We start from the raw sequence: 115343 nt of genomic DNA, 5'->3' as shown, positions 1-115343 counted from the left end.
TGCACCAGGCGACACATCGGTATCCGTACAAATTATGCTGAGTGACGACAAAACGGTAATTAGCGAACAGCAGGTCTTTGTCTTGAAAGAGGTCAGTCCCTTTGACTTTAGCGGCGATAGTATCTTGTCGGCAGATGACGTTACCACGATTGTGACGGGGTGGTCTGCCACAACAGGCGATACTCAGTTTGACCCGCGTTTTGACCTGAATCAGGATGGCGAGATAGATCTTAAAGACATTATGCAGGTGGTGGCTGCCTTAAATGAGGAATAATCCATAGAATAATTCGTGGAATAATCCATAGAATAATTCGTGGAATAATCCATAGAATATTTCGTGGAATAACCCAAAACAGTTAAGGTTTACTCAGGCTAAACGTTATGTTCGGCCTGAGTAAATCGTTAGACGTATTGTTACAATTGAGATGCTGTTTTATCTGAGGTTTTGTTGCAAGATGATGGATTAAGCTCATTCATCAGTTTACTGAGTGATTTATGTCCGATATTTATTTTGCAGACTACCGTTACAATCTGTCTGGCATGGCACTATATCAAAACGGCTATCGTGTGCCCCTTAAACCCCGACAAGCCCAGTTGCTTCATTTGTTACTCACCCGCCATAAGGAGATAGTCAGTAAAGCCCAGATTTTAGATGAGGTTTGGGGTGATACTGTGGTGTCTGAGCAGGTTATCTTTCAGACTATTAGTCAGCTGAGGGCCTTGCTGGGTGAAAGCGCCATACACACCTATGCCCGCCTCGGATATCAATGGCAGTGGCCCATCACTGACACACCGATGCAAAGTAGGTGCTCAGATAAACGTCGAGTGTCACCCTGGCGGGCAACCACCGCGGTAACCGCACTACTATTAGTTTGTGCGACATGCTATGTGTTTTTTGATAGGACCTCTGCAGATACAACTTCTGTTGGGCCTGAAATCTCGGTATTAACCACCAGGCAATCACAAAATCAGCTCGATACTTTTTCAGATATTGCTGCTCAAGCTGTTGCCATAGCAAAATTGCCTCTTGTACAGCAAACGCTGACGGAGATGCGTAACGAGCAGGTGTTTGAAACCCCCAAACGATTGTGGTCACAGGTAAGGGCAGGCGATACCCACTGGCGGCTGTGGGGCACAGTTTATGCGCAGCCAAAGGGGAGTTTCTTACATTATGGCATGACCCGACCAGGTCGTATCTGGCAAGGTTATGTGTATGCGGCAGACCCCAGTGATCTGGCTGTGCGCTTTGCTGAGCGTTTGAGCGCGCTTGCACAATCGGGGGTATTTGCAGATAAATGGACAGGGCAGGACGACCTTGCGCTACTGACATTAAGTCGACAAAATCCTGATGACCCTGAGTTTATTCTGGCGGCTGGTCGCCATTATATCGACCGGGCGCAGCCCGATCTGGCGATGACTTATCTGGACCGGCTGATAGAAGAATATACTGACTATCAGTATAAACCTTATGTTGCGCTCGCCCACTGGCACAAGGGCAAAATATTTAAAATGCGTGGTCAGCACACGCTTGCAACATCAAGCTTAGGTCTGATGCGGGATATCCTGACCGATACCCAGTTACCATTGCTGAAGCATACTTACGTGACGACGCTTGCTTGGTTGAGTTTTGAGCTGGGCAACTGGACACAAATGAATGCCGTGCTCGAAGAGGCGCTTTCAGAGGCCAAAGCACATGGTCGTGTACTGCACCGTTTTGAGCTTCATATCCTGTATTCTATTTTGGCCAGTAAAACCGGTCAGACAGAAAAGCAATATCAGCACCTCAACCTGGGTCAGTCAGTGCTGGCTGGCCATGCGCTGGACAACAGTAATCAGGCGCATGTTTTGTATCTTTTTGCATTGTTCAGTGACAGCGATGCGGATTCTGTGCCCTATCTGAGACAACTTATTGCGCTGCCACGCACAGGCAGAAACTACTGGGTGCAGGAGGACGCATTGGCGCGTCTGGTCGATTTCGCACTGACGCGAGGGGATTATAGTGAGGCACACGCTTTGCTTCCTTCTGAGAAGCTAAATCCCAGGCTGCTGTTGCTACGTGCTAAAGTATATCTGGCACAGGGGCAGCCTGAGCGAGCTATGCCAGTGCTTAAAGCGGCATTTAAGCTCGCACAACAGCGTTTTGATGGGCAAAGTGCATTAAAAGCCGCCTTGCTGTTATACCGGGCGCCTACAAGCAGCGGCGAAGAGAAACGCTACTATCTGGCGTATCTCAGGGCCAACACGGGGCTTGACTGGCTTCGCCACCAGCAAATCTCGCAGCAAGAGCTGGCGACGTTATAATGTGAAGTGTGCAGCATAACCTTTAGTATACAGCAGGCCGTCTTATTATGGCACGGCCTCCAGCTGTTGGTTAAACTGCATCCAGTCAATCATAAACCACTGCTGACCAAGCGCCCGGATCTCCAGAGGAGCATTGGAAGCAATCAGGTTTGCGGGTACTTTGATTAAGTGCATTGAGTCGGGCGGTATATTCTCTACCCGAGCGACCAGGTGGTGACCTTGCCAAATCTCTATCCGGGCTCCGACATCCGCTCTCAGTTTCATTTGTAATTCAACGTTTTGTGGTGATCGGCTGATGAACTGGTAGCTACTCCATGCCGGCAGTAAGGGCTTATCTCCCGTAGGGTAGTGACGGGGGTTTTCGCTAAAGGCCAGGCTTTGCCCGCGGTTTTCCGTCCGTGCAATAATATAGGCGTTATCCTGGGCAAGATAGTGCTCAGCCTCAATGCGTTGTCCGACCTCAAATACCGGGTGTTGCCCGATTGCTATCGGAGCACTGAATGGACCCTGGCCAGCTAAACTTAAGGCCGCTACGGTGTAACTTGCCCGGCCACTGCCGGGGAGCTGATCGATGTACTGGCCAGCTGTCAGGACTTTGCCAATCTGCTGATATTCTCGGCTCAGCTCGCCCTGAGGATCAATGTAGCTTCGATACACCGTATAACGAATGGATTGCTCCTCCATTTCTTGCCAGCTGATAGTGACCCGGTTTCTGGTATCACGTGAGACACGCACTCCTGTTGGCGCAGCAGGGAGCTGCTGAAGCTGCAAATGGGCCTGTCTGGCCTGGTGCTGTGCTTGTGAGACGGCTTCGGCAAACTGGGCGTCAAACGGCGTTTCTTTTGTCATGGCGGGCTGGTCTAACACCAGACGAAACCCTTCAATACTGCCGTAAAAATCTGCCGCTATGGTATCTGAGTTGAATACCCCACGTGTCTGCCAGTGCCAACCCTCGCCAGCCACATGGTATTGGGTGCACTTTTGTGGATTTTCCCGATCCCAGCTATGGCAGCTTTGCAATAGTTCTTTTACATTGCCCAGCATATCGTGCAGGCCAAATCCATTGGGACGGTACATACCAACAACTGTATGGTAAACAGCTCCATCGTTACATGCTGCACTGGATTCATAACGGTGTTGATGATCAATTTGCATACCCGCCAGGTTTGCCAGATCTTCGGTATTTTCATACTTACAGATCTGTGTTTGTTGCCAGTCTTCGCCAAACGGGAGTCGGCTGGCTGTCCCTGCAGAGGCTGCCAGCTGCCACTCTTCTAAGGTCGGTAAGCGATAGGGTTTGCCCGTCTGTTCAGCCAGCCACTGTGAATATGCCATAGCGCCTGAAATCCCGATACAGACTACGGGACGATAGGGGTCTTCAACCAACTCCGGGTCGTTCCAATTACCCGGAGCGTCAGGATCCGGCCAGCGTGTTGAGGTAAACAGCATACACTTTTTTGGCACCTGATAATTCGTGGCAGCCACGAAGCGAGAAAACTCTGCAACCGTAACTTCATATTTACCCATCTGCAAATCTATTTGCTGGGCCTGATCTTTAACGGTAACCAGTGCGGGCTCTATAGGCGCACTAAGCATCTGAGCTGATGTCGCACTGAGCAGCACTGAACTAATTGGTAAAATCATAACATCTCCTCTCTAAGTGTATGGCAACACTAGCCGTTGGCGAGAGGCAGGTCTTATTGTACTTCTGATAGTGCTAATGTGAGAAATTAGATAGATTATATAAGCAATAAAATCATTTACTTAAGAAGTGGATAGCAGAGAGGGAAATCCACTGCAATCACTCCGTTTTGTTTACTCTGACTGCACGTTATCGAAATGAGAGCCAGAATCGTGCAATTCAACCCACCTCATTAAGCGGGTGGATGTTAGTTCTGTTTTTCTGCCGTGGCTTCATGGGATGTTGCTTCACGCCAGGAAAATTCTCCGTAGAAAGTGGCGCAATTCATTGTTACCTGCCCGGCATCAGCGAGATAAAGCTGGTTGGTATCGGACTGTGGGTAGGTAAAATAGTCGCTACACTGAGCGCTCTGGCCAGGCCCTATCACGACCTGACTGCCTGCTTTGAGTGTACAACGAACCAGCATGTCCAGTGGCGAATACTTTGGGCATATGTTGAGTGCAGCACGGTAGTGTGCAACCGGCCCGAGCGGCTTTTCAAGCGACCACCATTTACCGAATTTAGACCCTTTGTAGGTGCTGTTCCAGGCTCGCCAGATAGTAAAATCACGGGTTACCTTATAGCTGCGTGCATTGCACAATCCACCCTGGCCGCTGATTGCTATCACATCTTCAGGCAGACTCTGTACAGGAAGCGGTGCCAGGTCTGGGTGTTCAACTTCGGGCAATGGGCAACTAGAGGCTGTATTGACCTGTGCAGGTGGTGCTGAGGTCGCCAACAAGTTACAGCCGGCGAGCATCATAAGGCATGTTGTGACCGCACTATGGTATAGCGTAGATTTATTCATTTGGTTAATTTTTTAGCTAACTTTTATTAACTATATGGCGTTTTAAATAGGAATAAAAGAGGGATGTTTGGATAAACCTCATTATTTTGTCGGGTTTTTGGTGCTGCTGATGCACATTGCGTCGTGGAAAGATGGAAAGCAATCAGAAACAGTTTGTCGGGATGGACTGATTTAGAAAAATTCAATTTAGCTGGCTTGTGGAGTTATCAATTAAACACTAGGTTTACTTTTTTAACAAAAAAGGAACTAGTTATGTGTCGCTTAATACTTATCTTGCTGGGGCTGACTATCAGCCTCAGTGGTTTTGCCACGGTTTTACCTGCAACCCACCACGCGCTGATCTATGAGGGCCGGGTACATAAAAACTATCAACAAGGCAGCGTGGAGTTTAACTGGCCCGGAACGACCATCCACACTCAATTGGTAGGCAAGTCCATTGCCATTCGCCTTCAGGGGTATGGTGACCAATTTGATGTATTAGTCGATGGTCAGCTGCATCGCAAGATAGAAACAGCGACGACGGGCGAGACCGAGCGTTTTGTTCTGTTTGAACAGGCACACGCGGGCCGTGTCCTCATCGAAGTGGTCAAGCGCTGGGAGCATTACCAATCACGCAGTAAGCTGCTGCATGTCGAGGTCGATGGCAGATTGGAAGGGGTGTGGGAGACGCAACCTCATATTCTGTTTATTGGCGATTCAATTAGTGCGGGGTTTGGCAGTGAATCCACCAAACGCCAATGTGACTGGCAGGAAATTGTCGACTCCAGCAATGCACGGCTGGCTTTTCCTTATGTTGCGGCGCAGCAGTTGAACAGTACATTTACTCAAGTTTCATATTCCGGACTTGGCTTGATCCGTAACTGGAATGGCAATCAGGCACACCATACATTGGTGGACTATGTTGACCAGCTTTCTGCAGTGTATGGCGATAACTTGTCTTATCAGGAACGCTTTCCTAACTTAATTGTGCTTGAGTTTGGTACCAATGACTTTAGTACGGACCCCCAGCCACATGAACCCTGGCAAAACATAGAAGAAGTCAAACTGGCCTGGGAAGAGGCAATGGTTGACTTTGTTCACGCATTGCGCAGCCGCTATCCCGGTGTTGCCATTGTGGTGATGCCTCGCCCGGCGTACCCCTATGATTTTATTATTCCTGCCACCGAAACTGCGCTACGCCAGCTCGCCAGCGAGGGCATAGAGCAGGTGTATGCCAATACCTTTGTGTCGCCACTGGAAGGTTGCATTTGGCACCCAACTGCACGAGAACATCAGCACATTGCCAGCGAATTGGTCGAATTCATAAAGCAGCATAATTTGCTTTGAACATTTAGCTGTTGGGGCGCAAAAGTCGTTTTTCTTCAATTCTGATGTCGCGGTTGTAGGTAGTCTTATGGTCATTAACTAGATAACAGGAAATGACCATGAAAAGAGCCAATTATTTACAATGCGCCCCAAAGCTGATGCAGCACCTCTTTGTTCAGGAGCAATTACTGAATGACGAAGTCACCCGTAATCTGGATATTAAACTCTGGGAGCTGGTTAAGCTCAGAGCGTCTCAGTTGAACCAGTGTGGCTATTGTATTGCCATGCACAGTCGTCAGGCGATGGAGCAGGGTGAATGCGCCAAACGGATCATTGCCCTCAATGCCTGGCGGGATATGTCGGGCTTTACCAAGCAGGAACGATTAGCGCTTGCTCTGTGCGAGCAATTGACAAACGCCCGGCCGATTGAGGATACTTTGTATACCGAATTGTCTGAGGTATTCAGTGATGATGCCCTGGTTACCCTGACGGTCGCCATCAACGCTATCAATGCCTGGAACCGCGTTGTTAAAATGTTTAAACCTGACCCAGATGCACAATGAGTTAACTTTACAACGCCATCAACCGGATGGCCATACAGGACGATACGTGCAGGCCGTGTGGTTTGCACGTGCTGCGCAAACGGGTACTCGCTGGTTGCCCTGCGATGGTGCTCAGGGGATCATGTTTGTGCTTAAAGGCGAGTTGGCACTGGATGGGCATAAAATAGCTGCGCCTTTTCATATCCAGGCCCCTGCAAAACAATCTGTAGAGCTAAGTTATAGTGCCGGGGCTGAGTTTGCCGGGATCCGGCTGTTTCCGGCAAGGTTTAAAGCGCTCCGTGAGGCTGTGTATCCTTTGTTGTCGGCGTCAGGTTTATATGAGCTGGCAAAGCAGCTCAGGCAAGCACCGGCAATCAGTACGCTTGAGCAGTGGCTGGTGGATTTTTCTGCTTCAGCGCCCGACCCGGGCTGTGAATTGCAACACACTTATCTGCTGATCAATAAACTGATGCAGCTGAACCCGCTTGAAGATGCTTACCGCATGGTGCCACTGTGTATGCGCCAGTTAGAGCGGCAGGTCAAAGCGCAATCAGAGCTGACTCCCAAATACCTGGCTCGTATCTATCGGATCCGCAATGCGCAACAGCAGCTCAGGGATAACCCTTTGACAAATCTGGCACAATTGGCGCTGGCGTGCGGGTTTTCTGATCAGGCACATCTCACCCGGGAATTTAAGCAGATTCTGAGGATCACCCCGGGTAAATATGCCCGCCAATTATTTGTGTAAATAGCGATTTTTTTATTGCCAGCAACATGGATTGGGCGTATATATCGCGCTCGAATTCTATTTAACCGTCAGGTGTGTAATTGGACCTTATATGGGTTTTTTTGCTTATTGTTATGAGCGCTGTATTTGCTTTGTGCGAAATCTCGCTGGCTGCTGCACGCAAAGTTAAACTGCAAAGCAGGCTGGACCTGGGCGATCTCCGCGCTAAAAAAGTGATGTATTTGCAGGCCAATGCACACCAGTTTTTTGCGGCCGTTCAGGTTGTACTGAACGCGCTGGCGATTGTTGCTGGTATGATTGGCGAGTCGGTATTTACGCCCTATCTCTATCAGGCATCACAAGTGGTTACTGCACTATTCGTTGCCGATGTAAGCCAATATCATGCGGTTTTGTTGCAAATCTCTACCGTGCTGTCGTTTTTATTGATCACTGCGATGTTTGTGTTGTTTGCCGACTTATTGCCCAAACGGGTTGCTATGGTGATCCCCGAGTCAATTGCAATGCGCTTTATCAGCCTGATGCTGGCAAGTGTCTGGCTGTTTAAACCTGTTATCTGGTTGTTTAATCTGATGGCGGATGTGATTATCCGCGCATTCAAATTACCCAATCAGCGTGATGAGCTGATCACCCGGGACGATTTGTTTGCGGTGGTTGACCAGAGCGCGGAACAAGGCGAGCTGGGTGTACATGAGCACAACATAATCGGTAATGTGCTGGATCTGGATCAGACCAGCATTACCCAGGCGATGATCAATCGCGATGCCGTTGAGTGGCTGAATATCCGTGACGATGAAAAAACGCTGGCTACACAAGTACAAAGCCGAAGTTTTCAGCAGTATTTACTGTGTGACGGTAGCTTAGATCAGGTGATTGCGGCTGTGGAGGCGAAGCAACTGTTAAGTAATTTGTTGGCAGGCCGTCCACTACTGGATGCGCAGCAGGAGGCCTTTTTGCAGCCGGTGATCCTGCTCGATACGCTGAGCTTGTCTGATGCACTGAACGCGCTGAAGGCACATCCGTGCAATACTGCGGTGGTGATCAATGAGTTTGCCACTGTGGTGGGTATGGTGACTTTGTCCAGCATATTGAACTTTATTGCGCTTAAAGACAGCGAAGCGATAGAAGCCCAGTTTCGGCAAAAAGATGCGTCGCGCTGGCTGGTGCAGGGTGACATGTCGATGAAAGACTTTCAGCTGTCGGTGGTCGAGTATGAGTTCATGCCTGTTGACTCAATTGAGACGCTGGCGGGTTACCTGATCCATCATTGCCGACATTTTCCGCATCAGGGCGAAACGATAGAAATTGAAGGCTTTACTTTTAAAGTGACGGAGATACAGGGCCTGGCCATCAAGCAGATTGAAGTGAGCCGCAGCTAAACCTTCTGCGATTGGCATCCGCGATTGGCATCCGCAAACCTCAAGCACACCCTGGTTAGGATGACACACATTGTGTCAAATCAAAGTGCCAGACAATATTGGAGTCGGGCACTTTCACTCACTTTACAAGCCTGCATCTGTCTTCTAGAGTTTTGAATAACCGTTAATTTTAGCGGAGCCAGTTCATTTATGCTGGTTCCCTATCGAGTTGTCAGTGCAGTTGTCAACGCCTTCTTTATTGCTTATGGCCGGTGCCGGGGTGGTTGCCTCCGCGCTGGCTTTGGTGTTTTTGTGGCTGGCTAACCGCGATATGAAAGCCACGCTTTACTGGGCATTATCACCAATCTGTCTGGCACTCTGTATGATCCTGTTTGGCGTGCAAAGTGAGCTGCCACTGAGTGTGCGTTATCTGCTGCCTAACCTGTTTGGACAGGCAGCCTTAATTCTGGTGCTCATTGGTTGCTATCACGCCTGCGAACAAACTGTTCCGCTGCGCCAGATTGCCTGCTATTACGGGGCATTTTTACTTATTCATTGTATTTTCACCTATGTAGTTTCAAATTACGCATCGCGGCTGATCTTAGGCATGATCACGCTGACTATCACTTCGGGCTGGATCTGGGCTTGTCTGTACCGTTTTGGTCGGCCTCGTTATTCCGTGTCATTGGTCCTGATCAGCTTGAGTCTGGGGTTTGTCACGTTGTTTGCACTGGGTAAAGCGTTTGATGTCTTGTCTGATCCAGTGACCAGCAGTCTTCAGCAAGACCACACTTTAAAGGCGCAGCTGTTTGTGATTTCCCTGTTTATGAGTCAGCTGGTGTTTAATTTTGCCTTTGCGATCATGACCGGGGAATATCGCAATGCCAAAAACCGTGAAATCCAGCACCAGTTAATGGAATCGAATCAGGCGCTGCAGCAGGAAAAGCAACGTGCCGAGCAGCACTCCAAAATGAAGTCTGAGTTTTTGGCCAATATGAGCCATGAGATCCGCACACCCATCAATGGCGTGATCGGGTGTCTGAACTTATTACTCAGTCACGAGCTGGATTCACAGCAGAAACAATACGCCAAACTGGCGGATGCCAGTGCTCACTCGTTATTAGGTGTGATCAACGACATTCTGGATTTTTCTAAAATCGAGTCGGGCAAACTGGAGATAAGCCCGGACTCGGTCGACCTGTATGAGCTGGTTGATTCGGTGGCTAAATCGTTTGCTATCACGCTGGATCAAAAGCAACTCACATTACTGGTCGATTGTCATGGCCTGAAGCATCGTTTTGTCCGTCTGGATCCGGTCAGGACACGTCAGATCCTGACCAACTTACTGAGTAATGCCGTTAAGTTCACCGACGCCGGCACGCTTCAGCTTAATTTGGTCTGTGATGAAGTGACAGTATCCGCCTCTCGCCCGGCTATCACCGTATTGCAGTGTGATGTCATCGACTCGGGGATTGGCATTAAACGGGAGGCCAGACACAAGCTATTTAGTTCATTCAGTCAGTGCGATGCGTCGACAACCCGCAAGTATGGCGGGACCGGTTTGGGGCTCGCCATCGTCAAGCAATTATGCAAACTCATGCATGGGGACATTGAGCTGGTTGATAGCACGCAAAGCGGTGCACATTTTCGCTTTCATTTTCAGGTCGAGGCGCAGCAAGGCGGGTTGTGGGGCAGGGATATAGCCCCGCATGAAGCACGGGTTGCGGTGCTATCACAGCATCCCAGGCTGGCACAGATTATGTGTCGACAGCTTGAGGCGTTGGGGTGTCAGGCACAGGTATTAATGTTACCGCTTGCCGGTGATATCAGCCACGATGTGCTGATTTTGGATATGACCGAGCCTGTGTATCAGGAGAAACAGCTCGAAGCACTCAAAGCCTTGTCAGGAAGTCGAAGAATACTTGCTATTTGTAATATGCAGTGCGAAATACAGCACGAGCCGGTATTTGTTCAGCATCAGATAACAGTGGTTTACCCGCCGGTTACAGCGAAAGATCTGGTGCAAGTGTTTTCCGACCATAGCGGCTCTAAGCCATCCGAGCCTGTCACAACGGAGTCGCCTTTACGGGGCGTACGCGTGCTACTTGCTGAAGATAACCCTATCAATCAGATAGTTGCCAGTAAAATGCTGGCTGCCTGGGAAGTAGAGGTACAACTGGCTGAATCGGGTAAGCAAGTCATAGACATGCTGAAAGCCATGCCGGAGCATGCCTTGCCCGATTTGGTTCTGATGGATTGCCAGATGCCGGTTATGGATGGCTATGAAGCAACCCGGCATATCCGCAGCAGTCCGGAGCTGCAGGCCTGTCGTGATTTGCCTATTATCGCGCTGACTGCCAATGCCATGCAGGGAGAACGCAAAACCTGTCTGGCCTGTGGTATGAGTGGCTATGTCAGCAAGCCCATTGAGGCCGAACTGTTACAAGCTGAAATGCTCAAAATGCTGGAGGACAAAGCAGCAGGCCAAACGCAGTAGGTGCAAGGTGTGCAATGGCAAAATGAGTTCTGCTTGCCTTTATTCAGAGCTTTCTGCCCAGGCGTTTCTCTATCTGGCGTTTCTCCCATTTTGCGCCAAACAGATCAAATACTTCAAACGCGCTCGCCCAGTGGCTGAGCAGTCCGATCCCCCAGCCGAGTGCAGGCCACCAGGCCCAGATATAGCCCGGGCTGGTGAAAAAGTTGATGGCGAAGAGTACTAAATTTACCAGCACATAAGTGATTAAATGAGAGTAAAAATCTTTAATGGCGCGCACTTGTTCTATGACACGCTGTTCTTGTTGAGTGATTGAATCCTGTGACATGCTATCTGGCTCCTCTTTAAGGTCTGCGATGTTAGTTTCAAATACAGCAGCTAACGACTTTAATGACTCCAGGCTGGGGCCCTGACCACGCTCAATGCGCTGAATGGTGCGAATACTTAAGCCGCTATACTCAGCCAGTTGCTCCTGAGACCAGCCACGTTGCAATCTGAGTTTCCTGATTATCATTTTTATATCCTATCTGCTGTGCTGTTATTTGTTTTACGCATGTCTGTGCTGAAAGTGTACGTCAACACCCCGACACAGGTATGACAAAGTATATATTTCAGCTAGTTAAGTCACTCAAAGCTCGCTTAATCTTGCTTAGCAGAAAAGTGAGCGATAGCCTTGCTTGTGTAATAATAATGAACTGCCAGGGCAAATGCACGGGCGTTTGAGCGTGCGGGCTGTGGATCACATCGTCCAATGGTATTATGAGAGTAAGGCAGACTGATTGATTCCCCAGTCGCAACATCATTCTCGTCAGAGTACTGAACACGCTAATTATCGTCGGTGTCTAAGTACTCAGCGCTTAGCTAGTTGCTTAATTCTTTGGGTAACACAATGGTAAATACGGTGCCGTCACCGGGTTGGCTGGATAAGGCGATACTGCCATTTAAACGGCTCTCTACCAGTTTTTTCACTATGTACAAGCCAAGACCACTGCCACCGGTTCCAACGCGGGTTGTGTAGTACTTATCGAACACTTTACTGGTTTGCGCGCATGCTATCCCTTTACCATTGTCTTTAATCTCCAGGGTTACATTGTCATCCTGATGCTCGACATGAATGTCTATATTACCAGCCGTTTGCTCTTCAAATGCATGGATCAGGGCGTTATTGATCAGATTGATCAATACCTGAGATAAAGCGCCGGTATCCGATACTATGTGCAAGGTTTGTGGACAGTTAATGGAAACTGTGTGCGGGGTACGTTTTAACTTAGGGGTTAAAACGTACTGGATATTGTGTAAATAGTCATGCAAGTTGCACTGTGAAATGGTGCCACTGAATTCGCCGACAACGATGTTCTTAAAGCTGTCGATGAGGTGCATCACATTATCCATGCTGGAGAGTACTATTTCACAACTTTGGGCCGTGTTATCTATAAATGCTTGCAGATCCTGCTTTGCCAGCGTTTGCTTATGTAATTGTTGAGCAAGCTCCTGCTGCTTTTCATTGAGGTGAGACACAGCGGTGCGCACCACACTCAAGGGGGTACCCAGTTCATGGGTAAGTTCACCAACCAGCTCGCCAATGTGGCTAAAGTGCTGTGAGGTTTCCAGTTGCTGCTCTTTGAGTTTAGAGAGCTTTTCAAGCTCCAGCGTTTTGTCTCTGAGGGTAGAGATCAGCTCATCACGTAAATTGATCAGCGCTTGAAGTTGCACGTGCGTTGATACGCGCGCCAGTAACTCTTCCTGCCGAATAGGCTTAGTGACGTAATCAACCGCGCCGACACTAAAGGCTTCGACTATATCGCTTAATTCGCTTTTGCCGGTCACAAAGATAACCGGTATCTCTTTAACTTTGTCCAGTGATTTAAGCCGCCGGCAGGTTTCAAAGCCATCAATGCCGGGCATCATCACATCAAGTAAGATCAGGTGCGGAAGAAAAATCGTGGCAATGTTTACCGCTTCTTTGCCCGATGTGGCAAAGGCCACTTCGTAGCCTTCTGGCTCTAAAAAATTGGTCAGCAGTTCAAGGTTTTCAGCCTTGTCATCAACAATCAAAATTCTGCAATTATTCAGTGAAACTGGATCGTCATCCATCTTGCACCTCGTCGAGCGCTGCAATAAAGCCTGTCATGTCAAACCTACTTATAAATTTAGCCAAGTATTGCGTAAGCTGCCTGTTATTTGGCTGCCCGGATTCAATTTCTTTGAGCGTTTGTTTGATGCGCGAGCTGTTATTCACCTGGGCAAAGCGTATCAGTTGTGCTTTTTGCTCAGCGGGCAGCGAATAATCGGCCAACCGAAGCGCATCAGCAGACACATTGCCTGAATCGGCGGCGTCTGTCAGCTCGGTGTGCTCAAAGTGGTCGGGGAAAAAGGACAGCAGGGAGTCGAAAATTTGCGCTATGGTATAAGGCTTGCCAATAAACTGATCAAAGCCAATACTGAGATAATGCTGTACCTCGTGGTGCAGGCTGAATGCCGAAATGGCCACACACTTCAGCTCAGACAGACCAAGCTCCTTGCGAATGATAACAACCGCCTCATCACCGCGCATAACGGGCATGAGTAAATCCAAAAACACAATATCAAAGGGGTTTTGGCGAATAACGTCGATGGCCTGTTTACCATCTTCGGCGTAGTCTACTTCAATACCACACGCGGCCAGTGTCTGGCCCAGTATTTCACGGTTATAGGCGACATCGTCCACGCACAGTGCGCGCAGTCGCTTGTTGTTGCACACTTTCAGCTGTTGTAACGCTTGTCTCTGACTGCTGGTTACGGCAACCTCAGCGTGTGGCAGTGGCAAAGTAAAGCAAAAACAGCTTCCTTTGCCAGGTTCCGACTGCACATTTAGCTCGCCGCCCATCATTTCAACCTGCTTGGATGAAATACATAAGCCCAGCCCGGTGCCGCCTTTTTCAACCCCGGCACTACCTTGCGTAAAGCTGTTAAACAGATCTTCCAGATCTTCAGGTAAGATCCCGGGTCCTGTATCTTGCACCTCAAAACGGTGTAACTCAGGGTCGGGCTGTGAATAGCTTAGTGCTATGGTGCCCTTGTCTGTAAATTTCACGGCATTTCCGAGCAAATTGATCAGCACCTGACGCAGTTTACCCTGATCGCCATGCACCCCGGTTGGTGCTTTAAGTGTGCTGTTTAATTGCCAGGTAAGTTGCTTTTGTTCGCACTTGAGTTTAAACATACTGCCCAGATCTTCGAGCAGCCCATTCAGCTCAAAATCAACCGGGTTGAGTTTGCTCGAACCGGCTTCTATTTTTGAAATATCCAGCACATCATTGACGATGTCCAGTAAGTGGTTGCCGGCCCGGATAATTTTATTCATGGTGGTTTTGTGACTGGCATTTAACGCACTGTCCCGCTCCATCAACTGAGCAAAGCCGAGTACCGCATTCAGTGGCGTGCGTATTTCATGGCTCATATTCGATAAAAACATGCTTTTAGCTAGGTTGGCTTGCTCGGCTCGCTCTCTGGCTGCCTGTAACTCCGCTGTGCGTTCCTCTACCAGACCTTCCAGTGCAATATTGTTGTTGCTGAGCCTTTCCTGAAGCTGAGTATTGCGCCAGGCAATGCCTAAGTTATGGGCCAGATTTAACAGCAGCTGTGCCTCTTGCTCTTCTATCGGGTTAGCGTAACAGGCAATTGCAAAAACCGGGGAGCCATCGCTTTTATCGCCCAGAAAAAGCATGGCGTAGTTATCCAGCACCACGCTGGGCTCTGCATGGGCACGCGCCTGGGCGTTATACTGGGTCATAAACTGTGCCTGGATGGGGGCCGGGATGTCCAGAGTAACCGCGTCTTGCGGCAGGGTTTGCTCAAAGGTCTGGCTGTCGCAGTTCAGCGAGACGATAAAAACGCTCATAGGAGCCGGTTCAAATTGCTGACTTAATGGCAGTGTTTCGGTCAGGCTCTGAAACACCCGTAATTCAAATTCTACCAGCTCGGAGTCGCTCAGCAGGGCGCTGGTGCACGAGATGATCTTGTCTAATCCAGACTGGACTTGCTGGGTTTTATCCAGATGCTGGTACGTGCGCAGTGCAACCAGCACAGAGGCTTTCAGTTTACTGCTGGTCAGCTCCGTTTTGGTTTTGTAGTCGTTAACATCATATTCCCGGGTAATGTCGGACTCTGGCGCCATACCCGGTTGACCGGTACGTAATATGATCCGCACCTTATGATTCTGCGCCTCCTCACGGACGTATTTGGCAAAGTCCAGGCCTGCTTCAGCCGTTTCCATCACAACGTCGAGCAAAATCAGCGCAATGTCGTTGTGTTCAGCCAGGACTTGCTGTGCCTGAGTACCACTGTACGCATTTAAAAAAGTCACGCCACGGCCATCCAGCTCCATTTGTTCCAGTACCAGCCTGGAGATCTGATGGATGTCTTCTTCATCATCAACCAACAGGATTTTCCAGGGGGGCAGAGTAGGTGACTCAACAGGCTCATCATCAGAGCCAAACAGGAGCGCGTCATCGTCAAACATTTTACATCTCACTTCACGTACTGAACTTACAGTGTAGTGAATGATCAATAAAAACGACCAGTGATTGGTGTATTTATCAGGGCCGGGGCGCCCTGAATGCGGGCGTTTGGAGGTCTATTAAAGCGGCTAAGGCAGTGTGGCTTCCATGGGCTGATAAACCAGGCCGCCGGACTCGGCAACCTCCCCGGCCAATTCAAAACCATACTTTTGATAAGCCCCCACGGATGGCAGCGAAGCCGAAACCGTAACGCTCTGCTCCGTGGCCAGTTCAAATGCGGCATTAATCAGGGCTTTGCCAACCCCTTTATGTTGCTGAGCCGGGGCAACAAACAGCATGGCGATATGGCGACCCGCCTTTAGCTCAAGCATACCAACAGGCTTGCCTGCAATTTCAGCCACCAAAACTTGGTTATCCTCCGCCAGACGCGCCGCAATCGCAGCAGGGGTGGCGATTGCCTTAAAAGTATCCCGGCCCGCCGCGGGTAAGGTATCCGCCAGGGCACGATCAAATGACTCTAAACAAATCTGGCTGAGGGTATCTAAATCCTTTTGTTTTGCGGGTCTTACGTGCATGTTATTCCTTGTTTTAAGTGGTGGAGTTTATTGGTGCAATGATGGTTTATCTGGTAAGTGGTACTCAGTACGTTCGCCAGAATCGGCTGATTCTGAGGTGTATATTAATACTTTAATTCAGATGGCCAAGTTTATTGTGACACTACACTGTAGCTGAGTCCATCGGTCTTCCCTGACCTCACTGCCTTGCGCTGCGAAAAGGTGTTTCTGTCACTCGTCACCGAGCGCTGCCACCCACAGCACCCCGACGCTTTTCTTGACCACTTTGACTGTGGTGCCTTTTGCAATAGGCGTTTCGCTTTTTAGCTGCCAGGTGATCCCTGAGTAGGCATGGGTGAGCTGGCTTTGCTCGTTAAGGTCGTCGCTAAGTACCAAGGTGATGTCGGCAAAGTCGCTGTTTACTTCTGTGCTTTGCGTTTTGGCTTGCATACGTTTGAGCGGTTGCCAAAGTACAGCTGCCAGAGCGGCGGTTAATACCGCATTGACCCACAGCGCGTTCATCAGGGTGGCGTCCAGTAAGCCCACCGACATCATTAAGCCACTCAGGACCAGTGACAGGCCGAGGAAAAACAGCACAAAGGTGGCAAAGCCCAGTACGGCGACTTCTATGATTAAAGCCAGCAGCCCGAGTACAATCAGGATCTGGCTCAGGTGTTCAACAAACAGGGTCACGGCTGCTCCTTCTGCTTTTTATTCAGGCTGTTGATGATCGACATGCCCTGAGCCACCAAAGAGCTGGGGTCGGTGCCGCTTTCAGGTAACAAGACCACGGATGATTCGCGGGCAATGGCTTCTTTGGCTACAATGGCTTTGCTGGCCAGGTCGAGCTGAATGGCTTTTTGGCCTTCCTCGGTGTTGGCGGCTTCACCGACTTTTCTTAGCGCATCTGCTTGCGCCTCAGCGACGGCGATTATGGCTTTTGCTTCACCCTCTGCTTTGAGGATCTGCTCGGCTTTTTCGGCCTCTGCAGCCAGTACCTGGGCTTGTTTTTTACCCTCGGCCACGTTGATGGCGGCTTGCCTGTCGCCTTCCGATTCCAGGATCTGTGCACGTTTAACCCGCTCTGCCTTCATTTGCGCTTCCATGGCTTCCATGACGGAGTTGGGTGGCACTATGTCTTTGATCTCATATCTGAGTACCTGAATGCCCCAGGGGTCGGATGCGGCATTGATGGCAGAGACAATATTGGTATTGAGCATATCGCGCTCTTCAAAGGTTTTGTCCAGCTCCATTTTGCCCAGCTCACTACGCATGGTGGTTTGCGCCAGCTGAGTGACCGCGAAAATGTAATCGTCCACGCCATAAGTAGCTTTGTAAGGGTCCAGCACTCTAAAGTACAGCACGCCGTCCACAATCAAGGAGATGTTGTCGCGGGTGATGGCAGACTGCGAAGGCACATCCACGGCTTGCTCTTTGAGGCTGCGATCGGCAGACACCTGATCGATAAAAGGCACAATAAAGTTCAAACCAGCTTCTTTGGTGGACTGGTATTTACCAAACCTTTCTATGATCCAGGCGCGGTTTTGTGGCACAAATTTAATACTGCCTTTGAGCACAAAGATGATAAAAATCAGTAAAAAGGCCTCAACGGTGAGGAGGTAGTCGAGAATGAGCGTTACGGGGTCCATGTTTATTCCTTCTTTATTTCCGTGTCTGTACTATAGCAACGATGCTGAAAACGGACCATTACCAGCCGCCAAAACGTGGCCAGTAGTCTATTTCATCATCGAAAATCACCTGATACCCCGCATGTTGCGCGGCGGTGGCACAGGCGTGGTTAGGCAATATGCGCAGTAAGGTGCCAATGGCAAAATGACTGAGGTCCAGGCCTTCGGGCAGGGCCACTATGCCATGCTCCTGATTAACGCTATTTACGCACAGCTCGGGTATGATGTGACCGGCTTCATCACAGATTAAGCCGTAACCATATTGCAGTGAGGCAATGCCGGTATCGCGCGACAGCGCCATCCAGCCGGCATCGAGGATCAGCCAGTTTTTCTCGCGATTATGGCCAATCACCCGGGTCAGTACACTTAATGCAATGTCTTGTGGTCGACAGACGCCAAGCCCAGCCATGACCAGATCCATGCTGGCATAGACACCGGCCCGTACTTCCGTGATGTGTTCAAAACCCTCTCCTAATAGCGCCGTGGGGGTGGAACCGACACTCACCATGGTACAGTCTATGTGTTGTAAACGTAGCCTGTCAGCGGCTACGCGAACCGCATGGTGTTCCTGTTGCGCCATAGTGCGGATTTCATCTAAGTTGTGGCATTCGTAGGAGCCACCCGCATGGGTCAGCAGGCCGGAAAAGAGCTCGGCTGAGGTCAAAATTTTTGCAATGGCGACAAGCTGAGGGTCATCTGGTTTAACGCCTGCGCGTTTGCCATCGCAGTCTATCTCGATCAGGCAGCTCAGTTTACAGTCATTTTCCTGGCAAAATGCATGGACAAACTGCGCCTGCTCAAAGCTGTCCAGCAGAATATGCAGTGTTATGCCTTGATTTTGGATATCCAGGACCTCAGGGAGCTTGTGCTCACTGATCCCAACAGCATAAGTGATGTCTTTAAAGCCAGCCTGTGCGAACTGTTTTGCCTCTTGCAGGGTTGATACGGTGCAAGGGGCCGACGGGTCTTCAAGCATATAGTGTGCAGCATCTACGGACTTGAGGGTTTTCAGGTGTGGCCGCAATTGAACATCAAATTGGCTCAGGTGCGTATTAAGTCTTTGTATGTTGTTCAGTAGCTTTTTTTTATCCAGCAGTAGACAAGGGGTGTGTAAAGCGTTAAGTGACATAAAAACTCCTTGTGTAATGGATCCCTGACGTAAGCCGTAGGGGTCAGTAGGGAACCAATCCCCACAGGTATTAAGATGTTCGGAACCCCGGTGACAAATTAAGGCAAACACTGTTTATGTACACCGGAATGTGGCAACCAATGTATACGCTTTTGTCCCCAAATCAAAGTGTTAATCATCACTGAATCTCAGGCATGTTTAACCAAAGTGTCATAATTGTGCCTTTATTGTTGTCTATGATGGTGTTGTAACAGGAACGCAAGAAATTGGTTGGAGCGTAGCGACTATGCCTATGCAATATTACGAAGATAATGCATTACAGCTGGCTAAATTGTACCAGTCTTACCGCTTTGAGCTGCTACATGCTTCATGGCTGAAATTTGTCACTCCTTTGATGGAAAAAGCGGGTCTGAAGTTTTTGGATATTGGTGCCGGGGCTGGCAGAGACGCCAAGTTTTTTGCCGAACAAACAGAGCAGGCGCAAGTGGTGGCCGTGGAGCCGGTGTGTTCGCTGAACCGTCTGGGACAGGCTTATACGCGCGATCTGCCGATCAGCTGGTATCAGGACGAGTTACCCTGTTTGTACAAGGTGCGCAAAAAGCATCACGCTTTTGATGTAATTTTAGTGAGTTCAGTATTTAATTATCTGCAGTCAAGTTCAGGTCAGCAAGCCATGCTAACCCTACGAAACCTGCTAAGCCCCGAAGGGTTATTGATAGTGAAACTGCGTCACTGTAGCGATGAAGAAGCATTACAAATACGTGGCATGCTCAATTGTTCTGTTGACTACTTACTGGACATTGCACAAAAAGCCGACTTAACCTGTTTGGAAGTGACTGAGCCTGAAGAGGATGCACAGGGCCGGACATCCGTTACCTGGCAGACACTGCTGTTTAAACCAGCTCAATAGATAAAATTTCCTGGCTGTTACTGCTTGACCAGGCTTGCTCGGCAGCGTGTTGCTGAGTAAGCCACTGATAAGCCAGATGCTCACCAGGTGCAAGCCGCACTTCGCAACCTTTCGGTACGCAGACACTGAATACATACTCAGTGTTGACACTGGCACCTGCTATATATCTGTGTCGCCATTGCTCTCTGATGATGTACTGATTGCATTTTTGGTGGTCGGTGATGGTCAGGCCGAGTGCTTTGGCATCAATGCCCGTTTCTTCTTTCAATTCCCTGTACGCGGTTTCTGCGGGTGATTCTCCGGGGTCAATCCCTCCTGTCACAGATTGCCAGAAACCGGGATCATCTGCACGTTGCAAAAGCAAAAATTCATGGTGGTTATTATAGATAACGACGAGTACGGAGTGAGGGTGCCTGAGTGCCATGGATGCTGCTGTGCTGTTTTTGCTAAATTTACCCAAAAACAAGTTGGGTTAGCAAGCCCAAAGGCGCGGGTAGAAGAAAAAAAAGGCAGGAAATGTCCTGCCTAACTCCAATAGCAACAAAACTGTGCCAGGAAATACCCAATAAACCAACATCCTTGTTGGTAAGCTCTACTTCTCGGGAGTTCATTTGGAATGACTTGTGTGATTAGCCATGCCCTAAGGAACAACCTCATGCTATCGTAGTGTTTTTCAAATGTAAACAAGAAAATGAGAAATTTCATATTAAAATTTTTATATTTGTGTTTTTTGCTTATTTTTTATCAATAAAATGAGTTGCTTCCTATTTTGTTTCTGAATAAGGTAAGATTGTGTTTGAGTAGAATTATTAACATACGTATGTTTTTTGTATGGGGTTTTGGTGTTTTTTTATTCGGGTTGTATCAATAATAGTCAATCAGGAATGGCCTCGTTATCTGGTATATTAATTGTATCTGTACCATGCTTAACCACATTGTTATTAGGTGCCACCGACTTATGCTCACAAGCTTGCTGTTTTCCGCTGCCGTTGTGTTCACTCCCGCGGAGCTATTTAAGACATTAAACCAGCTAAAAGAGCTGAATGATAAAAATCCCGCCCAGGCCGCTTTGGTATTTCATCTGGCACAGGAGCGGTTGCCCACAGAGCCCAGCAAAGGGTTGCTGCAAGTATACCTCGCCGGACTTGAATCGGGTGTCAGAGCCCGTGATCATAAAGCAGTCACCGAGATCATAGAACAACTCAATCAGGAGAAATGGCAAGCGTATTTGCAGGGCGAGCATATTCATGTGATAGGCTCGGTAGCGGTTTATCACCGTCATTTGCATGACTACGAATATGCTGAGCAGCTCAATGAGTGTGCATTGAATTATGTGGCAGATGAGAAACAGTATGCCAGGATCGCCAACAACCTGGCGGTGGTGTATCGATTTACCGGTCAACACAAAAAGGCAACGGGGATACTCAATGAAGCCATGATGCTCTCTGATGACCGGGAGATAATCGCGAATATTAAAAACAATCTGGGCAATCTGTATTTCGACAGCAGCAGCTATCGTAATGCTCAGCTCATGTACATTCGGGCATTTTTATTTCATTCAGAAGCAGAGCAATTCGGCCATGCGGCCGGTACAGGTTTGAATCTGCTGAATACTCAAATCCATTTGCGTGACTGGGGTGGCTTTATGCGTTTTAAGTCTTCTGTTGCTGCTCAGATAACTGCCAGCGAACAAATGGTGTTCAATGACTTCTATCAGTGGCAGCTGGCAGTGTTCGACACTGTGGTTGAGACCCGGGACTTGCAATCTGAGGTGCAAACAAAGTTAATCGCATCAATGCCAGCTTTGATTGGTTCAGAGCTGACCCCGTCAGTTGATTTGTACGTTCAGTTGCTCGACAACACGGTGATCACTGCGGCCTGGTCAAAGGCCAAAGCAAACCGTCCTAAGCAAGCGCTGCTTACCCAAACAAACAGCAGACGTATCGTATTGAAGCGCTGGTGTGCTCAGGAGCACAATCAGTTGCCTCAGGTCGACTTAAGCAAAACGGTGCGTCATGGCATAAGTCAGTAGCGGTGTGGTTTGTCGCAGATATAACGAACAGAAAAATTTAAATTTGAAAATTTGTAAAAATAGCGTTAATAATTAAGTTCCTATTTTCATATCTCTGTTGATATGAAAAGGCACACATACATGTAAAGGAACTTAATTATGCAAACACTACATTCTTTGTTAGCCATTGGCGCACTAAGCGTTGCTGCGCTTGCCCAGGCAGCAATTCCCTACAACAATATGCGTTACGAATTTACTCAGCCTGACGGTCAGATTATCACCTTATTCCTGCAAGGTAATGATTATTACGCAGAGCAAAGAACGGCGGATGGCCGTCTGGTCATTTATGATGAATTGCTTAAAGGCATGGCGTATGCGCAGGTGAGTGAGGATGGCCAGGAGCTGGTATCTACCGGGCAGCTGGTTGGTAGTCATGGCAAGGTGCAAGCGCGTGCTGTCGGTGAATTACAGACCGGACTGACAGATGCTGCCAAAGCTGCGCAGGTTGAGAAAACACGCGCACGGATGCTGGGGAGCCATGGGGCGTTTCACACCGCTATGGTTGACACGCAGAGCGTCGAAGAGATCAGTGGTCAGGTAAAAGGTTTGACGATTATCATCGATTTTCCGGATGAGCGTGGCACCATCACTAAAGCGCAGGTCGAACGATTTTTGAATGAGTTAAACTACACTGAGTTTGGTAATGCGCAATCGGTGCGGGGTTATTTTCGCTCGGTATCGGGCAATAAGCTCGACTACACCAATACGGTTACCCAGTATTACACGGCGAAAAAGAACAAGGCGTACTATGCCGATTCCAGCCTCAGCTCAACGGTACGCTCCCAGGAGTTGATCAACGAGGCGCTGCAATGGCTGGAGTATCAGCAGGGGTTTGATTTTTCTCAGCTCACTACTAACAGCAGTAAACAGATCCGGGGGCTTAATATCTTTTATGCCGGTAATTCAGACAGTGCCTGGTCTAAGGGACTGTGGCCGCATATGGCAAGGCTCAGCCCGCGTTTTTGTGCCGATGGCGTATGTACCGACCGCTATCAGATCACCGACATGCGCGCCAGCCTGGCCATTGGTACTTTTGTTCACGAGTCGGGCCATTTGATCACAAACTGGCCAGATCTTTATGACTACGATGGCAGCTCTGAAGGCTCCGTGGCCAGCTTTGGCGTGATGGGTTACGGGGCCATAGGCACAACAAATCGTTACAAGCCGACGCCTCCTGTGGCACATTTCAGGGCCATTGCTGGCTGGGACACGGTGACTGAACTGAATCCGGCAATTAACGCCAATGCGCCCTCTGGTCGTTTAAGTCATACATCGGACAGTGGGACTTCTTACAAATGGACCAATCCGGCAAACAACAATGAGGCGTTTTATATCGAAGCCATTCATAAATCGGGTCAAAACTCAGAGCAACTCGATCAGGGGCTGGCCATCTGGCATGTCGACAGCCGTGGCAATAACTCCAATGAGTGGTATCCGTATATTCAGATGGAACACGGTGATGGCAATCGCGATCCCGAGTACAAGCGCAATCGTGGTGATGGTACTGATTTGTTTGATGTGGCGGGGGAGTTTACACAGGCTTTGCCTAATGCACAAACGTCTCGTGGTACCAATGCGTTGTGGTGGAACGGCAGCGATTCCGGGCTCAGGATCAGCGATGTCTCCGACCCGGCACAAACCATCTCTTTTACTCTTGATGTAGCAACTCAGCCCGATCCAGACACCTACACAGGTACACTGAGTAACAAGCAAAGTGCCATTGAGCCAGACGGTAGCTGGTTTCAATACAGTGGCGGTACAATTGGCCTGACGCTGAGTGGCCCAGCCAATGCCGATTTTGATCTGAAAATAGAAAAGTGGTTAAACGGTGCCTGGCAACAGGTAGCTATTTCTGAATCGCCAACATCCACGGAGTCAATTAACTACAGTGCTGCGTCTGGCTATTACCGCTTTGTGGTGTATTCCTACTCCGGGGCTGGTAGTTATACATTGCGCGTGAGTAAATAATCGACCACGCTGGTCGTGATTTTTAGTGAGCGCGCAGGCTTAGTCTGCGCGCATTTGCCCCGCAAAGCACACTATGAGTAAAAAACACGCCAGTTTTGCTATGACTTTGCAATCTGCGACTATGATTAAAACAGCAATATTAAAATGCTGTGGGAGTGACACTCCAGGGACACATAGCACTTGAGACGTTTACCGAAAGAAACAACAAGGTGAAATCATGTGCAACTCCCCGCTCAGAGCCCAGTCTTTGCAATTGCGGACTCTGCCTTTGTTACTCTGCCCGGCGTTAGTTGTTGCTGAAACACCCACTAGTGCACCAGCTGACGATCAAAGCACCATCGAAACCATCACAGTTACGGGGTCGCGGATCAAGCGCTTCATCCAGTCAGAGAGCGCCTCGCCGATTTCCAGCACAGAACTCAGTGACCTGACCGATATTGGCGCAAACAATGTCAGAGATCTGATTGAGGTTTTGCCCTTCAATGCCGGATCGCAGAACAACTCAGACAATTTATCGCAAAACTTTACCGCGGGTACCTCGAACGTCAATCTGCGGGGGCTGGGCGTGTCGTCAACCTTAGTGTTACTGAATGGGAGCCGGCAGGTCACGTCGGCGGTGGTGACCGATCAGGGGGCAAGTTTTGTCGATACCGCATCTTTGGTGCCCACTCTGGCCATCAAACGGGTCGAGATATTAAAAGACGGTGCCTCCGCCATTTATGGTTCAGATGCCGTTGCCGGGGTGGTGAATTTTATTACCCGGGACGACTTAGAGGGGAGCGAGCTGCAATACGAATATCGCACCCGCTGGAGTGATGGCGATCAGGAAGACACCAAAATTGACTTCGCCTATGGCGGGGTTGTGAGTGATACCGGACACATGTTATTTGCGGCCAGCTTTCTTGAGCGCTCCAGTTTATTACTGGACGAAGTTGACTGGTTGCAGCCAGCAACCAGTAGTTTTGGTAACCCGGGTAGTTTTGTCATTCCCTCACGTGCAGATGAAAACAACCCCAATGGTTTAACGGTGGCAGATCCGAACTGTGTTGCTAATGGTGGGATATTCTCCGAAGGGAACAACGGCAATTCGTTTTGCTTGTTTGATTTCGGTCCTCAGATCACGGCCGTACCGAACGAAGACAGGCTACAAGCCTACGTGCGCGCAACCTGGGACAGGAGCGATACCACGCGCTTATGGGCAGAATTCGGCTATGCCAGAAACAAAATAACCCGGGAAGTGTCACCCAGTTTTCCGGTACTGAACGCCCCCAGCGTACTGGCAAGTCACCCGGATAACCCCTTTGGTGAGGACGTCTTCTTTCTTGGTCGGCCTTACGGGGTAGGCAAACCAACCGAAATCAACTATTACGACCACACGACCTCGCGCTTTGCCTTTGGTGGCGATGGTGAAATAACCGAAGGTATTTACTGGCAGTTTTCTTTTGTTGCGGCTGCGAACGACGCCATACTGAACCCAAGAGACGTCATTACCGATAACTTTCAGGCCGCATTGCATGGCTTAGGAGGGAGCAAATGCAGTGGCACGACAGTGGCCGAGGCCGGGCAAGGGGAGTGCTATTACTTTAACCCCTTTGATCCGCAGGACCCGGACAATGAGCTGCTCAGAGACTTTATTATTGGTGACTATCTGGGTGACGCTGAATCGGAAATTCGTGTTTATGAAGCCGTGATCACCGGTGAGTCGTTGTTTGAAGCGGGCGGTGGTGATGTCGGCTACGCGCTCGGTGTTCAGTACCGCGATGAGTCCATTAATAATGTTTATGACTCTTTAACTCAGCAAGACAGCTTTGCCTTTCTCATTGGTAATCAGAATTTTTACGGGGAGCGCGATGTAAAAGCCGTGTTTGCCGAGGTGCTGGTGCCGCTGACACTCGATTTAGAAATAGGTGCGGCATTGCGCTATGAGGATTATGGCGAGTTTGGTGGTGATACCACTAACCCTAAGGTCTCGTTTTTATGGCTGGCAAGCGAGCGGTTTTCTATTCGGGGCTCTTACAGCACGTCATTCCGGGCACCTTCGGTTCATCAGTTGCAGGGGGTACAGACCAACTTTGCCAACATCACAGATCCCGAAGATGGCTCGACTACGTTTGGTGGTAACCGAACCGTCGGCGATCCTAACCTGGTCCCGGAGACCTCACAGGCGGTGAATCTTGGCTTGTCTTTCTCACTGGATGAGCTTGCTGTGGATCTGGATTACTGGGACTTTTCTTTTGAAGACGTACTGACCCGTGAAAGCCACCAGGCTGTGGTCAACGCCAACCCCAATGACCCAAGCCGGGTGATCCGCACATCAGCCGGTACTATCTCAATTGTGAACACCAAATTCATCAACGCCGAAGCCATTGATACGTCCGGGCTGGATATCAGCGCAACAACCGTTTATCGCACTGATATGGGAGATTTCAGGCCGCAACTTAAGGCTGCTTATTTGTTGAGTTATGACCTCATGGATACATCCGGCAACACCAGCGACGGGCTGGGCAAGCTTAACCGGAACACGGTCGGTAATCCTGCCCCGCGGTTACGAGGCAGCATTGGCATGAACTGGTCAGACGGCGAGCACAGTGTCAATATTTATATTCGTCATGTTGCCAGCTATGAAAACGACGTCAGCGGCGAATCTATCAGCTCGTTCAACACCATTGATTTGCAATACAGCATCAATCTGGGCGACCTGGTGAAGGAGGATTCAGAAACCCGGCTTATTGCTGGCATCGTCAATGCTACCGACGAAGATCCGCCTTATGTCAGCATTGCGGGTAGCTACGACCCCAGAACGGGTGACCCCCGAGGGCGTCGCGCCTATATTAAAGTGCAATTGAGTTTCTGAACTATGGCTAGTAATTTGTTGCATGCTCAGTTTGTATCTGAATGCGCAAAAGCGTTTGCCCAGTCCCTGCCCAGGCTGACTGGAGAAGCGTCATGACGGTTTGGCGCGGGTTGTTATTTAGCCTGGCGGCGTTTTGTTTGCTAGGTGCGAGCACACCCCAAGAGCGGGTTATCAAGTTGGTTACGCTTGAGTATCCCCCTTATGAATTTCAGGGGAAAAATGGTCCCAGTGGCATTGCGGTGGAGCTGGTACGCGAGGTATTCAGGCGGTTGGAGCAGCCCTATAGCATCGACATTCTTCCCTGGGGCAGAGCGATTAGAGAAGTTGAAATTGGACGCTATGATGGCATATTCACCATTTATAAAACCCCCCAGAGACTGACATCCCTGGACTATTCGGATGAGGTCCTGATTGAGCAGTCTATTGCTCTGTTCACGCTGAGAAAAAATAATATCCACTTTGATGGTCGGCTTAACTCATTGGCGCCTTATCGCATTGGGGTTATGCATAAAGTGAGCTATGGCACAGAAATCGACACGGCGCTAAAAAGAGGTGTGTTTGAAAACGTTGTCACGACAGATACGGGCCGGCGGAGCTTTGAGTTGCTGCTTGCTGACAGAGTGGAAGTGGTGGTGATCAACCGACTCGGTGCCCTTGAGATCATTAAGCAGCTCGGCATAGAAGACTTGGTTGCCGAAGTGCCCAGTTATCGCTACGAGATACCCAGTTATATTGCGTTTTCGAAGGTCCGCACGCTGGATAAAACCAGGCTGGAGGTGGAGCAGGTGCTGCGGGAAATAAAAAAAGACGGCACTTATGACAAGATACTGCAAGAGTACCTCAAACACTATAACAAGGAGCAGTCCATCTACGACACATCGCCACAAACTGATAAAGCGATTGAAGAGCGCTCTTAAAGCTGCGCAACAAAGAGGCTGAGTAGCATGAAACTCAAAATAAAGCCCAGACTGGTCTTGTTGTCACGGATCCCCGTGATCATCATTTCCTCCGTGGTGACCTTAATCACCTACCTGGAAGCGAAAAAACTCAACGAGGTGCAGGTTGAGTTAAGCCGTAAAGAAATGATGCGCATGAAACGCGTGGAACTAAAAGCCTATCTGGAAATTGCCAAAACGGCCCTGACGCCCTTAATGCAGGAAGATCAACCTCAGTCAGAGGCCATTGTGAATCGTTTCAAAATTTAATTGGGAGCAAAGTGAATGCCACTGCATCGGTTAGGAAAGCGTGAGTCATGCTAAAGATATTTCAAAACCTGGGACCTGGCGTTATTGTGACCGCAGCCTTTATCGGCCCGGGCACGATCACGGCCTGTACACTGGCAGGTGCTCAGTTTGGTTATGCGTTGTTATGGGCGCTGGTATTTGCAACCCTGGCGACCATTATTTTACAGGAAATGTCGGCCCGGGTCGGGATAGTCACACAGCAAGGGCTTGGCGCCGTGATCCATCAGTCTTTGCAGGATTCTGTGTGGAAATGGCCATTATTTGCTCTGATCATTGTGGCCATTTGTATTGGCAATGCGGCCTATGAGGCGGGTAATCTGGTGGGTGCCGCACTGGGCATTGAGGCGATCACTTCGCCCGGAAAGTGGGTTTTTCGCAGCTCTATCATTGCGTTAACGGCCCTGGGGGCGGTGATTTTAATACTCGGAACCTATAAGCAAATTGAGCGTATTCTGATAGCGCTGGTGTCTGTCATGGCGCTGGCATTTGTCGTCACCTTTTTCCTGGTAGACCCGGATTTAACCGCCTTACTTAAAGGGATGGTGACCCCTCAGTTGCCCGAAGGCTCTTTGCTGACGGTCATTGCATTGATTGGTACAACTGTGGTGCCTTATAACTTGTTTTTACATGCCTCGGCGGCAAAGGCACACTGGACTGAATCGGATGATATTCCGCAGGCGCGTGCAGACACCGCAATTTCCATTGGCCTGGGTGGCCTTATCGCCATTTTGGTGACCTCTACGGCTGCGGCCAGTATCTTTTCACTGGGGTTGAGCGTGAATAATGCCGTTGATATGGCCCAGGTTTTTGAGCCGCTGTTTGGCAGTTTGTCTAAGTATCTGCTGGGCGTGGGTTTGTTTGCCGCGGGTCTGAGTAGTGTGATCACCGCACCGCTGGCCACCAGTTATGTGGTGACAGAGTTATTGCAGCTGGACACCGAAGTGGACGCCAGGCCGTTTCGGTTTATCAGCGTCACCATTATTGTAATCGGGGCGGTGTTATCTATGGCCAATATCAAGCCGATAGAAATTATCTTGCTGGCCCAGTTTGCCAACGGTCTGCTGTTGCCCATCATCGCCGCTTTTCTGCTCTATGTAATGAACAATAAACGCATGCTGGGCAAATACTCAAATACGCTGGTGTCCAACATTTTAGGCTTTTCCGTGCTTATTTTAACCGCCATGCTGGGGATCCGGCTGGTAGCCAAATCTCTGGGCTGGATCTGATGCGCAGCAAAGTATCCAAGGGGGATATAAAAGCTGAAGCGCCATACCCGCTCCAGCCTCATTTAATTTGTGATGATATCAACCGGGATTACTCGGGTTCTTGGTTTTCCTTGAATGGAATATGGCCAGGGCAATATACATACAGGCTGCATAGATATTGATAAATGGGAGCAAGGCAACGAGGACCGCAACGGCTTTGCTGTACTGATATTTATAAGCAACCAGTAAATTAACTCCCAGACACAGGCACAGCTGTAACACAAGCACCGTGGGGGCTAATGGCAGGTCGCCATTTCTTAGCATCTCTAACATCATTTAAGTCCTTTTAATCGTGAAATACGCCGTATACAGGTTAGTTTGCGTTTCATTGATTGTAAATAAGGGTCCTTTTGGGCCCGGCTCAGTCAGGCCCAAAAGGTACTGTGCGCAGTGAGTTTATGATGGTGAATTACTTTAACTGAGCTTTTAAATAATCGACGGCGGCTTCTAACTGGTTATCTCTTTGTGCTCTGATGCTTTCAATGGTTCTGGGCACCCAGATATCAATTTCAACCCCTGCGTTGATCAAGGGATCGCCGTTAAGCCGGTTAGCGAGCATATTGGTAAAGGTGAATAGGTTATCCCGTGCCATACTTGCCGATAAATCAAAGAAATCAGCGTTAAAAATTTCCCCATTGATACCCGAAGTAGATTCTCCGAGTACTTTTATGCCACCACTGCGGGCAAACACCAGTGCATGCTCACTCTGGCTCTGGCTTTCCCGAGATGCCAACGCAATTGCCGGAATGTTCAGTGCGTCCTGTGCGACAAGGATTGTCTGTGTAAGACTTTGTATTTGCACGTCACTTTGGTTGGGCGCACCTTGCCAGTAATGGGCGAGTGTATTATTGACGGCGTCTCGTTGAATAAACCAGCTGAGTACGCCCTGCCATCCTTGCCAGCTGGTCGGGTACTGGCGCATATCCAGTACCACGGCTTTGGCATCTGTTAGCTGAGCACGCAATGAGCTAAGGTTTTGCTGTTCGACTTGATAAACGTTGATACGATAAATATTGCCACCCAGGTGTTCCAGTACCTCTGAGCCTATGGGGACATATCTCATACCATTAAACTTGAGCGGATTATCGCGCTTAAGCGGGATAACGGTTTGCTGAATTTCACTGCCGTCTGGCTTTTTGATCTGGTAGCGAATAGGGGTTTCTGAGGTTTGGTATAAATGCCAGCGTGCAGCCCAATTTAAGCGGTGTAGCTGGTTGCGAAACGAGTCAGCTGCGCGACTTTGCAGATAGGTCTGCACGGGTTCTTCATCGATTGAGAGGACCTCGTCACCAATCTCGATATCCGAGCGATTGTTTTGCTCCGTGCGTGTGATAATGGCTTTTCCTTCGACTATCTCAAATAAGAAGGGCATATAATAGTCAAAAGGTGGTAACTCCGGGTCAGGCAACACAATGCTGAGGTGATTGTCATTTAGTTTTGTAAACTCAGTATAAATCAGCGCGTTTCGCTGAGTCAGGACCGGCTCAGTACAGGCGTTCAGTAAGGGTTTAAGGCTCTGCGTCCAGTTGATTTCGACCTGCTGAAAATAAGGCCAGAAGTGCTGGATCATGGCCCACATCCCAGAGACGGTTGCCATGCATATTTCCGGCTGCCTGAAATCACTCGTCAGCTGCCAGCGCCCCAGCCGGGAGAAGGTATCGCCCGCAAGTTGAGTCTGCGTTGGCAGGTATAATGGGAGATAAACGGATTGCCCGGCATAGTTTAAGTTGATATGGCGGTTGCTGGGTAAATACGCCTGGCTGCTTAGCGAACCGTAGCTGTCCTCGAGCAAGTTTCTCCTATAGGTCACCTGGGAGAAGGGCGCGTTTTGCCGCCAGGCTGCAACCTGTGTTTGTTGATTAATCGTGGGTAACTGGTCCTGCCTGGTTACCAGGTAAGGCGCAATCTGCCGCAATAGTTCAATGCCCTTATTGGTTCTTGCGCTATCTTCGGTTTGACTTAATTCAACAATACTTTCAGCAATAAAAAGTGGCCAGTCTGATGTCTGTACCGATTTTGATGGGTAAAAGTATTGTACTGAATGAGCGAGTGTGACGAAGTCCTCTACGTCCTCGATGAGTGTGTCATCAAAGACCACATCCGGGCGTGCCCGAGGAGAGTTAGGTAGTTGGCTCGTTTCTGGCGGGGCAACGGGGCTGGAGCTTACAGCTTGACTACTTTGTATGTCATTGTCTCCACTGCCGCTGCCACACGCAACCAGACAGAGGCTGAGCCAGATAAAAATGAGCTGATTTCGCATTAGACCTTTTCCTTGTTTTTATCGTTATCAGGTACGAAATTGGCGTTAATTTGTGCACATGTAAACCTGCGTCTAGAATGTGAGCCGTGAAAGCATCAGATCGCTGTCGGTATTTTGCCAGTGGGAATAATAATAGATAAAGGCGTTTTGCTCGCTGTAAAAAGCGCTGCTAACAAACTGAGCGGACTCGGGCAGCGGCTGCTGAGACAGCAGATTGAGGTGGTGGTCGAACTCAAGCAGGCGCTGAGCACCCGGTGTCGCAATCTGTACCAGGATACGCTCACCGACACTGAAGGCATGGCGTATTTTTCCGCTATCGGGTTGCCAGCTCACTCCGGTGGAGGTTCTGAGGGTATTGCCCTGCCAGCCAATGTTGTGCGCCTTGCTTGCATAGATAAAGTGATCTGAGCCCGATAATAATTCTGTTTCGCCCGAATCGATGTGGTATTTCACTGTACTTGCCTGCGCGGCATGGGTTAGATAGAGCACGCCGGAACCCGATAAGTCAGCTGTCTGCCAGTATTCAACCCTGGTGATTGGCTGAGCCAATGGTAAGGCCATAAGCTGACGAGTCGCGATGTTAAACTGATACACTTTTTTGTCCGCTGCAAATACCAGTTGCTGTGCATCCGGGCGCCAGATAGCGCGAGATATAAAATCTTCCCGCCCAGGGTTGTTAAAAATCACCTCGGGTTGACTGCTCTGAACTGTCAGATAAAGCTGCGGGTAACCGCTGCGATTCGAAACGAATACCACACTGCGGCCAGTGGGTGAAACAGAGGCGAGGTAGTCTTCATACTTACTGTCTATTAGCGCTGCGCCCGGGGTTTGGCTGCTGAACACGTCAATGGTTTGATGAGCCCGGCTGGTGAGGAGTTTGTCCTGGTACAGGTTTGCATCCAAAATGCCTGCCGACAGAGCGTGCTTAATGGCGACAAGCTGGTTATTCGCTTCTAATGCGAATAGTGCGGGCTTTAAGCTGTCCAGCAATAGCAGGCGTTCATGATACGAAGACCAGGCCAGTTTATAGCGCCCGTTAAGTTCAGCGTTAACAACAGAAACGGTCTGTGGATCGGGCTCAACTTTAAGCAGCTTGTTGACTTTTTTATTTTCAAACAATGATACATAAAGGCCTTGATGCGTTGCAGCAAGGTCGACGATATCGTGTGCTGCGGGCAGGGTCATCAGCGTTTTTAGCTCAAAACTGATTAAGTCCAGCTGCATGATAACATTTTGTTTTGTGTCGGTTTGCGCGCTATCCGGATGAGCCGCAACAAAGTAGATGGCCGAGTCTGGCCCTTTGTGCAGGTGCCTGATGCTGCGTAGGTGTCTGGTCGCGGGCAGGCTGTGCAGTGGTTGAATACCGGATTGTTTTAGCTGGACTCTGATCAGCTGGCCTTCTTCAGAGTCTGCCTGTGCAACCAGCAGTTGCGTATTCGTCACCCAGGTAAAGTCGCGGATCTGTAGGTCGGACAACAGCAGGTCCTGGCCCGGACTTTCGAGTTGTCGTATGACTAATTCCGTTTGCTTATTTGCGCTTTGGCGTAAAAAAGCAATGGTCTCGCCGTCGGGTGAAAACTGGCCGTTAAATTCTGCCAAAGAGGTAAAGGTGAACGCCTGAGTGTCAGAGAGTGTAGGGGGTGACCTGAAAAAAATATAAGCAATAATAACAAATAATAAGAAGAACATGCCAAGTGCAGATAGCAAGGCTTTGGCGGGCTTTTTAGTGTGGGGTTGGGGCTTTGAAATAGCCGCTTCTAAACTGTAGCCCTGTTTGGCATGTGTAAAGATGATTTCGGGCGACTTGCTTTTGTCTCTGAGTGCTTTTCTTAGCAGTGCAATCAGGCGCTGCAATGAGCTGGGTGAAAAAACGCGACCTGGCCAGATAGCTTCATGCAGGATTTCTTGTGCAATCACCGTATTGGGCTGTCCGGCAAGCACACATAACAGGGCCATCGCTTTTGGTTCCAGCGAATTTATCCCGTCCGGGTGCTGCACCTGATTACGCTGGGGGTCAATTATTATGTTGTTGATTACAAAAGCGTGCGTTAATTTTTCCATACTTAACTTGTTGAATTATATGGCCTAAGAAATTCCTAAGATAAAAATTAGGACGATTACATCGCCTTCATTGGGTGTTTTTAGTTGTATTGCTGAGTGCAGTCACCCACCTGGATACCACACAGACAATTTGTCGCTCATATGAGTAAACCTATGAGTGTACCCATGTGGGGCGTATTTAAGCGCTTTTAAATAATAAATACAATGGAGTAAATAAAAATGAAGTTAGCCTGGCTATTCGCACTGTTATGTTTGCCACACTTATCCTGGGGCAATGAAAGGGAGGTTGAGATTGAGCTGGCCTCAGCGGTGTTTAAAGAAACACGTAAGGTACATATTTCGTTACCTGTGGGCTATTTTAATCTGGAGAACAAAGCACGACGCTTTCCCGTGTTATACCTGACGGATGCCCGAAGTCAGATGGACCATGCCGCCAGTATGATCCATTACTTGCAAGGTGGTATCTCCGAAATGATAGTGGTGGGTATTGAGACGCCATTACGCAGTCGGGATTTGAGTCCGTATACAGAAGACGGTCAGGTTATTACCGACCCGGCGGATCACTCGCTGCTGAGCTTTATTCGCACTGAGGTGAAGCCGCTGGTCGAGCAGCGTTATCGGACCAACTCGTTCAGTCTGCTCAGCGGTCATTCTCTGGGAGGGCTGTTTACCTTGTACACTATGTTGTCGGCTCCTGAGCTATTTGATGTGTATATAGCTTTATCGCCGGCGATGGGCTGGGGCAGTGGTAATATATTGCCATTCATTGAGCAGCGTCCGGGTCGTTTAAAACTGGACAAAACGCTGATCATCTCAACAGAAGCGGATACCCCGTTTGAAAAGCAGATCCCAAACTTTATCCGGCTCAGAAAGAACCTGGATGCACATGCCGGACCTAAACTTAACTGGCATGCCGACCTGTATGAAGCAGAGGATCATATGACCATTGCCCATATTGGCCTCTATGATGCCGTGCGCTATATATTTCGAAACTGGTGGATCACCGGTGAGCAGATCAAAGGCAAAAAACACCAGTTTGATGCACATTATCAGGGGCTGTCAGCGCGTCTTGGTTATGAGGTCGTGCCTGAATTTAATGAGCTCTGGGGGCTGAGCAACTATTTGGTTATGAAAGAGTATATTGAAGAGGCCGAATATATCGTCAATAAATGGATAGCCTATTATCCGACTACCGCAGAGCCTTACGGCATGTTGAGCCGGGTATTGATGGCCAAGGAGGCGCCACAACAGGCAATGGAAGCGGTGAACAAAGCGATATCTTTATCTGTGGATGATGCGTCTCAGCTGGCCTGGCTGCACAAGCAAAAGCAGACAATTCAACAAGCCTTGTAATTCAACCCAGCCGCCAGTTACTCAGTGCCTACCGGTAACTGGCGGCTGCTGCCTCAAAGTGTGGTTACTGGCACTGTTTAACCAGTGTATTGGTTAAGAACTGATTGACCTGAGCCTGCGTTTCACGGTTAAAACTGTAGTGGCCGCCAGGTAACTCTATATGATCATATGGATAGGCAAAATCAGCCTGTTGCAGGGAGTCGATGATGTTGTTTGCCATCCTATGAGATGGCCAGATCTCATCCTGCTTGGCTGAGACCAGCAATACTGGGCCATTGGTTTTTTCTACCGGGATCCGGGCGGCATTAAGGGTACTGGCCGCTGCATTTTCAAGTGCGTTTTTGAATGCTGGTGTATATATGCCGGTGACTACCCCTTTTTGCATTGGCCAGGAAATCAGCGGCGCATCAACATAGGGTAAAGGAGTTTGCTTAAGCTGCCAGCCTGGCTGTGAGGAAAAGGTTTTTACCGCGTTCCAGCTAACATGGCTGGGCATGACCGCTACCGCATGGTTAATGTGCTCAAAGTGCGCAGCCAGCAGCAGCGCCAGCTCCGCACCTTTGGAAAAACCGTACACCGTAATGCAATTTGAGTTGATCCTGGGGTCGTTTGCCAGCTTGCTGATTCGTGTGGCAATGTCATCAAGCGACAGCGAAATTTGTCTCGAAGGCGTGCCCGGTGTACCAAAATAGGCGAGCGACGCAACAGACATACCGTGTTTATGAAAGCTATCCAGCAGGGGCTGAAAATGGGGTTTCGCCAGGGTATTACCGCCTTCGCTGCCACCAAGCAGCACAACCAGCGGGTGTGCCTGATCGTCATCAATAAAATGGCGCTTCACATCGGGGTCCATGGCTGAATTGCAGGCACTAAGCAGCCCTGCCAGCAGGATCGGCATTATGTTTTTCATATCAGTTTCCTTTGTTTTTTTATTGTTTGGGCGAGCCGCAGGACTCGGTGTTAAATCTGTAGTTTTTGCCTCAGCAGCTTTGCACCACTGCGACTGCTGATCACCTGTTGCCCACTGTGTGCCAGTTTGATCAGGTACCCCCCGGTAACCCAGCGCTCCAGTGTGCTTATTTTCAGGTGGTTGACAATGGCGTTACGGTGAATACGCAGAAACACATCGGGCAGCGTGGCCATGAGCTCTTCAAGCGTCAGATCTATGGGGTAAGTGTGTGTGGCGCTGTATGCGATGGCATGGCCGTGTTCCAGCTTGATGACTTCAATCTGGCTGGCTTCAATACGCGTTACCTTATCGCCGACTTTGCTGGTCAGCACTAATGGCTCAGTGCCGGGCATGCCTTGTGCGGCAACCCGCGACAGTGCCAGGGCTAGTCGTTCATTGGTATAGGGCTTGAGCAAGTAGTCCGTTGCGCCGAGTGTAAACGCATCAACGGCAAATTCACTGTAGGCTGTGGTAAAGATGATCTGGCCTTTAAATCCGGCTGCACCTAACTTCTGGCTCAGTTGCACACCGTTCAGTCCCGGCAGATTAATATCAAGAAAGACCAGGTCAATTTGATGTTGACCGAAACACGATAAAAATATCGCAGGGTCCTCGCCATGATAGACAAGCTGGTAGTGACACAGCTGACTCAGCTGCGTTTTAAGTTTTTGTAATGCCGGCAGTTCATCTTCGATAATGGCGATATTCAGCATTGTTGTTCCTTCAGCACAAACAGTGCTTTGGCGCCACCATTGGGCAAGTTAGAGAGCGTCAGTTCAGCATTGGCCTCCAGCTTGAGTCGGGAGCGGGTAATCGCCAGGCCCAGGCCTGCTTGCGCATCACCCGCCAACACAGACTCGGGAAAGCCCACACCATTGTCAGTGACTGAAATAGATGCTAATCCCTGCTCAAGGCGGGCTTGAATGGTGATGCACAGCGGGCGCTGCTGAGCATGTTTGATGGCATTTTCAATGAGCGGCTGGATCACCATAGCAGGTAAGGTAACACCGAGCAGCGTTTCGTCGACCCTGAACTCGATTTGCAAATTTTCACCAAACCGGCACTGTTCGATCTCACACCATTTATGAAGTGTTATGAGCTCATCGGACAGATTAACCGCGGGCGACTCGGTACGCCCTGATGTGGTATGCCTGAGTGAGTAGCGCAGAATAGCCGACAGGTTATGAACCAGCGTTTCGGCTTGCGCCGGGCGAGACGAGGTCAGTGCAGCAATGGTGTTTAAACTGTTAAACAAAAAGTGTGGGTTAAGCTGGCTGTGGAGTAACCTGAGCTCTGCCTGCTGGCGTAGTAACTGCTCATCTTTGAGGTGCTTTTGCGTAAGGTAAAACTTTGTCAGCACAAAAATACCGCTACTCCATGGCAGAGCAATGAACAGCGCTTCTGCTAATTCCAGGGCGCGGATCTCGAGCAGCTGAGCGCGTAGCGCCCCAAATACCAAAGTGCCAGAAACTATAGCCAAATAAAGCAGGCCATATTGCGCAACCCAGTGTGAAATTGCTACGCGTCGTATCAGTACATAACTGACGAGCATAGGCAACCAATACATAAACAGTACAGCAGCCAGTGAAGAGAAGACAATGAGGGGTGAGAGCGGCAGTGCGCGCTGCACCCAGTCGGTTAAGCTAATCGACAGGCTCACCATGGCGATGGTGGCCAGTGCCATGAACTGCTCGTTACGCTGTAAATAGATTACTGACATCTCAATCCGTTAAGTAAATGACATAAGGACAGTTTACCTTATTTGGGGAGCACTACAGTAACAAGCTGAGTGAACAGTCATTTTTCTACGGTGAATGGTTGCAAACTAATAAATAAACAAAATAACTCAGCGGTGCTAGCCGCGATTAAAAATCGTGCGTGTCGCAATGCCGGTTGATGCGGTGTCTAAGTTATACAAATTGCTCACGCCCAGGGCGACGGGAGACATGGAAAACTTTTGCGAGAGTGTTGCGCGGTGGGCTGTATTGGCGAATGCCTGGCTTGAAGCCTGCATCAAATTGCCCATTGCAACGGCCGGGGCGTCTCCAAGAACTTTGGTATTGGCCTGAGAAACTGAATCCGTGATCTGGTTGTTTACTGCGGTAGGAAATGCCATGAGTATAATCCTGTAGGGGTAGTGAGATGTCTTATTATGGTGCAGCCCTAAAATCAGCGCGATTACAGCCAATTACACTCTGTGATCATTTGCTAATTGTGCATACATCAATATTCATCAGGTGAGTACAATTTACATTTACAGTTTCAATCCTTACTATACTCACTTGCAACTGATTCTCATTATTATTTTTGGAGCCTTGTGTGGTACAAAAAATACTCTTAATTGAAGATGACAGCACATTAAGCACTTATCTGGCTGATTTATTGCGCAAGGCGGGGTATCACATCGATCAGTGCTTTGATGGTGAAAGCGGGCTTGAGGTCGCAAAGACGCAGCAACATCATCTGATCCTGCTGGATAAAATGTTACCTAAGCTTGACGGGGTCACTGTGCTACAAAAGTTACGCGCGTCGAGCCAGCAGCCGGTGATCATGGTCTCAGCTAAAGGGGCTGAAGAAGAACGAATATTGGGCCTCAGTCACGGTGCGGATGACTATGTAGCAAAGCCGTTTAATGCAACAGAATTATTGCTGAGAATTGAGCGTCTGTTAAGGCGTAGTCATGGTAGTACTGCGCCAATTATGCAGTCTGAAATTTCAGTCGACGGGCTCAGACTGACATTGCATTCACAGTTGATCACACTCCATGGCAAGCCACTGGATTTCACCCCCATTCAGTTTAAGTTATTGTGGGAATTGATGTCACAGCAAAATACCATAGTCCCCAAGTCCGATCTCTATTTGTCGGTACTGAACAAAAAGCTTGGCGCTTATGATCGCAGCCTTGATATGCATTTAAGCCGGGTACGCAGAAAGCTCAATGAGGCCAATTGGTTTGGAGAGCGGCTGCAAACTGTCCATGGACAAGGATATTGTTTTAAATGAAGCGTACATTTCTCTGGAAGCTGTGCCTGATTGTAGCGACTGGCTTGGTGGTATTTTTTTACCTGTTACACGCTCTGACATTAAAAACCGAAGAAACCATGAGCATGATAGCGAAAGCGGATCGTACTGAGCTGACGCAGTGGCGTGTAAAGTCCGAACAACTCTACATGGACAATAATACCAAGGCGTTGAACGCTTGGTTACAGCAATTGATGAGCGAAGAGTCGACCTGGGCATCGGTGGCCAGTTTCAGAGCGGTTCATCTTGCTGGTGAGCCGATAGACAAAGACATTGTTGGGACCTACCATTTTGGACGCAGCATAGAATGGAAAATTCATTTGTATTTTGCCGCTAACCCGGTGATGGAACTGCCATTTGAACACAGCAATGCCAGCTTGCTGATAAAGTTACCCAGCAGAATGCGGCCCGGCACTTACTGGGCGACAACCAAGTTTTTGCTTCAGGTTTTGATCCCGATGGCCGTGTTAGCGGTGCTGTCAGTGTTACTATATCGGCATATTATTACCCCGCTGCGCAAGCTGGACAGTGCGACGTCGGCATTTAGTCAGGGAAATTTTAAGGTCAGGCTGGGCAGGTATCTGGGCAAGCGCAATGATGAGTTTGCCCACCTTGCCGCCACATTTGATCAAATGGCGGTCAGGATTGGCGAGCTGATCGCCAGTCAGCGACAGCTCATTGCGGATTTGTCCCATGAGTTACGTACACCGCTTACCCGCCTCGATATTGCGGTCGAGAGTTTTGATGTGCAGGATGCCCAGACACACCTTGCGCGGATCGCCAGAGAGTCCGGACAGATCCGCAAACTCGTCGAAGACGCGTTGACACTGGCCTGGTTGGAGAACGAAAAACCGCTGCTCAAAAGAGAAAACGTTGACTTAGTGGATCTGCTCGATGTGCTGGTGGAAGACGCCAGATTCGAGTTTCCCAGCAGGTGTATTGTCTTCGATTCACCGACTAGCGCCTTAGTGCAAAACAGTTGTCATCGTGCGTTGTGCCCAGCCATTGAAAACGTCATTCGCAATGCACTGCGTTACACGCCGGTAGGTAAAAAGGTACAGATAACGCTGACACAGCAAGCAAAGCAGTATTGCCTTCGTATTCAGGATCAGGGACCCGGGATCCCAGAGGCCTTTATTGAGAAGGTCTTTGAACCCTTCTTCCGTGTTGATAATGCCCGGCACGCACAAAGCGATAGCTTTGGTCTGGGATTGGCGCTGGCGAAGCGACACCTGACGAGCGTGGGTGCATGTATCTCTGCGCATAATCCCGGTGCTGGAGGGCTTGTAGTTACGATAATGATTCCCATTACCCAAATGTAACAGTTGTAAAAGTGATTGATTGAGAAGTCTAAATGACAATAATTCCGATTTATACTTTTAACTGTTGTTTGACTGAGATGTAAATCATGCCATTTATCCCACATAAGAATCATTTGTTTAAGAAAAGCCTTGTAGCCTGTACGGTCGCTTTGACCGGTTTTGCAACCAATGCCCATGCTGAGATTGCAGGTGATGACACTGACAAACAGCACATAGAGCGAATAGCCGTGGTTGGTGCTACAACCAACTCTGAGATCACGCCAGAAGTGCTAGAAAATTACCAGGCGAACGATCTGGAGGATATTTTTCGTCATACCCCGTCAGTGACTGTTGGCGGGTCGTTGGGGATTGCACAAAAGATTTTTGTTCGGGGTCTGGAAGATTCCATGGTGAATGTCACTGTTGATGGTGCACCGCAAACCAGTACTTTGTTTCACCATATCGGCCGTGTCGCGATAGAGCCTGAACTGCTACGCAGCGTTGAAGTACAAGCCGGGGCCGGTGAAGCTACAGCAGGCTCTGGCGCTGTGGGGGGCGCCATACGCTTTAAAACCAAAAGTGCCGATGACTTACTCAAGGCCAGCGAACGATTTGGCGGAACAGCCAAAGCGAGCTATTTCACCAATGATGGCCACAAAGAAAGCGTGTCTTTGTACGGTAAAGTCACAGATTCGGTTGGGGTGTTGGCCTCGTATGTCACTGTCAGTCGGGATAACATGGAGGATGGTGATGGCCGGGAAATTCCGGGATCTGCTGCGGATCAGACCCTGGGGTTTGTGAAAATCAATACACAACTGACAGACACTCAGGAGCTGGTGGTCAGTTATGAACGCCGCAAAGAAGAGGGCGAGTTTGGCAAGCAAACCAACTGGGCACCACTGGAAACCGACCCTTTGTTTGCGTCCTGGGGCGAGCGCGAAACCTTGGTACTTAACCATACCTGGTATTACAGCCCCCTGGTTAATCTTGAAACCACAGTGTATCAAACCGAGTCATCGTTCAAACGTGAGTTACATACCTGGGATGCCTCTATCGAAACTACCGGCTTTGATATACGTAATACCAGCGACATTGGTACACACTCTGTCACTTATGGTATCGAGCGCAAAAACGACAAAGTTGACTCCAAATCTTATGCCGATTTTGGCGGGATCTATGATGAAGAGGGCACCGTTACCGGGCTCTATGTACAGGATCATTGGCAGCTACGAGATGACTTACTGGTAAGTTTTGGCCTGCGTCACGACAGCTATGAGCTTGATCACACGGGCATTGATGCAAACTGGGTGAAAGTCGACGGCGCCTGGGTCATCGAAAAAGATGCAAATGGCAACCCGGTGACAACCAGTAACGCATTTTCTACAAAAAAACAGGATGGGATCAGCAAAAACCTGGGGCTGGTGTATGAGCTTGCCGCACACCTTAAATTGTCGGTGGGCTATGCCGAAGCACTGCGTGGCAGACAGGTCGCGGATGCCTTTACGATAGGCGAACTGACACCTAATGAAAACCTTGCACCTGAGGAAGTCGAAAATACAGAGCTGGGTCTGCAATACAACGACGGTACCTGGCTGTTTGAAGCATCACTGTATGTGAGTACCATTGATGACGTGGTGTTTGATAAGTTTAAGGGCCGTGAAGGCGTTTTTTATGAAAACATCGGTGAGTTGCAAAGCAAAGGAGTTGAGCTGGTTGGCGGATATCAGGCTGATAACTTTGATGTAATTGTCAGCTATAACAACAATGATGTTGAACTGAATAAAGCCGTGTTTAACTGGCCAGACCCAGCAGATCCGGATTCAACTAAACCAGTCATAATCAATGGCATTGATATGGCGGCTTATGAATATGGTGGTCTGGGTAATGCGGTTGGTGACTCAGTCAATGTTAATTTTAACTACCGCCTGAATGAGCAGATTAAACTAGGCTGGAACTATCACTATGTCGCCAGTCTGGACGATATTGAAGTGTTCCATCGCTCTATGGAGCTGGGCTGGGTCACTGAGCTGGAAACCATCAGTAAGCCAAGTTATCAATTGGTTGATGCATATATCAGTTATACGCCGTTCGAAGCATTGAAAGTGGACTTGTCTGTTCAAAATCTGCTCGACGAATCATATCGCAGTCATGGCAGCGTCGCCGACTATGGTCATATCCCTGGGTATGAAAACGTGGTTGGTATCAAAGAAGCCGGTCGTGATATTCGTTTGACTCTGACCTATCAATTCTAATCTCAAACGATATCAGCCATAGTACTTGTGTAGACTGTGGCTGATATGGTGCCCATTTTTTACACTATGGTTTTAATATCATGAGCTTATCAGCAAAGCCTGCTCAAGCCGTTGCGCTTGGCTGGCGGGTATTACTTGCCCTGGTTGGCGGATTTGTCATTGCAAATCTTGCCGCTATCGCCATTTCTCAGTTGCTAGTGGACAACAAAGTAGATGGCATCGTTGCCGGTATGATGTGGAGTTTTGTTGTTTATACGTTTGTCATTATATGCGTGTTTGCTGTCAGAAGTGCATGGCGTGCAACCATACTGGTAACGACGCTTATAGTCTTGCTGTATGGTTCAATCCAGTTGCTCTTTGCGTGGGAGGCAGTATGAAAGCAAGATTTCGACAGTCCATGGGCTGGCTGCATACCTGGAGCGGTGTGGTGTTTGCCTGGTTGTTGTACTTTATCTTTGTGACTGGCAGCGTCGGTTACTTCGAAAACGAAATCGACCGTTGGATGAAACCCGAAATTGTGACCAGCAATGATGTTTCGGATAAACAGGCCATTGAGCTGGCGATGGCACAGCTTGCTGAACACGCTGATGATGCATCTCAGTGGTATGTCAGTTTGCCTACTTCCCGGGATCCCTACATTGAAATTTCCTGGCTACAGCCAGGCGATCCAGAGAACCAGGTTCGTCGTCAGTGGCACGAAAAGCCTCTGCGGCCAGAGTCGGGAGAAGTCTTGTCTGTCCGCGATACCAGCGGCGGAGAAACCCTGTACCGGCTGCACTATAACTTGCATTATGTGCCGCCGCTGGCGGGATATATACTGACCAGTCTGGCAGGTATGCTAATGTTAACTGGCCTGGTGACCGGGGTGATCATTCACAGGAAGATCTTTGCGGAATTTTTTACTTTTCGAAATGCTAAAGGTCTGCGTTCCTGGCTGGATATTCACAATGTCTTCAGTGTATTGCCATTGCCGTTTCATTTTATGATCACCTACAGCGGCGTTATGTTGCTCATGGGAGTGACTATGTCTCAGGTCATTGATACTCAATATGGTGAAGGCCGGCAGATGCATCGTCAGTTTTATGATGCCTCTCAACTGGAGGACTACACCACCATAGCAACTGAGATTTTGCCAGCTCAGCTAAATGTAGATGCAGCACTGGCGGATGCAAAACAGCGAGTTTCCGACCAGGCAGTAAACTTCGTCGGCGTCATTGACAGGAACACTGCTAATGAGCACATAGAGATCTGGTTTGAGGCCAGTGAAGGGGTTGAGTTTGCCTCATTGCTCAAGTATCACGCCCGCGCAGAACGGGTTGAGGTTGAAATCGCATCGGGCAAAGTCGGACGGGCCGCAGCGATTTATGACCTGTTGGAGCATCTTCATGAAGGCTTGTTTGCCGATATCTATCTGCGCTGGCTATATTTTCTCTGTGGGTTATTTGGCGCTGCGATGATAGCTTCCGGGATGATCATTTGGTTAAAAAAGCAGATGATGAAAGAGGCCACACCGTCAATGCTTATTGTTTTAATTGTTCGGCTAAACAGAGGCGTTCTGCTCGGTCTGCCGATTGCAATCGGCTGCTATTTCCTGAGCAACCGGCTACTGCCTGTTGCAATGTCTGACCGTGCTGCCTGGGAGATGCATACATTGTTCACTGCAATACTGCTGTGTTGTTTGTATTGTCTGACTAGTCGAAGTCAGGCTCAGTGGCTGACTATGCTGAGGTGCACAACGCTTGTATATGTGCTGGTCCCTCTGGTTAATATGCTCACCACGGATCACAGTGTCATTAACAGTCTGCTAAATGAAGACTGGTTGATGCTTGGCTTCGATCTCAGCATGTTGTTATTTGCTGGCTGCTTTGGCCTGGCGGCGGCTGTCGTGTCCCGCCAAAATGCAAGTTCACATATAGCAAAAAAGGAGCCGCTAGTATGCTGAATACGCTGATACTGATGCTATTGTTGTTTGGTTTCACGCTGCTCAGCATGGCGATGTATCGTCATTACAGTCGGATTGTTGGGTCATCAATGTCCCCTTCCAAATGGCGGCGGTGGTTATTGCGCATCAGTGGTACTGGCTTGAACCTTATCGCTTTGTTGGTCTGTGTTTTTTCCTGGGGAATTTCACGGGGGCTCGTATACTGGTTTGGCAGCGCAACTATGGCGGTGTTTATTGTCATTATTGTCCTGACCTACTATCCCAGGCTGCTCGGCAAATTTTTCGGTAAAGTGTGATTTATACATTCTTGTAAATAGAACAAACCTTTCACTTTTTACGTAATTACGTTCTCAATCAACTATGCAATCATCACCCTGGTCTACAGGCACACATGCCTATACTTAACGTAAGAAGTAATCAAACATGGTTAGCTGGTTAAAACAGTTGCTGTCGGGGAAAGCCTCGACAGCGCACGGAGAAACGACGATGACAAAAGTACTGGTGTTATATTATTCAAGCTATGGCCATATCGAAACCATGGCACATGCCGTTGCTGACGGCGCAGGGTCAGTTGAGGGCGTAGAAGTAACAATTAAACGTGTTGCTGAGTTAATGCCGGAAGAAGTGGCTAAGAATGCCGGTGTTAAGCTGGATCAGGCCGCTGAGGTTGCTGTTCCAGCGGAGTTGGAGCGCTACGATGCCATTATTTTCGGCACACCGACACGCTTTGGCAACATGGCATCGCAAATGCGCAATTTCTTAGATCAAACTGGTGGCTTATGGGCGGCAGGCAAGCTGATTGGCAAGGTCGGCAGCGTGTTTACATCTACCGGGACGGGCGGCGGCAATGAGACGACCATTGGGTCTTTTCATACAACCCTGTTCCATCATGGCATGGTGGTTGTTGGACTGCCTTATGCAGCGGCTGAGTTAACGGATATTTCAGAAGTCAGGGGGGGCTCGCCGTTGGGAGCTGCCTGTATTGCCGGGGCCGATGGTAGCCGTCAGCCATCAGATAAAGAGCTTGCGCTGGCTAAGTTTCAGGGTCAACACGTGGCAGGTATTGCAGCGAAACTCAAATAATACGCCGATAAAAAAAGAAAGCGTGATTGTCCATCACGCTTTTTAAAGGGAGAAGCGCTATTGCTTCTTCAGTGTGGCAAGCGAGAAGCCATGATTTCTGGGGTCGTCATTGTCATTACTTACCTCAGGCTCTACAAACGTCAGGTTAAGTACTTTCATGCCATCTTCTGTTTCTCGTGTTGGTGTAACTATCACACCAAAGGCATATTGGTAATCCGTGGCACTACCGCTAATGAGCAACTGCCCCTGACTGATGCGCCATGCCCCGGTGTGCGCTCTGTCATTAAAAGTAACTGTGGCCGTTTTATCGGCATTCAGTGCCAGTGCAATCGGGTGCAGTTTATCGCTGCTGTTATCCATGGTTAATGTATAATTCCCTGCCATGTTTTGCTCATCGAATGCAATGGGCTCAACCAGGTTAAGCACGCGTTTCATAACGCCTCCTTCATCACCGTCTTTGTATTGCAAGGTGTTATTCTGCGCCCGAGCGACAAAGTCCGGATCCCGAGCCAGTCCTAGCTGATCCAGATACAAATCCAGATGTACTTTGTTGGTTTTACTGTCATAGCTGTAGTTGCTGCCGGATACGCCTTTGTTTGAAGTAATATATTCCAGCTCGAAGGCATACCCATCTTCTTTGAAGACAGTAAGGTAAAATTCGCCACCCAGATCACCTTCGTAATAGGCACCAACGAGTGGATTGTTAATATCTTCGATGCGGGTGAATGAAATCGCCTGCTGCTCCTGTTCAAAGGTCAGTACCAGCTTGTCATTCACCACTTCGGCCTTGGTGGTGAGATCTTCATCCCAGCCAAATACACCATTGGTGTCGTCATCCAATGTCACCGTCATCAGCTTACTGGCGGCGTCCCAGCTAAAGTCGCCAATTTCGTAGCCTGGTTGTCCATCTTCTTCATCCTCTTTGTGCTTAGTCTGAATATGCACCCACTTACCGTCTTTGATAATAATCGCGACATCGGGTTCACCTTCCAGTTGCCAGGCCCCCTGAAGTGGGTGCTCAGGTGTTGGACGAGTGCCATCACCGTCGGCATCGATAAGGTTCGGGTCGGTTATGATCTCTTCTATGGTCTGCGCTATGATATCCGGATCTTGCTCTCTCACCTCAGCCTCAAAGGCTTCGGCCTCGGCTTTATTATTGGCCAGCGCACGTGTTGAACTTACACTGGCGGGCAGTGAGTACTCATCGTTGTCTGCCACCAGTTTGAGCAACGCTGCCAACACCAGTTGCTGTGAGGGATCGACGCCTGCTCGGGCACTGGCCAGCTCAGTGCTGGTAAGCGGACGCAGGTTAGCCTGTCTGATCAGACCATATTCGGCCGTCGTGACATTGGTGATATTAACGCGGAAATTCTCCCGACTATTTAAAATACGGTCGTCACCCGCTGTGTTGTATAAAGTATTCAGCGTATTAAGTTGGGAAACAAACTGAATTGTTTCGTTCTGGGGATCTGTGGCTATCAGTTGTACCAGTTGATCCTTATTGGCCTCGTCTATCTCCAGAGTAATGCTGTATTCGCCCCTGGCATTTGATGTGGCTATGAAGCCGACATCGCCCACTGTGGCTGAGACCTTGGGATTGGCGACGGGTTGATCGGTAACAATGCCTGTCAGCGTAACACTGTTTACCTTACGCTTAATTTTTATCGTCACTTGTTTGCTTGCAGTTTTGCCCTCATCGGTAATGGTGACTTCTAACGTCCAGTTGGTATCCTCATCGACATTGGGTACGGTGACCTCCAGTGCGCCGGTTGAGTGATTACTCAAATCCAGCGCAGGCCCGGACAACACTTTCCAGCTAAAGGAAGCATTGTTATTGTCATCATTTAGCACCTGCACAAATAGCTGTAAATTACTCCCTGACCATACTTCATTGGGGGCTTCAAAGAGGATGTCTGGGTTTTTACTGTTCTGATCATCGACTTGCTGTGTGGGAGTATCTTTGGGGTCCCCGGAGCCGCCACAGCCGACGGCACAAGATAAAATTAAAGGGACGGCAATCAGATGTCTAATGCAGTTCCACTTGCTGAATTTCATGGGTGCTTCCTCATTATTAGTTGTTCCCCATAACCATAATGATTTTTGCAACTGAGGGTGTATCTATGCGCGACTAATATGTAGCCTGTGGCGACATTAGTAATATTTTCAGCTAGTTATACCTTGTTGTTTTGAAAGTCCTTAGGAGAGCATGCAAACTTTTGTTTGAATAAACGGGAGAAATGGGTGCGTGATGTAAAGCCTGTTTGGGCCGCGACCTGACTGATCTGGAGGCCGGTTTTTAGTAAAGAGGCCGCTTTTTCTAGTCGATAATTGCGCAGATATTCCAGCGGACTGCAATCGACCAGTAGCCGGAGCTTGCGTTGCAACTGACGTTCGCTTAATGCAACGGCTTGGGCGAGCGAGTGTGGGGTGAGGGTGTTGTCTGAGTAATGATTGGCGAGAAAGTCATTCAACTGGTTCAGTAAGCGCACGTCCTGGCGCATGAGTTCTGTGGCATTGTTTTCTCGCATGGCCGTCGGGTACCGATCCACGTAACGCAAGACATTTGCCACTTTCATCAGTAATTCATCGCGCGAGAAGGGTTTAGCCAATACATCCAGGCAATTCTCCGCGAGGGCGCTTAAACGAGTTTGTTCATCCTGTTTAGCCGTCAGCAATAAGGTGGGAATATGGTTGGTCGCAGGGTGGCTTTTGAGCGCGGCCAGCAAAGCCAGACCATCCAACTTTGGCATCATGACATCGGACAGGAGTAGGTCTGGTACGTGAAATTGTGCCAGCTCCAGAGCCGCCTCACCGTCTTCGGCACACAGTACCTGGCCCAGTTGCGCAAGCTCCTGCGCCAGATACGTGCGAAGTTCCGCATTGTCTTCTGCAATTAAAATCAGCCGGTGATGATTTGCCGTTAATGTGTTGGGTAGTGATATAGGAGACATTTGGTCCGTACCATCACTTGCTGCGCTGTGAGCACCGGGTGCCAAGTGTTCTGGTATCTCAAAGGTTACCTCGAAGCGGCTGCCCTGACCCGGCTTACTGGTAACGTTAATTTGCCCTTTTAGCTTGTCAACAATCTCTTTCACAATACTAAGCCCAACGCCATGCCCCGGCTGAGAATTGTTTTGCTCAACGCGGTAAAACAAAGTAAAAATTGCATTCAAATCATCCGCTGCAATACCTTTGCCGCTGTCCTCCACACACAGAATAATTGCAGACTGTTGCCGGGTAAGGCTGAGGCGTACATGCCCATGGATGGTATATTTGAAAGCATTACTTAGCAGATTATGTAGCAAATCTTTGACTGCATCGGCAGATGCTGTGACATACAGGTTGGGCTCAATATCATAATAAAACCGGACATTGTGACTTGGCTGGGACGCATAAACACGGCAAAGGTCATCAGCAATGGCTGAGAAATGACTCACCTGATTGAGGTCCGGATCATGGTCATATCTGGCCAGTTGTAGCATTCGGTCGATGAGTGACTTAAGGTGGAGTGTATGAGTTTGGATCAATGAGAGTTGCTGACGTTTAAAGCCATCTCTTTCTTGTGCCAGCAGGGTTTCACTGGGTGCCAGGATCAGCGACAAAGGTGTACGCAATTCATGAGAGGCCCGGGTAATAAAGCGGCGTTTATCCGCCAGCGTATCTGCCAGAGTTTGTGCCTGCGATTCAATCAGAGATTTTTGCTCGGCTATTTGTGCAGTTCTGGCCGCGACCTGTTTTGTCAGTAGGTCTTTTTGTTGCCTCAACCGTGCACTCCAGGCTAAAAACAGCAACAGTATTGAAGCGCATATCGCCAGAGCCTGAAGCAGGTAGCCCCAGATGCTCTGATACCAAGGCGTTGCGACAACGACGGCACGCTGAAAGCTGGCTGTTGCGGTTTTATCATCGCCGGAGACAGTAACCTGTAAAAGGTATTCGCCGGGGGGGACGCCTGTGTAATCGACCATGAGTCTGGCACCTTGAACACGTTGCCAATGATCTTCAAATCCTTTCAGCCGGTATTGAAATTGGTGTAAAGCCGGTGCTTTGAAATGCAGGTAATCAAATTGCAGGGAAAGGCGTAGGGTGTCATGTGGTAGCGTCAGGGGTAAACTGGGGTCATTATTGAGCGTGTCGAGCATGGCCTTGTGTTGCGCAGACTGATCTTTTGTTAACCCTGCCAGGACAAGGCGCGCTGGAACCTGGGATGGGACTTTAAACGGAGGTGCGAGTAGGGTAAGCCCTTGTGTGCCGCCAAAAATCAACCTCCCGTCAGCCATCGCCAGTGCGGCTCCTGCGTTAAACTCGTTCCCCTGTAAGCCATCTTGTGCCTTAAAATGTGTCACGTTGTTAATTGCTGTGTCCCAGCGCCATAAACCCTGATTGGTGCTTATCCAGATATTGTGCTCGATATCTTGCCTGGCTTCGTAAAGACTCTGTGCGGCAAAGTGTCGACTTGCCGGATGATCGAGAAAGCGCCGTGTCTGGAGGTCAAAAACACTAAGTCCCCGCGCAGTGGTGAGCCACAAAGTCTGTTGGTGGGTTTTGAGTATGCCCCTGACAGAGTTGTGTGTCAGGCTGGGGTTGTTGAGGTGATGGCGGTACTGCTCAACCTGCCTGGTGACAGGGTCATAGCTGAGTAAACCACCGCCATCACTGGCAACCCAGATCAGCCCCGTGTCGTCAGGATAAATCGCGCTAATGCGACCTTTGCTCAACGCGGGGTGAGCAAAGCGGTTGCTAAAGACACGTGTGCTTGTATTCAGGTGCTGCAATCCGGCATCCCGTGTACCAATCCAAAGCCCTCCCTGATTGTCTGCTGCCAGAGAGTAAACTTGATTACTGCGCAGCGCAGAGTTACCGCTATGATAGTGTGTCACAGCGCCGTCGGACGCAATGACATCAAGCCCGTTTTGCCAGTGCCCAACCCAGACATTTCCCTGGCCGTCTTGTGCTAGCGCCTTGATGGCATTGCTGCTCAGCCGGGTAGGTTGAGTCTGATCATCAAAATGTGCGACTCGTGCCAGTGTTTGGTCGAAAATATCAATACCACCGCCCCAGCTGCCATACCAGAGTTGTTGTTGTGTATCTTCCATCAAAGCCCAGGCATCCTTATTGCTCAGACCGCTGGTTTGATTGAATTTGGTGAAGTTTAATGTCGACGGATCTAGTTTGCTGGTACCATTTGCCGTGCCAAACCAGACAAAACCGGTATTATCAACCAGTACGGAATACACCCTGTCATGAGCCAGGCTATAAGGGTCAAACGGATCATGTTGAAATACCATCCAGCGCTGTGATTTAGTATCCAGCAAGTAAGCGCCCCCACCGCGGCTGGCAATCCACAGTTTACCTTCGGAGTCGCGTGTTATATCGCGAAGGTCGTTAGTACGCAGTGGTGAATTTTGCTTATCAAACTGAGTCAGTGTTTTACTTTTTAAGTCAAAGTGATAAAGCCCGCCACCCTGGCTTGCCATCCATAGTCCGCCCTGGTTATCGGACTCAAAAGCAAAGAGGCTGGTATGTATCTGACTGGCAAGCGGCGTGTTGTTTAGCATTATGCGAACAGTCTGGTGGTTGACCAAATCAAAGTGATGAAGGCCCTGGCCATGGCTGCCTACCCATAACAGGGAGCCTTGTACATGGAGTGCATAAACAGGGGCGTTCTCCACGCTAAATAGTTGCTCAATCTGCTGCGTCTGGAGCTGGTAACGATATACTCCGCCCTTAAAAGTGCCAATATAGACCACTTTTCCATCAATCAATAAGGCGCTGATCCGTTGCTCCTTAAGTAAGGGGAGCTGAAACGTCAAATCTGACAGTAACAAGCGGTTGATGCCACCGTATTTGGTGCCCAAAAACAGGTGATTGTCTTCGCTCAGAGCAAGCGGGAAAATGTAGCCATCTGTCATACCCTCAGCGTTGGGTTGATTAGGTCTGAATACGGTAAACTTGCTGCCATCATAGCGGTTAAGGCCATCCTGAGTGGATAACCACAAATAGCCCTGGTGGTCCTGCACCATATCAAAAATGATATTCTGTGACAGACCCTGCTCATTATTAAAGTGCACAAATGCACTGGCTAAAATGTTATGAGAGGCAAAGAACGCAATAAGGGCCACAATGAGGGGGAGCGCTTTTATGAATTGGCATAATGGCTTGGAAAACACAGATACACGCCCTGATGGATAATTCATTCCTTTGGTAGGGATAATCATACACAAAAATGCGTGTTTATCAAAAATGCGGTGGCAATGGGGACTGGCACTGAACGGCCCGATCTGGATTGGACGTAATACAACCGCCGGCTTCGGGCTCATTCTGAAACAAGGTGATTATAAAACTTAAAGGGTTAACTTTGGTTGTTTGGCAGGTATTGCTCCCAGCAGGACACCATAAACGGATATTCTCCGGTGACATCAACCCGGCTGCGCCAGAACTGCATCGCTCCGGTGTTAATGCCCTGATAGGTAAAGATCACGTCGGCGACTAATCTGTCGCCACTTTGGCTGGTGTCTGCATCCACATTGATCAGCTGGTAGCCATTTGGATTTGGGCCGTCACGGCGGCTTTGATAACATAAATGGTAAGACTGCTGATAAATAGTGGGGTTGTTATACAGCGTATAATTGAGTGCCCTTGTTGAATCGGTATCACCGGCCGATATGTCGAGTGATGTGATCTCTTTGACCAGGTTTTTAAATTGGTCCTTACCTTGGTTTTCTTCCTGCAGAACTTCACCGAATGGCAGTGCACTGACCGGCACTATCGCCTGTACCAGCACGGCATTAGATGGCTGTAGTTGTCCGACGATGACCACTTGTCCCGCGTCATCATTTTGTGCCCGCCCGAGTGCCGTAATGCACTGCGTGAGCAATTCATCCGTTGGGGTGTGCAGGGTAAACATTTGTTCATTGTATCGATTGTCCAGTATCCAATGCATGTTTCGAGCAATATAGCGGTTTTTGGCCAGGCTTAAGCCTTTAAACAGGGTTTGGTATAACTGGTTATTTCGATTCAGCCGTTGCAGGGCAATGTCATCATTGATGTTTTCGAGCATGGCCAGCTGGGTTTCGTTGTTGCCGGTCAGACTATTCTGATAGAGCTCTTTTTCCAGGTTCAGAGTGGGAAACTTTGCATTGATAAACCCAACAGCATAAACGTAGCGAGATATTTGCTTCGTGAATTCTGTATCTGGCACGGCCTCAAACATACGCTGTGCTGTTGCTGCATGAAGTGACGGCATATTTTGTTGATTGTTAATAGACAGAGTCATATGGCCTCCTTAATTACTTTTTGCAAACGGCGAAAGCCGTGATGAGACAAAGGGATATTGATTGGTGACATCAATGCTACAGGCATAACGCATGCGATCTGAGTCGGTCAGGATAAACTCAAAACTCTGCTGCGTTGACTCGTCATTTAAAGGTTGTACATGGATAGCCTGTACGTCCTGCAGCACCAAAGTGTGCGCGTTAGTAACCACAATCTGATAAAAGTGACTCAAAAAATAGTTACCAGCCCTGTCTTTGGCGCTTAGACCAACGCTCGGTTTTAACGCGGGTAGTGGCAACGGGCGATTAGCAGGCTGGCCGTCAGCCAGTGTGGGCACTGTGATGTCGGTACTGTTAATCAAATGCTTGACACACACCAAGGGCAAGATGGTGCCATCACTGTAATAAGGAACGTCAAATCCGGTCATTTGGCCATTCACAATATAGGTCGATTGCGCCTGACTTGTCGTGTTAATGAGTGCATCAAGCTGAGTGGGTGTTTCCGGTTTGAGCACATAAGTATCGACCAGATTAATCGTCAGCACCCAGGTAGCCTGGTTTGCCAGATACAAAAATGGTCGATAAGTCAGTTGTGGCTGATTGTCAGTCGTCACCTGATAATTAAAGACGGTGTGAAAGTCGTCCGGATTGGCTTTGATAGACTGTGCTGCCGCTTCATATTGTTTTTCGAGGTTTAAAGCCGGGAAGCTGGGCCGTATTTTTCCGATTGCATAGATAAGCTCACCGCGATTATGCTCTGCAACGCGCTGTACCGGGACGGAACTGTGTGTGGGCGTGTTCATTATGGGTTTCCTTAGCCAAAAATCTGGCGCTTACAGAGTCTGAAGCGGCAGGAAAGACTGTATTTCAGTATTGATAAAGGGATACAGGCCACTGACATCGACCCGGCAAAAATAGTAATGATGCCTGGTAGAGGTGTTTTCTTTGTAGGTCAGTGTGATATCCACAATTCGGTGGTCAGACAGCGCATCAAACCGGCTAAATGTGATCCTGACCAGAGACGCACTGGGGAGTGTGTTCGTGCCCGTGTTCATTGTGTGTGTTTGTGCATAGATGTTGGGATATCTGAAGGCTATGAAATTTTTGGCTCTGTCGAAATCACTGCGTCCCGGATTGGGCTCAACTTCAAGTTCTCTGATGACATCCTGAATAGCGTTGGTTTCAGCGCTCGATATTTTTTGAATTGTCTGATGAAGCTGAGACAAAGTCTGATGGTAGACCTGCTGGCAAATGACTTCTGGTAATTCTAACGTATCGTGGCCGCTGGTGATGTGTCCAATCACGCAGGTATAAACCGATTCCAGTGTATTATTGGGGGGCTGTAATGCTTCAATGAGCGCTTCCAGTTCAGTTGGTGTGACCGGTTTCAATACATAACAGTGTTTCTGATTTACAGACAATACCCAATCTACTTGCTCTGCCAGATATAAATACTTGTACCGGGCAGGGTTACCAACTGGCTGAGACTTATTTGTGAATACGGCATAATAAGCCTTTTCGTTTACGCCTAACGCCATCGCTGCACTCAGGAATTGTCGTTTGAGCCCTTCGTTTGGAAATACTATGTCTATCTGTCCCAGCGCATAGATGTAGTCATAGCGGTCTCCTTGTAATGTCTGTTCGCCCGGAATTGCTTCTGACTGACGCTGAACAGGCATGTCTGTTGTTTGCTGCATGTTGTTTTCAGGATTTTGAGTTTGCTCTGAGTCCAATTGGGCGTGAGTAGCCTGGTAATCAGGTGCACTGGATTGCGCCTCGACGTTGGTTTCTGGAAGGGGAGTCGGATCAATAGTCGCTCCGTCTGTTTTCAATTCGCTCATAATCTTCTCTCTGGGAGTGAAGAAGTGCTGATGGAGCACAGCACTTCAGTGAGTCGTAGTGCCCGCCTCGAGAATCGGTCAGGCACTTGTTTGGTTGAAGATTAACTACCCAGGATCTTTGTGGTAGCAATCCCAGTCGATGCGGTGTCAATAGAATAGAGTGTGGTGACGCCCATGGTTGTCGCTGCCTGCGCGGCCACCGCCATTTGTTGCTGTGCGGTCGTTGCGTTGTGGGCTGCATTGGCGAGGGCCTGCGAGGTAGCCTGAAACAAGTTACCCATCGACATTGCCGGCGCATCGCCGAGCACTTTTACGTTTGCCTGAGTAACTGAATCCGTGATTTGATCGTTAACTGAAGTTGGAAATGCCATGATTTATTCCTCAATGGTTAGTTGCTGATTAGCGTTAAAAAGTAAGGAATAATTTAGCCTGTTGCGAGGGGATTGTTTTGGTTTAACTTATTGAGGTGATGGTATATTTAATGGCTTTTAATGCGCGTTGTTTTAACAGTGTTTGGTAATATTTAAGCTCAGGGTTATAAAATGTTGGGCCTTTTTACTTATCTGCTGGAAGATAAAATAGCCCCGAAGCGGGCTCCATAATTCCGCGTACAGGGCTAGCAACTCAATTGACATTTCCAACGTGAGTTGGTGCTATTAACTATACCTCTGAGGGCTTTTACCAACTTGGTAAAAGTTATGATTCACAGTGCAGAGATGCTTTTTATTGGCGTGGCTCGACGCAGCTGCTAATTTCGATATGGCGGCCAACGCTTTTACCACCTTAACTGGGTTTGATGATCTGACAGTCGGGCTATGCCTTCATGGATGTCGGCCAGCTGTATTTCGCTGCGGTTTTGTGCGAGTAACCTGAGCGATACAAAACGCAGCACATTGATAATGTCAGCGCCACTGAGCGGGTATTGTTGTGAGAGTTTGGTCAGGCAAACATTGGGTGATAAACGAGACTGGGCGCACAGTCCGCTTTGCCATATCTCAAAGCGCTGTTGTGCTTTTGGTGCCTGAAATTCAACAATGGACTCGAAGCGACGGAAAAACGCGTCGTCTATGTTGTCTTTGTAATTGGAAGCGAGGATCACAACGCCGTTATAGTGTTCAATACGTTGTAATAAGTAGGCGACGTTTTGATTGGCAAATTGGTCATTGGATGAGCTGGTCTGCAGGCGTTTACCAAACAGGGCATCGGCTTCATCGAAAAATAGGATCCAGTCACGGTGCTCTGCCAGGCTGAATAGCTGTTCGAGGTTTTTTTCTGTTTCGCCGATGTATTTTGACGTAATGAGTGACAGGTCAACCTTGTATACCTGCTTTTGCAGAACTTTACCGAGTACGCTGGCAGTGAGTGTTTTGCCAGTTCCCGGTGGGCCATAGAACAAAGCACGGTAACCCGGTCTGAGTTGCCTGCCTATGTGCCAGTGTGTGCGCAGCGTCTGACCATGTTTGACCCAGTCTACTATTTCGTTCAGTTGTGCTGTTGTGGATTCGGATAGTTTTAAATCCTCCCAGCCCAGTGCTGTGCTGACCAGGCTGGCCGGAAAGTGATGGCTGGTTTCTGGCTGATACGGTGCACCTGTGGTAAACATTTCTACATATTCTGGCTTCAACGTGAGTGCTGCATGTAATATTGTGCGTTCAGTCTGGCCCGGCTCTGAGTTTAAAAGTTGTTTGAGCAACACGCTGGTGCCCAGCTGCTCAAGGACCTCAAATTGCGTAGACAGTTGCGTACCATTGAACAAAAAAGCCGCTGTGGCCCCCGTTGCCAGCAGCTGGCCCTGAGACTCCAGCATACCGAACTCTGTAAATGGTCGATTTGTGAGTTCATTAATTGAAAGAAAGATATCAAACAGACCGGGACGGATAACAGGCACCAGGGCAAGAATAACCAGCAACCGTTCGACGGGGGTTGGGTTGTGTGCAAAGAGAAAAGTCGCATACGGAGAACCTGAATGTTGCAATGGAGGGGCCAGGGGCGGTGGTTCAGGAGCCGGCTCTGACATTGCCTGTGGTGCTTCAGGCTCCGAAATTGACCCAAAATAGCGTGAAACGCGATACTGAATAACACTTTCCAGCCACAGACATTCGTTTTCTAAGTCGTGAGCATTCAGTGCAGTGTTTGATGGAGAAAGCTCAGGCTCTTTGGTTGCAAGATGCCACATAAGATATTCCTCATAGTCTTGATTGGCGACTTTAGTCAGCTGGTTTATTTCTGTGAGTGTAGCTTGGGACTCGTCGGATCAGGCTGGTAGCTATGAGGAATCTTTTGGTAATTTTAACGAAAATAATAGTCTTACCCGGGTGGTGTTTCGACGCAATGATGTTTCGTCATATATCTGATTTTAGGACTAAAAGGGATCAATAGGCTCTGACCAGGCTGTAACTTGCTGAGATCAGCGTATGCATTATGCTCTATGAGGTCCATGACCGTGACACCGGCAGCATTGGCCAGTGCGTCACAAATGGAATGTAGTGTGTCCCCTTTCATGATCTCATAGTAAAAATGCCCACTGGCCTTAAAATAGGGGATTTTAATCCGGGTTTCGCAAGCTAACTCTTCTGATAACAAGGTTGGGTTCAGCCTCTCAATGTCGGCAGGTGAAATACCTGCACTGGCACGCAGTGAGATGCTGATCAGTGCCAAAGAATCGCCTGGCTGAATGGTATATATGAGTACGGTACGCATAGGAAATGACCTGTATTAAGAGCAGGATAGCGTTGGCATACCTGCTCATGTGGGAAGGAAAGCGTTACTGAACAGCCCAGTAAATCGGGAATGACCCTGTATTGTCACCTATCGTTATAGTGCGTACCTTGGCGCCACTACTGGATTGCTCAAATGGCGTATAGGTAGATTCCAGTACCCGTCCATTGGTTTGCTGTTGCTGCACTTCGTCTCCCAGTATTCCTACTGAGTAACCAGACTGAAAAATTTGATGTTCTATCGCCTGAACCTGGTCAGAACTGACACCCTTGTCAGCTTTGGTCAATTGCAACCAGACAGTAGTGCCGATTGGAATAGCAGCTGTACTAAGTGCGCTAAGTACATCGGCAGCAACTGCTGACGGGGTTTGCGCAGTGTTGCCCGACGCTGTTTTGTTAGTAAGTGCTGAGGAGTCTAGAATATATACAGGCATTAAAGCCAAGCCATAGCCGTGCTGATCATTTGTGCCTGTTATTCGGTTGGTTTCTTGTGCCGTTAAGGAGATATATTGACTGGAACCATCTGACTGGTTTAGGTTTCGCATACAAAAGGTATAACCTTCACTTTTGTAATTGTCTGCAATACTTGGCTTCATTGTACCATTATAGATAAAGCCTTTTGAATGTGGGTGCGCGACGGTTGAATATGCTCGGTGTAGGTCAGGGCTACTGGTTATTTTAACATAGCCTGGATTACTTTCTGAACCTAAGTTATTTTGATTACTCATAATAAATTCTCTCTAGTTAAGTGTTATTAACATGGGGTGTGAAAACCAAGTAAGCTGTTTGGTTGAATTAACTATAAGGTAGGCGGCTTTTACCAACTTGGTAAAAGTGTGGATTTGTTTGGTATATGTTGCTTAATATAAATTAACTTAATGCTTGTTTAATTTTTGAGTGTGAAAAGCCGCCATTAGGCGGCCCGATGTCAGGTTTTCTGCTTTTAATATTAACGCTTGAGTGCCTCTGAAATGGCTTTTATCCAGTCTCCATTACAGTCACTTGAGAATTGCCAGTTCATTATGCCACCCAGCCCCGAGGTATTTTGGATAGGGTCAATGACTTGATGAACTATCTTATTTACAGGCATATACCCTGAACCAGCATCCTGCATAGATACAGGGAAACCAGCCACTATTTTTACAGGTGACATGTTCGGAAGCTTGGTGTAGTTGAGATACGAGCTTACTATTTGGTCCGGGTTAGCGCTCCATGGTGGATTGTTGTAAAACTGCACATTTAACCAGTCAATATCTTGGCCAGCCTGTTCTACCACCTCAATATAGCCAGCCATAGAACCGCCTTGTTCAAGATAAGGCGGTTGAGGTGCATGCGAAATAACATAGTCGGGGCTGGGCAGTCGTTTTCTGAGTTCCTGAGTTAATGAAATCAAAAATTGTGCACCGTCGTATCCGGCATTGCCAGTGAATGCTGCGGTATCCTCATAATCCAGGTCGATACCATCAAGGTGATTATCCGTGACGAATTTTGCCAGTAATTTGGCCAGTTTTGCTGTGTCCTCAGACAATTTCTGGTATGTAACAGACTCCATGGTAGCGCCACCAAAGGAAATCAGCACCTTCTGCCCTTTTTGTTGCATTGCCTTAATTGCCTCAACAGTGCTACTTGTTAAGCTGGAATCAGTAGCCGCGATAGCACCACTTAACACCAAATTAAACGGATTGCTGTACGATGAAGACAAAAATGCCAGGTTCACCACATCATAGGGGAGATCACAGGCGTTTATTAGTGGGATCGCGCCAGAATTGTAGTAGGTAATCGTTTTAGACATGATAGTTCCTTGTATATGTTTGACTGTAAGAGTGGGTTGCGCAGTCAGCTTAGCTGCGTCTGCAATACCTGACTTGGTAGAAGTTACGACGTTCAGTATGCTGGTAACTCAATTTAACGTCTCGCAGGTTTGGAAATCGATGTTGCAATGTCTTGGTCATTACCTGCTATCAGTCAGAAAAACTTAGTTGAGTCTGTGATAGATTGATATTACATATGATTACAAGATTCTGATTGAATAAGCGGTTTAGGGGCTTTGTTATTGTTGCTAAGCAACAAGGTCGGGCCATTTTCTGGCTATCCTTGTTGCATGATATTTGGTTTACTGAGTTTGCGTTGTCGTTGTGCGGTAGTGAGTTAGCTAAGACGTTCTTTAAGCTGATGTAATCGTCTTTCATATTCACCCATAATATTGCTCACTATCCAGCTGGCAATGACGCCACTGCCTACATGTGCTGCGCGAATAGCCTGATATTCGGGATAAGAATGCTGCAACCATTCGATACCGGCACTGATTGCACCACCGAGAACAAGGCCTAATATACTGGCGTACTTGTTGTAAAAGCCTCGCGCAGAGTCCATGGCTTCTTTGGCAACGGACAGATCTGATGCTTTTATGTCTTCCAAACCAAAATTCAGAATGCGATTGGCAATAATCACGTCATCTCGTTGTGGGTTAGTAAAACCCGGGAAAAAAGCCAGAAACCTGGCGATAAGAGCAAGAGCCGTGGTTTTACGTGACGGGAAAATCCCCACACTGGCAGGAGATGTGGCCTGATCGATGTCTGGCTGAGGGGCTATGACGGTTGCCTCTTGTTCGGAGTCAACAGGGTGTGTCAGTTCAGGGTCACTGGTATTTTGTGCTGAATGTAATGTATCCATAACTAATCCTTTTGCGTGTAGGCAGGTTGTGTTGTGAATAACATAGTAAGTAATATGTCTCGGGGCTTGGTATTTTTTATGCTTTAGGGGGATGTTTATCTGAATCCTATGGCTGTGGGTGATTTATAAGCTAATCGATATTTTACTTTTTGATTTTGGTTAACAAAAACCGCCAGAAATATAATTGTTTATACCAAGAGTACTTTCTAAAGAACATATAACTTGAGTGTAAATCGTGTCATCTTTTATATATACATCATAACTTAACCTTGATGAGTGCTGATGAAGTTGCTTTTTAAAAAGTTGTCACAGTCAATTAAGTCCATCAAGTTATAACTTGCAAGGGGTTGAAATATGTATGATTACTTAGAAAGCAAAAAACGTGCCATTGCCCATCCATATAACAATAAGGAGAGTATCCGGCGCGGAACCATCCAAAGGCAAGAGGGACTCGCGGGTTTGTTTGGCCTGGAACTATGGGTACCAACTGGCGCGCCGAACCCTACCAGAGCAGATTTTCAGAATTTACTTAATGGCGGCACAATAAATGCTGACCAATTAATGGCAGTTATCCCTGCGGGACTGGAAAACACCTTTGAAATTGGGCCAAGGACGCAAAGAGGGTTTAAGTTTGAGTGGGGTAATTGGCATGTTCATGGCCATGAGGCTGATGCCGGTGCCCATGCGGGGCATGTTGGCGGAGCTGGCTGGATTGTTCGAATAAGAGATGGAAATCAATGGCTCCTGTCACAGCCGTTAATAAGTGATCACCCTGTTGGTCACGTGAACTACTTTGCTCCGACAAGCTGGGCTGCGGCGAATGGCCAGTTTGCACGAGCCCATTCACATATACCGTTAGATGTAGACTGATGGTTTTATTGACGCCAGATGGTTTAGTGAATTAATAATTTAGATTAAAGGGGTCGTGGTATGTACGCTCAATTAAAGGAGGGTAAAATGTACAAAAATAGGGTAGCGAGAGGTTGCTTTATTCAACAAAAAACCGCCTTTCTTTTAAAGCCTATTGTACAAAAAGCGGAGCACAAATACGTTAAATATGCCAAGGAACTATCACCTGACATTGTAGGTGAGAGTAAGGATTTGAAGGTTAAGGAAGGGAAACTAAAGTACAAAATATTTAATTATGAAGGAGCGAAAATACTAGAAGTTACGGATCTCGTGTCTGACAGGTTCACCAAAGGATCTGGGGTTAAACTGATGAAGCAAGTCATGGAAATCGGCAAGGAGGCTGGGTGTGATATCGTACGTTTAATAGCCGAATCATCAGGTCATTATGGGAGGTTAGGGCAGAGGGAATTATTGACGTGGTATGAAAATAGAGGCTTACATAATATCAAGCCCGGAGGCACATTCGGACGTTGGATGGTTGGTGACATCGATGAATGTTTAAGACGGGGCAGCTTAAGAACGGCGGCAGGCAGTGCGTGAGTGACGAGGAACGGCGGGTCAGGTCTTGCATTGTGCAACTGCGCGGCTGACGGTGGAGTAGTGTACATCAAAGGCTTGTGCTATTTCGTTCATAGTATACTGTCCATCTAAATAGGCGGCAGCCATGGCCCGTTTTTTGTCGCTTCTATAGTTATCTTTGTACCAATCAATGGGCTGCACCTGAAGGTGCTTTTGCTTCTTGGGAACTTCGCTTTGCGAGGCATCAGTTTCCACTGAGGCGTTTTCCTGGTGCATCTTTACAAATTCATTACTGCCCATAAAAACCTGACTTTTTAAATGTTGCCAGATGTCGACACCTTTACCTTGCGCTACAAACTCTATGTATTTGGCTATTGCAACCTGACGATCTCTGGCAAACATAAGTAGCAAGGCATCGGTGGCCAGCCAATCTGGGGAAGCTCGTTTACCCAGGGTCTCCTGATAGCTACTCCACAGCCATTTATCCGGGCTATCCACCATGCCTTTTGCTCTGACAGGATTGAGTACAATATATCTACTCAGTTCCAACAGGTAACTATCTTTGTCGACCAGAATGCTCTTATATCGGCCTTGATACAAATGCCCAACCCGGTTGTATTTGCGATTAAATCGCTGTGTGTATACGCCATTTAGTTGCCGCATACCTTTTGACAGGTTGCCGTCTGGCGTTTCGACCAGTAAGTGGTAATGGTTGATCATCAGGCAATAAGAGTGGATCACCCAGTGAAAACGCGTGCATACCTCACGGAGTAAGTCGATGAACGCGGCAAAGTCATCTTTATGTCTGAAGAGCTCCTTACGTTCATTACCTCTCGAAGTTACGTGATATAAAGCCCCTGCAAATTCCAATCGTAAAGGTCGGCTCATTACATTCGCCAAAGAGAAATGGATTAACTAAGGATAGCTAATCCATTGAAATATGCACGATGCAAGACCTGACCCTGGACTTCCCTGATGCAAGACCTGACCCTGGACTTCCCTAGTTTTCCTCTTTCTAGTTTCCTGCTGGGTTGCGATAGAAGTACGTTGTTTTAAGTAATCATCTGTGTAACGGTAAGTTAATATTTGTTTATTTGCATTTTTCACATTGTGTGTATAGGGTAATTGACTCGTTAATCAATGTGTGCTGATTTCATTCGTTCTAGAGCAAAGATCTTAACGGATGGGTATTGCCTGTTGATTAACGGCACAGAATAAAACGTTCACTAGTTGGATAAACAATCAATTATTTTTATAAGGAAATGCTATGAAACGCATTATGAGCATACTTCTGACCAGCTTACCTTTGGCGTTTGCCAATCATGCAGCTGCCAATGTTAGTTCAGAGGGCCTACAGGCTCATTGGTCTGGTTCTATTATTCCGGGATTCGCGCGCGATGTTTCATTGAATGAACATCACGGTGCACTCGTTGGTGGCATGTCTGTTCGAGCGGGGATGGTTGATTTTGGCTTTAATTTTGATGGCAATGATGCGCATATTAAAGTTGCGGATAGCGATGCATGGGCATTTGCAGACAAAGATTTCACTATCAGCTTCTGGATTAAGCCTCGTGCCTATAACTCGTCGTATACTCGGGTTATGAGTCACTGGCAGTGGAGTGGTGGTTCAAACAGAGCATGGGAAATGTACATCAATGGCGGTAAACTAACTTTTGATGCCAATGGTGCATTTAGCCTCAAAACGTCCAGTACGCTAAGCACGGATCAGTGGCACCATGTCACCGTATCTCGTAGCGGTGGTGTCGCAAAAGTGTATGTGAATGGCCAAGTAGAAGACACAAATGTGAACGCCAGTGCAACGTTAAACAACTCAAGTACGTATATGTTAATTGGGGCTGTAATAGGCACGGATGGTGTGAACGCGAATTCAGGCGATACGTTTAATGGCGAAATGGACGAGATCAGAGTATACCATCGTGCTTTGTCAGACAGTGAAATCAATAAACTCGCTGACCCATACCCACCGAGCTCATGGCAGCCTGAACCTAATACAACTTCTCAATTTTACCCAGCTGCTACAAACTGTAATATGGAAGACTTTGTGCTGACACCCAAAGCACACGCTTACAGAGGTAGTTACGAGGTATCTCAAGGGAAGATCATGACATGTAACTTGCCAATTAACCCGGGTAAGTTTATTGAGCGTGTAGTCTTTGATCATCGAGTTCACGAGATGGCGAGCAAATCATGCCGTATTGGTGTAATTAACGCTGCATATGGCAGTACGGCGACCAATACGAACCCAATGACGTTATCTACTGATGGCATGATCGATGTGTGGGTTTATGAAGATTTAGGTGCCTGGGATGCATATAGCAATGGACATCCACATAATACTATCGTTGTGACATGCGACCACGAAACCTTCACCGGCGAATCTTGGATAAGATATGGTGTGATAAGAGTAGATTATGCGGCTCAATAACATGATAGGGCAGAGTATCGGATAGAAACTAGTTTGTACCTTCGTTTTTCAAACTGACGAAAAAGAACTCTGCACAGTGTTAAGCAGCACCCGTTTTTGAACGAGTGTTGCTTAACTGACATCATTGACGCCCTCGACTAAAAGCGACCCTGCAATAGATTCTATGCACGATGCAAGACCTGACCCCTTTGGCTCTGACGAGTGTTGCTTAACTGACACCATTGACGCCCTCGACTAAAAGCGACCCTGCAACAGATTCTATGCACGATGCAAGACCTGACCCCTTTGGCTCTGCTGACCCCGTTGGTTCAGCCGCGTGGAGTATCCAGTTCAAAGTTGCCTGAGGAAGACTTGATAAGCTTGCTGGTAGTGCCATTTTTACGGTTAGGCTGTTCAGTTTCAGCGAGGTGTAGTTCAAGTTCAGCGTTTGAAGCCGCTTCAGTGGTTTGCTTTATCAACGGCGTTAAAATGCCATCTTTGTCAGTCAGCTCCTGATCTGCCTGAAGCGCCTTTGTCGATATCGAAGCTTTGGGCCATGTGTCACTCCTGTTTCAATCATAATACTGAATTGACACCGAATTATGAACACTGCGGTTAACTATGGATAGTTATTCTTCTGACATATGCACGTTGCAAGACCTGACCCCATTGGTTTTCCCTGACCCCATTGGTTTTCCTGACCCCATTGGTTTTCACAAGACCTGACCCCATTGGTTTTCAAGATGCAAGACCATTACCTGTTGGACGCCTGTCGGATGACTAGCGTAACGATGCCACCCAACAGTTTCCGCTTCCCTTTATACATCACCTATATGTTTTTATGAATGTTTTTTAAATATTCTACTATTCTGTGAGCTTGACCTCCAACGGTGTCTTCGACAGCGTCCTTCATGTTATTCCTTATCAGTGGCACTACGATGTTAGCACGTGTTAGATTGTCGAGATTTTGCGACTCAGCATCTGTGTATCTATTCTGTATTTCATTCAAATCCTTTAATGCACTCAGATCCCCCGTAGATGCTTTTGCAATAGTAGATAGTATGGCGTTCATGTCTAACACTCTCTTACCCCATATGTGCTTGTTTCTGAATATATTACTACCCAGGTTTTTAGCCGCGTTTAAAATTGTTTGTTGACGTTGAACAGTCCGCTTATGCCTGCATGTTCCATTTATCCCACCTTGTGCAGTCAGTTCCCTTGGCCCGATAATTTGTCTCGGTTTTGTTATCTCTTTTCCAGTTGTTTTTGCTAAGTATTGATACATTAGTTACTCCGTTAATTTTTTAAGAATGTTATATTTTTTCAAAACCAAGTCTGTGCTAATACGCTTGGCTATTCTTTACTTTCAGTTGGTAATTTCCGAGCTCAGAACTTTCGTTTTGCACATGTGACAAACTCCATACACACCACATCGAAATCAACCCCAACACCCCATCCGCAACCCCTCGGCCAAGTTCGCTGTTAAACCCTTGTGTTATACTCGCTGTTACATCCGGCGTTACGCCTGCGCTTGCCCGACTCAGCCACCCGCCAAAGGGGTACCTCGCTCATAAAGCTGCTTCAGTTTGTTTAAGTGGTTGACCTAGGTTTTCCAAGCCAGTGTTAAGTTGTTCTTTGGGTTGGGGGTTATCCGGTATCCAACGAAGTCAACTCCTGCATCTTTGATCCTCCCTATATAGGTTTTGTACGGGTGTTTGGTTTGCTTAACGGCCTGCAAGCTAGTGTTCATCAGTTTTACCACGGCACGTAATTGGTGGCGGGTTTTACATAACATGATCCAGTCGTCCATGTAGCGGTAGTAGCGCAGCCTGCAATGATGGCAATAGTCGCCAAGGGCAGTGTCCATGGCATTTAAATAGATGGCATCAGGCAAAGGCGCCAATGGGTTGCCTTTGTTCACGCGAACCCTTGGCTCGTGCAGTACGCCATTCACGTCGTGCAAGGTGGCTAACTCAGCTGACAAACAACGGTTTTTAATTGTATTGCTCAGCTCAGCCACCACACTCATCTACCCCTGTTCGCCCAAACGCAATGCCATATTCCCCCACTCTGTGGCCTGTTGCTCCAGCGCTGGGTCGTCATTAACCGCCACACCATTGACCTCTGTGGTAGGTTGCACCATACCGAGTGCTTGCTGAGCAACATGGCCAAGTTCATGGGGCAGATGTTTTTCCTGACCGGGCGACAGATAAATATCACGTCCTTGTGCATACGCGTGGGCTTGAACCTGTGCTGGTTTGGGCGAGTTATAATGCACCCGCACATTGGCCAGATTCACGCCGGTAAGCTTTTCCATACCCCGTCTCAGACGGGGCGGCAGGGCACGGCTGACAGGTTGAACGCCTGTTTTCGCGCATCGTTGTGCTGCTCCTTGATTAACGGGGCGAGTAAAGCGGTTTTGCTTCACCTTAAGTTGATAAAACGCCATGGGGTTATCCCGTGTTTATTGGATGTACTTACTATAAGTGGGCTGACGCGTGATGGATTGGTAAAAGAGCGCGAATGGATTGGTATTTATGAGGGAAGAAAAGCGCTATTTATACACTGCTGGTCTCAGCTCCCGTGTCGAGTGGCGGGTGACTGGTTTTTGGATGTTAGCTTTACCTATAGTGGTGATTTGAGGGGCCGGTTAGCAGTGCTGTCATTCGCTGCCTGATGAGGTTCAGACTGACACGGTGTTACAGACAAAAAAGACCCGAACGGGTCGGGCACTTTGGTTGGAAATAACATGTGTTACTCGGTTGCTGCTACTGCTTCTGTGGCAATTTGCTCGGCGCTTTGCGGCGTGGCACCCGGGGGCACATTAAATCCATGCTGAGTGTCGCCTTGTACCGCGGCTATTACGGCGGCAGTGGCTACTTCTTCCGCTCCATCAGGCGTTGCTGTCGCATAGCCTGTCGATTGTCTTGCGGTGTCAATGTCGGCTTTGGCTACAGCTTCCAGGGCGTGTATTTCCGCGTCTGATACTGCTTGTTCGTATGAATTACTCATGGCTGATCTTCCTTACATATGGTTAAGTTATGCACTATGCAGTGCGTCGAATGGGCCTTCCACCCAGATGTCGTTTTGTGTGAATAAATTCAGTAGCTCCAGGGGGCGGGAGCTGGCCAGTTCAGTAAAAGAAGTTTCCCAGATATTGCGCTCAGAGCGAACCTTGATCAGTTTATGCTTGTCCCGCTGCCAGTTCAGGGGCAGAAACACACATTTTTCTTTGGGTTTTTGTCCGTATAATTTGTCCTTCGCCGAGAGAAAGACGAGATTACGTTTGCGTGTCTCCATCAGCTGAGATTCCTCAATACAGTAGCGTAGTGAGGCCCTGAACCAGGCGGGAAAAACGTTGCGCTCCGGCATTGAGGAGTCAACGGGTAACGAATATTCCGCGTCGTTAAGATCCTGTTCGTCGGACTGGTTATGCCAGGTTTGCAGGGCATCGATACTCAGGCTTCTGAACTGCAGTATCGGTAGCGAATTTATGAAAGCGTTAATATCTGACTTTTCATCGGAGCGCTCACAGTGCCTGAAGTGTTTAAAGGCCAGATGAAACTGGCTGAGTGCACTCAGGCGAGCAATCACCAACTCTGGTCGATTTAGCCCCAGCAGCTGAATACTGACTTGACCTTTGCTAAGCTGTTTTACTCTGTCTTTGTCCAGTGAGTGATACCAGCTGGTAAACTCAGGTAACTGAGTAAAATCAGGCGCGTGGCGCACAATGCCCGGATGTGACCAGATCTCTTTTGCTACGTCGTCGGATTGCTGTAAGCGGGTTTCCATTAAAAAGGCTGACAGTAAATCGAAGGGATAAGCGCGGCCAGATACCGGATCAAAGCGAATATACAGTCTGGGATCATCCTCATAGGGGTTGACGAGCAGCGGTTGCTCCTGCTCAATACTGATGCCTGGCTGGCGCTGCCCGGCCAGTGGAAATCGCCCGCCTTTATGTTGCTCATGGCACGCTTCGCAGACAAATAGCAGGTTGCGCTGTTCATAGGCTTGTGAGTAGTAGGGAGAGCAAGTGGTAACCGTACTTTGTCCAGTCGCTTGGTCTGTTTCCAGTAGCTCTACAGGGCGAAAGTGTCCGACCTTTCCTGCATCGGTTGCCGATAAGTAACTTTCACAGTAGGCACAGCACCCCCGACTAAGCTGTGCCAGATGTGTCCTGAGATGCACAGAGCTGAACAGTGAGGTATCAAAAGCCGCGTAGTTAAACCCGCTTGTCACAACATCTTTGCCTGGTTCGTCGGTTCTGAGTGTAATAAACACCAAATTGTCTACCAAATCTGCAGCATAACCTTCATCAATGAGTTGCTGGCGGTCCTGCGCAGTCAGTGTGTGGTATTTTGGGGCGTCTGCCAAGCGCGCAACCAGCTCCCGCATTTGCCTGTTTGCTGCGGTCACTTTTACTTTCTCATCGGGCAGCCAGGTTAGTGGGCTAAAGTTAATTTTGATCATGATGAAGTCGCTCCTTGCATTGTGGCTTATTCGTCAGGCGTGTCTGCACTGCGTTGCATAACGTCACTTTGAAAAGCCTGATTTTGTTGCATCAGCTGCGCTTCCATGTTTTTTATGGTCGTTTCCATGGCTTGCTGGGCTGCCTGGGCACTTTGCTGAGCTGCCAGCTCTTGTTCCGTGTAAACTTGCTTCATATGAGCGTTTTGTTCTTCCAGATAAGTAACCTGGGCGTCGATCACCTGCTCTTGCAGCTGGTTTAGTGTTGCCTGGTCTGTCTCGTCATTCGATGTATTTGGTGCATTGAAAGCCTCGCTTGCCAGGGCATGATTAATACGGGCCAGATGTTGACGCGACTGGTCAACAAGCTGAGATGACTGCTGCAAAGACTGATCAATGGTCTGCCGGGCACTGGCTAGCATGGCGTCTATGTCCGACAGGATGGTGTTCAGTTGTGCTGGCATCACGGCTTGGGTCAGTTCACCGAGCGCGGCTTTTTTTTGTTGTGCAGGGTTCATAGGTTTTTCTCCGGTTAGGCGGCGTTAGGCCAGTGGTTAAATAGACTCAGGCAACCCTGACTGTCGACATTGAGTAGCGCTTCACTGTTAGGTAAGTTGAATAAGTAATGGCGATACAGCCCGGCCTGACAGACATAGCTGTCGCTGGCTAAGGTATTGATCAACGTGGTTTGCAGTGTGCTGAGGTACTCGTGTGCCGCTTTCACCAGATCGTCGGTATGCAGGTCGATATTCAGTACAATATTGAGTAACCCGGCGCTAAAACTACTGAACCCGAGATTATTCCCTCCTTCATGCCATTGTTTTATCGCGTTGTGCAGATCAATGGCCTGTAACTCAAAGGTGACAACCGGTGAGTCGAGAGTGTTATTTACCACGGGGGCCAATGTCTCAATCAAGAGATCGGGGGTGCCAGACTCTCCTCGTTGATTTTTTTTCCAGGCCAGATAAATGCAAAAGTAGTGGGCAAATTCGCTCAGGCTTTGTGCTTTTTGTGTTGCCCACTGGCAGGCGGGGAGCACTGTCTGGTTAGACAGCACATACGCCTGCTCGCAGTAGCAGATAATGCTGTACAAAGTGAGCTGATCACGGAACGAGGCACCCCAGCCCAGGGTGTGATAGTTGAGATTATAGCGTCGGTAAAACAGTGCTATTTTGTTTAAAATGGCACTGTCTACCAGGCGGTATTTGGCCAGAATGCTTGCCAGCCTGGCTTTATCTGTTTCTGAATCCCGGTTACTGAAAGTTGCCAGATCTCTGAGGTCGTTGGTACTTAGCTCAAGGAGCTTTTTGATGTCAACAGACAGGGGGATCTGATGTAAGTAGAGTATCGTTGAGTTCATTAATCCCAGGTATAGCTGTTCTACAAACTGTGCTTCTGAGGTGAAATTCAGTACCTCGTTTTGTTGTATGAGTGCGTCGGTGCTGTGTACACCCTGATTAAGAAACTGGATCAGGGTCTGGGTTTTATCAGAAAACTGTTCCAGTTGCTCAATTTCTGTGTTGTTCACTATGATCGTCATAAAAATCTCCTTAGCCGCCGTTAGTTGTGTATCTGCTCAGCTAACTGCCACCGTCGGGAAAATTGTCGAGCAGGTTACTTGCAGAACTACCGACCTCACCAAAGTTTTTAGTACCATTCTCGACCATTTTATTGGCGGTTTCGATGATGCCCGCGTAGTCACCGACTTTACCCGTTGCCAACATCTGAGAAATGGCAACCCCCATAGCCGTTGTCGCCATCGTATTGATGTTTCTCAGGTTATCGGTGGCATCCTGAATCGCGATGGCAGTCGACTGTGAAACCGACTGGTAGGCCTTTCCGGCACCGGAGAGTTTGTTTAACTCGCCGTTCAAACTGGCGTTTTTTAATATATCCAGTGAAGTCTGTGCCGATGGCCCGACATTTGTTAACTCGTTCATATGTTGTGCCTTTGTTGGTTGTTTTTTGCAGTGCGTTTCTATTACTTACCTGGAGTCTGTGGTCCGTCATGTTTTTCGAGTAGCTCCTTTACCAGGGCTTCTATCTGAGTCAGATCCGGTTTTACTTCGGGCGTCGGTTTTTTAGTCGGTGGCGGTGGCGACTGCTGGAGCATTTTTGCACAGCTTGCGGCTGCGGCTGCGGAAGCTGAAGTTTGGGCGTTTTGTTGCGCAGATACGGCATTAAACATTGACATACCAATGGTTTCACTCGCTGTAACATTGAGCATCCCCATCGATTGCATGGGTGCAGAACCCATCAGTAAAGTGTTTACTTGATTTACCGAATCTGTGATTTGGTCGTTTATTGTACTCATAATGACTTCCTTATTTATCCTGGTTTAGCTGCTGCGGCGCTTGCCGCACCTGCTGATATCATGAGTGCGCAACACTGTGCGACAGTGGCCGTTGATATCAGCTGACCGCGTGCTTCATTTTGCACGGCGTTTTCCATCAGCAGCGAGATCGAGTGGCCCATACTGGTTGATGCAGCGGCCAGTGAAAAACTGTTGGCTTCAAGTGTGTTTAACACTGTGATCCCTCATTAAACGTGGTCAGATTGAAGCTGAGCAAAGTGGTACTGATACGTGTCGCATCAGTACCCAGAGCGGTTTAGCGGAAAACCTTGTGAATGCCTTCAGCTGTGGTTGCTGTATTAACACTCATTAGCGTATCAACCCCCTGAACCAGTGCTGCTTGCGCAGTAACTGTGTTGTTTTGCTGGCTGGTGGTGGCGTTGTGTGCCGCGTTTGAAAGCGCCTGGCTGGTTGCAATCATAAAGTTACCCGTTGCAACAGCAGGTGCATCACCCAGAACTTTTGTGTTTACCTGTGAGACTGAATCAGTAATTTGACTATTTACAGCGGTTGGAAATGCCATAACTATTTTCCTTTTAAAGTTTTTGATAAATAGGCGTTATTGCCTGGTTGTTTGTGACTGAGCAGAAACCACTACGCAAAAATTTTGCTGGTCGCAACGCCAGTCGTTGCAGTGTCAATGGAGTAAAGAATGTTTACACCCATTGTGGTTACCGCCTGAGCGGTAATATTTGCTTGTTGCTGAGCAGCCGTTGCATTGTGTGCTGCATTGGCCAGCGCTTGTGAGGTCGCCTGAAACAGGTTACCCATGGCAATAGACGGTGCATCGCCCAAGACCTGCACATTCGCTTGTGTCACAGAGTCTGTAATTTGACTGTTTACCGCGGTTGGAAAAGCCATCGTGTCGTCCTTTTTTAGTTAACTAGTTCAGCCTGGTTGTTTTGTCGGCTTGAATGTTGGTGTATGCCACCTTGTTGTTCGGTAGGTGCAGGTGTGCCGTGTCAGCGAGCTGTTCAATGCAAATACCGACGTTAAACGCATTAATTACCTAATCCGGCAACGGGCTGTTTCTGTGGTTGCAAAATACGTTTAGTCGCAATACCTGTGGTCGCTGTATCAATTGAATACAGGGTCGTAACGCCCATAGTGGTCGCTGCTTGTGCAGTCATGGCTGATTGCTGCTGCGCAGACGTGGCGTTGTGCGCTGCATTGGCCAGTGCCTGAGACGTTGCCTGAAACAGGTTGCCCATCGACATAGCGGGCGCATCGCCCAGTACTTTGACATTGGCCTGCGTGACGGAGTCCGTGATTTGATCGTTAACTGCGGTTGGAAATGCCATAATTTCACCTATTTGCTTTGAGTTTTTGAATAAAAGTACAAGTTTGGTGTCCGGCTTATCATGTCTTTATGAAGCCCCTGAACACTGAGGTCAGTATAGAAAAAGCCCGTCGCGAGGAATTGGCAGGAACGCTTAATCTGATTGGTAAAATAGTGGTGAGATATTGGTAAAACGCTTGATTGCATTATGTGCCGATACTAAACGTAATCAGCACAACGCGTGTTCGTTAGTGAATACCTGAGTTAGTGCTTGGTACGCTGATCGCGATACACTCCGGGGCTGACACCGACAACCGATTTGAACTTTCTCACAAAAAAGCTCAGATCAGAGAAGCCAACATCATCGCACACTTCAGTCACCTGGCTATAAGGGTCTTCACGCAGTAATGCCATCGCCGTTTTGATTCTGATCCGCAGTAGAGTTTGTTTAAATGACTGACCTACATAACGTTTAAATAAGAATGATAAGTGAGAAGGACTAACACAGGCATAACTGGCGACTTCGCTCAGGCTCAATGGTTTTTTAAAGTTTTCGTCGATATATTGCAGTGCCCGGGCCAGGGCCGGGTGAGGTTTACTCGCTGCTTGCAGTTGCATAAGGGGGGCGGTGTACTGTTCAGTGCTTGTATTTTGTGGCTCAAATGCAAGTTCATTATCACAGGCAATAAGAGACTGAATTACCTTAGTGAACTCATTGCTTACCTGCTTCGATGGTACGCTATCAAGCGGTTCGGGGTATTGCTTGTTCGCCTCATTCATGACTGGGAAAATATTGATGAGTGTTGGTTTAGTGATCGCCTGCTGGCCACTCAAGAATGACAGCTTATCCAGAGTGCGTTTAAGTTGTTTCGCGTTATGGGGCCAGCTGTAGGCAGTCAGTACTGCCAATGCCTGTGTGTCTAGCTGCAGGTTGGCAATGTGCTGACAGGTTGCTTTGTAATGATTAATCAAATCAGGAATATCTTCCCGGCGCTCTGCCAGTGAAGGAATGTTCAGCTCAAGACAATGGTAATGCAACCAGCTTAAAAATGAGCTTTGTTGTGGATCTGTTAAGGCCTGTTGATGTTTTTGTGTAGTAGTAGAGGTAATGAGTTTTGGCGCAGGGGAAGCGGTGGTCAGGTTCAGCCAGTAGTCTTTAATGGCTTCGGCTTGTTCGGGGTCCAGTGCGTCTATGTTTTTCAGGTAGAGTGTGCCGTCCAGTGCTTGTGAGATCAGAGATTCCAGTTTTGTGACCGCACAACTGGTATCCCAATGATTAACGCAGGACACGACCAATGGATGTGAGTCTGGCTTTCCCAGTTGATGCAGATGATTTACCGCTAAGTGTTTACCACTGCCAGGCTGGCCTATGATGTGAACTGGCAGATTGCACTGGGCAAGCAGAGCGATTTGTTGTTTTAGTTTAAAAAGCGCGTCACTACTGCCAATCCAGGGAAGTGCTTGTGGTGTTAATTTCAAAAGTGAGGACATGGTATTTCCTTGTTTTCAGGTTCAGTGAAAACATGCGCACCCCGCGAGGGCTGGATGGCATGTCGTGTGGTCAAGGAAAATGTATTTTTTTTACAGCCCCGGTATTGGGTCAGTTACTGGTCACTTGGTTGGGACACCTGTTGGGGTGATGATGCCGTGGGTAGGTGTACCAACTGAATTCGTTGTTTGATGTCTGGCTCTTAAGTGCTTCCTGAACAAGTGGGTGCACAAAGCAAAAATGATCGTCACTTTGTTTGATCAGCCCGCTGCAGAGCAATTTGTGCAAGACACACAGTGGAGCACGGATCTTCTCATTCTCGTTGAATTGTTGTAGCTGATGGGTGTTGAAGCACAACCCAAGACTGGCTGCAAATTTAAGCGTACTGGCCACTTCGCGGGGCATCGAATTTAAGCAGTTACGAGCAAAGTGTTGCAATGCATTAGGCAGCGCCACGACAGGGCCTGGGTCAGACAAAAGCTGTTTGAGAAAGTACGGGTTACCCTGCGCCCGTTTTATGGCATCTGCGGTCCGTGCCCGGTGCTTATCGGGTGCCATGTCCTGACACCGTAATGTGTGCTTTGCAAGCTGAGTCATGGCATGCGGATCTAATGGCTTGAGAATAATTGTGTGGGCATGGCTAAGCCATTTGGGAGGATGAATAAAGGCGTGTTGTTGCCGCGCTGAAATAATTAATGTGACCGCTTGTTGAGCGTCGCACGAAGTGAACAAGTGAATGAACTGGAGTGCTTTGGTCGACAAATTGTGCGCCCCGTCAATGATAATCGCTGCCATGCCTTTATGACTTGCATATGCAAGCAGGTTTTGGGCAACCTGCTTATCCAACTGCTGAAGTCGAGTTTCTGATACTCGGGCAAGTGTATCCGTTTCGCCCTGAGTTAAGCGGCTTCCCAACCATTGACGCAGGCGTAATGCACACAGTGTACTGCTGGCGATCAGGTCTATTTTCAGCCGTATGTCATGGCTCTGTATTGTCTCAGTGACAGACATCAATGCTTTGACAAAGGATTGGATGGAGAACGAGGAGAAGGTACTTTCTGTTGCAGTACTACATGAAAAAGTAACACTGCGTTTGCCTGCTGTCGCCAATTGCGTAGCAAACGTGGCAAGTAACCTGGTTTTGCCAGCGCCGGTCATCCCCTGTAAATAGAGGGTTTGCAAAGCTCCGTGATTAAGTGCTCGATTGAGGACCGCATGGAGATAATCTAGCTCCCATTCTCTGCCGTAGCAGGGGGAGGACATCCCTTTTACCAGATGACGATACATCCAGGGGGGCGCATCGGTATCGTTAATCAGCGTATCAATACTAACCTGAAAGTAGTTGGCCAGGCTCTGTATGGTGCGACATAGTACTTGTTTTCCTGCTTCGGCGCGTTTTATTGTGGAAACCGAAACAGGTAATCGCCTGTTGCTACACTCCTGGGCAAGTTTTTCCCGGCTAAGTGCTTTTTTTTCTCAGCAAACGCAGAGTTGTTTTATTTACTGCAATTCTTCCGTGGCTGGAAGTGTTCATAGTAGCTCCTTTGGTTAGTGTTTGGTTTATTACAACATTATTACTATCGATATACTTACTGCTTGTATATTTAAGTTTATTTTTATGTTAACGGGTTTGGTATTACAAGTGATTACATCGGCTTTTTAACGAGCATGATAGGAACGTACGGCACCTTAACGACTTGCCAATGCAATCGCAGCGGGATGCGTTTGCTGTCGTTAGGGTTTCTGTTTGGTCTTTAATTCATGGCTAGTAACGGCGTGTTTAAAGATTTTTAAATTTTCTTGATCTTTGTTTCACTAGGTTGCGTATTGCTCGAATGTTGACCACCTTGATGGAGAAGAGCGTGAAAGCACTGATAAGAATAATGTTAATAAGTACTCTGGCCTTGCTTGCGGCTTGTTCCGACGACGATAACGAGGTTGTCGTCACACCCCCACCCGAAAACTCGGTGTATGACGCAGCCAAAGCGGCTGGCAATTTCAATACCCTGGTGGCGGCAATTGACGCTGCGGGCCTGGCTGCAACCTTAGACAACACTGAAAGCACTTTTACCGTGTTTGCACCGACCGATGCAGCCTTTGCTGCGCTGGGTGAGGAAACCATCAATGGATTACTTGCTGACCCTGGCACGCTAAGTAAAATTCTGACCTACCATGTGCTTGACTCAAAAGTGGCAGCCGAAGCGGCGCTCAGTTTAGCCGGGCAGACCACCACAACGGTTAATGGTGCTAAGCTTGCCTTGTCTTTGTCGGGTGATAACTTGCTGATCAACACCGCAACGGTCACGCAGACCGATATCATGACGGACAATGGCGTAATCCACGTTATCGACGCAGTTTTAATGCCGCCAAGCACAGCAACGTCGACCGCGAATATCGCCGAGGTTGCAACACAGGCGGGTAATTTTACTACTCTGCTCAAAGCAGTCGAAACGGCTGGTCTCACCGGCGCGTTGACGGGCGGTGACGATTTGACCGTATTCGCACCTACAGATGCGGCGTTTGCTGCGCTGGGTACGAAAACCATCAACACCTTACTGGCAAATCCGGATGTGCTGGGCAGTATCCTCAAGCAGCATATTGTGGCCGGCAAAGTCGATTCTGTGACTGCAATGTCGCTCAACGGCAAAACCGCAACAACGCTTGAACAGAATCAGCAAAGCGTGGCCATTGATGCCGCAACAGACATGCTTAAATTCGCTGGCGTGACGGTAACGCAAACCGATATTCCAGCGTCAAATGGCGTGATCCATGTGCTCGATGCTGTGGTTGTGGGCAACATCAGTGTCCCTGAGTCTCTGGGCCTTATTCCTGAAGTGGCAGCGGGTGCAGGTTCCTTCAATACCTTATTAAGTCTGGTTACCGCCACGGGATTGGACGCGACGCTGGGTGACCCGACAACCAAATTTACGGTGTTTGCACCGACTGATGCCGCGTTTGCAGCTCTAGGTCAGGAAACTTTAGATGCATTGGCCGCAGACACAGACAAGTTAAAAGACATTTTGCTTTACCACGTGGTGGCAGGGCAGAGCGTGATGTCCGATACCGCAGCCGGTATTGCCGCTTCAACTGATAACATGGTGGCGATGGCCAACACCGACAAAAGCGCCCTGAGTATTGTGGACAGCATGCTGTTTATCAATGATGCAGTGATCCGCACAGCCAATGTACAGGCTGACAATGGCGTTATTCACGTTCTCGATAAAGTGATTATGCCGCCGATGGATAAAGTGGCGACGGAGAAAACCATTGTTGACGTAGCAATGGAAACCGAAGATTTATCAACGCTTGTGACCGCACTTGGGGCTGCCAATCTGGTCGACACGTTATCCGACACCAGCAAGCAGTTTACTGTCTTTGCGCCGACCAATCGTGCGTTCCAGAAAATCCCTGCCGACACTCTGAACGCGTTACTGGCTGATCAGGCTGGTTTAACTCAGGTACTTACCCAGCATGTTTTGGGACTGGAAGCGTCTTCTTCTTTGGCGTTCAGCCTGAACGGTAAGCAGGTTGAAACGCTGGCTACTAATATGTTGGGCCTGAAAGTGGTGGACTTTGTTGCAACGGCAAACACAGACAACGATATGGTCGCGTATGATGCGACGAACCAAAGGTTAGTGTCTGGTAATGGTGCCGCTATGGCTGGTAAAACACTCTACGTGTTTGATGACGACCTGACGTTTGCTAACAGCCAGTGTGTGGATGCGTGCGCAACAACCTGGACGCCAGTCATCGCGACGCAAGCACAGATAGCCAATATGCCTGGTTTGTCACTGGTAGCAAGGCTGGATGGCAGCATGCAGGCCGCTTATCTTGGTCGTCCGCTGTATATGTTCGCACAAGACACCAACCCAGGTGATGCCACGGGCCAGGGCGTTGGCGGAAAATGGTGGCAGGTGAGCTTGCCAACGTCGGGTTTGCAGGTCGAAGGCAGCAACGTCATGCAAGTAGATATATACACCGCCAATGGCGTGGTGCACCTGATTGATACCGTGATCACCACGGTAGATTAATTCCCTTCCTTACTCCTTTCCTATGAGGTTTGGCGCAACTCCCTGGGTTGCGCCTTTTTTATTTGTCACTATTCATCCAGCGTCAGGACGATCCGCCCATTAATTTCGCTGTTCAGCATTTGCTCAAACACGTCATTGATGGCTTCAAGGGGTTTGGTCTCAATGATGGCTTTGACCTTGCCCTGTGCGGCAAATTGCAGGCACTCGATTAGGTCCTGACGTGTACCAACGATACTGCCAACCACACTGACGCCCTTGAGTACAGTATCAAAGATGGGAATGGGCATTTCCTCCGGAGGCAGGCCAACGAGCACACACACGCCACAGCGTTTAACACTATGAAAGGAAGAAGTAAAAGCGGATTTTGATACGGCCGTACAGACTACTGCCTGAACGCCGCCCAGCTCAGTTTGTATGGTTTGTGCCGGGTCTTGCTGAGTGTAGTCCACCACCATGTCGGCGCCCAAATCGCGTGCCAGTGCCAGCTTTTCTTCTCCACTGTCTACGGCGACTACATTCAGGCCCATGGCTTTGGCATATTGAATGGCCAGGTGGCCCAGACCGCCTGCGCCGACAATAGAGACCCAGTCGCCGGGTTTTGCACCAGACACTTTGAGTGCTTTATAAGTGGTAACGCCGGCACAAAACAGCGGTGCTGCTTCAACAAAAGGCACATTATCGGGGATTTTAACCACATAATTGGCGTCAGCTTTGGTAAATTGCGCATAACCCCCATCGACCGAGTAACCGCTGTTTTGCTGTTGCGGACAGAGGTTTTCATCGCCTTTCAGGCAATGCTCACAATGGCCGCAGGCGCTGTGCAACCAGGGCACGCCAACCCTGTCGCCAAGCGCCAGATGGGTTACATCCTGTGCTTTAGCGACCACAGTACCCACCCCTTCGTGTCCGGGGATCAGCGGCAGCTTAGGTTTTACGGGCCAGTCTCCGTGGCAAGCATGCAAGTCGGTATGACATACCCCACAGGCGGCAATTTCGACCAGTACGGAACCTGGAGTCAGAGTCGGTTTGTCGACGGTTTGTATTTCTAACGGCTGTTTAAAGGCATGGACGAGCGCGGCTTTCATATGATTCTCTCCTGGAAGATGTTAGCCACGAGTATAGTGATTTAACACTGACACAATTTGATCCGGCGCAAACTCGTCACTGACAGTGTCTTCAATTTAGGTATGGGTCTGACATTAGGCTTTTACGTGCTATGCAAGGATTGTCATACACCTGGCTCAAGATATCTGTGCGTTTTTAATATGAGCGACTAAACTTCATGCAAAATAGCAGTTTGTAGATATCACTGGGTAAATAACCAAGGAAACTAAGACCAAAACATGTACCCGTGAGGGTACGTAAGCGGCTGTAATTTACCAATGCAGCTTACTGAGTTAGATTTTGCGAATAGCTTGTGTGGCTATCTATCGCTATTTTCAGACTGCTCATCGCTGTCAGAATAGGAGCCTGCTGGCTATATCTGTCAGTTGTTAAGATTTTTTTGGTTGCATATTTGTTAAAATTGTATTTATTTTTGCTTTATTTTTTAGTGCTTTGTGATAGCATTGATATGAAAATCGTCAAACAGGAAACGTTGTAGCTGTTATTAAAACAGCGTTCAGAAGAGAAAAACAACATTAGGGAATGGTATTTTTAGTTCAGTTGTCGTCCCGCCAGATTAACTCTATCAGAGAATTTAGACCTGGTTGAATGCAGGCAGATTTGATTGTTTTCTATTCTAATCAAAGGTTTGCGTTCTTCCGGTAGTAAAGGTGTAGTTGATTAGCATGGCTTGCGGTTTTAAGCGGTTAGTTAACCTTTAAAACCACAGTGGCAGAGTGCTGCGACTTTGCGATTAATCGCAGTCCGGATGCTCATACTTTGTCATTGTGTTTATGTAATTAATTGGTTTTTTCCAATTTTACGGGTCGAACAGTTGTACTTAATAGCAAGGGTGACGCCACTTTAGTCGCTTACCTTTGGGTTATTGAGTCAGATGTTTTGATCAAAGGAACTTACTCAATAAACCTTGTATGGGTATGGCATGAATAACGACTTAGTGGCTACTTTAGTGACATTGGCCCGGACACGTGGCAATGACATTGCATATCAGTATTTCTTCGAAGACAACCAACCGGCAGTTTCCCTGAGCTACGCAGAGCTCGACTTAAAATCCAGAAAAATAGCGGCACGTTTGCTGACTTACTTCGACAGAGGCGACAGAGCCTTACTCTTGTACAATTCAGGATTTGAGTTTGTTGAAGCTTTTTTTGCCTGTTTGTACGCCGGCATCGTGGCTGTGCCTGTCTATCCACCGAAAAAAAACCAAAATACCGACAGGCTTAGGAGTATTATTGAAGACGCCGGGGCAACCGGAGCGCTGACCAGTAGCAAAATATACGAAATCGCCCAACCGTTATTTGAAGCCGAAGCCAGCCTCAGCAATGTGTCTATCATTGCCACCGACAGCGAGGGGGTGGAGCAGGTTGAGCCTATGCCCTGGCAGGATATCCGCATTGCTCCGCAAGACCTGGCGTTTTTGCAATATACCTCGGGCTCGACGGGGAGCCCCAAAGGCGTGATGGTAAGCCATGCCAACATCATGGATAACGAAGAAATGATGAAGCTTGCCTTTGGTCACAGCAGCAATACGCCCATTGTGAGCTGGCTGCCTCATTTCCATGATATGGGGCTGATCTTCGGTATTTTGCATCCTATCTACATTGGTGCGCCTGCCGCATTGATGAACCCAACATCATTTTTGCAAAAGCCTCTGCGCTGGCTGAAGTTGCTGAGCGAGACCAAAGCCGTCACTTCCAGTGCCCCCAACTTTGCCTACGACCTGTGTGTTGACACCATCAAAGAAGCGGAGCTGGCGAACCTGGATTTATCGCACTGGCAAAGTGCGCTTAATGGCGCCGAGCCGGTGCGGGCCAGCACGCTTGAGCGTTTCTATCAGAAATTTAAACGCTGTGGGTTTCGCCGGGAGGCCACCGCTCCCTGTTATGGCATGGCAGAAACCACTTTATTTGCCACAGGCGGGCGCTTGCTGAAAACCCCTTCCGTGTTGCAGCTCGACAGCAAGGACATGCATCAGGGCAGGGCCTCGTTATTAACGCCAGCCTCAATCCACACAGAGTCCTTTTATGATCAAAACGCTACGGATAACAACTCTGCAGATAATCAGCCTTATTATGCGGTGTCGTGTGGCAGCACCTGGCATGGCCATACGCTAGCGATTGTAAACCCGGACACCAGACAGCGCTGCGCTGAGGGGCACACCGGAGAGATCTGGGTAAAAGGCGCCAGTGTTGCCCAGGGCTACTGGCGCAAAGCCAAACAAACCGAAGAGATTTTTCAGGCCCGCATTGCCGATGACAATGACGGTCCTTATCTGCGTACCGGCGATTTGGGCTTTGTTTATCAGGACGAGCTGTATGTGACCGGGCGTGCCAAAGACGTGATGATTTTCCGTGGTAAAAACTATTACCCTCAGGATATTGAGCTGACCGTGGTTGAAGCACATGCCGCTATGGACAACAACGGTGGCGCGGCGTTTTCTTATTTGTCTGAGCAAGGTGAAGAGCGCCTGGTTATCGTTCAGCAGGTAAAACGCACCGCCGTACGCAAGCTCAATGAGCAAGAGATTTTTGCGGCGATCACCTCAGCAATTACCGAGCAACATGGCATTACACCGCATGAGGTGGTGTTGATCAAACCCGGCAGGATCCTCAAAACCTCCAGCGGTAAAATTCAGCGACAGGAAAATAAACGTCATTATCTTGCAGACACTTTTGATGTACTTGCCCGCTCACGTGCGTCACAAGTTCCGGTTGCACCGGAACAACCGTCGTGTGAAATAAGCAATCCTAATTACTCAGACCTTGAAGCGACATTGGTTAAGGTGTTACAGCAAGTGGTGGGGGATGAGGTAGACCGTCAGCCAAATAGCCTGGATGTGGATGCCACCTTTCTATCTTTAGGGGTGGATTCAATGAAGGCCGTGCGGATCTCCGGCGAGTTGATGGAGTTGCATGATATTGAGCTTGAAGCCACGGTACTTTACGAGCATCCGTCGATTGCCCAGCTTGCTCATTATCTGTGTCAGTTTGAGTCAGTACGCGAACGCCTGCAAGTACAGGGGCAACCTTGTGCTGAGCACACAACAGTGCAATCTGAAGCGCCAGAGGTTGAGCGAAACGAGCCCGCCACACATACGTTGCCAGGTACCATGGATGTGGCTGTCATTGGTATGGCGTGTCGCTATCCACAGGCCTCAGATGTCGATGGATACTGGCAATTATTGGCGGAAAAACGCGATGCCATCAGTGTGCCAGACGCAGTTCGACAGGCACTGTGCCCTGAGCTGGGCCAGACTCGACTGGGTGGATATCTGGACAACATCGAACAGTTTGATGCCGGGCTGTTTGGGATATCACCGGCGGAGGCCAGATATATAGATCCGCAACACCGCTTGTTGCTTGAAACCAGCTTCCATGCCATTCAGTCGGCCGGGATGATGCCAGCCGAATTGGCCGGTCAGCCCGTTGGCGTGTATGTGGGGATTTCTCAGAATGACTACTTCAATATGTCGAATAAGGCGCATCAGGGCAATGCCTATCTCGGCACCGGCACAGCGCTGAGTATTGCGGCAAACCGTTTGTCCTATACCTATAATTTCACCGGGCCTAGCCTCTCTGTCGATACCGCTTGTTCTTCTTCTTTGGTGGCTTTACATCATGCCCTGAGCGGGATCCGCGCAGGCGATATGCCCATGGCACTGGTGAGCGGGGTGAACCTTATCCTCAGCAATGAGGTTACGGATGCCTGCGAAAATGCCCAAATGCTGGCTGAGGATGGCCGTTGTAAAACCTTCTCGCGTGCTGCCGATGGCTATGTGCGCAGTGAAGGCGTTGGCTGTGTGTTACTAAAACCGTTGGCACAGGCGATGGCCGACAGGGACCCGATTTATGGGGTACTGAAGGGCAGTGCGGTCAATCAGGACGGGCGCAGTAATGGCATCACCGCTCCCAACGGCGCTTCACAGCAAAGGGTGATCAGAGCGGCATTGCACAGTGCGGCAGTTGCGCCGGCGGATGTACAGTATATTGAAACTCATGGCACTGGCACTGAACTGGGCGACCCCATTGAAGTGTCGGCACTGGCAAAAGTATATGGTGAAGGGCGTGCGGCCAATCAGCCTTTGCTGTTGGGGTCGGCAAAAGCCAACATTGGTCACCTTGAGTCTGGTGCAGGCCTTGCCGGGCTGATTAAGACACTATTATGCCTGGATAAAGGCCAGGTGCCGGCCCAGCTACATACCGCGCAGCTGAATGCCCATGTTCCATGGCAAAAGCTGCCGGTACGGGTTGCAACGCAAGCCCAGGACTGGCCTGAGCAGGGTGATAATCCTAGGCTGGCGGCGGTCAGTTCGTTCGGCTTCGGCGGCACCAATGCCCATGTGGTCTGTGCCCAGGCACCTGCTTACCCTGATCAGAATAGCAAAACCTTGTCAGTAAACTCGGGGTATGTGCTGCCATTGTCGGCAAAATCCACCAAATCACTGGCAGCGCTTGCCAGCCGTTATGCCAATGCGCTGAGCACAGCAACGCCATCGATGTTTGATGCCCTTGTTAGTCAGACTGCGTGTATGCCCCATTACAAAGAAGCGTGTCACGCTTTTGTTGGCGAAACCCGCGAGGCGCTGGTTGCCGCGCTGAATGATCCCACTCAGCTTGTTCACTGTGCAAATGAGCTGCAAGCACCTGCGCATGCACTGGTGTTTTTGTTTACCGGGCAGGGTGCACAATATCCTGATATGGGCAAAGCCTTATACGATACCCAAGATGTGTTTCGCGATGCCATTGATGAGTGCGACCAGTTGCTGGGCGATACGCTGGGGCCCAGACTGCTTGAGGTTTTATACAGCGACCCGGGTGAGCAATACCTGGCACAAACTCAGTGGACCCAGGTGTGTTTGTTTGCCATTGAATACGCTCAGGCGCAGTTATGGCTTGGCCGTGGCCTGAAACCAGATTATCTGGTGAGTCACAGCGTTGGTGAATATGCCGCGGCGTGTATCGCTGGTGTGTTTTCGCTCGCCGATGCAATTAAGCTGATTGGCGAGCGTGGCCGGCTGATGAATGCACTGGCGGACAATGGCCGCATGGTGACAGCGCGTTGCGACCGCGCGCAGGCCGATGCACTGGTGGCTGATATGAGCGAGCAGGTTTCGGTATCGGCTTATCATGGTGAGTCAGGCGTGGTATTTTCTGGTCACAACAGCGCCATGGATAAGTTGTGCGCGGCGCTGGATAGCGCCAATGTGCGCCACAAAGCCATTAACACAGCGCGGGCATTTCATTCACCGCTGATGCAGCCAATGCTCAGTGAATTTGCCAAAGTGGCCGCACAAATCACTTATGCTCAGCCAACCATCCCTTATATTTCGTCTGTGACCGGCCAGCAAGAGGCGCTGCGGGTGTGCGACCCAGGCTACTGGGTTGAGCAGATCTGCGCGCCGGTGCAGTTTGAAGCCTGCATGGCACAGCTGGCTCAGTTAGATGCCTATTGTGCGCTTGAACTGGGCCCCAAGCCGGTATTATGTGGTTTATTGCAGGAAAACCGCCCGGCTGAACAGTGCGAGTTTTTACATGTACTGTACGCCAAAGGGGCCGATCTGCCGCGTTTATTGTCAGCGCAGGGACGGCTGTTTGAACTCGGATTAGCGCTGGACCTGGCGCAGAGTACGTCAAGTGAGCACCTGCCCAAAGTACCTTTGCCTTTATACCCGTTTGACCACAGCCCCTACTGGATAGCCGACCTGCCCGCTGAGTTAAGCACGCAACAGAGTGCGCAAACTAATGCAGAGCAGACGGCTGGATCTCGCGAAGAAGCTATCCGCGCCTTTGTTCTCAATACTTTATCGCGTTTGTTATCTATGCCAGTCGCCGATATTCAGACTCATGTACCGCTGCTGGAAATGGGTGTTGATTCGCTGATGATCATGAATGCGGTGCGCACCTATGAGCGAGAGTTTGGGCTTGAATTCAGTGTCCGTCAGTTTTATGAGGCGCTCAGTACGGTTGACTTGCTGGTGGCCTATATCATCGAACATAGCGATTATCAAGTGACACCCGCGCAGGTTACACCGAGCCACTCAAATAACAGTGAACAAATACGCGTAGCACCAGCGGAAGCAATGTCAGTTAACGCGCCAGCCGAGCTGGTTGCCACGATTTGTCGTGAGCAGTTACAGGCCGCTGCGATGGTGACCAACAGCAATGCTGCGCACAGTGTTGAAGCGGTCGCTGCCCGTCAACTGGCCATGTTGCAAGGCCTAAATGGCGAACAGCAAACTTCTGCTGTGGCACTGGCATCAACGCCCGCGCCGCAAGTGGTTACCGCAAAGGCAACGCCAACGTCGCAGGCTACAACGCAAAGCGACGCTACCCGAGTATTGCCAGGGTTTGGCAACAAGCAAATAACCACCGCTGCCAGCAGCCAGTCCGTGCAACGTCATCTGGCATCGCTCACAGAGCGCTACTGTGCAAAAACGCCACTGTCAAAAGCCATGGTGTCTGAGCATCGTCCGCACCTGGCGGATTGTCGCGCGTCGGCCGGGTTCCGTCTGTCCAGCAAAGAGCTGCTTTATCCGGTGTTTGGTAAACGCTGCGAAGGCAGTCGGATCTGGGATATTGACGGTAATGAATATATTGATATCACCATGGACTTTGGCGTCAATCTGTTTGGCCACAAGCCGGCATTTGTCACTGAGGCGCTGGAGCAACAAATTGAAGACGGTCTGCAACTGGGGCTGGCAAGTCCGCAGGCCTGTGAAGTGGCCTCGCTTATCAGCGAGCTGACCGCCCTGGAGCGCGTGACCTTTTGTAACTCGGGCACAGAGGCTGTGATGACTGCTGTGCGCCTGGCGCGCAATAAAACCCGTCGCAACAAAATCGTGCAGTTTGAAGGTGCTTATCATGGCCATTATGACGGTACCCTGGCGCAAAATGCACCGGGTGGTGACGGGGTTGAGCCTATGTGTGGCGGCGTCAGAGCCGGCGCCATCAGTGACAACCTGGTGCTTGCATATGGCGCAGACTCTGCACTGCAATGCATCAGAGCGCAGGGCAATGAGATTGCTGCGGTTCTGGTTGAGCCGGTGCAAAGCCGTCATCCGTCGCATCAGCCATGGGCATTTTTGCAGGCGCTGAGAGCACTCACGGCTGAGCTGGGTATTGCGCTTATCTTTGATGAGATGATCACCGGTTTCAGAGCCCATCCGGGCGGCGTGCAGGCCATGCTGGGGATCCAGGCGGATATGGCAACCTATGGCAAGATTGTCGGTGGCGGCCTGCCTGTGGGTGTGGTTGCGGGCAGCCATGAATTTATGGATGGCATTGATGGTGGCGTCTGGCAGTATGGCGATGCTTCTTATCCGCAGGCGGACACAACTTTTTTTGCTGGGACTTTCTGTAAGCATCCGCTGGTTATGGCCAGTGCCAAAGCGGTGCTGAGTGAAATTAAAAAACAAGGCCCGCAGCTGCAAGAGTCGGTCAGTGACAAAACCCAGTATCTGGCGCAGACGCTCAATGCATTTTTTGCAAAGCAGGGCATTCCTATGCAAATAGAGCATTTTGCTTCTTTATTCCGGTTTCGTTTTAGCCAGAATCTGGATGTGTTTTTCTATGAAATGCTTAATCGCGGCGTGTTTATCTGGGAAGGGCGCAATTGTTTCCTTTCGGCGGCGCACACCGAGGCCGACGTCAATACCATCATTCAGACCGTTAAAGACAGTGTGCTGGCATTAAAAGCCGCCGGTTACTTTGGCGAGCCAGGCCCGGCTGATGCACAGCCTGAGCAGTTCCCGTTAACGGGAGCACAGCAGCAATTACTGGCGCTGGCACTTAAATCTGAACATGGCGCAAAAGCGTATCATCTGCAAGCGGTGCTGCGCTTAAGCGGAGATCTGGATAAAGCTCGCCTGGCTCAGGCCATCGCGCAGCTGAGCACGGATTATCCCTTGCTGTGTTATTCGGTCGACCCGCTCACTTTGTCTCATGTCAAGCTGGCACAACCGGTTTTAACTCAGCACAGCGACAGCATCACCCTGACTGAATTGCGTTATCGCCCCTTTGAATTCGGTGCGCAGCCTTTGTGCCGGTTCGACTTGCTACAAACGGATGCACAAGAACATGTGCTTAGCATTAGTGCACACCATGTGCTTTACGACGGGCTCAGCCTGCAACAGCTGATGCTCCGTATTGCCAGCAATTATAGCTATAGCAGCGCAAACAGTCAGGTAACTCCGCCGCCTGTGGTGCACTTTAGCGCCTATGTTGAGGGCGTAGAGCGCTATTTGGAAAGCGCTGACTATGCGCAGGATAAAGCCTACTGGCTGGACCAACTTGCACCTTGCGAAGCGCTGGCGTTACCCACACGTTTTGGCGCCGACAGCCAGGAAAGCTTTGTTGTTGAAAAACGGGTGTTCAAACTCGATACGCTATCAGAAGTCAAAGCGTTGAGCCAGTCTCAGGGTTGTGGCCAGTTTGCAACCTTGCTGGCCGTGTATGCCCTGTGGCTACACAAGCTGACGGGCCAGAAGCACATTGCTGTGGGTATCCCGGTGTCTGATCGCGGCTTGCTCAGTGATGGTTATAACCCGGACGACCTGGACCTGCATTTACCGGGCTACTGCACCAATATTTTGCCTGTGGTGGTGGCGTTCAGTGACTCTGTCACAGTGGGTGAGCTGGTTAAGCAGGTGCAGTCCAGCCTGCTTGAAGCCTTCGAGCATCAGCACTTGCCCTACAGCGAATTAACCCATGAGCCGGTGTGTTTGCCGCAAACCTTGTTTAACCTGGATAAGGTACAACAGCTGCCACAGTTTACTGGTCTGAACGTATCGACCTGTACCACAGATACCCGCTTTGGCCAGTACCAGTTAAGCTGCAATTTGTTATGTGTTGATGGCCAGTGGACGCTGGAGCTGGAATACCTGAGCACGCGCTACGACAGCGATATGATGGATAATTATGCCCAAGCGCTCATCGCCCTGTTTACCAGGGTAAAGGGCGCTCAGGCATGTGCTGATTTAAGCCTGCTCGACGAGGCCGCGCGGGCACAACTGCTTGGGCAGGCATTCCAAAGCCCTGCACAACCTCTGCTGCTCGATGCATTGGGTGAGCAAGTAAAGCTCAGCGCGCAGCACTGCGCACTGATTTGCTCAGAGCAGTCACTGACTTATGAGCAGCTACAGTTTCGAGTCAATCAGCTGGCAAATTATCTGACTGCCCGGGGCGTTGGTCGCGATGCGCTGGTGGCCATTGCACTGCCGCGGCGCACGGAACTATTGGTGGCCTTACTGGCGGTGCTAAAAACTGGGGCTGCCTTTTTGCCACTCGATTTGAGCTTCCCGCAGGCTCGTTTGCAGGACATGCTGAGCGACAGCAAAGCAGCGTTCTTACTCTGTGATGCGCTGAGTGAGGCGGCAGTGGCCATTGCTAATACCCGACTTGATATTATCGATCTGGACGCCCGTCAAACTGAGGTTGCTCGCTGCCCGAATACCTTCGATGCTCAGCCAATTACGCCACAGCAACGCGCCTATGTGATTTACACCTCCGGCTCCACCGGTAAGCCCAAAGGCGTTGAAATAAGCCACGGTGCGCTGGCAAATCTGTTACATACCATGGCCAAAGAGCCTGGGCTTAATCAGTCCGACTGTCTGCTCAGTGTGACCACCATCGCCTTTGATATCGCCCTGTTAGAGTTGTTTGGTCCGCTGGTTGTCGGTGCAACGGTATTGCTGGCCAGCGAGCAGGCTTGCAGCGACCCGAACGAACTGGTTGCGCTGATAGACCAGCATCCGGTGACTGTGATGCAGGCTACCCCGACCTTGTGGCAGCTCCTGCTGGCGGCACGCCCGGATTGCGTGGCCGGACTCACAATCTGGAGTGGCGGCGAGCCGTTAACCCCGGTCCTTGCAGCACAATTATTCAGTCAGGCAAAAGCGTTGTGGAATATGTACGGACCAACCGAAACCACCATCTGGTCTGCCACAACGCAGATCCTTGACCCCGAAGACATCACTATAGGCAAGCCGGTGGCCAACACCCGCCTGGTAGTGCTGAACGAACACACTTTAGCCAATGCCGCAGTGCAGCCTGTGGGCGTATGGGGCGAGCTGTGGATCGGCGGTACCGGCCTGGCTGAGGGATATCTGGCACGACCTGAACTGACGAAAGAGCGTTTTGTCACTTATCAACTGGAGGGCGATGGCAGCGAGCGGCTCTATCGCACCGGCGACCGGGCCCGGTTGCTGGCCGATGGCCGGTTTGAGCTGGATGGCCGACTTGATCATCAGATTAAGCTGCATGGCCACCGCATTGAATTAGGTGAAATAGAAGCGCAGATGCGCAAAGTGCTGGGTGAGGTGGATGTACGTGTCTTTGTCAAAACCACAGCGCAAGGCCAGGCGGCGCTGTGTGCCTACGCCATTGAACAGGACGAACTGGCACAGCGCTGGACGATTAGCGCCCTGCGCAGTGCACTGGCAAACCAGCTACCGACTTATATGCTGCCCGAATATTTGTGCTGGCTGGCGCAGTGGCCAACCACAGCCAATGGCAAGCTGGACCGCAACGCTCTGATGGTGCCAAGCGCCAACCAGGGTACGCAAACCGAGCTATGCGCGCCACAAAGTGCAACACAAGAAAAGATCCTGGCCTGTTACTGTGAGCTTTTGAACACCGAGCAGCTTGGAACACGCCACAATTTCTTTGAGTGCGGCGGTAATTCGGTGCTGGCCATGCAGCTGGTGTCGCGGTTAAACCAGCACTTTGCGATCAGCGCCACGGTTGGTGACATCTTTGATAACCCCAGCACAGTGCAGCTTGCGGTGCGGGTGGAAGAGCTTATCAGTGCGGGCCCGGCGGACCAGCACAATGGCGTTGAGCGCCTGAGTAATATTGTCAGTGGTCGCGATATCAGTGTGGCACTGGATGATCAATCCATGACGGAGATGGACTTGTAAGTATGGAAAATTCAGCAATTGAAGCACTATTGGCCGAACTGGATGGTCAGGGGATTTATGTCTATTTGCAAGAGGGTCGCCTGAAACTGCGCACTCACCTTGCCACTGTGCCTGCAGCGCAGCTCAATAAAATTAAAGCCAATAAGCCGGCGCTGATTGCGTATATGCAGGCGCACCATCAAAAGCAGGGCCCGTTGTCTGCATCCCAGCAGGGGATCTGGCTTATCGACCAGTATCATGGGGGTGAAGTGGCCTACACCATGGCCGGGTTGCTCAGGCTGTCGCAGCCGGTTGGCAAGGCGCAGCTTGAAGATGCATTGAATACCCTGCTTGCCCGCCATGATATTTTGCGCAGCCAGTTTTTTGCCACAGAGCAGGGCGGATGCCAGCGCGTTAATACCGAGCTGTCTTTTACCTTAGCGCAGCTATCTGTGCCGGCGCCGCTCACTCAGGCGCGGATTGAAAACGAGTTACAACCGCTGTTACGCCAAGGGTTTGACCTGCAGAAATCGCTACCGATCCGCGGTGCTTTGATCTGCGAGCCTGACGCAAACCAGGGGCAGTGGGTCTATCTGATGATGCATCATCTGGTAGCGGATGGCTGGTCGGTGCGGTTACTGGTCAACGAATTGCTGGAAGTGATACAGACACAAGCACCAAAACAGGCCGTGCCGCTGCAATATCTGGATTATGTGCACTGGGAAAAGCGCTTTGTGCAGTCCGAGCGTTATCAGCAACAGCATGCTTACTGGCAACAGCAACTTATTGACTTTTCAACGTTTTCATTGTCGACCAGCTATACCAGACCGGCTGAGGCCTCGTTTCGCGGGGCAAGCCATTCATTTAAACTGGAAGAGACCCAGCGTCAGCGTTTTGAACACAGTTGTCAGCAGCTGGGGGTGACACCATTTTCTGCGCTGCTGAGTGTCTTTTATGTGCTGCTTCATCGCTACAGCCAGCAGCAGGATATTACGGTGGGCGTGCCTGTGCTGGGCCGCGAGCACAGCGAATTCGAGTCGATGATCGGCTGTTTTATCCATACTTTACCGCTGCGCCAGCAGCTCAACGGCGAGATGCGGTTTAGTGAATTGACCAAATGTACTCAGGTTCAGATAAGGCAAGCGCTCGACAATCAAAGCGTATCGCAGGACGCACTGGCAAAGCTGGCCGGTACATCCCGGCTGTTTACTGTACTGTTTAATTACGATGCGGTGCCGCCAGACCCCCTGCGCGCAGGGGAGCTGGAAGCACAGCTGTTCACACTCAATAATCACAGTGCCAAGTTTGATCTGACGTTAAACCTGAGCACGGATGATGCGGGCATGGTCGCGGAAATAGAATACAATGTGGACCTGTTTGCGCCGCAGCTGATTGCCCAGTTTGCCGATGATTTTCAGGCCCTGCTGGGGGCGCTCAGTGATAACCCGACTCAGTCGCTCGAAGAGGTTAGGCTGCCCTCGGTCGATGCCGCGCAGCAGCTGCTTGGTACCACGCCGGAAGCGAGCGCAGCACCTTTGCTGTTACCTCAAATTCTGGCGCACAGTCAGTCTAAACCCACACACCCCGCGATTGTTGCCGCTGATGACCCGGCCCAGTCTGTGAGTTACGCCGAGTTAGCCACGCAAACCGCTAACCTTTCCACTGCGCTCAATGATGTTGCCGCGGGCGATACGTTGGTTGCCGTGCTGGTCAGTCGCAACGTACAAAGCCTGGTTGCTTTACTTGGCGTGATGCGCGCTAGAGCCGCTTATCTGCCCATAGAACAGGATACGCCGGTACAGCGGATCATAGAAATTATGGAGCAGGCTGGTTGCCGTACCCTGGTCGTCTGTGATGCCCGGACAATGACAACACAGGCACAGGCTGCACTCAATGAACGCGAAATAGTGGTGTGGGAGTATCAGCAGCTGCTGCAGCGTGACACGGCTGCCAAAGCGCTGGATGCGGCAAAAGAGTTAAACGCCGATGAGCTGGCTTATGTGATCTTCACCTCCGGGTCGACGGGCAAACCAAAAGGGGTGGCAGTCAGTCATGGCGCACTGGCCAGTTACTGCGAGTCTGTTACCCATCGTATCCAATTTTCGGCGCATACGCGCGCCGGTATTGTGACTGGGCTTGCGACCGATCTGTGCCTGACTGGCATCTATCCGGTCCTCGCGCAGGGTGGTACTGTGGTCATGCCCGGGACGCGTGCGCTGCCAGAACCGCAACAACTGGTCGACATGCTCACAGAGCAGCAGGTGAACTTGCTGAAGATAACGCCGTCATTTGCCCGCGAATTATTGCCGCAAATTGCAGCACAGGGTGGGCACCTGCCGGCAATTGAACAGTGGATCTTAGGCGGCGAAGCGTTGGATGTGACCTTAGTCGACGAATTGCAGGCGCACTATCCCACAGCCCACATAGTCAACCACTATGGTCCCAGCGAAACCTGTATCGGGGTGACCACGCATACAATTGCTAATCGCCCGGCTCCCTGTATAGAACATTACCCCATTGGCAAGCCGCTGGCCCATGTCAGCGTTTTAGTGCTTAACACGCAGGGGCAGCCAGTCCCGCTGGGTATGCCTGGCGAGCTTTACATAGGTGGTGCGTCACTGGCCAGTGGTTATGTGCGTGCGCCTCAGCTGACGGTGCGCTATTTTGTGCAATGTCAGACCCCAAATGGGCAGTCTGCACGGTTTTACCGCTCCGGCGATCGGGTGCGGCTAACCTCCCAGGGAGAGCTGCAATACTTGGGCAGGTTGGATAATCAACCCAAGATCCGTGGCTATCGTGTCGATATCAGTGAAATCGAAGCTAAGCTGACGGCCCTGCCAGGGGTAAAAGCAGCTGCTGTGATTGCACGTAAACAGGCTGGTATTGACACCTTAGCGGCTTATTATGTTGCAGCTCAGGAGCTGGTCACCGTGGCCAGTTTGCGTGATGCACTCGGCGCACTTTTACCGCGGGCTATGATCCCCAGCCACTTCAAGGCGCTGGCGCAGCTGCCGGTGCTGGGTAATGGTAAGGTCGACCGTAAACAGCTGGCTGCATTGCCTGTGTGTGATGAGCGCCAGTACACGCCACCGGAAACACCACTACAGCAGCAGTTAGCCGCCTTGTTCAGTGAATTAACCGGTGTGGCGCAAATCTCTGCTGATGACGACTTCTTTTCAATCGGCGGCCACTCTTTACTGGCCATGCGACTTGCCAATCATATTCGCGCCAGGTTTGAGCGGGTGTTGTCGCTGCAAACCATTTTTGCCAACCCTACCATTGCTAAGCTGGAGCGCTGTTTACTGGCGCAGGATATCCATCTGGGCAACACTTTGGTGGCGATTGAACAAGCGGGTGAGCACCCCTTGTCTTTTGCCCAGCAGCGGATCTGGTTTGTGGATCAGATGCAGGGCCACAGTAAGCAATACAACTTGCAGGGCGCCTTTACCATTAAAGGCGCGCTCAATATTGCGGCGCTGTCACAGGCCTTTGAGCAGGTGGTTCAGCAGCACAGCATTTTGCGTTTCAATTATGCTCAAAACGCCCAGGGCGAAGCCGTTCAGTCCTTTAATGACACGCTGACCTTTGTGCTCCAGCAACGCGATTTAAGTGAGCTCGATGATGAACAGCAGGCCGATACGCTGCGTCAGTTACTGGCCGAGGATTATCATACCGGGTTCGACCTGAGTCGGGACTTGTTGCTGCGGGCTCAGTTGTTGCAACTCGATGCGCAACTGTCTGTGCTGGTCGTCACTATGCATCATATTGTCTCGGATGGCTGGTCAATCGGCGTGTTATGTCGTGCGTTAGAAGCCGCCTACCGCAGTGCCTGTGCAGGCATGCCGCATGAGGCGGGCAGCCTGACACACAGCTATATAGATTATGTGCACTGGCAGCGCAATCTGGCCACCTTACCTCAGTGGCAAACCAGCTTAGCGTATTGGCAAAAGCAGTTAGCAGAGCTGCCCAGAGTGCACGAGCTGCCTCAGGATAACCCCAGAGAGAATAAAGTGATCAGCGGCGGTGCTTTGTACTGTTACGAATTGCCTGCAAAATTAAGCCAGACCTTACGCGGCTTTGTTGCCAGCAGCGGACAAACCCTGTTTGCGGTACTGGAGTGTGCTTTTGCATTGTGGATGAGCCGTCTGTCTGGCCAATCCGATATTGCTTTGGGCACACCGGTTGCCGGCCGCGAGTTCAGCGAGCTGGAAGCTGTGATTGGTAATTTTATCAATACACTGGTGCTGCGCCATCACATCAAGCCCGATATGAGTTTTAGCGATGCACTGACACAGAGTTGCGATACCCTGCACTGTGCGCTTAATCATCAGCATATTCCCTTTGATGCTCTGGTCGAGGCACTCAACAGCGAGCGAAGTTTAGGCATTCACCCGCTGATCCAGGTGGTGTTCCGGGTTAACAACCAGGTCAATGAAGCGCTGCAACTGGATGGGCTGGATGTCACGGTGAATGATACAGGTGTACGCAGCGCTAAGCTGGATCTGGAAGTGTCCGTAATTGACTGCGGCGATACCATTGCCGTTGAATGGCTTTACGACAGCGCCTTGTGGCAGGAGCACAGCATTGAGTCATTCGCTCGTCAATACACTCAGTTACTGGGCGCTTGTTTGGATGCGCCGCAGCAGAGTATCAGTGACCATAGTCTGGTTGATGCAAACGAGCTGGCGCAGCTACTTGCATTCAGTGCGCCACAAAACCACGAGCCTGGCAGCGATATTGGCTGGCACCACCATTTTAGTGCCATTGCCGAGCTCCAGCCACACAGTATTGCGCTGCGGTGTAACGGCGAATCCTACACTTACCTTGAGGTAGAACAAAGGGCGAATCAGTTGGCGCACTGCCTGCTTGAGATGGGGTTTGAAGAACAAAGCCGCCTGGCACTGCTATTGCCCTCCGGCCCCGCCATGGTTATCGCCGTGTTGGCTATTCTTAAAGCCCGCCATGTTTATGTGCCTTTACACTACGACACACCGGAAAAATCCCTGTCTTACATCGTTGAAGATGCTGAGATTGTGATGATACTGGCACTCAGCGATGACACCGAGAAACTAATCGGAAGTGCCACCGACTTTCTGTTTCTGGATGATTTATTTGACGTTGAGTCTAACTTTTCTGGTTATCCGGTGTCTGCGCCTGGCGCTGAAGAGCTGGGTGAATCAACGCTCTCGGATGCGCAGCGCTTGTGCTACATCATTTATACCTCGGGCTCTACCGGGCGGCCAAAGGGCGTGATGATCACCCATGGCAACCTGAATGGGTATTTATCTCATGCCATGGATACCTATCTGGATGCCGATACAACCTTACCGCTGGCGGTGGTGAGTACACCTTTGGCATTTGATGCCACCATCACCGCACTGGTACCGCCGCTGTTGTGCGGCGGAGAGGTTGAAATCGTGACGCAGGGTCCGCATCAATTGGCGGCCATCACTGAGCTGCTGTTTAATGCTATCCGGCCACGCTTGTTTAAGCTCACACCGGCGCATTTACGGGCCGTTCAGGCACTGATGGATGAGCTGGGCAGCAACAGCGCTCCTCATACGCTGGTGATCGGCGGAGAGGCGCTGGATGCCGATTTACTGCTCGCGCTGCGCGAAAAGCTGCCTGCCTGCACCTGGATAAACGAATATGGTCCAACAGAAGCAACGGTGGGCTGTAGCGTGTTTGCGCTGGCCCCTGAGCTGAACCCTTACACGACGCTGCGTCATCCGGATGTGCCAATCGGCCTGCCCAATGCGGGCGTTGCTATGCTGGTGGTCGATGAATGTGACCAGCCCGTGCCGGCCAACACGCCCGGAGAGTTACTGATTGGCGGGGCTGTGGTGAGTCCGGGTTACGTTAATCAGGATGCGCTGAATGAGGAGAAGTTTGTTACCCTGAGCTTTGCCGGGCAACCGCCAGTGCGCTTTTATCGCAGTGGCGACCTGGTAAAGTGGCACAGCGATGAGCAGGGCAGGCTGGCTTACCTGAGATATTGTGGCCGCACCGACGAACAAATTAAGCTGCGCGGCTATCGCATCGACTTGAATGCGATTTGTCATTATCTGCGCGAACTCGATGGTATACGCGACTGCGCGGTGACGGTCGATGAAACGCAGCAATTGTTGCAGGCGCATATTGTCTACCTTAACGGCAAAGTCCCGCCAGACAGTCATTTACGCAATCACTTGGCGCAATATCTGCCGCCGTACATGATCCCCGGGCAGTTTAATCGCGTTGAGGCCATTGTGCTCACGGCCAATGGCAAAGTGGACAGTAAAGCACTTAAAGCGCTGGCGCAACAGCGAGAGGCCAGAGTCAATAAAAGTATCGACCTGGCGGCCCTCACGCCCATGCAGTCTTACTTGTATCAGCTTTACAGCGATGTTTTGCTGACGGAGCATTTTGATCTGGACGACAGCTTTTTTGACCTCGGCGGCCATTCACTGCTGGCCATCAAGCTGATCAGCCAAATTCGCCAGCAGAAACACCTGGAGGTAACGCTCCCTCAGCTGTTTAAAACGCCAACCATTGCGGCGCTGGCTCAGGTGCTGGAGCAGTGTGATCCCATCACTGCCGCACAAACGATTGTGTCTGTGTCACGCCAGCAGCCATTGCCGCTGTCGTTTGCACAGCAAAGATTGTGGCTGATTGAGCAGCTTCAGGCGTCCAGCACGCAATATCATATGCCTGCCGGGTTTAAGTTCAGCGGAGTACTTGACAAAGCCGCGTTCAGTGAAGCGCTTAATGCCCTGGTAACCCGCCATGAGGTGCTACGAACGCGGATCGTAAAAGCCGCGGATTCGACTGAGCCTGTCCAGCAGGTAAGCAGCCAGTTCGATTTGTCGCTGACTCAGCTCGACTTCACCAAAATGAGTGAACGCGCCAGACAACAACGCTGGCAGCAGGCTGCGCATGCCAATGCAACTGACCGGTTTGATCTCAGCCAGGATGTGCTGTTGCGGGTTTTGCTGGCTGAGTTTGGCAAAGACGACTATCGGGTGCATTTTAATATGCATCACATTGCCAGCGATGGCTGGTCGATGGCGATTCTGGTTCGGGAGTTCATCGCCTTTTATCGTCATTTTTCCGAAGAAGCCGGGTATCTGCTGCCAGTTGAGCTCACCCAGCCCTTGCCTGTGCAATATGGTGACTTTGCACACTGGCAACGTAATACCTGGGCGAAAGAGGGCGGTCAGGCAGATCTACATTACTGGCTGAAGGCACTGGATGGTTATCCGCCGCTTCATCAGTTGCCGCTCGATTATCCCCGCCCAGCCATGGCGCAGTTGAGCGGTTTACGCCATACCCAACGGCTGAGTGCAGCCCTCACGCGGGCAGTTCATGAGCACTGCAAGTCACAAGGCGTCACCTTGTTTATGTGGCTGCATACGGTGTTTTCACTGTTGATACAGCGTTACAGCCAGACTGACGACGTAGTGATTGGCTCGCCGGTTGCGGGGCGCGAACACAACGAAGTGGCCAATTTAATCGGCTTTTTTGTCAATACCCTAGTGATACGCACGCGTACTCGGCCAGAGCAAAGCTTTAACTTGTTGCTGGAGCAGCAAAAACAGGTGATCCTGGATGCGTTTAAGCATCAGGCGCTGCCGTTTGAGCAACTCGTCGAGGCGTTGAGGCCCGAGCGAAATCTGGGACATCAGCCCGTTTTCCAGATTTTGTTTGCACTGCAAAATAATGAAACCACCGATCTGGTGCTGCCGCAGCTACACATCGAAGTCGAAGCGCCAGATGAGCCCATGATGAAGTTTGATCTGGAGGTAAACGCCATCGAAAACGGCGATGGTATAGAGCTGGAGTGGAACTTTAGCTCGGCACTGTTTAAACCCGCCACCATCGCGGCACTGGCCGAGTCCTTTGAGACCTTGATCAGCGCCATTTTGAAATCACCGGAGCACACAGTGCGGCGTTTACCTGTGCTCACTCAATCACGTCAGCAGCAGCTGGTGAATATTAAGGGCGCAGATAAAACGATCAACACGCGGTGCATCCACTCTCAGATCAGTGCTCGGGCAAAAAGTTTTGCTAACCAGCTGGCAGTGCGAGATGCTGATGCCTGTATGCTCAGCTATCAGGCGCTCGAGCATAAGGCCAGTACGTTGGCCAGTTACCTGTTGGAGCAGGGCGTTAAGCCGGGCGCGCGCATTGCCCTGTGTCTGAGCGCAGGGTGCGACCAACTGGTGGCCATGCTGGCGGCCTTTAAAGTGCGTGCCGCCTATGTACCCATTGATCCGACGCTGCCCGCGTCCCGTTGTCAATTTATGATCCGCGACAGTGGCGCAAGCTGGCTGTTGACCGCCAGTCAGTTAATGGCGCAGTTAAAACCTGTGATTGATGCCGTACAGCAACCACCGTTGTCGGTGCTGGAAATGGATAAGCCACAGAGCTGGCAGCCAAAGCAGGTGGGCGACCACTTTGCCGGCAGCGAACATGCAGATCTGGCCTATGTGATCTATACCTCGGGCACCACAGGTCAGCCCAAAGGCGTGGCGATCACCCAGGGTAATCTGGCGCTCTATCTTGACCATGCCTGTCATGCGTATGTCGATGAAAACCTCAGCTTCAGTGCGGTGAGTACACCATTGGCGTTTGATGCCACCGTAACCGCCATCTGGCCTGCACTGCTGCAAGGCATGTGTATCGACATACTGGCAGATGATGAGCGTATGTTAAAACAGCTGGCGAATCGCTTGTGTGGTGAGGTTGCCGGTATGTTTAAAGTCACACCGGCCCATTTGCAGGGGGTGGTTTCGGTACTGAAACAATGTGGCCTGTCGGACGAGCGCTGTTTTGCAGTGCCGCACAAGGTGATTGTGGGCGGTGAAGCGCTGCCGGTTGCGCTGCTGGTGGAGCTGAGCGCGCGATTGCCACATGTTACCTGGGTCAATGAGTACGGCCCGACTGAGGCCACGGTAGGCACCTGCACTTATCACTGTGATAAGCGCGAAATTGCAAGGCTTCAGGCGCAGTCTCTGGTTCAGGTGCCCATTGGTCAGCCTATTGCTAATACCCATTTACTGGTGCTGGATGAACAAATGCAGCCGGTGCCTGTGGGTGTGACGGGCGAGCTGTATATCGGCGGCGATAACCTGGCGCAGGGATATCTGAATCGCAGCGACCTCAGCGCTGAAAAGCTTGTCTGGCTGCCTGTAGGGGCGCAGCAAAGTGAGCAGCGCTTTTATCGCAGCGGCGACCTGGTGCGCTGGTCGATGAACGACGATGGCACACCTGGTGCATTGCAGTTTTGTCATCGCCTTGATAGCCAGCTGAAGCTGCGAGGTTACCGCATTGAGCCACAGGAAATTGCTGAGCAGTTGCAGCAAGATTCCCGCATTGAACAAGCTGTGGTGTTGCTCAATGAAACAGCCGATAACCTGGAGGCCTATCTGGTCGTGAGTCCGGGTAAAGAGAGCGAAAAGCCCGGCGCAGCTGTGCTGGCTGACGCTGAATTGTCTGGTGCCTTGTCGGCGCGACTGAGCGAGTCTTTACCGGCCTACATGGTGCCGTATCGCTATGTGCTGATCACTGCATTGCCTCTGACTGCCAATGGCAAAGTGGATGTGCGAGCGTTGCATGCTTTGGGCACGCAGTGCGACTCACCTGCTGAACATATTGCACCACGCACCGGGACCGAAGCGGCTCTTGCCGAGATCCTTGCATCGGTATTAGGGCGCACTTCAATCAGTGTGGCAGATAACTTCTTTAGCCTGGGCGGCCATTCGTTGCTGGCGACGCAGTGTATTGGCCTGATTGAGGCACAATTCGGGGTTGGCATGTCAGTCAGAACCCTGTTTGAGCGGCCTACGGTGGCGGCTTTAGCGCAGTGGATTGAGATCCATCAGGCCATGGCAGAGCAGGCCCAGGATGATAACGAAAACGATACTTCAGAAGAGATGTTTTTGTAATGACGGAACAGTTGATAGCAATTGAGCAGTTAATCGCGGATGCATTGCGTGCAGGCATTACCTTGTATGAAAAAAACGGGGCACTGGCGTTTAAGCAAAAAGGGGACTTCCCGGCCTTTCTTAAGCAGCGCATCGTGGCGAATAAAGCCGACATCATCGCGTATTTTCAACAGCAGCGCTGCACGGCGTCAGAGTCGACGGCGTACACGGCGATTACGCAAGCCGACCGTTCTGTGCCTTTGCCTGCCAGTTATGCCCAGCAGGGACTGTGGTTTATTGAGCAGCTGCAAGGCAGCAGCCAATATTATATGCCCGCTGAATTTGTGCTCACCGGGGCGCTGAATATTGCCGCGCTCAAAGCCAGTATCGCCGCGTTGATTGCCCGTCATGAATCTCTGCGCAGTCACTTTATCGCCAGCAATGAAAGCGGACAGGGCGTGGTTGTACAGGTGGCTGAAACGCTCGACACACCGTTTGAGTGGCGAGATGCCAGTGTGTGGCCTGACGCCTGCCGGGCGCAGGCAATTCGCGATCAGCTGAGCGAGTTTCTGGCCCAGCCGTTTGACTTAAGCCACGATGCGCTGCTACGGGCGCTGGTGATTTCAGATCAGCAGACCCATTATCTGGCGTTTAATATGCACCATATCGTGTCCGATGGTGCGTCGATGCAAGTGCTGGTGCGGGAACTTGAGGCACTCTACAGCGCAGAGTTAGGGCAGCAGAACGCCCCGCAACTGCCACCACTGAGCGTGCAGTATGGGGATTATGCCAGCTGGCAGCAAAGCACGCTGACACCTGCGTATCTGGCCGATAAACTGACGTTCTGGCAGCAAGCGCTGCAAGGTTTGGATCCTATTCAGTCTCTGCCCGGGGATTTTGTTCGCCCGGCTCTGCAAACACAGTGCGGCCGGGTTTATCGCCAGACGCTAAGTACGGCGCTGACCGGGCACATTCAGGCCCACAGTGCACAACAATCAGTCACGCCGTTTATGTGGTTACTGAGCAGCTTTATGTTGTTTATCGGCCGAGTCACGCAAAACGAGCAGGTGGTGGTTGGTACGCCGGTGCTTGGGCGCGATCATCCTGAACTGACGCCGCTTATTGGCCTGTTCGTCAATACTCTGGTGATCCCCGCCAATATTGATGAGTCGATGCGTTTTAATGCCTGGCTGGCGCAGCAAAAGGAGCAGATCCTGGCGGCGTTTGAGCATCGAGAGGTGCCATTCGATAAGGTGGTCGAAGCGCTGCACTGTGAGCGCGATATGAGCCACCACCCACTGGTTCAGATCCTGTTTACGCTGGAGCAAAATACCTCGGCGCAGGCGCTTAATTTACCCGGCCTGAGCACCCTGGAGCAAACCCAGGTCGGGGATGACGTTGACATTAAATGCGACCTGGAACTGAGCGCGATACTGGATGATGAAACAAACGCACTGACACTCAACTGGAAGTACGACAGCGACCTGTACCGCAGCGAGACCATGGCCCACTGGGCTGAGAGTTTTGCCGTTATGCTTGAGCAACTGGTTGCTGCGCCGCAAACGCCAATTGGACAAGTAGGGTTGCTCAGCGAGTCGCAAACCGCGGCGATTCTGGCGCATGCCCACTATGCAGACACACACTGGGACACCAGCCAGACACTGGTTAGCCTGTTTGAGGCGCAGGTGCAAAAATTTGGCCAGCGGATAGCGGTGGTCGATGAGCGCGAACGCCTGAGTTACGAGGCGCTAAATAACCGCGCCAACCGGCTGGCCAGAGTACTGGTCGCAAGCGGCATTACACTCCAGGCCATGCTGCCGGTCAGTGTTACCCGCTCGGTGAATATGGTGGTGACCTTGCTGGCGATTTTAAAAGCCGGTGCTGCTTATGTGCCCATAGACCCGGATTATCCCAAAGAGCGGATAGAGTACATTATTGACGATGTTGGCAGCCGCTGGCTGATAGTCGACAGCGACACTCAGGCGCGTTTTGCAACCTGCGCAGAGCAGATAATCAACATAGACGATGACACGATTTATAGAGGCATTGCGATTGGTGATGATCTGGCGTTGGATATTCAGCCACAGCATCTGGCTTATATGATTTACACTTCGGGCACCACAGGGCGCCCCAAAGGCGTGCAGATAGAGCACCGCCATGTGGTGCGTCTGCTGCACGTTGAACCTGCCTTATTTGATTTTAATGAGCATGATGTGTGGACCCTGTTCCATTCATCTTGCTTTGATTTTTCGGTCTGGGAAATGTACGGCGCTTTGCTGTTTGGCGGCAAACTGGTGGTGATCAGCAAAGCGGTGAGTCAGGATACCCAGGCCTTTGCCCGCTGCTTACTGAGCGAAAAGGTCACGGTACTTAACCAGACACCAGGCGCTTTTTATGTGTTGCAATCAGCCATGTGCGCGTTGCCTGAGGCCGAGCAGGCACGATGTCGGGTGCGTTATGTGATTTTTGGTGGCGAGGCCTTACAGCCGGGCAAGCTTAAACCCTGGGCCAGTCGTTTTGATAATTGCCAGCTGATCAACATGTATGGCATTACCGAAACCACAGTGCATGTGACCTTTAAACGCCTCACACAGGCCGATCTGGCGCTGGGCGTGAGCAATATCGGTCATGCCATTCCAACTACCTCATGCTATGTGCTGGATAAGCACCAACAACTGCTGCCCATGGGCGCAGTGGGTGAATTGTACGTGGGCGGCGAGGGCGTATGCCGGGGTTACTGGCAAAGAGAGGCGCTCAATGCTGAGCGCTTTATTGCCGATCCGTTCGCCGCATCTGGCGACAAAAAGCTCTATAAAACCGGCGATCTGGTGCGATTTCTGCCCGATGGCGAGCTGACCTACATCAGCCGCGCCGACGATCAGGTTAAAGTACGTGGTTATCGCATTGAGCTGGGTGAAATTGAAAACCAGCTGCGCCAGCATCCTCAGCTCCAGGCCGTCAGCGTGCTGCTTAATCGTAATGATCAGCAGGGCGTGCGGATCAGCGCTTTTGTGGTCCCAGCTAGTGGCTTTCATTTAGATGAACCGCTCACTCAGGTGCAAGGGTATCTGCGCAGCACACTGCCCGAATTTATGCTGCCAACCAATGTGGTCGTGGTGGATGCGTTACCCCTGACCAGCAATGGTAAAATTGATAAAAAAGCCTTGCTGGCGCTGGACGTATTGCGTCAGGAGGCGGCGTACCGTGCGCCAGGCACACAAACAGAGCGGGCCGTTGCCGGGTGTTTTTCTGCCTTGCTGGGCGTTGAGCAGGTCGGACTCGACGACCACTTTTTCCGACTCGGCGGACATTCACTGTTGGCCACCCAGCTGGTTAGCCAGCTCAGGGAAGTGCATGGTCTGCCAGTTACGTTAAAGGATGTGTTTCAAAACCCCGCTGTGGCTGAGCTGGCCAAAGTGATAGAGCAGGGCGACGCCGAAGTGGCTTTGACTGCGGACATTCCACGAGTTGATACCTCCGCGCCTTTGCCCTTGTCGTTCGCACAGGCGCGGCTGTGGACGGTCGAGCAAATGACGCCAGATTCGGCGCAGTATCATATGCCCGGCACTTTTACGCTCAATGGACCACTGGATCTGGCTGCATTTAAGCAAGCGTGGCAGGCTATTCTTTGCCGCCACCAGGTGCTGCGCAGCAAGATAATACAGGATGAGACCCGTGGGCCCCGGCAAGTGCTTAGCGGCGACTTTGCAGTGCCGCTTACTTATATTGATGCACGCTCACTGACCCCGCGCGCGCAGCAGCAACGCTGGCTCAGCGCACAGCGTGACGATGCCATGCTGGCATTTGATTTAAGCCAGGGGTTGATGCTGCGACTGACTTTGATGGCATGCGCTGACGATGTACACAAATTGCGGGTGAATGTGCATCATATCGCTGCTGATGCCCACTCTTTAGCAATTTTAACCGCTGAACTGGCGGCGTTTTATCAGCACTTTTCCAAAGGCCAGTCGTTACCCGAGTGGCTGTCTCAGCCTTTGCCGCTGCAATACGCTGAATATGCACAGTGGCAACGCACCACCCTGAATGACGTGGCCTTGCAGGCACACAGGGACTTCTGGCTTGCCCATCTGGCAGATGCTCCACCATTGCATCAGTTGCCGCTGGACAGGGCCAGAACGCGCACATCCGCCAATCACGGCGCTGTGCATCTTGCTCACCTGAATACGGATGAGTTTGAGCAGATCCAGACGCAATGTCGTGATAGTGACGTCACGCTGTTTACCTGGTTGCAAACTGCATTTGCTTTGTTTGTGGGTAAATACGGTCGCAGCGCTGATGTGGTGATCGGTGCGCCATTCTCCGGTCGTGAGCACAGCCAGTTGCAGCCGCTGGTCGGGTTTTTCATTAATACCTTACCGATCCGCACGCGCTTTACGCCAGACATGACATTCAGCGAGCTACTGGCGCAGCAAAAAGTGTTGATGATGGATATACAGGCGCATCAGGCGATGCCGTTTGAGCAGATCCTGGATGCACTCAATGTGGCGCGTGACCTCAGTCATCAGGGGGTTTTCCAGTTAAGCTTTGCACTTAATCCGCAGCTGGACACCCAATTGCAGCTGGCTGATATAACAGTACATCCCGAGCAGGCGGTGTCTGTGACGGCTAAATTCGACATTGAGCTCAGTGCGGTGCAAACCGACCACGGATTGCGTTTCAGTTGGTGCTATAACACCGCCTTGTTTGATGCCGCCAGCATTGCCCGCATGAGCGAGGCATTCAGCGTGATGCTGGGCGCACTTATCCGCAGCCCAGAGCTGGATATTGCACAAATCCCGTTAACGCCGACGCATTATCAGGCCATTAGCGGACAATCGCACTCAGTGCCAGGCACCACGCTGGTTGAGCTACTTGCCCGACATGCGCGCCAGACACCCGACAAAGTGGCAATCAAAGTGCCTGAATCGAACCGCACGCTCACTTATGGTGAGCTGGAGCTGCGCGCTGGCAGACTGGCGCAGTATCTGACTGGGCAGGGACTTAAGCCACAACAAAGGGTGCTTGTCAGTTGCGATGCCGGCATAGACTTAGTGGTGGCCATGCTGGCAACGCTTAAAGCCGGTGGAGCCTATGTGCCCATGTCACCCGACTATCCAGAGGCGCGCATCGAGCATATTATCAGCGACAGCGCCAGTCAGTGGTTGCTGACGCAGACGCGCTTTGCCGGGCAGTTTGACGCTTACCCGGCCTGCAAACAGGTATGGCTGGACAGCCCGGATTTGCCCGGGCAATGTGCGGTTTATGCGCAGCAGCCGTTACCCGCTATCGACACAAACCAGCTGGCGTATGTCATTTATACCTCGGGCACCACAGGGCTGCCCAAGGGTGTGATGATCCCCCATCGCGGACTGAGCAATTTATGCCACTGGCATCAACGTGCCTTTGCGCTGAACACGCACAGTATTGGCAGTCAGACGGCTAATATTGCCTTTGATGCCGCGACCTGGGAGATCTGGCCGTATCTCAGTGCCAATGCCTCGCTGGTTTTTGTCAGCAGTAACGCGCTGAATGACCCGCAGCGACTATCGGCATTACTGAGCCGTGAAGCGGTCAGTCATTGCTTTTTGGCCACGCCAATTGCTGAAGTGATGCTGGCAGACTCCGACTTTGCCCCCGTGCAACTGGAATACTTACTGGTGGGCGGCGACAGGCTTAACCCCGTGCGCGCTCAGCATCACTTTAGACTGATCAATAACTATGGCCCGACTGAGGCCTCTGTGGTCGCAACCTCGGGCGAGGTTGCTCAGCCTTGCGAAGCGCTGCCGGATATTGGCTTGCCGGTAGATAACTGTACGGTTTATATCATTGACGAGCAGGGTCGCAGTGTGCCCGATGGCATGGTCGGCGAGCTTTATATTGCCGGGCCGGGGCTGGCTTTGGGGTATCTCAATCAACCGCAGCTGAGTGATGCGCAATTCACTGAGCTCACGCTGGATAACGGCGAGACTGTGCGCGTGTATCGCAGCGGCGATTTGGTCCGGCGACTCAACAGCGGCCGTATCGCTTATGTGGGCCGAAACGACGCGCAGGTTAAGTTACGCGGTTATCGCATTGAGCTGGCTGAAATCGAACACCAGCTACGCGAGCTTACAGCCGTGGCCGAATGTGCGGTGCTGATAACGCAAACGCAGCCAGGTAATAAACACCTGACGGCGTTTGTGGTGCCAGAGTCGTTGTCGTCCCAGAGCGAACTGGCTGAACATCTGCGCGGCCAGCTGCGCTCACGACTGCCCGAGTATATGGTGCCGAGCGCATTTGTGATGCTGGACGCACTGCCTTTGACGGCCCACGGCAAGCTGGATAGCCGCGCGCTGGTGCGGCTGGCACAGCTCGAAGGCGATGAGCAGGTGACGCAGATAGATACGTCGAGTGCCACGAAAGCCGGGCATAACCCCGTTTTAGCGCTGATGCAAACCTTGCTGAACAAACCAGACATGCAGGCTCAGGATGACTTTTTTGCCAGTGGTGGCGATTCCATTTTGGCCATTCAGCTTGCCAGCCGGGCCAGAGCCGTAGGCATTGGTCTGTCAGTGGCCGATATTTTTGCGCACAGCACGGCGGCGGCATTGACGGCGAGTTTTGTTAGCGACGATGCGCGCGCACAGCAGGGCGACTGCGAGTCCGAACAACAGCATTTTGTTGGCAAATTAACCCCTCATCCCATTGCGCAGTGGTTTTTCGCTCAGACATTTGCAGTGCCCGAGCACTGGAATCAGGCGGTAATGCTGAGTGTGGATAAGTCACTCTCGTTTAGTCATTTGTGTGATGCCGTACAGGGGCTGCTGGCGTGCCACGATGCACTGAGACTGATGGTCAGGGACAACACACACTTGTACGTTGACGAGCAGCTCGACAGCAAACAGGTGTGCCAATATCACGACCTCAGTGCCTCAGGCGCACGCTATAGTGAGGTACTCACCGAACTCAGTGAGCAGACGCAGGCAGGCTTTACCTTCGATGGCTCGCCCTTATTGAAAGTGTGTCATATTGCCACGCCGGATACGGAGCAAAGCAATCGGCTGCTGCTGGTTGCCCATCACTTATTAATTGACGGTGTTTCCTGGCGTATTTTGCTGACTGACCTTGAACAGGCATGTACTCAGGCGCAAAACGCTCAGGCTATACACTTGCCACCGGCCAGTGCCTCTTTGGATGCTATTGCGTTTTATCTGCAAGAGCAGGCCCGCGAAAGCCGGTATCTCGCCAGCTGGCAGGAAGCTGCGAAAGCCGCACAAAATCAGCGCCCTCTGGGGGCCAGCGCAGATGGTAGCAAGCACTGTGCTGCCATCTGCAATAAAATTCAGCTCAGCCCGGCTCAGACTCAACAGCTATTAAATGACGCAAACCGGGCATACAAGAGTACCATTCAAACCTTGTTGCTGAGCGCCTGGCAGTGGACGGCGCTGCGTTATTACGAGCGTACAGAGCAGGTGGTTATGCTCGAAAGCCATGGGCGCGCTCAGCTCAAAGGCGCGCTCGATGCCAGTCGCACCATTGGCTGGCTCACCGCGTTATTCCCGCTGCGTATGAGCAGCCCGTCTGGTCAATCGGAGCAGGCGCTAGCCGAGGTGATCTGCGCCGTTAAAGAGCAACTGGCCTGGACGACCCGCCATGGCAGCGAATTTGGTGCGCTGTGTTATACCCACCCAAATCCGCAGGTGCGGGCATCACTAACGATAGACACCAGGGCGCAAACTTTCTTTAATTACCTCGGGCAGCTGGACACCGTATTGGAGCAAAACGGGTTGCTTGTCGATGCCTCTGAGCCCACGGGCAGTCTGCGCAGCGAAGCCGATGCGGTGTTTGCGGCCTTGCAAATTACCGCTGCGGTGAGCGGGGGCCGTCTGGCTGTGGCGCTGGAATGCACACCAGAATATTATACCGAGCAAGACGCACAGCGGCTGAGTGCGCACTTTGAGCAGGCGATTGAAGAGGTGCTTGCTCACTGTTTAGCACAAACCGAAAACAGCCCAACGCCCAGTGACTTCCCGTTACTGCCGCAGCTTGACCGCGCGCAGTTGACCCAGCTGATGGATAAAGCCGGGCAGGGCGTGGCCGATATTTATCCGATGACGCCATTGCAGCAGGGCATGTGGTTTCACGCGCAGAGCGCAGACAATAAAGCCTATCTGGAGCAATCAGTGATGTTGCTGGATGGCGCTTTGGACACCGAGGCATTCGCCTACGCCTGGACGCAGCTGACTGCCAGCCACTCGATTTTGCGCACGGCGTTTTTTGTCACGACACATCAGCCCGTGCAGGTGGTTTATGACAAGCGTGCCTTGCCCTTGCAGATGGATGAGCCGCAGCCGTTCGATGAACAAGTGAAAGCTCGTTTGGCCGAGATAGCGGCGCAGGAATATCAGCAGCCCCTGGACCTGCAACGCGCGCCCTGCATGCGTTTGCGACTGGTGCCCTTTGGCGAGCATTGCCACGGGCTGATCTGGACGTATCATCATATGATTATGGATGGCTGGTCGCTGCCGGTGCTGTTTGCCGAGCTGATTGAGCACTATCAGGCCCGGGTACAAACGCGCATGGTGCAAACGCTTGCTGACCCTTTTCGCGATTATGTTGAGTATCTTGATAAGCGCGACAAACACGCTGAGCAGGCGTTCTGGCGTCAACAACTGGTACAGGTCGACACTCCCACGCTGCTCACTGAGCACCTGGCTATCAGTGATAAACAAAATCACAACGTCAGTGAGATAACAGAAACGCTGAGCGCGGATTTCACCGCCCAGCTAAGTGACTTTGCAAAGCAGCGGGGATTGACGCTTAATCAGGTGATCCAGGGCGCCTGGGCCTACTGGCTACGCACCTGTTGTCAGAGTGACTATGTGTTGTTTGGTCAGACCGTGTCCGGGCGGCCTGAATCGCTGCCTCGCGTAGCCGAGCGTGTCGGCCTTTATATCAATACTCAGCCGGTGTTGATCAACACCCCAGGGCAGCAAACGGTTAACGACTACCTGTTGCAGATCAGAGAGCTTCAGGCGTCGCTGGCGCAATATGCTCACACGCCGCTGTCACAAATCCAGCAATGGAGTCAGATTGACAACGGCGGCGACCTATTTGATGCCCTGTATGTATTTGAAAACTTCCCAACCGATCCGCTCGCGCAAGACTCCGGGCCATTCAAGGTCACAGTCTGCTCGGAGCGGGATCAGACGCACTACCCGGTCACTTTTGTGGTCGGCGTGGCAAGTCAGCTGTCGCTGACCCTCAGCTATCGTGAAGCCCTGTTGACATGCGAGCAGGCGCAGCAAAGTTTGGCATTAATCACCAAACTGCTATCAGCCTTTATGGCTAAGCCAGAAGGTATACTGGCCGAATTGCCGCTGATCAGGCCACAGCAAATTACGCCGCTGGTACAGTTCGGGCTGCCCGGTGCAAAGGCACAGAAAATACACCATAACACCTTACAACAGGCGTTTGAGCACATCAGGGCAAGTCACGGACAGTGCACGGCTATTCGCTACTATCCATCCGGGACTGAACAGCCCGCCACAATACTGACCTATGCCGAGCTGGATGACGCCGCAGCAAGGCTGGCGAATTACCTGCTGTCACAGCACTGTATTCAGGCAGGTCAGGCTGTGGTAGCGGTGTGTTTAGCACCCGGACCTCAGCTGATCATCGCCATTTTGGCGGCGCTGAAGCTGGGGGCATGCTACCTGCCGCTGGTCCCCGCGCTGCCCGAGCAAAGGCGTAAATTTATGCTTACCAATGCAAGCGCAGCGGTGTTGCTCACGACCGAGCAGGACTGGCAGGGTGTAACACCTGATTGCCCTGTGGTAGATCTGGTTGCGTATGAGGCAGAAATATCAGCCCAGCCAGCGCTGTGCGTGCAGCGTACCTGCCACAGCGACGCGCCGTGTTATGTGATTTACACCTCGGGCACAACCGGGGAGCCAAAGGGCGTGCAGGTGGCCCACCGCAGTGTGCTTAATTATGTGGCTGCTTTGCAAAGCAATTATGCTATTGCGCCGGATGACAACTATCTGCAATTTGCCAGTTGTAGCTTTGATGTTTTTGCCGAAGAAGTATTTTGCACCTTACTCAGTGGCGCAACCCTGGTGATGGCCCAGCAGGAACAGTTGCTCAATAGTCAGACGCTGGCAGATTTGGCGCGTCATGCGCAGCTGAGCCTGATGAGTCTGCCAACGGCTTACTGGCAGCAGCTGGCGGTCAATCCAGTTGATTTGGGCAGCGCAATGCGCATCATCACCGTTGGTGGCGAGCAAATGCAGAGCGCGGTACTGCGGGCCTGGCAGGCACATTATGGCGCGTCTGTTCGGGTTATTAACGCCTATGGTCCGACCGAAACTACCATTTCCGCCACGCTTCAGGATGTGACCGACTATCAGGGCGAGTCTGTGCCCATTGGCTTGCCTCTGGCCGGGGTAACGGCCCATGTGCTCGACAGCGAACTCAGAGCGCTGCCGGATGGCCTTGCCGGTGAGTTGTATATCAGCGGCACGGCGCTGGCTTTGGGGTATTTGGGCGACCAGGAAAAAACAGACAAAGCCTTTGTGCTCAACCCCCACACGCAAACGCGCTGCTATAAAACCGGCGATAAGGTCAGAATTGTGGACGGCGCGTTGCACTTTTTAGGCCGGCTGGACGAGCAGGTAAAGGTGCGGGGTTACCGTATCGAGCTGGGCGAAATCGAGCGCGCATTGTTAGCCCAAAGCGGTGTTGATGCCTGTGCGGTAATAGTTAAACACGAACAGCTGATAGCCTTTATTGAATCGGCTGATGAGCCAGATTTGGCCCATCTTAAAGCGGCTGTGGCCGAGCTGCTGCCAGCCTACATGGTGCCGCAGTGGATAGTACCGCGAGCCGCGCTGCCCCATAACCACAACGGTAAACTGGACAGAAAAGCACTCGAGCGAGAGGCTAATACCCTGACTCTGGCAGAGCCGCAAGACTATGTTGCGCCAGCAACGCCACTTGAGCACCATTTGTGTGACTACCTGGGCGAGTTACTGCACTGCCCGCGGGTGGGCCTGAACGATGACTTTTTTGCCCTTGGTGGCCATTCTTTGTTGCTGATGCGACTGCACAGCGAATTGTGTGATGCATTGCAGGCACAGGTGCCCGTTTCCTTGTTGCTACAGCATAGCCGCGTTGGTGCGCTGGCCCAGGCGTTAAATGATTTCCAGCGGGCTAATCAGCAGCAACCAGAGGCACTTCAGAGCCTGTTGTGTCTGCAAAATGGCAGTCCGGGCGTGACACCTGTGGTGTTGATAGCCGGAGCCGGTGGTTTGCTGATGGCCTTTCAGTCATTGGTGCAGGGGCTGGATAAGCAAGTCCCGGTGTACGGCCTGCAACCGGATGTGGTGGCGCATGACCCCGATGTAGTCGGCTCAGTTGACGCCACGGCACAGCATTACCTGTCTGCACTTGCGCAGGCGCAGCCAGGTCCGGTTCATCTTGTCGGCCACTCCTTTGGCAGCTTTATTGCGCTCGCAATGGCGCAGCGATTGAGTGCGAATAATGGCCCAGAGCCTGACTTTTCGAATATCTCGGTGGCATCAGTCACCATACTGGATACGCCCAGGCCCACGCAAAGCTCGGTGGCTATCAGCGCCATGGAGGCTGATCAGCTGATGCTTGAAAACCTCAATACTTTCTTTGCGTTGGGTCTCAGCGCGGCGCAACTTAGCGAACTCGGTGCTAAACCGGTTGAGGAACAAACTGTTTGTCTGGCGGATGCCATGGCGCGGTCGGGCTATCACTTCAGTGCAGAGCAACTTCAGCGCTTGCAGGCGGTGTTTCGTGGTCAGCTTATGGCCGATGTGCAGTTGCCAACGCAGTTAGGCTGCCGGCTCTGTGTGATTAAAGCAAGCGACACCAGCGAGTTTGAAGGCCAATCTCTGGCGCCCGATATGGGCTGGCAAACGCTGTACGGCAAAGTGAACTGCCACGAAATCGCAGGCAATCACCTGTCAATTTTGCAGCACCAGCAGGTGAGTGCTGTGATTGAAATAATAGAGAGTTACTACAGTTTGTAGTCTATTGTTTAGCAGTATGTTTTTAAATTGTTTTATTTTGATGTTGGTTGTGCGTAAAAAACAAACAATTAATGTCAAAATTGCGATGTAAATTTTACTTAATACCTTAATTAAAGGATGGGAATAAAATGGATCAGTTACTATCACCAGACATGGATTTAAATTCCGCCGATACAGATCAACGGATCCATGATCTCTCAGGACAAAAGCAAAGTGGTCTTGCCTGGGTAAAGGCGAATGTGAAGGAAATTAATGCCTGGGTTGACCGCGATGGCTTCGCGCTGCTTCGCGGCCTCAATATCGTTAGCACCAATCAGTTCAGTACTATTCTGGAAACAATCTTTGGCGAGCCGTTAAGCCAGTATATCTATCGTTCCTCCCCGCGTACCGCGCTGCGTAATAACATTTACACGACCACCGAATATCACGCCGATCAGGTGATCCTGCAACACAACGAAAATGCCTACTCCAATTGCTGGCCAATGCGGATGGGCTTTTTCTGCGTTTTACCGGCCACCACCGGCGGTGATACGCCGCTTGCCGACAGCCGTGAAGTATACAAGCGACTGCCTGAAGCGCTCAGAGACCGGTTTGAAGCGCGCGGCATTATGTATGTACGCAACTACGGCGACATAGACTTGCCCTGGCAGGAAGTGTTTCAGACGCAAAGTCGCGATGAAGTGGAAGCGTATTGCTGGAAAAACGACATTCAGTGTGAGTGGTTCGCCGATGGCAGGTTGCAGACCCGGCAGTTCAGGCCAGCAGTGATGAAGCATCCGCAAACGGACGAAAAGGTCTGGTTTAATCAGGCACACTTGTTTCACTGCTCTGCCGTAGACACAGACATGCCCGACAGCATTGGTGCAGACTATTTACCGCGCAACGCCTATTACGGCGATGGCAGTGAGATAGCCAAAGAAGATATTGATGTGATCAACCAGGTCTATCGCGATCTGACTTTTTCTTACCCCTGGCAGCGCAACGACATTTTGCTGCTGGATAACATGCTATTTACCCACGGCCGTCAGGCTTATACCGGCACTCGTAAGGTGCTGGTGGGAATGGCAAAAGCGGCACGTTAAGGCGTGCAATCCGGGGTTTGTTAGTGGTGCTGCGGTTGGCAAACATAGTGGTCAAATTTGAGGAAGCAAAACAATGAAATGGTTAAACCCGTCAAGGCTGAATATCATGGTAATGTGCCTGATAAGCCTCGCTCTGGCATCGTGTCTGCAAAATAAAAGTACGGCGAAAGACACCACGATCACCGCATCACAAATAGAAATGATAGACGCCTCGGTCAGGCAATATTGCGATGCCATGGTGTTTTTCGGCACTATTTATATTACGTCTATTGATAAAGTGGTTTATGAGCACCACTGTGGTCCGCAAAACATCCAATACAAGGTGGATAATACGGTTAAGTCTAAGTACCGGATCGGATCGAATACCAAGGCGTTTGCCGCGGCGATCCTGATGCGTATGCTCGAAGGCAAGGACCTCAGAACCGAAACTGTCGGCGACCATTTACCCTGGTATCCCAAAAATCAGTGTGCAGACGTCACCTTGCACAACCTCCTTGCCATGTCGTCGGGGATCCCGAATTACAGCGACAATGAAGAGGTGTATAACAACTGGGGCTGGCGGCCTTATTTGTATGACGAAACCCTTAATCTCAATGGGCCGGAAGGGTTTGGCAACCGCTTTTGTACCTGTGAAGAGCAGGGCGGGCAGCCGTCCTTCAGTCAGGGCAGCAAATACGAATACAGTAACTGTAACTACTATCTGGTCGGCAATATCATTGAGCAGCTGGCGGCAGGCACACAAGGGGATATCGACCGCAGTTTCTGGTTCAGTAATATCCTCAAAGAGCAGATCCTCGACCCGCTGGATATGAGCGACAGTGGCTCGTTCAGCGCCATTGGGATCTATTCAGATATGACCACCGGGTACATTTACAAAGACAATCAGTATCTGCCACTGGCCAATGGTCGTCCACCGGCTACGGGCGGGCCGGCCCCCTACGAAGACATTCTGGTTAACCCTTACAGCAATCCCTTAGTGCTTTACTCGGCTGGTGATATGTACTCCACCGTGGAAGATATGCACAAGTGGGATCAGGGTTTGTATACCAACAAAATTCTTAATGAAGCGCAAAAGCTGGCGGCATTTGCACCATATTCCAATACCGGAAGTTCCTCGTCGTGCGAATACTATGGCTACGGCTGGTTTGTCACTTATATCGACCCTAACCAGTACGGCAAAGTGGCCGATTGCCCGGATGATCCGAGCGAAACCAACCTCAGAAAGTACGAGAAATTCTTACAGTATTCAGGCAGCTATCCGTACTCATGGGTTACCAGTTTTAACCGTCTGCTGGAGCGGGATCAAAACGTGATGGTGTTTAGTAACTATGTGAAAACCGGCACTGAGTCGGACTGTATTGCCGAAGAAATTCGCAACATCATCTTTTACAGCGATAAACACCGCACCGAAGCCTGTCAGACGGTGTTAGATGAAGCGTAAAAAAGAAAAGAGATCAGCAGTGAATTACAGCGCTTGTGTATCGTATTCACTGCATTTTAAACGCATTTACTTGCTGTGTTTTAGGACATGGAAAGTGAAAAAGGGCAAGTTAGGGTCTAGGCTTTACCTGACTTGGTGGGTTTAACAACTGTTTATGCCAACTGAGTTTCTAACGACGTTGGTACCATTCCAATCATAGAGGAAAAAACATGACAGCGACAAAAACAGCGAAGGATGAGAAGGCCACAGCGGCTGCTGAAGCTGCAGCAAAGCAGGACTCAGTAAGTGTTGAGGTTGAGAATCGCGAAGCGGTAGCGCACATTATTGTCGACAAGTACACCAAATGGTCTTTTGGTACGGGGCTTATCCCAGTACCGGCAATCGACTTGGTGGCCTTGACTGGGGTACAAATTAAGATGATAAGTGAGATTGCCAAAGTATACGGTCAGTCTTACAGTGACAATAAGATCCGCGGTACGGTAAGTGCGGTGATTGGCGGCTCATTCCCACAGTCTTTGGGCGGTGCAGGACTTAGTAGTTTCTTAAAGTCAGTACCAATCATTGGCACGCTTAGCGCAATCGCATTTATGCCAGTAGTATCCGCTGCGTCTACCAATGCAGTAGGTTCTACGTTTATCAGACACTTTGAAAATGGCGGTACTTTGCTAGATCTTAATCTGGCAAGTATTAAGGGAGACATCTCTGAAATTGCGGCAAAGTATCGAAAAGATAAAGGCAACAGCACTCAAGACACCCAAGCTACAGCGTAAGTTGAGAGGCTAAAACACAAATAAACCAGCAGCGCATCTGTTGGTTTATTTGCTCATTGGTAAAACCGAGCTGAATGTCAGTTCATAGGAGCAAAATATGTTAGTGACTTTATATCTGGTGTTATGTGTACTTTCTGGTTACTGGGGACGCAACACGTTCGCAGGCCCTATAGGCTTCTTTTTTATTGGCCTGATCTTTACACCATTCGTGAGCTTACTGGTGTTATTGCTTGCAAAAACACGTCTGGCAGAGCCAAAAGAAACGGAGGAGCAACAGTAAACCTTGCATTGCCAACACGCATCGCTTGATTGTGGTGGAAAAATAGGCAAGCTAATAACCAGAGGAAGTATATCCTCAAGATAAGATAACAAGGATTGCAGTTTTGGCTGCGTCGTAGCGCTCAGTATTCTGACCAGTGGCGGACTTTCAGGCCACTGGTAACACAATGAAAAGACAATAAAAATGGTATTATACG

Annotated in this window: 79 protein-coding genes and 1 pseudogene (2 of these 80 running past the window's edge); 34 read left to right on the top strand and 46 right to left on the bottom strand. The window is 50.2% G+C overall.

Going from position 1 to position 115343, the window contains the following annotated elements; translation table 11 throughout:
- Window positions 1–274, top strand: partial view of a carboxypeptidase-like regulatory domain-containing protein gene (locus MHN33_RS04290; protein ID WP_239396103.1) — the 3' portion only. It extends 3062 nt beyond the left edge of the window; only the last 274 of its 3336 coding nucleotides appear in the window; its start codon lies beyond the left edge, outside the window; it ends in the stop codon at window positions 272–274.
- Window positions 275–495: 221 nt separating this feature from the next.
- Window positions 496–2301: a winged helix-turn-helix domain-containing protein gene (locus MHN33_RS04285; RefSeq protein WP_239396102.1), complete on the top strand. Its 1806-nt coding sequence runs from the start codon at window positions 496–498 to the stop codon at window positions 2299–2301.
- Between the two features lie 45 nt (window positions 2302–2346).
- Here MHN33_RS04285 and MHN33_RS04280 read toward each other — a convergent pair whose 3' ends face one another.
- Both MHN33_RS04280 and MHN33_RS04275 read right to left on the bottom strand, forming a co-directional pair.
- Window positions 2347–3945: an SUMF1/EgtB/PvdO family nonheme iron enzyme gene (locus MHN33_RS04280; protein ID WP_239396101.1), complete on the bottom strand. Its 1599-nt coding sequence runs from the start codon at window positions 3943–3945 to the stop codon at window positions 2347–2349.
- A gap of 245 nt (window positions 3946–4190) precedes the next feature.
- On the bottom strand, window positions 4191–4790 hold the full coding sequence (locus MHN33_RS04275) for a hypothetical protein (RefSeq protein ID WP_239396093.1): 600 nt from the start codon (window positions 4788–4790) through the stop codon (window positions 4191–4193).
- A gap of 252 nt (window positions 4791–5042) precedes the next feature.
- Between MHN33_RS04275 and MHN33_RS04270 the strand changes: the two genes are divergently transcribed.
- From MHN33_RS04270 to MHN33_RS04250, 5 genes are all read left to right on the top strand, one after another.
- Window positions 5043–6116, top strand: a complete 1074-nt coding sequence (locus tag MHN33_RS04270; protein ID WP_239396091.1) for an SGNH/GDSL hydrolase family protein — start codon at window positions 5043–5045, stop codon at window positions 6114–6116.
- Window positions 6117–6214: 98 nt separating this feature from the next.
- The gene (locus MHN33_RS04265; RefSeq protein WP_239396081.1) at window positions 6215–6658 is read left to right on the top strand and encodes a carboxymuconolactone decarboxylase family protein; all 444 of its coding nucleotides are present in this window, start codon (window positions 6215–6217) and stop codon (window positions 6656–6658) included.
- Window positions 6621–7385, top strand: coding sequence for a helix-turn-helix domain-containing protein (locus MHN33_RS04260; RefSeq protein ID WP_239396079.1), 765 nt, complete (start codon window positions 6621–6623; stop codon window positions 7383–7385). The genes MHN33_RS04265 and MHN33_RS04260 overlap by 38 nt, the downstream gene beginning before the upstream one ends.
- A gap of 80 nt (window positions 7386–7465) precedes the next feature.
- Window positions 7466–8761 carry a hemolysin family protein gene (locus MHN33_RS04255; protein ID WP_275442493.1) on the top strand — a complete coding sequence of 432 codons (1296 nt, stop codon included), beginning with the start codon at window positions 7466–7468 and terminating at the stop codon, window positions 8759–8761.
- A gap of 214 nt (window positions 8762–8975) precedes the next feature.
- Complete coding sequence (locus MHN33_RS04250; RefSeq protein ID WP_239396075.1) at window positions 8976–11237, top strand: ATP-binding protein; 2262 nt, start codon at window positions 8976–8978, stop codon at window positions 11235–11237.
- Between the two features lie 43 nt (window positions 11238–11280).
- Here the strand turns inward: MHN33_RS04250 and MHN33_RS04245 are convergent, their stop codons facing one another.
- From MHN33_RS04245 to MHN33_RS04215, 7 genes are all read right to left on the bottom strand, one after another.
- Complete coding sequence (locus MHN33_RS04245) at window positions 11281–11748, bottom strand: 2TM domain-containing protein (protein WP_239396065.1); 468 nt, start codon at window positions 11746–11748, stop codon at window positions 11281–11283.
- Window positions 11749–12095: 347 nt separating this feature from the next.
- Window positions 12096–13328, bottom strand: coding sequence for a hybrid sensor histidine kinase/response regulator (locus MHN33_RS04240; protein WP_239396063.1), 1233 nt, complete (start codon window positions 13326–13328; stop codon window positions 12096–12098).
- A complete protein-coding gene (locus MHN33_RS04235) occupies window positions 13321–15735 on the bottom strand; it encodes a response regulator (protein ID WP_239396061.1) in 2415 nt (804 codons plus the stop codon). The genes MHN33_RS04240 and MHN33_RS04235 overlap by 8 nt, the downstream gene beginning before the upstream one ends.
- A gap of 126 nt (window positions 15736–15861) precedes the next feature.
- Window positions 15862–16308, bottom strand: a complete 447-nt coding sequence (locus tag MHN33_RS04230) for a GNAT family N-acetyltransferase (protein ID WP_239396050.1) — start codon at window positions 16306–16308, stop codon at window positions 15862–15864.
- 210 nt (window positions 16309–16518) lie between these two features.
- On the bottom strand, window positions 16519–16980 hold the full coding sequence (locus tag MHN33_RS04225) for an NfeD family protein (RefSeq protein WP_239396048.1): 462 nt from the start codon (window positions 16978–16980) through the stop codon (window positions 16519–16521).
- The gene (locus tag MHN33_RS04220) at window positions 16977–17936 is read right to left on the bottom strand and encodes a slipin family protein (protein WP_239396046.1); all 960 of its coding nucleotides are present in this window, start codon (window positions 17934–17936) and stop codon (window positions 16977–16979) included. Before MHN33_RS04220 ends, MHN33_RS04225 begins: the two co-directional genes overlap by 4 nt.
- Window positions 17937–17994: 58 nt before the next feature.
- Complete coding sequence (locus tag MHN33_RS04215) at window positions 17995–19104, bottom strand: alanine racemase (protein WP_239396044.1); 1110 nt, start codon at window positions 19102–19104, stop codon at window positions 17995–17997.
- A 286-nt stretch (window positions 19105–19390) separates the two neighbouring features.
- Here MHN33_RS04215 and MHN33_RS04210 point away from each other — a divergent pair, with 286 nt between their 5' ends.
- Window positions 19391–20014, top strand: coding sequence for a class I SAM-dependent methyltransferase (locus tag MHN33_RS04210; protein WP_239396033.1), 624 nt, complete (start codon window positions 19391–19393; stop codon window positions 20012–20014).
- Here the strand turns inward: MHN33_RS04210 and nudB are convergent.
- Complete coding sequence (gene nudB, locus MHN33_RS04205; RefSeq protein WP_239396031.1) at window positions 19998–20438, bottom strand: dihydroneopterin triphosphate diphosphatase; 441 nt, start codon at window positions 20436–20438, stop codon at window positions 19998–20000. The genes MHN33_RS04210 and nudB overlap by 17 nt on opposite strands.
- A 534-nt stretch (window positions 20439–20972) precedes the next feature.
- Here nudB and MHN33_RS04200 point away from each other — a divergent pair.
- From MHN33_RS04200 to MHN33_RS04175, 6 genes are all read left to right on the top strand, one after another.
- Window positions 20973–22046 (top strand): tetratricopeptide repeat protein, encoded by a 1074-nt coding sequence (locus MHN33_RS04200; RefSeq protein ID WP_239396029.1) that lies wholly within the window; start codon window positions 20973–20975, stop codon window positions 22044–22046.
- Window positions 22047–22184: 138 nt separating this feature from the next.
- Window positions 22185–24053 carry a M6 family metalloprotease domain-containing protein gene (locus tag MHN33_RS04195; protein ID WP_239396027.1) on the top strand — a complete coding sequence of 623 codons (1869 nt, stop codon included), beginning with the start codon at window positions 22185–22187 and terminating at the stop codon, window positions 24051–24053.
- Window positions 24054–24270: 217 nt separating this feature from the next.
- Window positions 24271–26907, top strand: a complete 2637-nt coding sequence (locus tag MHN33_RS04190) for a TonB-dependent receptor (protein ID WP_239396025.1) — start codon at window positions 24271–24273, stop codon at window positions 26905–26907.
- A gap of 92 nt (window positions 26908–26999) precedes the next feature.
- Window positions 27000–27824, top strand: coding sequence for a transporter substrate-binding domain-containing protein (locus MHN33_RS04185; RefSeq protein ID WP_239396006.1), 825 nt, complete (start codon window positions 27000–27002; stop codon window positions 27822–27824).
- Window positions 27825–27851: 27 nt separating this feature from the next.
- The gene (locus tag MHN33_RS04180; protein ID WP_239396004.1) at window positions 27852–28112 is read left to right on the top strand and encodes a hypothetical protein; all 261 of its coding nucleotides are present in this window, start codon (window positions 27852–27854) and stop codon (window positions 28110–28112) included.
- Between the two features lie 47 nt (window positions 28113–28159).
- The gene (locus MHN33_RS04175; protein ID WP_239396002.1) at window positions 28160–29377 is read left to right on the top strand and encodes an Nramp family divalent metal transporter; all 1218 of its coding nucleotides are present in this window, start codon (window positions 28160–28162) and stop codon (window positions 29375–29377) included.
- Window positions 29378–29455: 78 nt separating this feature from the next.
- Here MHN33_RS04175 and MHN33_RS04170 read toward each other — a convergent pair whose 3' ends face one another.
- The 3 genes from MHN33_RS04170 to MHN33_RS04160 form a co-directional block, all read right to left on the bottom strand.
- The gene (locus MHN33_RS04170; protein WP_239395991.1) at window positions 29456–29692 is read right to left on the bottom strand and encodes a hypothetical protein; all 237 of its coding nucleotides are present in this window, start codon (window positions 29690–29692) and stop codon (window positions 29456–29458) included.
- A gap of 133 nt (window positions 29693–29825) precedes the next feature.
- On the bottom strand, window positions 29826–31676 hold the full coding sequence (locus MHN33_RS04165; RefSeq protein WP_239395989.1) for a peptidase S41: 1851 nt from the start codon (window positions 31674–31676) through the stop codon (window positions 29826–29828).
- A gap of 72 nt (window positions 31677–31748) precedes the next feature.
- Window positions 31749–33737: a winged helix-turn-helix domain-containing protein gene (locus MHN33_RS04160; RefSeq protein ID WP_239395987.1), complete on the bottom strand. Its 1989-nt coding sequence runs from the start codon at window positions 33735–33737 to the stop codon at window positions 31749–31751.
- A 219-nt stretch (window positions 33738–33956) separates the two neighbouring features.
- Between MHN33_RS04160 and MHN33_RS04155 the strand changes: the two genes are divergently transcribed.
- Window positions 33957–35090, top strand: coding sequence for an alpha/beta hydrolase-fold protein (locus MHN33_RS04155; RefSeq protein WP_239395977.1), 1134 nt, complete (start codon window positions 33957–33959; stop codon window positions 35088–35090).
- 64 nt (window positions 35091–35154) lie between these two features.
- Here MHN33_RS04155 and MHN33_RS04150 read toward each other — a convergent pair whose 3' ends face one another.
- The 4 genes from MHN33_RS04150 to MHN33_RS04135 form a co-directional block, all read right to left on the bottom strand.
- Entirely contained in the window at window positions 35155–36000 is an 846-nt protein-coding gene (locus MHN33_RS04150; RefSeq protein ID WP_239395975.1) for an acyl-CoA thioester hydrolase/BAAT C-terminal domain-containing protein, read from the bottom strand.
- 50 nt (window positions 36001–36050) lie between these two features.
- A complete protein-coding gene (locus tag MHN33_RS04145; RefSeq protein WP_239395973.1) occupies window positions 36051–36752 on the bottom strand; it encodes a LytTR family DNA-binding domain-containing protein in 702 nt (233 codons plus the stop codon).
- On the bottom strand, window positions 36746–37759 hold the full coding sequence (locus MHN33_RS04140; RefSeq protein ID WP_239395971.1) for a histidine kinase: 1014 nt from the start codon (window positions 37757–37759) through the stop codon (window positions 36746–36748). Before MHN33_RS04140 ends, MHN33_RS04145 begins: the two co-directional genes overlap by 7 nt.
- Before the next feature lie 135 nt (window positions 37760–37894).
- Entirely contained in the window at window positions 37895–38155 is a 261-nt protein-coding gene (locus tag MHN33_RS04135; protein ID WP_239395969.1) for a RebB family R body protein, read from the bottom strand.
- Between the two features lie 203 nt (window positions 38156–38358).
- Here MHN33_RS04135 and MHN33_RS04130 point away from each other — a divergent pair, with 203 nt between their 5' ends.
- From MHN33_RS04130 to wrbA, 7 genes are all read left to right on the top strand, one after another.
- Window positions 38359–39042 carry a response regulator transcription factor gene (locus MHN33_RS04130; protein WP_239395967.1) on the top strand — a complete coding sequence of 228 codons (684 nt, stop codon included), beginning with the start codon at window positions 38359–38361 and terminating at the stop codon, window positions 39040–39042.
- Window positions 39039–40382, top strand: a complete 1344-nt coding sequence (locus MHN33_RS04125) for a sensor histidine kinase (RefSeq protein WP_239395965.1) — start codon at window positions 39039–39041, stop codon at window positions 40380–40382. Before MHN33_RS04130 ends, MHN33_RS04125 begins: the two co-directional genes overlap by 4 nt.
- A gap of 86 nt (window positions 40383–40468) precedes the next feature.
- Complete coding sequence (locus MHN33_RS04120) at window positions 40469–42613, top strand: TonB-dependent receptor (RefSeq protein WP_239395955.1); 2145 nt, start codon at window positions 40469–40471, stop codon at window positions 42611–42613.
- 80 nt (window positions 42614–42693) lie between these two features.
- A complete protein-coding gene (locus MHN33_RS04115) occupies window positions 42694–42990 on the top strand; it encodes a hypothetical protein (protein WP_239395944.1) in 297 nt (98 codons plus the stop codon).
- The gene (locus MHN33_RS04110; protein ID WP_239395942.1) at window positions 42987–44555 is read left to right on the top strand and encodes a PepSY-associated TM helix domain-containing protein; all 1569 of its coding nucleotides are present in this window, start codon (window positions 42987–42989) and stop codon (window positions 44553–44555) included. Before MHN33_RS04115 ends, MHN33_RS04110 begins: the two co-directional genes overlap by 4 nt.
- Window positions 44549–44851 carry a DUF3325 domain-containing protein gene (locus MHN33_RS04105; RefSeq protein WP_239395940.1) on the top strand — a complete coding sequence of 101 codons (303 nt, stop codon included), beginning with the start codon at window positions 44549–44551 and terminating at the stop codon, window positions 44849–44851. Before MHN33_RS04110 ends, MHN33_RS04105 begins: the two co-directional genes overlap by 7 nt.
- 190 nt (window positions 44852–45041) lie before the next feature.
- Window positions 45042–45638, top strand: a complete 597-nt coding sequence (gene wrbA / locus MHN33_RS04100; protein WP_239396670.1) for an NAD(P)H:quinone oxidoreductase — start codon at window positions 45042–45044, stop codon at window positions 45636–45638.
- 57 nt (window positions 45639–45695) lie between these two features.
- On the opposite strand, the gene MHN33_RS04095 is transcribed toward wrbA, so the two are convergent.
- From MHN33_RS04095 to MHN33_RS04045, 11 genes are all read right to left on the bottom strand, one after another.
- Complete coding sequence (locus MHN33_RS04095) at window positions 45696–47693, bottom strand: hypothetical protein (RefSeq protein WP_239395938.1); 1998 nt, start codon at window positions 47691–47693, stop codon at window positions 45696–45698.
- 116 nt (window positions 47694–47809) lie between these two features.
- Window positions 47810–51706 (bottom strand): two-component regulator propeller domain-containing protein, encoded by a 3897-nt coding sequence (locus MHN33_RS04090; protein ID WP_239395936.1) that lies wholly within the window; start codon window positions 51704–51706, stop codon window positions 47810–47812.
- 281 nt (window positions 51707–51987) lie between these two features.
- Complete coding sequence (locus MHN33_RS04085) at window positions 51988–52911, bottom strand: hypothetical protein (protein WP_239395926.1); 924 nt, start codon at window positions 52909–52911, stop codon at window positions 51988–51990.
- A gap of 9 nt (window positions 52912–52920) precedes the next feature.
- The gene (locus MHN33_RS04080) at window positions 52921–53712 is read right to left on the bottom strand and encodes a hypothetical protein (RefSeq protein ID WP_239395924.1); all 792 of its coding nucleotides are present in this window, start codon (window positions 53710–53712) and stop codon (window positions 52921–52923) included.
- Between the two features lie 30 nt (window positions 53713–53742).
- Window positions 53743–54750: a hypothetical protein gene (locus tag MHN33_RS04075; protein ID WP_239395922.1), complete on the bottom strand. Its 1008-nt coding sequence runs from the start codon at window positions 54748–54750 to the stop codon at window positions 53743–53745.
- A gap of 101 nt (window positions 54751–54851) precedes the next feature.
- Window positions 54852–55121, bottom strand: a complete 270-nt coding sequence (locus tag MHN33_RS04070; RefSeq protein WP_239395920.1) for a RebB family R body protein — start codon at window positions 55119–55121, stop codon at window positions 54852–54854.
- A 404-nt stretch (window positions 55122–55525) separates the two neighbouring features.
- Complete coding sequence (locus MHN33_RS04065) at window positions 55526–56926, bottom strand: ATP-binding protein (RefSeq protein ID WP_239395918.1); 1401 nt, start codon at window positions 56924–56926, stop codon at window positions 55526–55528.
- 131 nt (window positions 56927–57057) lie between these two features.
- Window positions 57058–57450 carry a LysM peptidoglycan-binding domain-containing protein gene (locus tag MHN33_RS04060; protein ID WP_239395916.1) on the bottom strand — a complete coding sequence of 131 codons (393 nt, stop codon included), beginning with the start codon at window positions 57448–57450 and terminating at the stop codon, window positions 57058–57060.
- Window positions 57451–57514: 64 nt separating this feature from the next.
- Window positions 57515–58012, bottom strand: a complete 498-nt coding sequence (locus MHN33_RS04055) for a hypothetical protein (RefSeq protein ID WP_239395906.1) — start codon at window positions 58010–58012, stop codon at window positions 57515–57517.
- A 404-nt stretch (window positions 58013–58416) separates the two neighbouring features.
- Window positions 58417–59259 (bottom strand): glycosyl hydrolase family 18 protein, encoded by an 843-nt coding sequence (locus MHN33_RS04050; RefSeq protein WP_239395904.1) that lies wholly within the window; start codon window positions 59257–59259, stop codon window positions 58417–58419.
- Between the two features lie 356 nt (window positions 59260–59615).
- A complete protein-coding gene (locus tag MHN33_RS04045; RefSeq protein WP_239395903.1) occupies window positions 59616–60140 on the bottom strand; it encodes a hypothetical protein in 525 nt (174 codons plus the stop codon).
- Between the two features lie 354 nt (window positions 60141–60494).
- Between MHN33_RS04045 and MHN33_RS04040 the strand changes: the two genes are divergently transcribed.
- Complete coding sequence (locus MHN33_RS04040) at window positions 60495–61010, top strand: hypothetical protein (RefSeq protein ID WP_239395901.1); 516 nt, start codon at window positions 60495–60497, stop codon at window positions 61008–61010.
- A 60-nt stretch (window positions 61011–61070) separates the two neighbouring features.
- A complete protein-coding gene (locus tag MHN33_RS04035) occupies window positions 61071–61589 on the top strand; it encodes a hypothetical protein (RefSeq protein WP_239395900.1) in 519 nt (172 codons plus the stop codon).
- Between the two features lie 18 nt (window positions 61590–61607).
- Here the strand turns inward: MHN33_RS04035 and MHN33_RS04030 are convergent, their stop codons facing one another.
- Window positions 61608–62456: a transposase gene (locus MHN33_RS04030; protein ID WP_239395898.1), complete on the bottom strand. Its 849-nt coding sequence runs from the start codon at window positions 62454–62456 to the stop codon at window positions 61608–61610.
- 379 nt (window positions 62457–62835) lie between these two features.
- Between MHN33_RS04030 and MHN33_RS04025 the strand changes: the two genes are divergently transcribed.
- A complete protein-coding gene (locus tag MHN33_RS04025) occupies window positions 62836–64014 on the top strand; it encodes a LamG domain-containing protein (RefSeq protein ID WP_239395892.1) in 1179 nt (392 codons plus the stop codon).
- 314 nt (window positions 64015–64328) lie between these two features.
- Here the strand turns inward: MHN33_RS04025 and MHN33_RS04020 are convergent.
- The 16 genes and pseudogenes from MHN33_RS04020 to MHN33_RS03945 all read right to left on the bottom strand — a co-directional run.
- Window positions 64329–64535: pseudogene (locus MHN33_RS04020) on the bottom strand (IS256 family transposase); the annotation flags it as partial.
- A gap of 287 nt (window positions 64536–64822) precedes the next feature.
- A complete protein-coding gene (locus MHN33_RS04015) occupies window positions 64823–65278 on the bottom strand; it encodes a hypothetical protein (RefSeq protein ID WP_239395891.1) in 456 nt (151 codons plus the stop codon).
- A 318-nt stretch (window positions 65279–65596) separates the two neighbouring features.
- On the bottom strand, window positions 65597–66022 hold the full coding sequence (locus tag MHN33_RS04010; RefSeq protein ID WP_239395889.1) for a reverse transcriptase domain-containing protein: 426 nt from the start codon (window positions 66020–66022) through the stop codon (window positions 65597–65599).
- On the bottom strand, window positions 66023–66442 hold the full coding sequence (locus MHN33_RS04005; protein ID WP_239395888.1) for a DUF4157 domain-containing protein: 420 nt from the start codon (window positions 66440–66442) through the stop codon (window positions 66023–66025). It lies immediately after the preceding gene.
- Between the two features lie 305 nt (window positions 66443–66747).
- Entirely contained in the window at window positions 66748–67005 is a 258-nt protein-coding gene (locus MHN33_RS04000) for a hypothetical protein (protein WP_239395887.1), read from the bottom strand.
- 27 nt (window positions 67006–67032) lie between these two features.
- Window positions 67033–68463, bottom strand: a complete 1431-nt coding sequence (locus MHN33_RS03995) for a hypothetical protein (protein ID WP_239395885.1) — start codon at window positions 68461–68463, stop codon at window positions 67033–67035.
- A gap of 26 nt (window positions 68464–68489) precedes the next feature.
- Window positions 68490–68978: a hypothetical protein gene (locus MHN33_RS03990; RefSeq protein ID WP_239395884.1), complete on the bottom strand. Its 489-nt coding sequence runs from the start codon at window positions 68976–68978 to the stop codon at window positions 68490–68492.
- Window positions 68979–68992: 14 nt separating this feature from the next.
- Window positions 68993–70000 carry a hypothetical protein gene (locus MHN33_RS03985; protein WP_239395882.1) on the bottom strand — a complete coding sequence of 336 codons (1008 nt, stop codon included), beginning with the start codon at window positions 69998–70000 and terminating at the stop codon, window positions 68993–68995.
- 40 nt (window positions 70001–70040) lie between these two features.
- A complete protein-coding gene (locus MHN33_RS03980; protein WP_239395880.1) occupies window positions 70041–70400 on the bottom strand; it encodes a hypothetical protein in 360 nt (119 codons plus the stop codon).
- A 41-nt stretch (window positions 70401–70441) separates the two neighbouring features.
- Complete coding sequence (locus MHN33_RS03975) at window positions 70442–70774, bottom strand: RebB family R body protein (RefSeq protein ID WP_239395878.1); 333 nt, start codon at window positions 70772–70774, stop codon at window positions 70442–70444.
- A 14-nt stretch (window positions 70775–70788) separates the two neighbouring features.
- The gene (locus MHN33_RS03970; protein WP_239395876.1) at window positions 70789–70989 is read right to left on the bottom strand and encodes a RebB family R body protein; all 201 of its coding nucleotides are present in this window, start codon (window positions 70987–70989) and stop codon (window positions 70789–70791) included.
- Between the two features lie 80 nt (window positions 70990–71069).
- Window positions 71070–71336, bottom strand: a complete 267-nt coding sequence (locus MHN33_RS03965; protein ID WP_239395866.1) for a RebB family R body protein — start codon at window positions 71334–71336, stop codon at window positions 71070–71072.
- A gap of 71 nt (window positions 71337–71407) precedes the next feature.
- Entirely contained in the window at window positions 71408–71674 is a 267-nt protein-coding gene (locus MHN33_RS03960; RefSeq protein WP_010380819.1) for a RebB family R body protein, read from the bottom strand.
- Window positions 71675–71814: 140 nt separating this feature from the next.
- Complete coding sequence (locus MHN33_RS03955; RefSeq protein ID WP_039607636.1) at window positions 71815–72114, bottom strand: RebB family R body protein; 300 nt, start codon at window positions 72112–72114, stop codon at window positions 71815–71817.
- A 242-nt stretch (window positions 72115–72356) separates the two neighbouring features.
- Window positions 72357–73583, bottom strand: a complete 1227-nt coding sequence (locus MHN33_RS03950; protein WP_239395864.1) for an AraC family transcriptional regulator — start codon at window positions 73581–73583, stop codon at window positions 72357–72359.
- Between the two features lie 109 nt (window positions 73584–73692).
- Window positions 73693–74844 (bottom strand): ATP-binding protein, encoded by a 1152-nt coding sequence (locus MHN33_RS03945; protein ID WP_239395862.1) that lies wholly within the window; start codon window positions 74842–74844, stop codon window positions 73693–73695.
- 620 nt (window positions 74845–75464) lie between these two features.
- Between MHN33_RS03945 and MHN33_RS03940 the strand changes: the two genes are divergently transcribed.
- Entirely contained in the window at window positions 75465–77612 is a 2148-nt protein-coding gene (locus tag MHN33_RS03940; protein WP_239395860.1) for a fasciclin domain-containing protein, read from the top strand.
- A gap of 68 nt (window positions 77613–77680) precedes the next feature.
- Here MHN33_RS03940 and adhP read toward each other — a convergent pair whose 3' ends face one another.
- Window positions 77681–78697 (bottom strand): alcohol dehydrogenase AdhP, encoded by a 1017-nt coding sequence (gene adhP / locus MHN33_RS03935; RefSeq protein WP_239395849.1) that lies wholly within the window; start codon window positions 78695–78697, stop codon window positions 77681–77683.
- A gap of 962 nt (window positions 78698–79659) precedes the next feature.
- Between adhP and MHN33_RS03930 the strand changes: the two genes are divergently transcribed.
- The 8 genes from MHN33_RS03930 to MHN33_RS03895 form a co-directional block, all read left to right on the top strand.
- Entirely contained in the window at window positions 79660–89652 is a 9993-nt protein-coding gene (locus MHN33_RS03930) for a non-ribosomal peptide synthetase/type I polyketide synthase (RefSeq protein ID WP_239395838.1), read from the top strand.
- A gap of 2 nt (window positions 89653–89654) precedes the next feature.
- Window positions 89655–99557, top strand: coding sequence for a non-ribosomal peptide synthetase (locus MHN33_RS03925; protein ID WP_239395828.1), 9903 nt, complete (start codon window positions 89655–89657; stop codon window positions 99555–99557).
- Complete coding sequence (locus MHN33_RS03920) at window positions 99557–111574, top strand: non-ribosomal peptide synthetase (protein ID WP_239395819.1); 12018 nt, start codon at window positions 99557–99559, stop codon at window positions 111572–111574. Before MHN33_RS03925 ends, MHN33_RS03920 begins: the two co-directional genes overlap by 1 nt.
- Window positions 111575–111702: 128 nt before the next feature.
- A complete protein-coding gene (locus tag MHN33_RS03915; protein WP_239395810.1) occupies window positions 111703–112656 on the top strand; it encodes a TauD/TfdA family dioxygenase in 954 nt (317 codons plus the stop codon).
- Between the two features lie 73 nt (window positions 112657–112729).
- The gene (locus MHN33_RS03910) at window positions 112730–114097 is read left to right on the top strand and encodes a serine hydrolase domain-containing protein (protein ID WP_239395808.1); all 1368 of its coding nucleotides are present in this window, start codon (window positions 112730–112732) and stop codon (window positions 114095–114097) included.
- A gap of 209 nt (window positions 114098–114306) precedes the next feature.
- On the top strand, window positions 114307–114867 hold the full coding sequence (locus tag MHN33_RS03905; RefSeq protein ID WP_239395806.1) for a DUF697 domain-containing protein: 561 nt from the start codon (window positions 114307–114309) through the stop codon (window positions 114865–114867).
- Between the two features lie 97 nt (window positions 114868–114964).
- On the top strand, window positions 114965–115147 hold the full coding sequence (locus MHN33_RS03900; RefSeq protein WP_239395804.1) for a hypothetical protein: 183 nt from the start codon (window positions 114965–114967) through the stop codon (window positions 115145–115147).
- A gap of 183 nt (window positions 115148–115330) precedes the next feature.
- Window positions 115331–115343, top strand: partial view of a cyclic peptide export ABC transporter gene (locus tag MHN33_RS03895; RefSeq protein ID WP_239395802.1) — the start only. 1649 nt of this gene lie beyond the right edge of the window; only the first 13 of its 1662 coding nucleotides appear in the window; it begins with the start codon at window positions 115331–115333; its stop codon lies off the right edge, out of view.

Origin of the sequence: Pseudoalteromonas sp. OOF1S-7 (assembly GCF_022347765.1) — a bacterium.
GTDB lineage: Bacteria > Pseudomonadota > Gammaproteobacteria > Enterobacterales > Alteromonadaceae > Pseudoalteromonas.
The sequence above is the reverse complement of the archived record's forward strand: the minus strand, read 5'-3'. Positions and strand labels throughout refer to the sequence as shown.

Excerpts from the sequence above, each read along its gene's own strand:
- MHN33_RS04015 (WP_239395891.1), bottom strand. The coding sequence starts at position 65,278 with ATGTATCAATACTTAGCAAAAACAACTGGAAAAGAGATAACAAAACCG.
- MHN33_RS04230 (WP_239396050.1), bottom strand. The coding sequence starts at position 16,308 with ATGCACGTAAGACCCGCAAAACAAAAGGATTTAGATACCCTCAGCCAG.
- MHN33_RS04170 (WP_239395991.1), bottom strand. The coding sequence starts at position 29,692 with ATGATGTTAGAGATGCTAAGAAATGGCGACCTGCCATTAGCCCCCACG.
- MHN33_RS04045 (WP_239395903.1), bottom strand. The coding sequence starts at position 60,140 with ATGGATACATTACATTCAGCACAAAATACCAGTGACCCTGAACTGACA.
- MHN33_RS04165 (WP_239395989.1), bottom strand. The coding sequence starts at position 31,676 with ATGCGAAATCAGCTCATTTTTATCTGGCTCAGCCTCTGTCTGGTTGCG.
- MHN33_RS04240 (WP_239396063.1), bottom strand. The coding sequence starts at position 13,328 with ATGGATGACGATCCAGTTTCACTGAATAATTGCAGAATTTTGATTGTT.
- MHN33_RS04055 (WP_239395906.1), bottom strand. The coding sequence starts at position 58,012 with ATGCGAAACCTAAACCAGTCAGATGGTTCCAGTCAATATATCTCCTTA.
- MHN33_RS04060 (WP_239395916.1), bottom strand. The coding sequence starts at position 57,450 with ATGCGTACCGTACTCATATATACCATTCAGCCAGGCGATTCTTTGGCA.
- MHN33_RS03900 (WP_239395804.1), top strand. The coding sequence starts at position 114,965 with ATGTTAGTGACTTTATATCTGGTGTTATGTGTACTTTCTGGTTACTGG.
- MHN33_RS03990 (WP_239395884.1), bottom strand. The coding sequence starts at position 68,978 with ATGAACCCTGCACAACAAAAAAAAGCCGCGCTCGGTGAACTGACCCAA.
- MHN33_RS04155 (WP_239395977.1), top strand. The coding sequence starts at position 33,957 with ATGAAGTTAGCCTGGCTATTCGCACTGTTATGTTTGCCACACTTATCC.
- MHN33_RS04270 (WP_239396091.1), top strand. The coding sequence starts at position 5,043 with ATGTGTCGCTTAATACTTATCTTGCTGGGGCTGACTATCAGCCTCAGT.
- MHN33_RS04095 (WP_239395938.1), bottom strand. The coding sequence starts at position 47,693 with ATGAAATTCAGCAAGTGGAACTGCATTAGACATCTGATTGCCGTCCCT.
- MHN33_RS04030 (WP_239395898.1), bottom strand. The coding sequence starts at position 62,456 with ATGAGCCGACCTTTACGATTGGAATTTGCAGGGGCTTTATATCACGTA.
- MHN33_RS03925 (WP_239395828.1), top strand. The coding sequence starts at position 89,655 with ATGGAAAATTCAGCAATTGAAGCACTATTGGCCGAACTGGATGGTCAG.
- nudB (WP_239396031.1), bottom strand. The coding sequence starts at position 20,438 with ATGGCACTCAGGCACCCTCACTCCGTACTCGTCGTTATCTATAATAAC.
- MHN33_RS03975 (WP_239395878.1), bottom strand. The coding sequence starts at position 70,774 with ATGAGTACAATAAACGACCAAATCACAGATTCGGTAAATCAAGTAAAC.
- adhP (WP_239395849.1), bottom strand. The coding sequence starts at position 78,697 with ATGAAAGCCGCGCTCGTCCATGCCTTTAAACAGCCGTTAGAAATACAA.
- MHN33_RS04215 (WP_239396044.1), bottom strand. The coding sequence starts at position 19,104 with ATGTCACTTAACGCTTTACACACCCCTTGTCTACTGCTGGATAAAAAA.
- MHN33_RS04085 (WP_239395926.1), bottom strand. The coding sequence starts at position 52,911 with ATGACTCTGTCTATTAACAATCAACAAAATATGCCGTCACTTCATGCA.
- MHN33_RS04275 (WP_239396093.1), bottom strand. The coding sequence starts at position 4,790 with ATGAATAAATCTACGCTATACCATAGTGCGGTCACAACATGCCTTATG.
- MHN33_RS04220 (WP_239396046.1), bottom strand. The coding sequence starts at position 17,936 with ATGGACCCCGTAACGCTCATTCTCGACTACCTCCTCACCGTTGAGGCC.
- MHN33_RS04075 (WP_239395922.1), bottom strand. The coding sequence starts at position 54,750 with ATGAGCGAATTGAAAACAGACGGAGCGACTATTGATCCGACTCCCCTT.
- MHN33_RS04210 (WP_239396033.1), top strand. The coding sequence starts at position 19,391 with ATGCCTATGCAATATTACGAAGATAATGCATTACAGCTGGCTAAATTG.
- MHN33_RS04145 (WP_239395973.1), bottom strand. The coding sequence starts at position 36,752 with ATGCTGAATATCGCCATTATCGAAGATGAACTGCCGGCATTACAAAAA.
- MHN33_RS03920 (WP_239395819.1), top strand. The coding sequence starts at position 99,557 with ATGACGGAACAGTTGATAGCAATTGAGCAGTTAATCGCGGATGCATTG.
- MHN33_RS04140 (WP_239395971.1), bottom strand. The coding sequence starts at position 37,759 with ATGTCAGTAATCTATTTACAGCGTAACGAGCAGTTCATGGCACTGGCC.
- MHN33_RS04245 (WP_239396065.1), bottom strand. The coding sequence starts at position 11,748 with ATGATAATCAGGAAACTCAGATTGCAACGTGGCTGGTCTCAGGAGCAA.
- MHN33_RS04160 (WP_239395987.1), bottom strand. The coding sequence starts at position 33,737 with ATGGAAAAATTAACGCACGCTTTTGTAATCAACAACATAATAATTGAC.
- MHN33_RS03960 (WP_010380819.1), bottom strand. The coding sequence starts at position 71,674 with ATGGCTTTTCCAACCGCGGTAAACAGTCAAATTACAGACTCTGTGACA.
- MHN33_RS04005 (WP_239395888.1), bottom strand. The coding sequence starts at position 66,442 with ATGGCGTTTTATCAACTTAAGGTGAAGCAAAACCGCTTTACTCGCCCC.
- MHN33_RS04135 (WP_239395969.1), bottom strand. The coding sequence starts at position 38,155 with ATGGCATTTCCTACCGCAGTAAACAACCAGATCACGGATTCAGTTTCT.
- MHN33_RS03940 (WP_239395860.1), top strand. The coding sequence starts at position 75,465 with ATGTTAATAAGTACTCTGGCCTTGCTTGCGGCTTGTTCCGACGACGAT.
- MHN33_RS03950 (WP_239395864.1), bottom strand. The coding sequence starts at position 73,583 with ATGTCCTCACTTTTGAAATTAACACCACAAGCACTTCCCTGGATTGGC.
- MHN33_RS03910 (WP_239395808.1), top strand. The coding sequence starts at position 112,730 with ATGAAATGGTTAAACCCGTCAAGGCTGAATATCATGGTAATGTGCCTG.
- MHN33_RS04265 (WP_239396081.1), top strand. The coding sequence starts at position 6,215 with ATGAAAAGAGCCAATTATTTACAATGCGCCCCAAAGCTGATGCAGCAC.
- MHN33_RS04070 (WP_239395920.1), bottom strand. The coding sequence starts at position 55,121 with ATGGCATTTCCAACTTCAGTTAACGATCAAATCACGGATTCAGTTACT.
- MHN33_RS04150 (WP_239395975.1), bottom strand. The coding sequence starts at position 36,000 with ATGAAAAACATAATGCCGATCCTGCTGGCAGGGCTGCTTAGTGCCTGC.
- wrbA (WP_239396670.1), top strand. The coding sequence starts at position 45,042 with ATGACAAAAGTACTGGTGTTATATTATTCAAGCTATGGCCATATCGAA.
- MHN33_RS04285 (WP_239396102.1), top strand. The coding sequence starts at position 496 with ATGTCCGATATTTATTTTGCAGACTACCGTTACAATCTGTCTGGCATG.
- MHN33_RS04235 (WP_239396061.1), bottom strand. The coding sequence starts at position 15,735 with ATGTTTGACGATGACGCGCTCCTGTTTGGCTCTGATGATGAGCCTGTT.
- MHN33_RS04200 (WP_239396029.1), top strand. The coding sequence starts at position 20,973 with ATGCTCACAAGCTTGCTGTTTTCCGCTGCCGTTGTGTTCACTCCCGCG.
- MHN33_RS04105 (WP_239395940.1), top strand. The coding sequence starts at position 44,549 with ATGCTGAATACGCTGATACTGATGCTATTGTTGTTTGGTTTCACGCTG.
- MHN33_RS04175 (WP_239396002.1), top strand. The coding sequence starts at position 28,160 with ATGCTAAAGATATTTCAAAACCTGGGACCTGGCGTTATTGTGACCGCA.
- MHN33_RS04115 (WP_239395944.1), top strand. The coding sequence starts at position 42,694 with ATGAGCTTATCAGCAAAGCCTGCTCAAGCCGTTGCGCTTGGCTGGCGG.
- MHN33_RS04035 (WP_239395900.1), top strand. The coding sequence starts at position 61,071 with ATGTACGCTCAATTAAAGGAGGGTAAAATGTACAAAAATAGGGTAGCG.
- MHN33_RS03980 (WP_239395880.1), bottom strand. The coding sequence starts at position 70,400 with ATGAACGAGTTAACAAATGTCGGGCCATCGGCACAGACTTCACTGGAT.
- MHN33_RS03965 (WP_239395866.1), bottom strand. The coding sequence starts at position 71,336 with ATGGCATTTCCAACCGCTGTAAATAGTCAAATTACTGATTCAGTCTCA.
- MHN33_RS04195 (WP_239396027.1), top strand. The coding sequence starts at position 22,185 with ATGCAAACACTACATTCTTTGTTAGCCATTGGCGCACTAAGCGTTGCT.
- MHN33_RS04065 (WP_239395918.1), bottom strand. The coding sequence starts at position 56,926 with ATGTGGCATCTTGCAACCAAAGAGCCTGAGCTTTCTCCATCAAACACT.
- MHN33_RS04050 (WP_239395904.1), bottom strand. The coding sequence starts at position 59,259 with ATGTCTAAAACGATTACCTACTACAATTCTGGCGCGATCCCACTAATA.
- MHN33_RS03955 (WP_039607636.1), bottom strand. The coding sequence starts at position 72,114 with ATGGCATTTCCAACCGCAGTTAACGATCAAATCACGGACTCCGTCACG.
- MHN33_RS04120 (WP_239395955.1), top strand. The coding sequence starts at position 40,469 with ATGCCATTTATCCCACATAAGAATCATTTGTTTAAGAAAAGCCTTGTA.
- MHN33_RS04000 (WP_239395887.1), bottom strand. The coding sequence starts at position 67,005 with ATGAGTAATTCATACGAACAAGCAGTATCAGACGCGGAAATACACGCC.
- MHN33_RS04180 (WP_239396004.1), top strand. The coding sequence starts at position 27,852 with ATGAAACTCAAAATAAAGCCCAGACTGGTCTTGTTGTCACGGATCCCC.
- MHN33_RS04190 (WP_239396025.1), top strand. The coding sequence starts at position 24,271 with ATGTGCAACTCCCCGCTCAGAGCCCAGTCTTTGCAATTGCGGACTCTG.
- MHN33_RS03915 (WP_239395810.1), top strand. The coding sequence starts at position 111,703 with ATGGATCAGTTACTATCACCAGACATGGATTTAAATTCCGCCGATACA.
- MHN33_RS04025 (WP_239395892.1), top strand. The coding sequence starts at position 62,836 with ATGAAACGCATTATGAGCATACTTCTGACCAGCTTACCTTTGGCGTTT.
- MHN33_RS04110 (WP_239395942.1), top strand. The coding sequence starts at position 42,987 with ATGAAAGCAAGATTTCGACAGTCCATGGGCTGGCTGCATACCTGGAGC.
- MHN33_RS03945 (WP_239395862.1), bottom strand. The coding sequence starts at position 74,844 with ATGTCCTCCCCCTGCTACGGCAGAGAATGGGAGCTAGATTATCTCCAT.
- MHN33_RS04280 (WP_239396101.1), bottom strand. The coding sequence starts at position 3,945 with ATGATTTTACCAATTAGTTCAGTGCTGCTCAGTGCGACATCAGCTCAG.
- MHN33_RS03995 (WP_239395885.1), bottom strand. The coding sequence starts at position 68,463 with ATGATCAAAATTAACTTTAGCCCACTAACCTGGCTGCCCGATGAGAAA.
- MHN33_RS04080 (WP_239395924.1), bottom strand. The coding sequence starts at position 53,712 with ATGAACACGCCCACACACAGTTCCGTCCCGGTACAGCGCGTTGCAGAG.
- MHN33_RS03930 (WP_239395838.1), top strand. The coding sequence starts at position 79,660 with ATGAATAACGACTTAGTGGCTACTTTAGTGACATTGGCCCGGACACGT.
- MHN33_RS03985 (WP_239395882.1), bottom strand. The coding sequence starts at position 70,000 with ATGACGATCATAGTGAACAACACAGAAATTGAGCAACTGGAACAGTTT.
- MHN33_RS04040 (WP_239395901.1), top strand. The coding sequence starts at position 60,495 with ATGTATGATTACTTAGAAAGCAAAAAACGTGCCATTGCCCATCCATAT.
- MHN33_RS04185 (WP_239396006.1), top strand. The coding sequence starts at position 27,000 with ATGACGGTTTGGCGCGGGTTGTTATTTAGCCTGGCGGCGTTTTGTTTG.
- MHN33_RS03905 (WP_239395806.1), top strand. The coding sequence starts at position 114,307 with ATGACAGCGACAAAAACAGCGAAGGATGAGAAGGCCACAGCGGCTGCT.
- MHN33_RS04010 (WP_239395889.1), bottom strand. The coding sequence starts at position 66,022 with ATGAGTGTGGTGGCTGAGCTGAGCAATACAATTAAAAACCGTTGTTTG.
- MHN33_RS04125 (WP_239395965.1), top strand. The coding sequence starts at position 39,039 with ATGAAGCGTACATTTCTCTGGAAGCTGTGCCTGATTGTAGCGACTGGC.